Source organism: Alcanivorax sp. DP30 (assembly GCF_009882945.1).
In the GTDB taxonomy this organism is placed as follows: Bacteria; Pseudomonadota; Gammaproteobacteria; order Pseudomonadales; family Alcanivoracaceae; genus Alcanivorax.
On record NZ_WTUY01000004.1, the window covers coordinates 848,862 to 962,866 of the forward strand.

Here is a 114,005-nt window from a genome sequence, read left to right on the forward strand (position 1 = left end):
TGATTGAATGGGCGGTGTCGATTTTTGTGATCATTGGTGGTGTGTTTGCCCTGGTGGGTTCTATCGGCCTGGCGCGACTACCGGATTTCTATACCCGTCTGCATGGCCCCACCAAGGCCACCACCCTGGGAGTAGGCGGGACCATTCTGGGCTCGCTGGTTTACTTCTCCTGGCAGGAGCATGCCCTGCAACTGCATGAGGTGTTGATCACCCTGTTCCTGTTTATCACCGCACCGGTGTCTGCCCACATGCTCGCCAAGGCGGCCATGCACCGGGATCTCAAGCGGATGAAGGAAACCCGCGGGGAGCCGTGGAAGCAGTGAGGCGGCTCGCATCACGCGGAGTGTTGTGGGAGCGTGCCTGCACGCGATAAGGCTTCCAGTCGCACAATCGTCTGCAGGCAGATTCCCGCCGCGATAGGGACAAACTGGCCCGTAGGCATTCCTCAAAGAAAATGTATTTGCTGCGCGCCCCTTCGGGTCGCGCTTCGCGCGATTCGTCCCTCGAGAGGAACTCCTGCAGCGTTTTCTTGGTCAGGCCTGAATGGATTTCCTCAGTGGACTCCGTGATCGCGGTGGTAAAACCGTCTTTTGATCATCGAAATCGCGACGTGGAAGGTGGTGCTGGGCAAGGCCTGGAGCACGTTGTTGCGTGCGGCCTGAAGCGGGTTGCGAAGAAAATTGTAAAATGTACGAGAGGTTGGAACTTATCAAAAATCGGTGCGGTCACAGTAAGTAGCTACGGATTGGCACCCCCCCGATCCCCCAGTACCCTCAGCCGGTTCGTAGCTTATTTGGACTCCCTGATCTCTTCCCCCGAGATTAGGGCGGCAAGCCTCCCTGGCAGCACAGTCGTTCCCTTCCCCCAAGATTGCTGCCAGGGATTTTTTTTGCCCGCCGACCGGGTCAGCGAGCAAAAGGCTAGCGTTGATGCGTGTGGAAATCTGCATCTGAATAATATTTAAGCAAGCCTTGTGCCACTTCTTCCTGCTCGAACTAACCGTTGTCGAATCAACAAGCTAGACCCTTTGGGTGGGTAAGGCAGATTGTTGCCCTGCTCGAACAGGGAGCATGAGTGCCATTTCTCGCCAGTTTTGTGACGTGGATCGGCAGGACGGCAAAAAAACGTAAAAAAATACTTTGGGGGGGATGGAACTTTCAGTGAAAGAAGGCATCTTACTTACAGCGACGGGCCGGAACCCCCGATCCCCCAGTACCCTCACCGGTCCGTCGTTATATAGCCCCGGTCCTCTTCCCCCAAAGAGCCGGGGCGGCAAGCCTCCCTGGCAGCACAGTCGTTCCCTTCCCCCAAGGTTGCTGCCAGGGATTTTTTTTGCCTGGATTTTATGCTCGACGCCAGATGCTAAAACCCAAACCTGACTGAACCCGCTGCAGGAGTTCCCTTCCAGGGGACGAACCTCGCGCAGCGAGGCGACCGAAGGGAGCATTTTGGTATTCATGGGCCCCGACTCACGATCTGCGAATACCTGGGCCCTCCTGGATCAACCCCGGGGCAGGCTCAGTGGTCGTTTCCGTGTTTCGCACGGTTCGTCCCCTGGAAGGGAACTCCTACAGCAGCTTTGTAGAGGAGTGTGTTGTCGACGCAAAAAGGCCCGCCCGGTTACCGGGCGGGCCTTTTTGCGTCACGCATCAGGCGTCTCTGCCCCGAAGCCCTCCACGTCCAGCCATTCGCCCAGTTTGTTCCAGGCTTCTTCGCAGCCGGTGCCATTGGTGGCGGAGAACAGTTGCAGGCTGAGGGGGGCGGGGTGATTCCTTAACTGGCTCTGGACCTTGAGCAGGGTGCTCTTGGCGGCACCGAACTTCAGCTTGTCGGCCTTGGTCATCAGAATATGGATGGGCATGTTGGCCTGGGCGGACCATTCCAGCATCAGCTGGTCGAATTCCTTGAGTGGATGGCGGATGTCCATCATCAGTACCAGGCCGATCAGGGCCTGACGCTCGGCCAGGTAGTGATCCAGGTGCTGTTGCCACTCGTTGCGCTTGCTCTTTGCGACCTTGGCGTAGCCATAGCCGGGCAGATCCACCAGACGACGCTCTTCGTCCAGCTGGAAAAAATTGAGCAGCTGGGTGCGGCCGGGGGTCTTGGAGGTACGGGCCAGGGTGCGCTGGCTGGTAAGCCGGTTGATGGCGCTGGATTTCCCGGCGTTGGAGCGGCCGGCAAAGGCCACTTCACGGCCCTCGTCCGGGGGACACTGATCCAGCCGCTGGGCGCTTTGCAGGAATTGCGCGTGGTGCAGCAGGGTTTCCACGGGGTGCTGTGCCATGGTGGGCCTCTGTAGTTTATCCTTACCATTCACATGGAATATGACGGCGTGGGTTAGTCTGGTATATAATCCCGCCCGCCGGTCCCACTGGGGGACCGCGGACGTTCTACAAGGGTTTGCCCGGAAAGGCAAACCACTTCGCCAGCGGTTACGCCAGCTTAGCAGAGGTAGCGTTTATGAAGGGTATGGTTGCAGGTATTGCATTGGCTTTGGTGATGGGCTCTGCCGCCCACGCAGCAACGGTTGAGGAACGTTACAACGCAAGTTGTACTTTCTGTCATTCCACCGGTGCCGCCGGTGCGCCAAAATCCCATGATGAAGCCGCCTGGAAGCCTCGCATGGATAAAGGCATGGACACCATGGTGAAGCATGTAAAGGAAGGGTTTAATGCCATGCCGCCAAAAGGCATGTGCAACGACTGTAGCGACGACGAATACCGTGCTCTGATCGAGTACATGTCCAAAAGCAAATAAGACGCTGTACGTAAAGGATAGGCCATGAAGTTTGTAAAACTGTTCGTGCTGATGGCGGTTGCCACCGTCGCCACCCCTGCTCTGGCTGCCGGTGACGCTGAAGCCGGTGAAGCCAAGGCTGCTCCCTGTGCCGCCTGTCACGGTCAGGGCGGTAATGCCTCCATCCCCACCTACCCCAAGCTGGCGGGTCAGGGTGAAGAATATCTGGTCAAGCAGCTGCAGGACTTCAAGTCCGGCGCCCGTAACAACGCCATCATGGCTGGTCAGGTGGCCAACCTGAGCGAGCAGGACATGCAGGACATCGCTGCCTACTACGCCAAGCAATCTGTAGAAGCCGGTCAGGCCAATGCGGACCTGGTTGAGCAGGGTGAGCGTCTGTACCGCGGTGGCGACATGGCCAACAACATCCCGGCCTGCGCAGCCTGTCACGGTCCTGCCGGTCAGGGTATCGATGCGGCCAAGTACCCGCATCTGGCTGGTCAGAATGCCCAGTACACCGAAGACCAGCTAAAGGCTTTCCGTGCCGCTGGCCGGAATGACCTGGGTGACAACATCATCAAGCGTACCAATGACGGCTCTGTTGATGATCCAGGCATGATGCAGACTATCGCTGCAGAAATGAGCGATACCCAGATCAAGGCTGTTGCCAGCTTTATTTCCGGGTTGTCCAAATAAGTCTGTTTGGTTTCGGTTTGTAGAAAAGGCAGCCTTCGGGCTGCCTTTTTTATTGTTATCATGAAAAGATACTCCCCCGGATCGGGAGAAAAATCACTTGCCGGTGGTCACACTACCGGACACTAACAAGAAAGGAGAGGATTCCATGCTTCGCATTGTGACGGCCTTGCTGCTGACCCTGGGGCTGGCCACGACGGCCTGCGCTGAAGAACAACATTCCCGCTTTGCGCTGGATACCCACTACAAGATCCTGGATGTGCAGGGCACGGTGGATGATCCGAGCAAGGTGGAAGTCCGCGAATTCTTTTCTTACGGCTGTCCGCACTGCTACTCCCTGGAGCCAGCGGTGGATAACTGGCTGAAGGAAAAGCCGGAATTCATCAATTATGTGCGTACGCCGGTACTGTTCCTGCGTAATGCCGAACCCATGGCCCGTGCCTACTATGTAGAAGAAGCGCTGGGCAAGGTGGACGAGATCCACGCGCCGCTGTTTGACGCCATTCACAAGCATCGTGAGCCGCTGTTCAGCGAGCCAGCCCTGGCCAATTTCTTCCGTAAGTACGGGGTGGAGCCGGAGCAGTTCAGCAAGTTGTACAGTTCCTTTGGTGTGTCCACCAAGATCCGTCAGGCGGATGCCCTGAGCCGTGATTACAAGATTCCGGGCGTGCCCAACTTCGTGGTGAACGGCAAGTACCTGGTGCTGCGCCAGAACCTGAAGAACAATGACGAGCTGTTCCAGGTGATCGAATACCTGGCCAACAAGGAAAAGACTGACGGCTAAGCGATGCTGCTGGACAAGGCCCGTACAGCTTACCGTGACTGGAAGGCCCGCCCCGCGGGCTTTTCCTTTGCTCGCGAAGGAGTAAGAAAAACCCGCCAGACCCGTGAAGTGGTGTTGCCTGACAACACCCTCAAACTGGTCAGTTTCAATATCCAGGCGGGGATCGGTTCGCAGAAATTTGGCGACTATATTACCGGCAGCTGGAAGCATCTGGTTGCCCATCCCCGCAGTGTGGAAAACATCGAGCAGATCGCCGAAGTGATCAGCCACTTCGATGTGGTGGGCCTGCAGGAAGTGGATGGCGGCAGCCTGCGTTCACGGAACATGAACCAGCTGGTGCGGCTGGCCTCGCTGGGTGATTTTGCCTTCTGGCACCAGCAGCTGAACCGCAACCTGGGTCGCCTGGGCCAGTTCAGTAATGGTTTTCTCAGCCGTCTGCAGCCCTATGAAGTGACGGATCATCGCCTGCCGGGGCTGCCTGGCCGTGGCGCGATCGTGATCAAGTACGGGCACCCGATTCAGCCCCTGGTGGTGGTGGTGGCTCACCTGGCGTTGGGTGAGAAGATCCGCAATACCCAACTGGCCTATCTCTATCGTCTGCTGCGTGAGTACAAGTACGTAGTGATGATGGGGGATTTCAATTGCCGGCTGGAGCATCTGGATGCCTCACCCCTGTCCGAACTGGGGCTGGGTACAGTGATGGCAGAGAACCTCAATACCTACCCCAGCTGGGCGCCGGATCGTCATATCGACCATATCCTGCTTTCGCCAGGGCTGACCAGTCAGCACACCCGCGTGCTGGAAGACTGCAAGCTGTCGGATCATCTGCCGCTGGCCACGGAAATCATCGTCCCGGACGATGTGATCTCGGCCACCCTGGAACACCGGCTGCCGCTAATCAATTAAGAATGAATAGTTAATAATGAATAGCTGCGCGGTTGGGTGTTTGTGTCTTTTTTAGTCTAAGCGCCGCGTACAAGCTGCGAGGCGCGGACATCACTGCAAGCAAAACCACCAACCTTGCTCGTGTGTTATTAATTCTTAACTATTCATTATTCATTCGTCCCACCACCGTCATGATTATCTGGCAGGCTACGATCATGAACCTTCGCCGCCTCCTCATCGCTACACTGCTTCTGTTGTCCGCGTTTGCGGCCATGGCAGACTGCCCCCGTGTGCCAGGGGAGGAGGATGACCGCCGGGCCAATGCAGGATGCCTGATCGTTGAAGATGGTCGGGTGTTACTGCTCACGCATCGCTGGGGCGGCAAGCTGGGAGTGCCGGGTGGGACGCTGGAAGAAGGTGAGCTGGCACAGTGCACGGCCTGGCGCGAAACCGCTGAAGAGACCGGCCTGCCGGTGACGGTGGGTGGGCGGCTGGCAGTGATGAGCAACGGCTTTCATCTCTACCGCTGTCATCTGCAGCAGCCGGTGGATACCAGCGAACCCGTGCCGGTGCCCCGCTCCGGGCGCACCGAAGTGTCGGCTATCGGGTGGTATCCGCTGTCGTCGTTGAGCAAGGATCGCTGGCGTTTCTACTACCAGTTCGATCAGTTTGTGGCGCTGGCAGAACAGGTTATGCGGAGCGCGACAGCTGCAACGGCGAGCGACGCCAGTGACGGACAGCCGGAGAAGTAAGCACTTCCTTGGCCAGTTCGCTCTGGCGAGTGGTGCCGGTCTTTAAGAAGACATTTTTCAGTTGGGTGCGCACGGTATGAACGGAAAGCTTGTAGGCCTCCGCCACTTGCTGCGGGCCCATGCCCCGGCTGATGCCGGCGGCCACCCGGGATTCCGCCTCGGATAGACCGTAAAGCTGGATCAGGCAATCGAGATCAATGTAGACCTCGGTGCGAGGGTCCTGAAAGTAAAGGATCGCCAAAGGCTGGCGGGTACCGCTGTACTGCTGCGAAAGCGGATTGCCTCGCAGCGGGCTGACCAGGCAACGAACCCCCTGATTTGCGGATAGCATCAGCGTAATGACACCGCCCGGTCCGAAACGGCTATCGCCGTCAGGGCGAGTCACTTCGTTGAGCAGGCGCAGAAGCTCCGAGTGCTGGCGTGGGTCCTGAAAACTGAGCAGATGGTTGCTGATGCAGACCTGGGGCAGCTCCTGCAGCAGATCGGCAGCCTCGGCGGAAAGGTGGATGATCTTGCCGTTGCGGTCTGCCAGCGCGAAGGGCTGGGCCTGAATTTCCAGCGTTTGTTCCAGCGCCATGCGGGTTTGATCCAGAGCGCTGACCTGAGTCTGTAACCGCAGGGCGCGTCGCACATGCATCACCAGCTCATTGATGCGATCGGTTTCATCGCGCTGGTAATGGCCTTGCCCCTGGGTGCGTTGAATCAGTAGCTGAACCGTTTGTTGCTCGTCCTGCCAGACGGTGCCGCAGACGCCGTGGTGGATGTCTTGCTGAGCGGCCCAGTCATTGAAGAATTCGGTCTGGTAAAACTGCTTTTGTCCGCAGGTAAAATCCAGATAGGAGGAATACAGCTGACCGGGTGCCTTGAGCTTGAGTTCCGGTCGCCAGGGGCAGGTATTCACAAAATGGGACACGTAGGCCTGATGATCGGCGTCGTCGATATTACGTTTGATGCTGGATTGCACAGACTCGGCGGCGCGATCCATGACCAGCATTCTGGCCGAACGGGAACCGGTCGCCTCGATCAGCTGATCAAGAAACCTGGGCCAGGCATCCGGATTGCACGGCGCGTCATAGAGCGTATCCAGCAATGACTCGTGCGCCTTCCCCTGCAATCCCTTAAGCGCAGAAGATGTCATGTTGGTCTTGTTGTTCCCCTGAGTGACTCTTAAGGTACCCAATTGTTGGGTGTATTTGAAGCAAGTGGCATTTTTGGCGGTGACAGCAAAGATAACCAAAAAAACGAAGGGGTAGGTGCATGGGGGCGTTGCAATGGCGGTTGGCGGATGGTCAGGCCTTGCCGGTGACCCGGGCGGGGCAGGGTGAGCAGGTTGTTGTCTTGATTCATGGCTGGACATGCCAGCGTAAGCACTGGCAATGGTTGCTGGCCAATCCGCCCGCAGGCTATACCTTGCTGGCCGTGGACCTGCCCGGCCATGGTGAGGCCCGGGACGTGACGGTGCCGGCCTGGACGGTTGTTGCCCTGGCGGATTGTCTGGCTGACGCTCTCAAGGATATCGACAACCCCATCCTGGCAGGGCATTCCATGGGCGGTGCCGTGGCGCTGGAGCTGGCTCGCCGCAAGTCTGTGAAGGGTGTGGTGCTGGTGGATACCTTCGTGATTCCCTATGGGGATCTGGACGAGGACGGCGCCAGGGGGGTGGAAAGTGCCTTCTATGACGATTTCCCTGCGGCCATCGACAGCCTGGTAGCCAATAACGCTGGCCCGGATTTGCCGGCGGATCAGAAAGCAGCATTGGCCCGGGATATGGCGTCAGCGCCCGCCGAAGCCATGTTGCCGTTATGGTCCGACCTGCTGCGCTGGTCCCCGGAGGCCGCATTCAGTGAAATCACCTGCCCCGTGCATGCCATCAACGGTGACCTGATCGGCGATGTGGCCAGGGCGCGTTGTGAGGGGCATGTCACCGAGTGGCTTCAGCCGGGCACCTGGCACTTCCCGCAGATGGAGCAGCCGGACATTTTTGCCGGGTTGTTTGGCAGGGTGCTTCACCAGCTTTGATGCTGAAATCCTGCCGGGTACCCCACGCCCGGCAGGCCATGTCGGGCTATTTTCAGTACCGCGTTTCCGCCATTCCCGAAAACTGTTTGGCCAGATACGTCGCGTAGTTGTCAGTCATCCCGGCGAGAAAATCCAGTGCCCGCATGATGCATTGATAAATTCTTTCCTGCTCCGGCAGTTGTTCGAGATCTTCCGGAAAACTGTGCCGGCCGATCAGGTCGATGATGCGTTCGTGACGGTAATTTTTTGCGCTGTTGCAGGCGTGGGAAACTGCCGCTTCGATGAGCCCATCCAGCAGGGCGCCCATGACTTCAAAGGCGCCAATTTCCAGTTCGATTTTTCTCGGATGCTCAAACACTTTTGAGCGCGCCAGCTGCTTGGCATTTTCTACCACATCGCGCACCGCCGGTTCGCAGTGGCTGATGAGATCCCCTTCCATGCGCCCTTGCAGCAAGCGTTCGTGGTTGGCCACAAAGGCTTCCACGCCGGCCTCGATAAATCGCTCGATAATCTTGCCGCGTAGCAGTGCGGCCTTGCGCCCGTCGCGCAGGTCGGAATGAATCAGTTCGCTCACTTCCCTGGTGTCAGGTAACGCCGGTTGCAGCAGGGCATAGACTTCATCCCAGTGCAGCAGGTCCATTTCCAGGCCGTCTTCCAGATCAATAATGGCGTAGCAGAAGTCGTCGGCGGCCTCCATCAGGTAGGCCAGCGGATGGCGACTGAAGCGCCCGGCCGCTTGTTCCAGCAGGCCGGTGGCGTTGGCGACTTCACGGAAGGCTGCCGCTTCTGACACGAAGGCGCTGTATTTGCCAGGCTTGCTACTGGCCAAGCCCGCATCCGCGGATAGCCAGGGGTATTTCAGGAAGGTGGCCAGGGTGGCGTAGGTGAGGCGCATGCCATCATCGTATTGGTGGTATTCGCTCTTGGTGAGAATGCGAAACCCCTGGGCATTCCCTTCAAAAAAAGTCAGGTCGCTTTGCTGGTGTTCAGGGAGCAGATCCAGGAAGCGTTGCCCCCGTTCCTGAAACCAGGCACGAATGGCGCGCTCGCCAGTATGGCCGAACGGCGGGTTGCCGATGTCATGGGCCAGACAGGCAGATTGGACAATGTCGCCAAAGTCGGTGGCGCTGACGGATTCCGGCAGCAGGTGTTTTGACTGCAGGCGCTCACCGGCACGAATGCCCAGGGTGCGCCCCACGCAGGAGACTTCCAGCGAGTGAGTCAGACGATTGTGGACGTGGTCGTTGGTGGCCAGCGGGTGGACCTGGGTCTTGCGGGCCAGGCGTCGAAAGGCGCCGGAAAAAATGATCTTGTCATGATCACGCAGAAAGGCGGTGCGCCCGCTTTCGTCTTTTGCATCGCGCCCGCCAAGGCGGGTCTTGCTCAATAGCTGTTGCCAGTCCATGAAATCCGGTCCAGGGTTGATATTGCCGCTGCAAGTACCCACGGTTGGTTCACAGCATGTTGCCATGGCTTGTGCTGTGATGAACAGGCTGCATCCCCGTTGAATTCTATGACGTTTCGGGAGGAGAGAATGAAACTGGACAATCCGTTGTTAATGCTTGTGACCAGTGCCTCGCAAATGGGGCAGGGTCAGCAGACCGGCCTCTGGCTGGAAGAGTTTGCTGTGCCGTACCTGGCTTTTCGTGAGCAGGGCATTCCGCTGGTAGTTGCCAGCCCCCGGGGTGGCAAGATTCCGGTGGATCCCAATTCCATTCCCGACGACGATCAGAAAGAGGCCTGGGTCGAAGCCATTGCGGCATTACAGGACACCAGGGTACTGGAAACCGTCTGGGAAGACGCTTTTGCCGGTGTCTTTGTCCCGGGTGGCCATGGTGCCATGTTCGACATGCCGGATAATCCTCTTGTGGCTGCGGTCATGGAGCGCACCTGGAATCGTGGCGGTCTGCTGGCCGCGGTCTGTCACGGGCCGGCGGCGCTGGTCGGGTTGCGCAATGAAGACGGCACTCCGCTGGTACAGAACCGCACCGTGGCGTGTTTCACCAATGATGAAGAGCGCGAAGTGGGCCTCGACGAGGTGATGCCCTTCCTGCTGGCAAACCGCTTGGAAGAGCTGGGCGCGACGCTTGATCTGGCGGACAAGTTTGTGGCGCATACAGTCAGTGATGGAAAACTGGTGACCGGCCAGAATCCGCAATCCAGTGCGGCGGTGGCACAGGCTGTTATAGCCGCGCTGTCAGCATAATTCAGAGTAATCGTGGCCTGCGGGCCACCACTAAGGACATGGAGTGATAATGGGGATTTACGATTTTTCTGCCACCACCCTGAGCGGTGATGAGAAGAGCCTGGCGGAGTTCAAGGGCAAGGTCATGCTGATTGTGAACACGGCCAGCAAGTGTGGCTTTACCCCACAATTCGAGGGCCTGGAAGGGCTCTACGATGATCTCAAGGACAAGGGGCTGGAAATTCTCGGTTTCCCCTGCAATCAGTTCGGCAAACAGGAACCCGGTGCCGCCGATGAGATCGGTGCGTTCTGCCAGAAAAATTATGGCGTCAGCTTCACCATGTTCGACAAGATTGATGTGAACGGTGATGGCGCCCACCCACTGTATAACTTCCTCAAGAAGGAAGCCCCAGGCGTGTTGGGCAGCAAGGGTATCAAGTGGAACTTCACCAAGTTTCTGGTGAACAAGGACGGCAAGGTGATGAAGCGCTATGCCCCCACCGACAAGCCTGAAGCGATTCGCAAGGATATTGAAAAACTGCTGAACGCCTGATGCCCGACGCTTGCTCCGCCCTGTGATCAGGCTGTAGGAGTTTCCTTCCAGGGGACGAAGACGAACCTGACGCTATAAGATGGCTAAACGGTCTTGGCCGCTTCGCCGCTCAGGGTCGGTCGCTCTTCGATTGATTCCGCGCTCCGTGCGGTTCGTCCCTCAAGAGGAACGCCTACAGTTCCTCCGATGACTCAGTTGCCTGTGCGCGGGCAAAGCGTTTCAGAACCTTCATGCCTTGCCCGCGCCTTGTAGCTGTCTTTACGCGCTCTTGCGCTTTTCCAGCATTTCAAAGATCACCATGCCGCAGAGCATGGCGGCCACGAACACCACGGCCTTCAGGCTGCCGGTGCCCAGTGCTACCAGTGCCGGGCCCGGGCAGAAGCCGGCCAGCCCCCAGCCGACTCCAAATCCCAACGCCCCCAGCACCAGGCGCTTGTCCAGCTTGCGGTTGGTGGGCACCTGAAAGCTGGCGCTGAACAGGGGGGCGGTGCGGTGGCGAGTCAGATAAAACCCGATGGCCGATACCGGAATGGCGCCGCCCATCACCAGGGCCAGGGATGGATCCCAGTTACCTGCGATGTCGAGAAAGGCAAGTACCTTGGCCGGATTGGCCATGCCCGCCAACAGCAGGCCAAGGCCGAAGATCAGTCCGGCCACAAATGCCGTGATATGACTGCGATGCATTACACACCTCCGAGAAGATGGCGAACCACGAAGACAGTGACGAAGCCGCTGCCCATGAAGGCGGCGGTGGCTACCAGTGAGCGGGGTGACAGACGGGACATACCGCATACGCCATGGCCGCTGGTGCAGCCGGCCCCATAGCGGGTGCTGATCCCGACCACCAGACCGGCCACAATCAATAGCGGGATGTCTGCATCAATGATCATCGGTGGCAGGGTGCCCATCAGTGCCCACGCGGTGGGGGCGATGAGCATGCCGAGGATAAAGGCGATGCGCCAGCCGCGGTCCAGCGGGGCCGGGCGCAGCAGTCCGCCAACAATGCCACTGATGCCGGCAATGCGGCCATTGGTGTGCAACAGCCACAGGGCGGCCAGGCCGATGAGGGCGCCTCCGGCCAGTGAGGCCCAGGGGGTAAAGGCATTCCAGTCGATGGTCATCAGGACGCTCCGCAGAATTGCTCGTAAAGGGTGTGCAGAATGGCCAGCGCCCGAGGGTCGGCCACCCGGTAAAACATGTGCTTGCCGTCCCGGCGTCCCTCAATCAGGCCTTCCCGGCGCAGTACGCCGATCTGTTGGGAAAGCGAGGGCTGGTGCAGATCAGCCAGTATTTCCAGTTCGCTGACACTGCGCTCGCTGCCATCAGCCATTTGGCACAGCAGCATCAGGCGATCCGGATGGGACAATGCCTTGAGCATCTGGCTGGCGTCACTGGCGTTGGCACGGAGGCTTTCCGCATCGGGTAACAGGGATGAGTTTGCAGCTACATTATTCATAATTTAATAATGTATATTGTTGTGCAGGATTTGGCAAGGGGGGGGCGCTCATGCGACAGAATGCGGGCGAGGCCGCAGGCAGCAGAGGAGCTGTTCCCGGGCTGCTGTAGGAGCGAGCCTGCTCGCGATCCGAGCCTTGGCGAGGTAATAAAGTTTCGAGTTACGAGAAGCGAGTTTCGAAAATCACAAGCCTGCTGGCTGGAGGCGAGCCTTAGGGTTTTGCCTTTCGTTACTCGTAACCCGAAACGACCACCTCGCTTAGGCTCGGATCGCGGTCGAACGACCGCTCCTACGGCGGGGTATAGCGAGTGTTTTACCGATGCAGAAAGGCGCTGAATTCACACCACCGGCGCCATATACGGCAGTACCCCGTAATACATGGCCAGGAAGTGGCAGACGCTGCCACCGACCACGAAAAGGTGCCAGATGGCATGGTTGAAGGGGATGATCTTGTCGGCGAGATAGAAGATCACGCCCACGGTATAGGTAATGCCGCCAGCCAGTACCAGCCAGAAACCGGCGTCGTTGAGCTTGGTGGTCAGCTCTCCGGAGGCGAACAGGATCAGCCAGCCCATGGCCAGGTAAATGCCCACCCGCAGCAGCTTGAAGCGGTGTCCGTAAAGTGCTTTCAGGGCAATGCCGGTAACCGCCAGGGCCCAGATGACAGCGAACAGGATCCAGCCGGTCTGGCCGCGCAGGTTCACCAGCAGGAAGGGGGTATAGGTGCCGGCAATCAGGCCGTAGATGGCGCAATGATCCAGCATCTTGAAGGCGGCACGGAGTTTCGGGCTGCGGCTGCTGTGATACAGGGTGCTGGCACTGTAGAGAAGGATCAGGCTGGCACCGAAGATGCTGAAGCCGACAATTTTCCAGGGGTCGCCCTGCAGGCTGGCGGCCACGATCAGGACCACAGTGCCGACGATGCTGAGAACAGCGCCAATGCCATGAGTCAGGCCGTTAAGCCATTCCTCGTGGTGGGAATAGGGCACCTCGTGGGTATCGCTGGACATGGTGTTCCTCTTGTCTCTGCACCGGGAGCCGAACAGGGCTGAATGATTCTGCATCATGCCGAGCGGGCGGAGAGACTGTAAAGCGCCAAATCGGACAACTTTGAGGTTCTGCGGCCGTGGCAACCGAAATCCGGCTCGGGATAGGCGAGGGCAATGGCGTGCATAGAACAATTCAACTTCAGGCTTGAATCGCTGCAGCCTATGCTTTTCCTGTGGCCGGGATCCCCCTCCCGGCACCTCCTCAACGCGCCACTTCCCCGGTGGCGGGTTCGCAAAACTTCCCCTTGGCCGACTTCCTGTTGGCCTTTTTTTTGTGCCCATGGCTCCACAAACCGGCATGCCTCATGCAAACCGTCAGAGAGGCGTATTGTGGGAGCATGCCTGCACGCGAATGGCCCCTCGCGACAGACACCCTGACCGGGCGACTGCAGTAACCGGGGTGTTATGCCGGTAACCGGACGTCACCGATTCGTGCCATTTACGACCTTTCCCGTGTCGGTTTGGACGCATGTCCCGAGTAAACAAAGACAGGCGCGACGTTGCAGGCGACAATACTGTCTTTATGAAGCGGCTTCACGAGCGAGTTGCGAGTGGCGCTTCATGGACATCTTGATTCGTTTGGGAGAGCGAAATGCAACGTGTGTGGGCGGTGCTTGGGTTGTCATTGGCATTGGTGGGGTGTGGAGATTCGCCGCAGGATGCGGCGCCCATGACGCAGCCGGTGAAACTGTATACCGTGGACAGCATGGCGGAAGGCCGGCTGCGTCACTACCCCGGCAAGGTGGTGGCCACCGAAGGGTCCGAGCTGGCCTTCCGGGTGTCTGGCCAGCTGGAGCAGTTGGCGGTGCGCGCGGGTGAAGAGGTGGACAAGGGGCAGCTGCTGGCGGCGCTGGATCCGGCGGATTTTCGCAATCAGCTGGCCGATCGCCAGGCCCAGTATGATCTCGCTAACAGCCAGTACCAGCGCAGCATCAGCCTGCATGAGCGCGGCGTGATTTCCGAGGCCCAGTTCGACGAGATCAAGGCCAAGCGGCGCCAGGCCCAGGCGGCCCTGAGCCTGGCCCGGGACAACGTGACCTATACCCGCATCAAGGCGCCCTACGCCGGCACCGTGGCACGTACCTATGTGGAGAACTATCAGTTTGTGCAGGCCAAGGAGCCGATCCTTTACCTGCAGGGCAACAAGGATATCGATATCGAGTTCGCGGTGTCCGAGCGTTTCTTTACCAACCTGCGCAAGGATGGTGAGGACTACCAGCCTGAGCTGCGTTTCGAGGGGGCCCCGGACAGGGTGTTCAAGGCCAGCTACAAGGAACACGAAGCCAGTGCCGATGACCGCACCCAGACCTACATCATCACCCTGACCATGCCCAACCCGGAAGGTATCTTCGTGCTGCCGGGCATGAGTGTGGATGTGGCCATCGACCTGAGCCAGATCATGCGTGAAGCCACCACCTGGCCCCAGGTGCCGGTGGAAGCGGTGTTTCACCGGGATGGGGCAGAAGGTGCCTGGGTGTGGCGTTACCAGCCGCAGGAAAGCACGGTGGAGGCAGTGTCGGTGACCCTCGGCCAGGTTATCGGTGACGGGGTGGAAATTACCGCTGGCCTGGATGCCGGCGACCGCATTGTCAGCGCCGGTGTTCATCACCTTGAAGAAGGCCAGCAAGTTCGCGAACTGGTGAAAGAGCGGGGCCTGTAAGTGATGAACATCGCTGAGTACAGCATTCGCCACAAGGTGGTGAGCTGGCTGTTCACGCTGATTCTGCTGGTGGGCGGGGCGGTGAGTTTTACCCGTCTGGGCCAGCTGGAAGATCCGGAATTCACCCTCAAGATTGCCATGGTCATTACCCAGTATCCGGGGGCCTCGCCGCGGCAGGTGGAAGAGGAGGTGACCCTGCCGGTGGAGGAAGCGATCCAGAGCCTGGCCTATGTGAAAACGGTGACTTCGATCTCCAGCAGCGGGCTGTCCCAGGTGCAGGTGGAAATCAAGCCGGAGTATCGCTCCGGTCAGCTCAAACAGATCTGGGATGAGCTGCGCCACAAGATGACCGACCTGCAGGGCCAACTGCCGCCGGGGGCGGGCACCATCCAGGTGCTGGATGATTTCGGTGATGTGTATGGCATCCTGCTGGCCATTACCGGTGACGGTTACAGCTACCAGGACATGCAGGATTATGCTGACTTCCTGCGCCGTGAGCTGGTGCTGGTGAAGGGTGTGGGCAAGGTGGTGGTAGGCGGCCAGCGCCAGGAGCAGGTGCTGGTGGAAATCTCCCGTACCCGGCTGGCGTCTCTTGGGATCAGCCCGGAGCGCATCTTCGGTCTGCTGCAGACCCAGAATACGGTGAACCCGGCGGGCAAGGTGCGGGTGGGGGACGAGTACATCCGCATCTATCCCACTGGCGAGTTTCCCACCGTCCAGGCCATGGGCAATCTGCTGATTTCCGATCCCGGTGCCGACGAGCTGGTCTACCTGCGTGATGTGGCCACCATCGAGCGCGGTTATGCGGAAGTGCCTGGCCACCTGTATCGCTTCAATGGCGGCCCGGCGCTGACCCTGGGGGTATCGTTTGCCTCCGGGGTGAACGTGGTGGACGTGGGCGCGCTGGTGGACCAGCGTCTGGAGGAACTGGAATACCAGAGGCCGGTGGGGATGGATCTGGCCACGGTCTATAACCAGCCCAACGAAGTGGACAAGTCGGTGAGCGCCTTCATGCTCAATCTGGGTGAGGCGGTGGCCATCGTTATCGCCGTGTTGCTGGTGTTCATGGGGGTGCGTTCCGGGCTGCTGATGGGCGGGGTGCTGCTGCTCACTATTCTTGGCACCTTTATCCTCATGAAAGTCATGGCCATCGACCTGCAACGGATTTCCCTGGGCGCGCTGATCATTGCCCTTGGCATGCTGGTGGACAATGCCATCGTGGTGACCGAGGGCATCCTGGTGGGCATGAAGCGCGGCTTGTCCAAGCTGGAGGCTGCGTCGGAGATTGTGCGCCAGACCCTCTGGCCACTGCTGGGCGCCACGGTGATCGCCATCATGGCGTTTGCGCCTATCGGTCTTTCCGATGATTCCACCGGTGAATACACCAACAGCCTGTTCTGGGTGTTGCTGATTTCACTGCTGCTCAGTTGGGTCACGGCCATTACCCTGGTGCCGTTCTTTGCCGCTCTGTTTTTCAGCGACAAGGATGTGGGCGGGACCGATGGCCAGGGCGATGATCCCTATAAGGGGCGTATCTTTGTGGTGTATCGCCGCATGCTGGATCGGGCTATCCGGCATCGGGTGCTGACGATGTCCGGCATGGCCGTATTGATGGTGGTTGCGCTGGTGGGCTTCGGCTTCGTCAAGCAGGCGTTCTTCCCGCCGTCCAATACGCCCATGTATCTGGTGGATTACTGGCTGCCCCAGGGCAGCGATATCCGTGCCACCCGGGAATCCGTGGCGAAACTGGAAGCCTCGCTGATGGAGATGGAGAGCGTGACCCAGGTGACCACCACCATTGGGCGTGGTGCCGAGCGTTTCATGCTGCCCTATGCGCCGGAAAAAAGTTATCCCAGCTATGCCCAGCTGATTGTGCAGGTAAGTGACCGGGAGCGGATCGACACCGCCCTGGAAGAGACCCGTACCCTGATTCGCGAACAGCACCTGCAAGCCTTTGCCAAGGTGAAACGGCTGATGATCGGCCCGAGCCCGGCGGCCTCCATCGAGGCCCGCTTCAGCGGCTCGGACCCGGCTACCCTGCGTGAGCTTGGCCTCAAGGCCCAGGCGATCATGGAGGCGGATGGTGCTCTGGAAAGCATTCGGCATGACTGGCGACAGCAGGAAAAAGTGATCCGGCCACAGTTTCAGGAGGCCCAGGCGCGCCGGGCCGGTATCAGCCGGGAAGACCTGGACAATACCCTGGCGCTGGATTTCAGTGGTCGCACGGTGGGGTTGTATCGCGATGGCAGCAAGCTGTTGCCCATCGTGGCACGGCCGCCGGATGATGAGCGGCTTGGTGCCAACAACCTGAATGATGTGCAGGTATGGTCGCCGGTGTACGCCACCTATATTCCCATTAGCCAGGTGGTATCGGGTTTTTCCACTGAGTGGGAAAACGCGCTGATCATGCGCCGCGATCGCAAGCGCACCCTCACGGTACAGGCGGAGCCAGATGTGCTCGGCGATGAAACTGCCGACCATGTACTGCGTCGCATCCGCCCGCAGATCGAAGCGCTGGAACTGCCGCCGGGCTATGCCCTGAGTTGGGGGGGCGAATATGAAGCGTCCCGGGATGCCCAGGCGGCAGTGTTCGGCAGCCTGCCGCTGGGGTATCTGTTCATGTTCATCATTACCATGTTGCTGTTCGATTCCCTGCGTCAGCCGCTGGTGATCTGGGCCACGGTGCCATTGGCCATTATCGGCGTGACCCTTGGGCTGCTGTTGCTCAATTCCCCGTTCGGTTTCATGGCTTTACTGGGTTTTCTGAGTCTGTCCGGCATGCTGGTGAAAAACGGCATCGTGCTGGTGGAGCAGATCAAGCTGGAAATGAACGAGCGGGAACCCCTGGACGCGGTAGTGCATGCTTCCGTGTCGCGGGTGCGACCGGTATGCATGGCGGCGATCACCACCGTGCTGGGTATGGTGCCGCTGTTGTTTGATGCGTTTTTCGAATCCATGGCAGTGGTAATCATGTTCGGCCTGGGTTTCGCGACTATTCTGACGCTGGTGGTGGTGCCGGTGTTGTACACGCTGGCGTATGGCATCAAGGCCAATGTAAGAGTTGAAAGTTAGAAAGTGCAGGGGACAAGGTTATGATTTTCAGAACGCGCCTTCGTCTCCTTCGCTAAACATGTCGAGTCTTCTGCAGACCAAATTGCCTTCTGCCTGGCATTTATTAAGCTTTCTTAAGAAAAGTCTGAGCGGTGCATATGTCGTTCATGGGCTGAAAAAAGTTTGAATTTTGAAAGCCGTTTATCCGACAGTGAATGGCGCAGTGTGATTTTTTCGAAGGAAATTCACACTGTTATCGATATTGTATAAAAGTTCCAGATATCGAAAAAAATATAACCCGAAAGTGTTAAGTAACCGTTAAGGGTTGAAAGCCTACCGTGTTCCTGTCAACGGAGCACAACCATGAATCCTCAAACCCATTTCTTAATCAATCCCGGCAATGTGCCGCTGTCGCCATTATCACTGCATGGGGAGACCCTGTTCCCGCAATGGGTCAGTGGCACACACCAGCGTTATAGGGAAGCCTGCCATTTCATTCGCCGATATTATCGAGTCGTGTTCGGTGCACGGATCAATGTGAAGGCAAAAAATCTGGTGGTGCTTTTTGATGAACAGCATCGTTTGCGCGCGGCGGTAGGGCTGATTCCGGCGGAGCAGGGTGAACTGTTTCTGGAAGCCTATTTAAGTGCGCCCATTGAGAAGGTGCTGGTTGCCCGGACCCGACGCTCGATTCGTCGTCAGGAGATCATGAAAGTGGGCAGTCTGGCGGCGGACGGTTCTGGCGCCGGTCGGTTGTTGTTTGTGGCGCTTACCGAGGCGCTGCATGCCCTGCGCAGAGACTGGATTGTTTTCACAGGCACTTCCCAGGTGCGCACCATGTTTTCCCGGCTGGGGTTGTCGCCAGTGGCGCTGGCCAGTGCTGATCCACAACGGTTGGGTGATGATGCGGAAAAATGGGGCCGCTATTACGATCATGCTCCCACGATCATGTATGGCCATGTCCCGCCGGGTCATCAGGTATTAAAAGCCAATGGCTGGTTCAAGCAGGGAGGGCGCCAGTATGACGTGGTTGCTTGATACTTTGACCCGGCATGCCCTTCACCAGCCGAATGTTATTGCGCTGGAAGATGAGCAGCAGCAACTGAGTTATCGCACCCTGTTGATGGCGGTGGATGCCATGACGGCGAGGCTCAAACGCAAGGGGGCTACCTGCCTGGCCTTGCATGGCGATAACAGTGTGGCCTGGGTGATTGCCGACCTGGCGGGCCAGCAGGCGCACTGTGTGGTGGTACCCGTCCCAACCTTTTTCTCCCGTCAGCAGGTGGATCACCTGTATCGCTCAGCCGGTGTGGATGTCATTTACCATGCCGATACGGACAGGCTGAAGACCCGTGAGGCTGCGGCAGTGGTACTGCCGGATGCGTGCAGCAAGATTACCTTCACCTCCGGGAGTACCGGTCAGCCGAAAGGAGTTTGCCTTACCGCTGCCCAGCAACGCAGTACCGTGGTGGCACTGGCGCAACGCGTCTCTCGCCATGCCGGTGACCGGCATCTGTGTGTGTTGCCCCTGGCAACCTTGCTGGAGAATGTGGCCGGTGTGTACCTGCCCCTGTACCTGGGTGCCACGGTGGTGTTGCGTGGCTGCGCTGCGCTGGGCTTTACAGGCAGCTCGCAGATCAATCCATTGTTGTTGTTCCGCACGCTGAATACTACGCGCCCGCAAAGCCTGATTCTGGTGCCTGAATTGCTGCGCCTGTTGGTGTTGATGGCCGAAAAGTCCCTGCCGGTGCCGGACAGCCTCCGCTTTATCGCCGTGGGTGGTGGCAAGGTGGATCCCACGCTGGTGGAGCGCGCCCATGCTAGCGGTCTGCCGGCCTACGAGGGGTATGGCCTGTCCGAGTCTGGGTCGGTGGTGTCGCTGAATGTACCCGGAGACAACCGTCCCGGTTGTGCCGGCAAGCCGCTGTCTCATGTGCAGGTAAGCATTTCCGATCATGGCGAGATCCAGGTGAGGGGCTCGTTGATGGCCGGGTATCTGGGTGATGAACACGCTCCGTCATGCTGGGACACGGGGGATCTCGGCGTGATCGATAACGAAGGTTTTTTGCGTGTCAGTGGTCGCCGCAAAAACCTGTTGATCAGTTCCTATGGCCGCAACATCAATCCCGAGTGGGTGGAGTCTGCCTGCCAGGCGGAGGATGCCCTGCATACCGTCGTGGTGTTCGGCGATGGTGAAGCGAACCTGTCGGCGGTGATGGTGCCCATGCCAGGTGCCACGAGAGAAAAAGTGGCGGCCGCGGTTAGCCGCGTCAATGAGACTCTTCCCGACTATGCCCGCATTCATCACTGGGTCCTGGCCGAAGAGGGCTTCTCAGCCGCTGACGGTCTGGCTACTGCTAACGGGCGTCCGCGTCGCGATGCCATTTTCAACGTCTACCACTCAGCTCTGCAGGATGCAGAGCGCTGTGTCAGTCATTAATGAGGTGAACCATGTTTTTTGACACTTTACAGCAAGATACCAGCCAGGCACGTAACCATGTTTTGGGCGCGCCGATTATGAGTGCGGTCCCGCAGGGGCGCTTTGATCTGGAGAGTTATGCCTACTTTCTCACTCAGGCCTACCACCACGTGAAACATACCGTACCGCTGATGATGGCCTGCGGTGCCCGATTGCCGGAGCGACTGGAGTGGGTGCGTGAAGCGCTGGTGGAATATATCGAAGAGGAATACGGCCACCAGGAATGGATTCTCGATGATCTTGCCGCCTTGGGCCATGACGCGGAGGCCGTGCGCCATGGTCGCCCGGACTTGCCCATCGAAATGATGGTGGCCTGGTTATATGACGCCATTGAACGCGGAAATCCCATGGCTTTTTTCGGCATGGTCAATGTGCTTGAAGGTACCAGCATCGCACTGGCGACACCGCTTGCCATGCAAGTTCATAAGCAGCTGGGGTTACCCAAGAAGGCCTTTTCCTACCTGCTTTCCCATGGTGCCCTTGATCAGGAGCACTACCAGTTTTTCCAGTCATTGATGAATCGTATTGATCAACCGGAAGACCAGCAGGCAGTGATCCATGCGAGTCAAGTCGTGTATCGACTGTATGGCGACATGCTGCACAACATTCCGTTGCTCAAGGAGGATGAGGCTCATGTCAACGTTGCGTAATCAGACCTGGTTGTTGCTGGGCGCCAGCGGCGGTATCGGTCGGGCCATCCTGGCTGGATTGCTGGAGCGTGGTGCCCGGGTACTGGTGGCTGGACGTCACCCCGAGGCTCTCGCCGATCAGTTTGCTGGCGACCAGGTCGTGCCGGTCAGGCTGGATCTGAACAGCGAGCAGTTGGGAATGTCCCTGCAAGATTTGATCACCACCCAGGGATTGCCGGACGGCGTGATTCACTGTGCCGGTATCAACCAGTTTGGCGCCATGGAGGCCAGCACGGATTCACTGTTGAGCAATATGCTGAATGTAAACCTGCGCAGCCCCATGGTGCTGGCCCGGGAACTGGTCCCGGCCATGCGTGAACGCGGCGCGGGCAGTCTGGTCTTTGTCGGTTCCACGTTCGGCAGCATCGGGTTTCCCGGATACAGCGCGTACTGCGCCAGCAAGTTCGGTCTGCGCGGTTTTGTGGAAGCGCTGCGCCGGGAGCTGGCAGACAGTCCGCTGGCCATTCTTTATATGGCGCCCCGTGCGACTTGCACCGCCATGAATGATGCCCAGGTCAATGCCATGAACAAGGATCTTGGCAATCACATGGATTCTCCGGAACGGGTAGCCAGTGCGATTTTTCGTGCCATGGACCGGGGGAATGCCAGTCTTTACCTCGGATGGCCGGAAAAACTCTTTGTTCGTATCAATGCGCTGTGGCCCCGTCTGGTAGACCGTGCCCTGCGCAAGCAACTTCCCGTTATTCAGCAATATCTGCACAAAGGAGCGTAGTCATGAAAGCGATCACTATGATGTTGATGGCGCTGGCCATGATGTTCTCTTCGGTGGTTCGCGCCGCCTCCCTGGATGACGAGATTCTTGCCATTCAGCATGAGTGGGCGCATATCCAGTACCAGCTGCCCGAAGACGAGCGAGAAGATGCCTTCGAAAAACTGGAGGCGAAAGCGGATCAGTTGGTGCGTGCTAATCCGCAACGGGCCGAACCGCATATCTGGGACGGCATTGTGCTGAGTACCTGGGCGGGTGCTTCCGGTGGCCTTGGCGCACTGGGGCTGGTCAAGCGGGCCCGTCGCCAGTTTGAAAAGGCCATCGATATCGATCCAGCCAGCCTGGAAGGCTCTGCGCTGACCTCGCTGGGCAGCCTCTATTATCAGGTGCCGGGCTGGCCTATCGGGTTCGGTGATGACGACAAGGCAGAAAACCTGCTCAGTCGCGCACTGGTGATCAACCCGGAGGGAATAGACAGCAATTACTTTTATGCCGATTACCTGCTCGATCAGGGCAACAAGGCCGGTGCTCGTCAGTATTTCGAAAAAGCCCTCAAAGCCCCCGACCGTCCGAACCGCCCGTTGGCAGATGAAGGACGGCGCAAGGAGATTCAGGCCAAGCTGGCGGGAATGAGTTAAACAGCAGCCACAAGCCTCAAGCTGCAAGCTACAAGGCGCGGGCCAGGGTGGAGCGGCACGGCTCAGTCTCTGCCCGCAAACCTTGTTGGTGAATGGTTTGGGCACAGAGAGCACCCACAGATTTGGCCGCCCTTCGCATCGATGTTGATCTTCGAAACTCGTACCTCGCGAAACCTCCTTCATCTGTCCCTCCCCGATTCCCACTCGCCTTGTAGCTTGCAGCTTGAGGCTTGTAGCGGATGCTTCTGCCCCTCCTCTCTGCCACAATGTGCCAGCCTTGCCCCTAAGCTGAGAGAAAATCCGAGGAGTACCGATGTTGCTGGCTATTGCCGCCGTGATTGGCGGTCTGATTCTGCTGGTGTGGAGTGCGGACAAATTTGTGGATGGTGCCGCTGGCACGGCGGCCCACGCGGGTATGCCGCCGCTGTTGATCGGTATGCTGATTGTGGGTTTCGGCACCTCCGCTCCGGAAATGGTGGTGTCGGCACTGGCGGCGATGGAGGGTAACCCTTCTCTGGCGCTGGGGAATGCCTACGGTTCCAATATTTCCAATATCGCCCTGATCCTGGGTGTGGTGGCCGTGATCAGCCCGATTGCCATCAACTCTGCAGTGTTGCGCAAGGAACTGCCGGTACTCACCGTGATCACCCTGCTGGCGGGTTACCAGCTGATGGATGGCCATATCTCGCGGCTGGACGCCTGGATTCTTATCGGTCTGCTGGCGGCGCTGATGGGGTGGTCAATCTATGCGGCCATGAGCGGCAAGGGGGATGTGCTGGGTGGTGAAGTGGAAACCGATTTGGCGGAACATCCACTGCCCCTGAAGGCGTCCTTGTTCTGGCTGGTAGTCGGACTGATCCTGCTGGTGGTGAGCTCGCGGGCGCTGGTGTGGGGCGCGGTGTTCATTGCCCAGTCGCTGGGTGTCAGTGATCTGATCATCGGTCTCACCATTGTGGCCATCGGGACATCGCTGCCGGAGTTGGCCTCCAGCATCGCCGCGGTACGCAAGAACGAGCACGATATCGCCTTTGGCAACGTGATAGGCTCGAACCTGTTCAATACGCTGGCCGTGGTCGGTATTGCCGGCGCTATCAGCCCCATGGCGGTGGAGCAGGATGTGCTGCTGCGCGACTGGTCTTTGATGACTGGTCTGACCCTGGCGCTGTTCGTCATGGGCTACGGTCTGTGGGGGCGCAAGGGGCAGGTGACGCGGGGCAATGGTATTGGCCTGTTGATTGTCTACGTGGCTTATATGGCGTATCTGGGCAGCACGGTCATCAAGGCTGCAGTCTGAGGGGAAGAGAAACCGTATGGATACAGGGAAGTCGGAAGCGCTGGAACAGCGCGCTTTTTTGCTGGCGCTGATTGGCGTCAGCCTGGTATTTGCCTTGCTGTTGAAGCCTTTCTGGGCGCCGGTGTTCTGGGCCTGTGCCATTGGCGTGATCTTCTATCCGTTCCAGAAGCGCCTGCTGGCGCGCTGGCCGGCGCGGCGCAATCTGGTCGCGCTGCTGACCCTGACCCTGTGCGTGGTGCTGGTGATCATTCCGGTGCTGTTTGTGGCCACGTCCTTTGTGACCCAGGGGGTGGGGCTGTTCCAGCAGGTGCAGAGTGGCGAGATCAATCTGGCCGAGTATGTGGACAAGATCAAACATGCCTTCCCGGGCATTCAGTCTCTGGCCGAACGCTTTGATATTGATCTGGATCGGGTCAAGTCCCAGGCCGTACAGGCCTTTACCGGCGCTGGCCAGTTCCTGGCCAAACGGGCACTGGCGGTGGGCCAGAACACTTTCCAGTTCTTTCTGAATCTGGGCCTGATGCTGTATCTGGCCTTCTTCCTGATTCGCGATGGCGACAACATGATTGCCATGCTGATCCGTGCCTTGCCGCTGGGCGACGAGCGCGAAAAGCTGCTGTTTGCCAAGTTTGCCGAAGTGACCCGCGCCACCATCAAGGGCAACCTGCTGGTGGCCATTACCCAGGGGGCGCTGGGCGGGCTGATCTTCTGGATTCTGGGCATTCCCGGCGCCATGCTGTGGGGCGTGGTGATGGCGGTGCTGTCTCTGATTCCGGCGGTGGGCGCTGGCCTGATCTGGCTGCCCGTGGCCGTTTACCTCTATGCCGTGGGTGATATGGTAGAGGCGACGGTGCTGTTGCTTTACGGCATATTCATCATCGGTCTGGTAGATAATATCCTGCGGCCCATTCTGGTTGGGCGGGACACCAAGCTGCCTGACTATGTGGTGCTGTTTTCCACCCTGGGCGGCCTGGCCATGTTCGGTATCACCGGCTTTGCCCTGGGGCCGTTGCTGGCGGCCCTGTTTGTGGCCTTCTGGGGCATTTTTATCCGTGAATTCAACGAGAGTGAACCCGCCGCGCTGCTGGAGCAGCCCGGGGAGGCGAGCTCCGGGAGTGAGTGACCATGGTGTTTCTGCGCATGGTAATGGCGGCTTCCATCGCCGGCCTGTCGGCCTTTGGCTGCGATGAAAATGAAGACGGTGAACTGTTCGGTGACAGCACCCGGCTGTATTTCCATAACCAGATGACGCAGACCACCGGTGGCAGCAGCAGCGATGTGAACGTGGACCTGTTTGTGGATGATCTGAGCACCCCGCTGGTGGATGATCGGGGTTACACGGAAACGGGCAGCGTCAGCAGTGATTCCATCGAGCTGGATGACGACAGTGAAACCATTGCGTTTGATGTGCGCGGCAGCGCCTCCGGCAGCAGCCTGATCAGCGGGCCGATCAACAAGACCCTGGTGGCAGGCAGCCGATATACCGTGGTGCTCATGGGGGACACCACCCTGGGCAACCAGCAACTGGAAACCTTTCGCTATCAGGACGTGGATGTGGCCAGTGGTCAGATTCGGGTCCGCTTCATCAATACCCTCTCCCGTCTGTCCGGCGACGAACTTTCCGTGTCGGTGCCTGGCGGTCAGCAGCTGGTTTCCGGCCTGGAGTATTCGGATGGCAGCAGCTATGTCTCCCTGTCCTCTGGCAGTACCCTGCAGGTGGACGTGAACAACCAGACCCAGGGGGTGATCATCGACACGGTAAGCTGTTCAGTCAGCAGTGGCCGCAGCTATGACGCCATTATCGCCTACACCCGCTTTGACAGTGCTGACGACCAGATTTCACTTTATTGTCAGCCGTACTAACAGCTGCAAGTTACAAGCTACAAGCTGCAAGGAAGATCAAAGTCAAAATCACAAGCTGGCGCTTTTTGCAGGAGCCTGCCTGCAGGCGAAAAGCGTCAGGCTTCGGGCCGCAAGCGTTCAACTTCCTACCCTTTCAGGCGCACCTGCGGATCCAGGGTTGGTGCCTTGAGCGGCTTGCCCGGGTAGAGGGGTACGTCAGCAAAGCGCTCATTGGGCCAGGCGTCCCAGTCAGCCAGGGCCTGTTCCAGACGGGCCTGATCCCGGCCAACGAAATTCCACCACAGCAGCACCGGCTGTTTCAGCGGCTCACCGCCCAGCAACATCACCCGACTGCCTGGTTCCAGTTCCAGCACCAGTTGCTCGCGGCCCTGACCCAGGTAATAGAGTTCACCTGCCGCCAGCGCATGGCCCTCCAGGCTGGCGCTGCCCTCGTTGATGCAAAGGCCCAGTTCAAACCCGGCGGGAACCGGCAGGCTCAGGGTGCCGCCGTCAGCGGCTTCAATGTCAGCGCCAACCAGCGGAGAAAAGACCGTAGCCGGGGATTGCTTGCCGTCCAGTTCGCCGACCACCAGCGTGATGTGAATGCCCTCCTGCTCCCAGCGGGGCAGATCGGTGTGGTGGGCAAAGGCAGGGGCGGTGTCTTCATGCTCTGCGGGTAGCGCAATCCAGAATTGCAGGCCATGCATGGGGTCACTGAAGCCGGGTGGGCTTTCTTCGGAGTGACAGATGCCGTAGCCGGCGGTCATCAGATTCAGCTGGCCGGGCTCGATGATCTGCTCGTAGCCCAGGCTGTCCTTGTGCAGCAAGGCGCCTTCAAACAGCCAGGTCACGGTCTGCAAGCCGGTGTGAGGATGGGTGCCCACGTCCACGGCGTTGGCCGGGTTCAGGGTGGTTGGACCGATATGATCCAGAAAGCACCAGGGGCCGATCAGGCGTTGATCACTGCTTGGCAAATGACGAATGATGGGCAGGCCGCTGCCGAGTATGCTTTTTCGGGAGGTCACCGCCTTGAGGGTTGGCTTGCCGGCGAGGTTGGGGCAGTCAACTACTTCACCGTTGTCATCCTGGTTGCTCATGCCCGTCTCCCCGGCTGGTTTGTACTTCGAGTATGCCGGCCGGGAACGCTATTGGCCAACCGTAGCTAGTCGCGGCAAACTGCACAAAAAAAGAGCGTCTTCCGGCGGCTTTTGGCATACTCGCGCCTCTTAATTCTTCCTGCGGAGACCCGACCATGTTCAAGGTCAACGAATACTTCGATGCCAAGGTGGCATCCATCGCTTTCCAGACTGAAACCAAGCCGGCCACCGTGGGTGTGATGGCTCCGGGTGACTACGAGTTTGGCACCAGTGAGCATGAGACCATGACCGTGGTCAGCGGTGCTCTGACCATCAAACTGCCTGGCGCTGCCGACTGGCAGACATTTGCCGCCGGTGAAACCTTTGAGGTGGAAGCCAACTGCAAGTTTCAGGTTAAGGTTGCTGTAGATACGGCGTATCTGTGCCTGTACGGCTGATCACAGAATAATAAAGACAAGGGGGTAGAATGCCGTTTTTTCCGGCCAGGGATGGCCAGTCGCTTCATGTGAGAACCGTGGGGCGTGGTCAGCCCGTTTTGATGATTCATGGCCTGGGTATGCAGGGCCGTGACTGGCTTCCCTTTGTGTTGCCCTTTGCCCGGCACTTCCAGTTTTTCCTTCCCGATCTGCGCGGTGCGGGCAATTCCGGCAAGGTGCGTTTCAATCAGGCGGATGTGTTCCATAACCACATGCAAGACATGGAAGACCTGGTGCGTTATTTCGGGCTCCAGCAATGCTATCTGGTGGGCTATTCCCTGGGTGCCACCACCAGCCTGCACTGGCAGGCGTTCGGCGATTTTTCTCCCGTGACCCGTTATCTGCATGTGGACCAGTCTCCCTGCATCGCCAATGGCGATGATTGGTCCCACGGCCTGTTTGGCAGCAGACAGGCACACTTTTTCGAACAGTTGCAAGATTTGCTGGCGTTACTGGATGGCGCACCGGACGATGCCGAGGTGGCGGGTCTGGCGGTGGGGCTGCGGGAGCGGGTGCTGCACGGGCTGGTGGATATACTGGCGCAGATTTCCGGCAGTGACCGGTTGAAAAATGCCTTCAGTGCCAGCGCTCGCTGGGCCGCTTTGTGGGCGCGACTGTTACCCGTATCCAACGTGTCGGATCTGCGTGCCTATCTCAATGCCTACCTGCATGGCAGCCACGATTATCGCCATAGCGCACGGGATTTTCCGGTGCCGGCCACGGTGTTGACCGGCGCCCTGTCGCCGCTCTATCCCGCGGAAGGGCAAGCCGAGTTTGCTCGCCTGGCAGGCGCCGAGCAGGTGGTGCTGCCCCGCTCCGGACATGTGCCGCTGATGAGTCAGCCGATGGAATTCACCCGCGCCCTGGGGCGTTTCCTGAAAGCGGAATAAAAACAGGAGACGCCCCTCCTGCAGCTGGATGGTAACCTCCGCAAAGAGAATCAGATCCCCACGTGATTTCAGGTGCTGGACTGTCTTTCGGCCAGGCTTCAAACGCCCGATGTTTGCTATTCATCCAGGTCGTGAAGCGCCAAATCATTGACGTCTCTGCCGTTTGTGTTGTGGCGGGCAATAGGTAATATGCCAACCCTGTCTTGGTAGTGGGGAGAGCCGCGTGGTTGCCATTCATTCTTCTTCGCCGGCGCTGACTCTTCGCGCCGGGCGTGATGCCATTGCCCACTTGCGCGAGCACGGCCTGCAATCGCAGCACGTGGATATCATCCCCGGTGCTGCCGGTGGCCCCAAGGCGCTGGGTATCAGTGGTCTTGACCGGGCCGTGTTCGGGGATTTCCTGCCCAGATCACCGCGACCGCGTACCCTGATCGGTGCCTCCATCGGCAGTTGGCGCTTTGCCGCCATCGCCATGTCCCCGGATCCGGTGGCCGGCCTGCAGAAACTGGTGGATCTTTATACCCGGCAGCGCTTCACGGGCAACATGAAGCCGGCCCGGGTATCCGAGCAGTGTGCGCTGATGCTGGAGGAGTTGATCGGCGATCGCGACAGCCAAATTCTCGAGCACCCTCATTATCGTCTGGCGGTGGTGGTGATTCGCAGCCGGGGACTGATGGCCCGTGAAGACGGGTTGGGATTGGGTGTCGGGCTGGCGGCGTTGATCAGTGCCAACCTGATCAGTCGCAAGGCATCGGGCCTGTTCATGGAACGGGGTCTGGTTTACCCGGAAGGCGATGCGTTACCCCTGAACGCGCTGGATGATTTTACGACTCACCATATTCCCCTGAACGCGGACAACCTGCGCAGTGCCCTGCTGGCCAGTGCCGCCATTCCCATGGTGCTGGGCGGTGTCACCGATCTGGCTGGCGCGCCGGACGGGGTGTATCGCGACGGTGGCATGCTTGATTATCACCTGGATCTGCCCTACCGCAGTGAGGGCATCGTGCTCTATCCGCACTTTACCGACCGGGTGATCCCTGGCTGGTTCGACAAGCCGCTGCGCTGGCGCAACGGTGACGCAGAGAAGCTCAGCCGTACCCTGCTGGTAGCGCCCTCGGCGGAATATCTGGCCTCGTTACCCGACGGTAAACTCCCGGATCGCCGTGACTTCAAGCAGTACCAGGGCGATGACGCCGGCCGAGAAAGCAGCTGGCGCAAGGCCATCGCCGAGAGCGAAAGGTTGGGCGACGAGTTCCTGGAGCTGGTGGAAACCGGAAAATGGGAAGAAAGGGTAAAACCAATTAATAATTGATAGTGAATAATTAATAACTGCGCGAACTTGTATCATTTGAATTTTCAACGCCTGAGGCCGCGCCTCCTGTTCGGGCGCGGGCTGCCAGGCTTGATCTGCGGTAAGCATGGATCGCGCAGCTATTAACTATTAATTATTCACTCTTAACTGTTCACTGCCCCCCTGCTAGTCTCCCCAAACCCACCCCACCCCAGAGGCCGCCTGTGCAGCAGACCGACACCCGCCCCTCCAATCTGACTCTTGCCTACCAGCTCTGGCAGCAGACCTGGCCCATGGCACTGGGTGTCATGGCCTTGCTCGGGTTTCATCTGGTGGACAGCGTCTTTGTGGCCCGGCTGGGCACCTTGCCGCTGGCAGCGCAATCGTTCACCTTTCCGCTGGCATTTCTGGTGATCGGTGTGCAGGTGGGGGTGGGGATTGCCATCGCCGCGCTGATTTCCCGGGCCATTGGCGCGGAGCGCTACGAGGATGCCAACCGTTTGGGGGCACTGGTCCTGGCTGGCGGCGGTGCCCTGCTGGGGTTGTTGGCGGTGGTGCTGTGGCTGATACAGGGGCCGGTGTTTACGCTGCTGGGGGCCTCTGCCGAAGTGCAGGCCATGATTCGGCCCTACTGGGCCCTGCAGCTGCCGGCCATGTGGGTGGGCGGGGTGGTGTACTTTGGCTACAGCCTGTTCCGTGCCCACGGGGACACCCGTTTTCCGGGGTTGATGATGGTGCTCACCAGCCTGCTCAACCTGGTGCTGGATCCGCTGCTGATTTTCGGGGTGGGCGACTGGCAGGGTCTGGGTCTGCCAGGGGCTGCGGTGGCCACGCTGCTGGCCTTTTCTATCGGTGGGTTGTTGCTGATCTGGGCCCTGCGAGGCAAGGGCTGGGTGCAGCGTCAAGGCATGCTTGAGCAGGTCAGGGTGTCGGCCCTGCCGTTCCTGCATATTGCCGGCCCCGCCATGATTAGCCAGCTGATGCCGCCGCTGGCGGCCATGCTGGCCACCGCCCTGGTGGCGCGCAACGGTGAGCAGGCCGTGGCTGCCTGGGGGATGGCTAGCCGGCTGGAGAGTTTCTCCATTGTGCTGGTGCTGGGCATGACCATGGCGCTGCCGCCTTGGCTGGGACGCTGTTACGGGCGTCGAGACTGGGACACGGTGCAACAGTTGATGAAGGTGGGGGCGATCATGGTGATTGGTTGGCAAACCCTGCTGGGCCTTCTGCTGGCCGTGTCGGCGGTGCCACTGGCCAATCTGCTGGTGGAAACTGCTCCGGTACAGGGTTATCTGTCTGTGCTGATTCGCTGCATGCCCCCCAGTTTCGGCCTGCTCGGGGTGTGCATGCTGGTGGTATCGGCCTGCAATGCGCTGGGCTGGCCCATGCGCGCCATGCTGATGTCTTTCCTGCGGCTGTTCCTCTGCTATCTGCCGTTGTTATGGCTGGGGTTTCAGCTGGGAGGCTTCGGTGGCCTGGCGCTGGGGGCAGCCTTCGGCAATCTGATGGCGGGGGTGATGGCCTGGATGGTGTATCAGCAGGCGCTTGCAACGGCAATTAATAGTTAATAATGAATAATTAATAGTTGCGCGTTCACCTGCAGCGATTTTCAAAACGCACGAGACCGCGCCCAGGTCTTGGGCGCGGCCTCTTGCGTTCCAGTAAAGCAAACCGGGACCGCGACGTTATTAATTATTCATTATTAACTATTAATTGCTTTCTCTTTCCCATTCCGGCGGTTTCCACAGGTGTTTGAGCCGTTGTCGCAATGGCCCCCGTTGGGCCATGTCCCGGAACATGTCCACGTATTCATGGCACCAGTTCACCAACAGACTGTTGCTGTAGACCGGCCGGGTAATGCCGTATTCCACCGGCAGGTCTTCTCTCTCTTCCACAAAAGTGCCGAACAGTTTGTCCCAGATGATGAAGACGCCGGCGTAGTTCTGATCAATGTATTCCGGGTTGCGGCCATGGTGGACGCGGTGATGGCTGGGGGTGTTGAAGATCGCTTCGATGGCCGGGTGCAGCTTGCCCACCAGGGTGGTGTGAATGAAGAACTGATACACCAGTGACAGGGCGTAGGCCACCCCGATCCACACCGGGTTGAAACCCAGGAAAGCCAGGGGGACATAGAACAACCAGCCGCCATTGAAGATGTTGGTGGCGTTCTGGCGCATGGCGGTGGAGAAGTTCATTCGCTCTGAGGAGTGGTGGGTCACGTGGGCGGCCCACAACCAGCGTACCCGGTGGGAACTGCGGTGGAACCAGTAGTAGGCGAAATCGAGCATGACCCACAGCAGCAGGGCAGTGAAAACGGTCAGCTCGATGTCCAGTACCCGGTAATGGTAGGCGAAGGCGTACACCGGAAAGGCCAGCATGCCGGCAAACAGCAGCTCGGTGGTCTGGTAGCCGGCGCCGAGCATGAAGTTGAGCACGGATTCGCGGCCATCCACCAGTTCGGGGTTGTGGCGAATCTTGCGGTATTCCCAGAGAAACAGACCGATGAAGATCGGGGTGGCGACCACAAAAATCAGCTGGCGCTCATCCAGAGCCAGCCAGGGGGCGACCATTTCCCAAATGGGGGCCAGGCCGCTGTTGGCCCAGACGTCTTCAAACCAGTTGATTACAGACATGAAGCGACCTCACAGCAATGCAATGAGGGTATTGTGGCGTGCTGACATTGCTAATGTATTGACTATTCATGCCTTAATTTTGACAATAGACGCCAAATCATCCATTGGCAGGACGCTCTATGGCCGCTCCCATGCGTGTAACCGGGGCCTGGGTCCAACTACTGACCGACTGGCTGGATCGGGAAAATCTTCCCGCGCCGGATCTGCGGACGGTGCTGGATAGTCGTAGCCCCGGGGATGTGGTGCCCATGAACCTGTGGGGTGAGTTGCTGGCGCGGGCGGTGGCGCTGCGCCCGGATGCGGTGGCTCCGGCGCTTTCCATTGGTGCCGGGGTGCAGCCTCGTCATGTGGGTGTGCTGGGCTATCTGATCCTGACCTGCCGCACCCTCGGTGAAGCCCTGTTGGCCTATCAGCGCTATGAATCCCTGTTCTATGGCCGCGAGTTGGTGGAGGTCATTGCCGAGGGGGATAGCATGGCGGTGTGCTGGCGCGCGGAAGAGTCCGCCGGTGCGCTGGGGGATAGTGTGGCCATTGCTGCGCTGGTTTCCTTTCTGCGTCGGCTGGTTGAGTCAAGCCCGTCCCCTACTCAGGTCGACTTCGTGTTTGCCGAGCCGGAAGTCGCTGCCCGTGAGGCCTATGAGCAGTTCTTCGGCTGCCCGGTGGTCTTTGACCAGAGCCACACCCGGGTGGTTTTCCCCATGCAGCTTCTTGCCCTGCCACTTCCCCATAGCGCGCCGCACATGCGCTCACTGCTGGACCGTCAGGCCCGTGCCTTGTTGCTGGCCTTGCCGGACTCGGACAGCTTTGACCGCGCATTGCAACAGGTCATGGTGCGTTTGATGCCGGAGGCTGTGGTCACGTTGCCGCGGCTGGCTCGGGAGCTGCACATGTCGGTACGCACCCTGCAACGCCGGTTGGCGGAACGCAACATGACCTGGCGTGCCTTGCTGGATCGAACCCGTGAGCAGTTGGCCCGGGATTACCTGTCCGATCCTTCCCTGACCCTGGGAGATATTGCCCTGTTGCTGGGGTTCTCCGAACACAGTGCCTTTAGCCGGGCCTGGCGGCAGTGGACAGGTACGACGCCGGCCAGCGCCAGAAAACAGTTGCGGGTCACCAAAAACGCCTCCGATGTCACCGCGCGCTAATCTTGTGAATTTTTATCTATTCCATTGAAAATCAACGCATTGCGCTGAATGATAAGTTGCTTCTATCAAAACTGTCCGGTCCGCTGAACAATCCTGTCATTGCTGACTGACCGTTCACTTGTTTACTTTGCTGCCATCACGCCCTGTGGGGCAGTACACATTCAGCAGGGGAAAGACCCATGAAAACGCGTATTACCGAATTGCTGGGTATCCAGTATCCAATCGTCCAGGGTGGCATGCAGAACGTCGGTTATGCCGAACTGGCTGCAGCCGTTTCCAACGCGGGCGGTCTGGGGATCATCACTGGCCTGACCCAGCCGACACCGGAAGATCTGGACAAGGAAATCAAGCGCTGCAAGGAAATGACCGACAAGCCCTTCGGCGTGAACCTGACCATCCTGCCCACCATCAAGCCGGTGCCCTATGAAGAATACGCGCGGGTGATCTGTGAGAACGGTATTTCGGTGGTGGAAACCGCAGGCCGTAACCCGGAGCCATTTATGCCGCTGTTTGAAGGTGCTGGCGTCAAGGTGGTTCACAAGTGCACCTCTGTGCGTCACGCCCTGAAAGCCGAGAAAGTGGGTGTGGCGGCGGTATCCGTGGACGGTTTCGAATGTGCCGGTCACCCGGGTGAGGACGATATTCCCAACCTCGTGCTGCTGCCTGCTGCGGCGCGTGTGCTGAAGATTCCGATGCTGGCCTCCGGGGGTATCGGTACCGGAGCACAGATGGCTGCGTGTCTGGCGCTGGGCGCTGATGGCATCAACATGGGCACCCGTTTCCTGGCGTCCGCCGAAGCGCCGGTGCACGAGAATATGAAGAAAGCCATTGCCGAAGCGTCCGAACTGGACACCGCACTGATCTTCCGTCCCCTGAAGAACACAGCTCGCGTATTCAAGAACGCCGTTGCCACCAAGGTGAACGAAATCGAGCGCGAAAAAGGTCAGGACATGAAGTTCGAATACATCGTCGATCTGGTTGCCGGCGTAAAAGGCAAGGCAGCGCTGACCTCCGGTGAAATTGATGGCGGTATCTGGACTTCCGGTATCGTCCAGGGCCTGATCGACAGCTACCCGAGCTGTGCCGAGATCATCGATGACATCATGACCGAGTGCACCGCCACGATTAACGATCGTCTCGCCGGCTTCATGAAAGGCTAAGCGATAACAGTTTCAAACTCGCTCTCCCGAGTCCAGCCAGGGGTTTGTCCTCTGGCTTTTTTTTGCCTGGCTGAAATGCAGGAAGCCAGATGCCGGACGCATAACGCTGAAATCCAAACCTGTGGGAGCTCTCTGTGCCATCGCTGCAGGCGATCCGCGCCTGAGCGAGGTGAAGATTGCAGAAGCGAGTTTCGGGTACCGAGTTGCGAACTTCCCAACCATTCAGCCCCGGGTTTTGCTGTTGGCAGCTCGAAGCTAAAACCCCGGCTTGGTCACCGCCAGATAAATGATGGCGGGTATCACAATGACTACCAGCGGGGTGCTGATCTGGAAGAAGCGCCAGTGCCATTGCATCAGCGTTTCATAACGCTTCATGTCACCTTTCAGTCGCCACTGTTTCTTGCTCCCGCCCATGTGAGAAATCCAGTAGTCGAAAACTTCGATGGGGCCGAACACCAGTGCCACCAGTGCCAACTTGATCATCAACCAGTGGCTGTTCATCCCCCAGCCTGCCAGCCATACCATCAAGCCACCGGTAATCAGTACGATGGGGAAGGCAATGTGTTCCAGTGCTGCGCCCTTGTCGAATTGTTCCATGGTCCAGTTACGTCGTTCCAGCCGGTGCGGATCTTCCTTGTTGTGCTGCCAGGCTACCCAGGCCGATTTCACATACCAGCTATAGGCCGCGGCGGTACTGAAACTCCAGATCATCACAAAAAGTAAATGAACAAACTTGATTTGTAGATACCAGGGCTGCAGCAAAACGCGTAACTCTTCCATTGTTGGTTTCCTGTTTTTTGTTTGAATCTACGTTGTAAGCACCACGGGCAACATGACCATTCCGCCAATAAAGATTGTCAGTCCCGGACAGTGCAAAAATGGAGGTCAGGCATCACCCTGATAGAAAGTCGAAGAACAAGGGAGAGCGTGGATGGACCTGGGTAAAAGTGCACGGATTCGCCTCGATCCGGAAGATGAATACATGCACCCCATTGAAGAAGCGATCAACTTCAATGAGAGCATGTACATTAATCTGTTTGATCACCAGCAGGCTTGTGGCGGCTGGTTCCGAGTAGGCAATCGCCCCAACGAGGGCCATGCGGAAATGTCTTTCTGCTTTTACCTGCCGGATGGCCGTGTAGCCTTTATGTTCCGGCGTGTGGAAATTGCCGGTAACGATGCGCTTTCTGCCGACGGCATGTGCTTTCGGGTGATCGAACCGTTTAAACAACTGGCACTGGAATACGAAGGCAAGGCGGTACTGCTGGATGATCCGCAGTTGATGGAAGACCCGAAGAAAGCGTTTGCCAGCAACCCGACCGTCAATGTCAGCGCCAGTCTGCGGTTTACCGGCATGACACCGGTGTATGGCGGGGAAGCGGTAGATGAAAACGATCAGCCCATTGAAGAAGATCCGGATGAATCGTTTGCCCGCGGCCATTATGAACAGCACATGAAAGGCGAGGGGGAAGTGGTCATCGGCGATGAAACCTTCTCCCTGAACGGCTTTGGCCTGCGCGATCATTCCTGGGGGCCGCGTTACTGGCAGAACCTGTATTGGTATCGCTGGTTGCCACTGGTGTTTCGGGAAAACTTTGCGGTGAATGTGTCGATTGTGCAGATGGCCAGTGGTCGTCAACACATCTGGGGCATGGTGTATGACACCCGTGATGGCAGCGAACCGGTTTATGACCTGATTGAAACAGCCAGCCTGAACTCCACCCTGGATGACCGCGACCAGGCTCGGGCGCAAACTTTCTCGCTGAAAACTGTGTCCGGCCGCGAATATCAACTCAGTGGTGAGGCACTGGCGCTTATTCCTCTGCGTAATCGCCGTCAGACCGATAGTGGTGAGTGGCGGCAGACACGCATTACCGAAGCCATGTCCCGCTTCCAGTGTGATGGCTTGATCGGGTATGGGATGTCCGAATATCTGGACCAGATGGTTGAGGGCATCCCGGTGGGCAGGGGCTGCTGATGGCGGTAACCACTGAACAGATCCAGAAGTACCTGCCGTCATTACTGGAGGCGCGACTGGGTGTGTCGTGTGGGTTAACTGGTTGTCGCCGTCTCACCGCCGGTGCGTCCGCAGATACCTGGTGGCTGGAGGCAGAGTGCGCCGGGCCACAGCAATGGATTCTTCGCCTGGATGCCGGTGCAGAAGATCTTGGCATGGCACCGGGCAAGCATTGGGAAGCGCGGGCCCAGCAGGCGGCCTCCCGGGCGGGTTGTCCGGTGGCCAGTGTCATCACCATTCTTGATGGCAGTGAAGGCTTGGGCGAAGGCTACCTGATGGAAGCCCTGTCCGGTGAATCCTTGCCGCCGGCATTGCTCAGGGAGTCACGTTATGCGCTGGCAAGGGAGCGTTTCTGTGCAGATGCGGCAGTAGCTCTGGCTGCGATTCACCGAACCCCGCTGGATGATCTGCAACAGTTACCCATGCTGGATGCGACGGCCCAGCTGTCGCAGCTATATGCCATGCATAAAGACTATGGGGAATCCCTGCCGGTGTTCTCACTGGCGTATGGCTGGCTGAAAGATCATGCCCCGCAAACCGCTACACCGGCTCTGGTTCATGGAGACTTCCGGCTGGGTAATTTCCTGCTCACCGAGCAGGGGCTGAACGGGGTGCTCGACTGGGAGCTGACCCATCTGGGTGATCCCATGGAAGACCTTGGCTGGCTGTGTGTGAATGCCTGGCGCTTCGGACGACGTGACAAACCCGTGGGCGGCATGGCCAGTCGGGAGGCGTTATACGCGGCCTATGAAAGGGCCTCCGGCCAGCAGGTGGACGAAACCCGGGTCCGTTATTGGGAGCTGCTGGGGACTTTTAAATGGGGAGTGATCTGTCAGTATCAGGCCTACAGTTTCTTGCGTGGCCATGTGCCGTCACTGGAGCGAGCGGCTATCGGCCGACGCGTGGCCGAAACGGAATACGACATGCTGGTGTGCCTGCAGGAACTGATGGAGCTTAACCATGCCGATTAACCGACCCACTGCGGATGAACTGGAAACCGCCATTGAGCAGTACCGGGCAAACCCGGACAACGATCCCAAAGTGGATGGGTATTACCGCAAGATCATCGAGCATCTTGACGCGCTGCTGGAGCGGGAAGAAGAATTGGGCAAGGCGTTTGCAAAAGGCGAACAGGCCCGGCTGGTTTCCACGGCTGAGTTACTGTCGTTACCCGAAGCTTCTTTGCAACGGCTTTGTGAGCGTTTTGCCGAGGGGAACCTGGGGAAATCCTTGCCCATTATTATTGAGATATGGCTTCCACTGGCAAAAGAAAAATTAAAAATCGATAACCCGCGTTATCGGGAATAATCAGCTATCAGCTGTGAGCAACAAACTACGCTTGAGAAAACCAAAAAAGTTCATCGAATCCTCTGCTTTATCTACGAAGTCGCTGCAGGAACGGAGCGGAGCGAAGTAACGCACACAGTGCGGCCCGTAGGGAGAGCGAAGCGAATAACGCATCTTGAGGCGCGAACCGTGCGAAGCACGGAATCGACCGAAGGGCGATCAGATGCCTCCGGTCTCGACAGCTCTCCAGAGAATGTGCTCCCTTCGGCCGCCTCGCTACGCTCGATTCGTCCCCTGGAAGGGAACTCCTACAGCTAATTCAAGGGTTAGCTGTAGGAAGACGCGCCCTACTTCATTTTCTCCACGTGATATTTCAAATGCTCATCAATAAAGCTGGCGATGAAGAAGTAGGAATGGTCATAGCCGGGTTGCATGCGCAGGTTTAATTCTACTCCGGCATCCTGACAGGCGGCCTGCAGATCTTCGGGTAGCAGCTGGCCATCGGTGTAGAAGTTGTCGGCTTCGCCCTGGTCCACCAACAACGGCAAGTCGCTGCCCAGCTGGCGAATCAGTTCGCAGCTGTCCCAGTTTTTCCAGCTTTCCCGATCCTCGCCCAGGTAGCCGCTCAAGGCTTTCTCCCCCCAGGGGCACTGGCTGGGATGGCTGATGGGCGCGAACGCTGATACGGAGGCGTAGCGACCCGGGTTCTTCAGCGCACTGATCAGGGCACCATGGCCACCCATGGAATGACCGCTGATGGCTTGCTTGCCGTTGAGAGGGAAGTGCTGGCTCACCAGGGCCGGTAACTCACTGGTGACGTAGTCATACATGCGATAGTGCTGGCTCCAGGGTGACTGGGTGGCATTCACGTAGAAGCCGGCCCCGGAACCAAAATCGTAGCTGTCATGCTCGCCGGGCAGGTCAGTGCCACGGGGGCTGGTGTCCGGGCAGACAATGGCCATGCCCAGTTCTGCGGCGGTGCCTTGGGCGCCAGCTTTCTGCATGAAGTTTTCATCAGTGCAGGTCAGCCCGGACAGCCACCACAGTAGGGGCACTTTTTGTTCCTCCGCCGCCGGCGGCAAATAAATGGCGAAGACCATCTCGCAGTTCAGCACATGGCTACGGTGCTTGTAACGTTTCAGCCAGCCACCAAAGGATTTGGTGGCGGAAATCAGTTCAATATCAGACATGACTAAACCTTTTTTCGGGGCCGCTGTGGGAGCTATCTGTGCTCGTCAGGGTATGCCTGCAAGCGATCCGGGCTCAGGCAAGGAGGAAAGTTTCGAGTTACGAGAAGCGAGTTTCGAAAGTCAAAACCCGGCCTTGTCATGGTTTGCCTTTCACAACTCAAAACTCGTTACTCGCTTTCCCCCGTTACAAAGCAATCGCCAGCAGGCTGGCTCCCACAGTGGAAATCAGAACAAGATTACAGAACGAATGCTTTTCCCTTCGTGCATCAGATCAAACGCCGTGTTGATGTCTTCCAGACCCATGGTATGAGTCACGAATTCATCCAGCTTGATCTCGCCCGTCATGTAGCGGTCCACATAGCCCGGCAGTTCGGTACGGCCTTTGACGCCACCGAACGCAGAACCTTTCCAGACTCGGCCAGTGACCAGCTGAAACGGACGGGTAGAGATTTCTTCACCGGCACCGGCCACGCCGATGATGACAGATTCGCCCCAGCCCTTGTGACAACATTCCAGTGCGGAACGCATGACGTTGACGTTGCCGATGCATTCGAAGGAGTAATCCACGCCGCCGTCGGTGAGCTCAACGATCACATCCTGAATCGGGTCGCTGTACTTGGTGGGGTTGATGAAGTCGGTGGCGCCAAACTGGCGAGCCATGGTTTCCTTGCTGTCGTTGACGTCGATAGCAATGATGCGCTCTGCCTTGGCCATCACCGCACCCTGGATTACCGACAGACCGATACCACCAAGACCGAATACTGCCACGGTGGAACCCGGCTCAACCTTGGCCGTGTTGAGAACCGCGCCGATGCCGGTCGTCACGCCGCAGCCGAGCAGACAGATCTTGTCCATGGGGGCTTCCTTGCTCACCTTGGCCAGGGAAATTTCCGGCACCACGGTGTATTCGGAGAAGGTGCTGGTGCCCATGTAGTGGTGAAGCATCTTGCCGTTCATGGAAAAACGGCTGGTGCTGTCGGGCATCAGGCCCTGACCCTGGGTGGCGCGCACCGCCTGGCACAGGTTGGTCTTGCCGCTGAGGCAGAACTTGCACTGGCGGCATTCGGCCGTGTACAGCGGAATCACATGATCGCCGGGCTTCAGGCTGGTGACGCCTTCGCCTACTTCCTGGACGATACCGGCACCTTCGTGACCAAGAATGGACGGGAAGATGCCTTCCGGGTCCTTGCCGGACAGGGTGTAGGCATCGGTATGGCAGACGCCGGTGGCAACGATCTGCACCAGCACCTCACCGGCCTTGGGGCCGGCCACATCCACTTCTTCGATAACCAGGGGCTTGCCTGCTTCCCAGGCGACGGCGGCACGTGACTTCATGATGACTCCTTGTTGGCGACGGCCCGGACGGGCTATTCAGGTCTGTATTCACTATACGCAGACACTAATCGGTGGATAAGGCACAATTCGGCAATTGATTATTGCTGAGTAGCATTAATGGGGTGGTGAATGCAGCACTGGGACCGAATTGAAGCCTTTGTGGAGGTGGTGCGTCGCGGCTCCTTTGCCGATGCGGCCCGTTATCTGGGGGTGTCGGGTTCCCATGTGAGCCGGCTGGTGGCACGGCTGGAAACCCAGTTGGGTACCCAGTTGCTTTACCGAACCACCCGGCGGCTGACACTCACCGATGCGGGGCAGGTTTACTTCGAGCATTGCGGCCAGCTGTTTGATGGTTTTCAGGAGGCACTGAATGCGATCAGTGATTTCCAGCAGCAACCCACCGGGGTGTTGCGACTCACCTGCGCCACCACCTTCGGCGAGCGGTTCATTGCGCCACTGGTCAATGATTTTCTCGCCCAGCATCCGCAACTGTCCGTGCAACTGGATTTCACCAACCGGCGGGTGGACATCGTCGACGAGGGTTTCGATGTGGCGATCCGAACCGGGGCGCTACCGGATTCCACGCTGATTGCCCGCAAGCTGTGTCCGCGCCGGGAATACATCGTCGGCTCAGTGGAGTACTTTCAGCAACATGCCCGCCCCCACACGCTGGGCGAATTGAGTCAGCACAATTGCCTGCTGGGTTCGGCGGACAACTGGTCGGTGGATGTGGAGGGTCAGCACCGCCACTGTAAGGTGCTGGGCAACTGGAAAGGAAATTCCGGCATGGCGCTGCTGGATGCGGCCCGCAAGGGGTTAGGGCTGGTGCAGTTGCCGGACTATTACGTGGAAGAGGACCTGAAAAGTGGTCGTCTGGTCTCGGTGCTGGATCAGTATGCCTGTGACCATACTGCGGTGTGGGTGGTTTACCCGCGTCATCGTCACCTGTCGCCCAAGGTGCGCCAGTTTGTGGATTTTCTGGTGGAGAATATGAGCCGCAGCAGGAGCTTGCCTGAAACTGAAATGTGAGAAGCTTTGCAACGAGTAACGAGTTGTGGAAAAAATTAAGCCAGGGGCGGGGGCATCGCAATGTGTTATGGCCAGGCAAGCTCTTGCAGCATGATTGTGCCTGGAATGAATTCCCGCAATGCCCTGAGGGGAAATGGGAGGCCTTGTCATACAAGACCTCCTGGAGATTATTCTCCTTCTACGACAGTACAGAAATTGCTGAACAGCCCCAATACAGTGGTGCTTTGGTGATCAATGTTGGCCACTTTGCTGATGCCTGCTTTTTCTTTGGCTGTGCTGATGGAAGAGTCGCCTATGGCGATCAGGCCAAGAATGTTGGTTGCGCAAGATTGGCCAGTTTTGCTGATCCCAGTGTTGGTGGTCGCGTTCACCGGACCTTTCACTGAAGTGAAAAGAGCGCCATTGCCCACCGGGCTTACAGCGGTGGCGCAGCCGGAAGTGATGATGACGGTTGCCCCCAGAATAACTGCCTTGATCATTTTCATATTATCCAACCATGTTGTGACTTTATTGAATGCTTCCTTCCTGGAAGTGCAGGCATTGTAAAATAAGTGTCACAATATTGGCAGGGAAAATGGTGACCATGCGCCGGTCATCATTGTCCGGCGCATGGCATTTCAGGCAGATCAATAAGTAACAGGGAAAAAGCCTGATTTTCAGCGCATCAGAGATGCGTTCGCAGCAGCGTTCTTAGTTGATCTGTGCTTGCAATGCCTCAATCTCATGGGCATCGCCGTTACGGGAAACAAATGCCTGCCACTGGCTGCTGGCATTGGCCTTGATGGCGTTGGCCATGTCGGCAATGGCATTGTCGGGCAGGTGCCCAAACAGTCCCAGCAACTTGCTGTCGTGAGCGTTTTCCAGGGCGGGCGCCAGTGATGCGGCCTGAGAGCCTGTCAGCACGGACAACGCGGGTGTCAGATGCGCCTGGTCCATCAGCGGTAGAAGATCCAGCAGTTCATCCCAACTGTTTTCTTCCGTCACCGTGCTGACCAGACTTTCCATGACCGGTGTTTTGCGCAGGGTTTCCAGGTTCACGATGTTTTGCTGGTGCTGATTGTCCATGGCATTCACGGCCTGCAGCAGATTGGTCCACAGGCGCTGTTCGCTGGCCACTTCAATCAGGTGGCTGAGCACAGCTTCGCCCTGCTCGGCGACCATGTTACCCATTTGGCCTCGTAGCTCCGTATTGATATGGCCATTGAGCGACAGCACAGCCGGCCAGAGCTCATGGTCAGTGGCGGCCTTGACGGTGGCGCGTTGCTGATCTTCGCTGAGAAGTTCCAGCAGGATATCCAGCTTGCTCTTGTCTTCCAGGTACAAGGCAATTTTCACCATCGCCTCGCCGCTGTCCACGGTGGCGGTAATGGCAGCCAGGGCAGAGGGTTTAATCACGGCGACAAAACGCGCCAGGGTGATGTGCTCGTCCATGGCCAGCAGGGTCTGGGCAACCCGGGAAACGATCTTGTCGGGCATGGCCGCGAGCAGATCCCGGGATTGGGATGGCTCAAGATGGATGCACAGCTTGGCCAGAAACTCGTCAGGTAGCTTGTCTGCCAGCTTGATGGCTCGGTCGGCGGGCAGCTCGGAGGCGATGCCTGCGGCCAGCACGGAGCCGAGCACTGAGGTGGCAAGCTTGGCGCTGGCGCCGGTGGGCACCAGCTTGCTGATGCCGGCAAGGCGCTGGTAGCTGTCCTGGTGCTGGCTGTAGAAAAAAGTGGATACGCTGCTGCGGAAAGCTGCCAGAGCGCCCAGATCCTGGCCATCCAGGAAGGCCAGTTGGTTTTCGTCGATTTCCAGAAGTCGGCCGAGTTTGAGTAGTTCGGCCTGGGTTTCGATATGCATGGGAATCTGTCCTGTCTGTTATCCGAACAACATCTTCTTGACCGGCCGGCGGAAGGGGCCCGGTACCACATTGAGTGCATTGTTCATGGCTTTTTCTACGCGAGTGTCCTTGGTACTGAGTGCGGCAAGGACGGCGTCGGCCAGCTGGCTTGCCTGGTCGGCAGGCAGGGATTCGATAAAGGTCAGCGCGTCGGCGGGAAAGCCTTTCTGCTTCAGGGTGCTGATGGAATCAGACATGGTTGCTCCTTTTTTGCTGGCACTACTATGCCAGCAAAAAAGGCACAGGGGTTTTGCCGAAAAGCCGGATTTGTCCGGCGCTTCAGAAATGGCGGTTGAGCAAAAAAGGGGTGCGGGGCGCCAGAGATCAGGAAAATTCGCTGTGCGGAGTGATCAGACCAACGCTGATAGCGCCGGGGCCGATATTGACCCCGCCCGTGAGCCCCATATGGCTGATCAGCAGCTCTACATCGTGCCGCTCTACGCAGGCCTTGAAGGCTTCAAAACCTGGCATCTGATAGACCGCATCGGTATCGCCGGCGTAGCTGACACAGACGATCGGGGCTAACAAGCCTTTCTCAATACAGTGGCAGGCGTGGCGGAACATTTTTTCCACGGCCTGATCAAAGCCCCGCACCTTGGCCACCGGAAAGGTCTGGTCCTGTCGTGCGCAGAGGATCGGCTTGATATCCAGGGCGGAGCCCATTAGAGCGCCGACAAAGCCCACGCTCTTGTCGCCTTTCTTGCGTGCGCGCTTGTGGACGTAATAGAGATCTGGCACCACCGCATAGCCGGTGGTGTTCGGGGTCAGGTCGTTGATGCGTTGTCGAATGTCGCCGACTTTCATGCCGCTGTTGATTAACCGCATGGTTTCCGCCGCCAGAACGCCCTGCCCGGCAAATAGCGTCTGGCTGTCGCTGACCCGAATCCGGAACGGGCCTTCCAGGCCGGCCGCTTCACGGTATTTCTTGTAGTCAGAAAGAATGGTGTGTGCCGCTTCCGAGGCATTGTCGAAAATCGGACTGCGGCTCTTGGGGACGGTCTGGACCAGGGCAAAGTCGAACGCGACGACCGCTTTTTCCAGGAACAGTGTGCGGATCTGCTCAACGCTGGGTGGCGCGGTTTCCGCATCGTGATTCTTGTCCACTTCATGACGGGAGTAGAACTCGCGGGCCCGCTGTGGATCGCGATCATCCACGTAGATTTCCTTGCCAATGCGGATGGGTACCGGCATGACAAGGATGTTGTTGGCGTCGATAAAATCTTTCGGCAGGTCACAGCCCGAATCCACCACCAGACCAATTCTCATTGTTATAGACCCCTTGGACGTGTCGACGGTTTTGGAGTCATTCGAGTCTAGAGCGGTGCTGCTGCCATTAGCGTCTTTTTGCGTATGGGTATGGTGTAGGAATGTTAATTGAGCGCTGGGTTCAGGCGTCAGTCGGTAGGGGGTTACGCGGCGGGCAGTCCATCAAACAGGTATCACCACACCGCGTAAAGGTTGAAGCGTTGTGCCTCTATTGGATCTTGCTGCCGACTTCGACGATCTTCAGGGTATTGGTGCCCCCGTGTGCATCGGCGTAGTTCCCCTTGGTTATCAGCACCCGATCGCCGGTTTTCACACGGCCCATCGTTTCCAGTATTTCCACCGCCTGGGCGTTCACGGATTCACTGGGGATCGCTGTGCTGTCGAAGGAAACTGCCTGAACACCACGGAGAATGGCAACACGGCGCTGTGTGGCGGGGGTGGGTGTAAAGGCGAAAATCGGCATGCCGGAGCGCAGACGTGACATGAGTCGTGGTGTGTTGCCGGTTTCGGTCATGGCGATGATGGCGGTGACATTGCTCAAGCGGTTAGCCGCCTGCATGGCGGCCATGGCGATCACTTCATCAATGTTGTCGGCGCTGTCATTCATGGGGTGGTCGGTGCGTCGCTCCTGCCAGGTGCGTTCGGCACCGAGGATAATGCGATCCATGGCCTGAACGGTTTCTTTGGGGTACTCCCCCACGGCGGTTTCCGCCGACAGCATGACGGCGTCGGTGCCATCAAGCACCGCATTGGCCACATCAGAGACCTCGGCCCGGGTAGGTTGCGGGCTGCTGATCATGGATTCCATCATCTGGGTTGCCGTGATCACGAAACGGTTGAGTGCCCGGGCCCGGCGGATGATGTGTTTCTGCACGCCCACCAGTTCCGCATCGCCAATTTCCACGGCCAGATCACCGCGGGCGACCATCACCCCGTCGGAGGCGAGAATAATCTGGTCCAGGGTTTCATCGTCCGCCACCGCTTCGGCACGTTCGATCTTTGCGATGATGCTGCCGGTACCTCCGGCCGCCTGGAAGTGACGCCGCGCCTCATTCACATCTTCGGCATCCCTGGGAAAAGACAGGGCGAGGAAATCCACGTCCATATCCGCCGCAGTAATGATGTCGTTGAGGTCCTTTTCGGTAAGTGCCTTGGCGCTGAGACCGCCGCCCTTGCGATTGACGCCTTTGTGATCAGAGAGCGTGCCGCCCACCAATACCGTGCAGATCACCCGTGTGCCTTCAATGCGATCCACCTGCAGCTCCAGCAGGCCATCGTTGAGCAGCAGCACATCACCGGGTTCGCAATCGTCAGGCAGTGGCGGGTAACTGATGCCGACGATTTCCTGGTTGCCGGCGCTGTCGTCGAGCTCGGTGTCCAGAGTAAAGGACTGTCCGTTTTTGAGTTCAATGGGGCCATCGCTGAATTTGCCGATGCGTATCTTCGGGCCCTGCAGGTCGGCCAGGATGGCGACGGCCTGCTGGTGCTTGTCGGAGATGTGGCGAATCTTGTCAGCGGTACGGCGATGGTCATCGGCGCTGCCATGGGAGAAGTTGAGGCGGAAAACGTTAACGCCGGCGGCAATAAGGGCGTCAAGCATGGTCTCTGAGGTGGAGGCGGGACCAAGGGTAGCAACAATCTTCGTACGTCGTGTCATTCACTCTTTCCGTTTACTGTTTTGTGACAGCTTAGCATGCAAATACGATGGAAAGGTTACAGAAAAGCAGGAGTGAGTTGCGAGTGGCGAGTTACGAAAGGCAAAGCTCTAACACAGCCAGCAGCTGGTGAATTCGGGTTTGGCTCTTCGGAAATCACTATCCTTCGGCCTCGCTGCCAACCTCTCGTGGTGAGAGGTTGGCAATGGCGTCGCATCCGGTGTACCCATCAATGCAGCATGGCGAAAGAGCAGGTGCTGGCCTCGCTGAGCCTGAGGAAATCGCCCATGCCCATCTTGATCACTTCTGTATGGTTGCCGGCGTTGAAAGCAATCCAGTCCTTGCTGACCAGGGTGTCATCCACATACACCGGCATGCCATAGAGATTGCCAAAGGGGGGCTCGCCCCCTGGCTCGCAAAGGGGGAAGCGGTCTTTGAATTCCATTTCCGTGGCCAGCCTGACGTGGTTGGCATTAAGGGCCTGACGTAATTTTTCCGGGTCCATGTATTGGTCTGCAGGTAACACGGCCATGGTGAGGGTACCGTCCACATCCACAATCACCGTCTTGGCCATGTGGCGCCCGGGAATATGGCTTGACTGGGCGACCTCTGCGGCGGTCACTGCCGGTGCGTGGTTGTAGCAGTGGTAATAGATATTGTTGTTGTCGAGAAAATCGGTCAAAGCGCGCGTAGCCATGACTGCCTCCTCCCGGCGGGATAAGCCAGGAAATCGCTGCCCTGCGCACAATGGATGGCTGGCGCAAGGCCAGTGGGGTGAATGTATTTTCAGGGTAAGCGGGTGTAGCAGCGTGTGGAAATACGGTTATGTGCTAAGGGAAAGCGCGATAAAGAATAATTAGCTACGAGCTACGAGCTACGAGCTACGAGCTACGAGCTACGAGCTACGAGCTACGAGCTACGAGCTACGAGCTACGAGCTACGCTCGATTNGAAATGCCAAATAGTTCCCGATTTCCTGCATTTCTACGAAGCCGCTGCAGGAGCGCCGTTCAGGGCGCGAACCGTACTCAGCACGGAATCGACCGAAGGGTATTACGAATATCCAGCTTCGATGACCTGAGAAGAGTGACCTCCCTGCGGTCGCCTCGCAGCGCGAGGTTCGTCCCCTGGAAGGGAACTCCTACAGGAGGAAACGGGAGGGTTTGTCACACATGAAAACGCGGGCAGGGATTATGCTGTTTGGCATAACCCCTGCCCGCGTTAAAGTGTGCAGCACGCGGCGTCTTTTAAAGCCCCAGATTATCCAGAATGCGCAGATTCGGACCGGCCTGGTTCATGGTGTAGAAGTGCAGACCCGGAGCACCCATGGCCAGCAGGCGTTCGCACAGGCGGGTGACCACCTCTTCACCGAAGGCTTTCACTGCTGCATCATCATCCTTGATGTCGTTGAGCTTGCTCTGTAGCCAGCGTGGCACATCGGCGCCGCAGGTATTGGAGAAGCGCAGCAGGTTGGCCACATTGAGGATCGGCATGATGCCGGGATAGACCGGGGCGTCGCAGCCAATCTTGTCCAGCGCATCCATGTAGTAACCGTAGGCGTCGGCATTGTAGAAATACTGGGTCAGGCCGCTGTTGGCGCCAGCATCCACCTTGCGCTTGAAGTGGGCGATATCATCTTCAAAGCTGCGTGCCTGCGGATGCATCTCCGGGTAGGCGGCCACTTCCAGCTGGAAGTGATCGCCGGTTTCTTCGCGGATGAGGGTGACCAGTTCATCGGCGTACTTGATCTCGCTCTGGGCATAGCCCATGCCCGAAGGCAGGTCGCCGCGCAGGGCCACGATGCGGGTGACGCCGGCTTCCTTGTAGCCGTTGACCAGTTCCAGGATTTCGTCCTTGCTCTGACCAATACAGCTTAAATGCGGGGCAGTGTCACCATGCTGCTCACGCAGCTTGTTGACCATGTCGCGGGTGTTGTCACGGGTGGAGCCGCCGGCACCAAAGGTACAGGAAAAAAACTCCGGGTTTTTCACCAGCAATTTTTTCTGTGTTGCCAGCAGCTTGCTTTTTCCCTCGTCGGTTTTCGGCGGGAAAAATTCAAAACTGATTCGTTTCATGGGGTGTGCCATTTGCGTTTGTCTTTATTGAAAGCGCAGTGCTTTCGATGGCCGGGTCGGACGTCGGAAGTCTGACGCTTTTGGCATCCGACTTCCGACGTCAGACGTCCGACTTAATACTTGTAATGCTCGGGCTTGAAGGGGCCGTCGACGCCAACGCCAATGTAGTCCGCCTGTTCCTGGGTGAGTTTGGTGATCACGCCACCGAAACCTTCCACCATGTAGCGGGCCACTTCTTCGTCCAGATGCTTGGGCAGAACTTCCACTTTCAGCATCTTCTCTTTCACGGTGTCAGAGTGGCTGGCATAGGCCTGATCGAACAGGTACATCTGCGCCAGAACCTGATTGGCAAAGGAACCATCCATGATGCGGCTGGGGTGGCCAGTGGCGTTGCCCAGGTTAACCAGACGGCCTTCAGACAGTAGCAGCAGGAAGTCGCCTTCTGCCTTGTTGCGCCATACCTTGTGCACCTGAGGCTTCACTTCTTCCCATTCCCAGGTCTTGCGCATGAAGGCAGTATCCACTTCGTTGTCGAAGTGCCCGATATTGCAGACCACGGCGCCTTTCTTGATCGCCTTGAGCATGTTGGCGTCGCAGACGTTGAAGTTGCCGGTGGTGGTTACCAGCAGGTCGGTGTTGCCAAGCAGTTCGGTGTTGATGGAGGCTTCGCTACCATCGTTGATGCCGTCCTTGTACTGGCTCACCACTTCGAAGCCGTCCATGCAGGCCTGCATGGCACAGATAGGGTCGGCTTCGGTCACTTTTACGATCATGCCTTCCTGGCGCAGGGACTGGGCCGAGCCCTTGCCCACATCACCGTAGCCGATGACCAGGGCTTTCTTGCCGGACAGCAGGTGATCAGTGCCACGCTTGATGGCATCGTTGAGGGAATGGCGGCAGCCATACTTGTTGTCGTTCTTGCTCTTGGTAACGGAGTCGTTCACGTTCACCGCCGGCACTTTCAGGGTGCCTTTCTTGAGCATTTCATAGAGACGATGCACACCGGTGGTGGTTTCTTCAGTGACACCGTGGATGTTGTCCAGCATCTGCGGGTAGGTCTCATGGATGTAGCCGGTCAGGTCGCCGCCGTCATCCAGAATCATGTTGGCGTCCCACAGCTCGCCATTGCCGTCACGGCAGGTCTGCTCGATGCACCACATGTATTCTTCTTCGGTTTCCCCTTTCCAGGCGAACACCGGGGTGCCGGCAGCAGCAATGGCCGCGGCGGCGTGATCCTGGGTGGAGAAGATGTTGCAAGAGGACCAGCGCACTTCGGCGCCCAGCGCCTGCAGGGTTTCGATCAGTACTGCAGTCTGGATGGTCATGTGGATACAGCCGATGATCTTGGCGCCCTTCAGCGGCTGCTCGGCACGGTACTTCTCGCGAATGGCGATCAGGGCCGGCATTTCGGTTTCGGCGATATGGATTTCAGAGCGGCCGTAGTCGGCCAGGGAAATATCAGCGACCTTGTAGTCGGTGAAGGTGTCCGCTTTTGCGTTCATGGTGTTCTCCGTTGGGGTCGGACGTCGGAGGTCGGACGTCTGACGCTAAAAGCTTTCATGCACCTTTCAGTGCCTGGATCAGGTTGTTGAGCATGGCGTAAATGGGATCAACATCCTGGTTGAGTTTCTCAAGTTCGTCGTGAAAGGCGAGTCGGCTTGAGAGAAAGAGTTGAGTTTCCAACTCCTGAAGTGAGCCTCTGGCGATGTACAGGAAGCGAACAAAATCTTTGTCGGTTCCTCGTCCTGATCCTTCAGCAATATTTGATGCGACACTTACAGAGGCTCTGCGCATCTGCTGACTCAACCCGAAGCGTTCCTCATCAGGAAAGTGTCGGGTGATCAGATAAACCTTTTCAGCCAGCTCCATGGCGCCACGCCACACATTGAGGCGCTGATATTTTCGAGACACTTCAGGACCTCCCTGTCCCAAGCGTCCGACGTCAGACTGCTGACGTCCGACCAGTTTTTCTTACAGCGCTTTCGCCAGCGCCTCAGCCTTGTCGGTCTTCTCCCAGCTGAAGCCTTCGCGGCCGAAGTGGCCGTAGCTGGCAGTGGGGCGATAGATCGGCTTGCGCAGGTCGAGCATTTCGATGATGCCGCGCGGGCGCAGGTCGAAGTGCTCGCGCACCAGATTAATGATCTCGCTGTCGCTCAGTTTGCCGGTGCCGAACGTATTGATAGAGATGGAAGTCGGCTCGGCCACACCAATGGCGTAGCTCACCTGGATCTCGCACTTGTCGGCCAGACCGGCGGCCACAATGTTCTTGGCCACGTAACGACCCGCGTAGGCGGCAGAACGGTCTACTTTGGACGGATCCTTGCCGGAGAACGCACCGCCACCGTGGCGGGCCATACCGCCGTAGGTGTCCACGATGATCTTGCGGCCGGTGAGACCACAATCACCCATGGGGCCACCGATCACGAAGATACCGGTGGGGTTCACATGGTACTGGGTGTCGCTGTGCAGCCACTCTTCCGGCAGTACCGGCTTGATGATTTCTTCCATGACCGCTTCGCGCAGATCGGCCAGACCGATTTGCGGGGCGTGCTGGGTGGACAGGACAACCGCATCCACCGCCACCGGCTTGCCGTTTTCGTAGCGCAGGGTCACCTGGCTCTTGGCGTCCGGACGCAGCCACGGCAGGGTGCCGTTCTTGCGCAGCTCCGCCTGACGTTCCACCAGACGGTGAGAGTAGAAGATCGGCGCGGGCATGAGGGTGTCGGTTTCGTTGGTAGCAAAACCGAACATCAGGCCCTGGTCGCCGGCACCCAGATCCTTGTCGTCGGCTTCATCAACGCCGATGGCAATATCGGCGGACTGCTTGCCGATGCCGTTCAGGACGGCACAGCTGGCGCCGTCGAAGCCCTTGTCAGAGCTGTCGTAGCCAATATCCAGAATCACCTGGCGAACGATATCTTCCAGCTCTACATAGGTGCTGGTACGAACTTCACCGGCAACGATGGCCATGCCGGTTTTCACCAGGGTTTCCACCGCCACGCGGGCGTGGGGGTCATCCTTGATGATGGCATCCAGAACGGCGTCCGAGATCTGGTCAGCCATTTTATCCGGATGACCTTCGGACACGGACTCGGAAGTAAAGATGGAATATTCACTCATTTCTGGAGTGCTCCTTGATTACTGGTCTGACGTCGGACGTCAGAAGTCTGATGCAAAAAAACGGAGAGGGTTGGATTTCGTCGTCTGACTTTCGACGTCAGACGTCCGACCCTTCTCCAAGTAATAAAACCTGGAACAATCATCGTGCCCTAATCGAGGCGCTTGAACGTCCTCACCTGCACCTGAAAGCCGTTCCGTAATGCCAGGAACTGGCTCTCCTGCAGTACCAGGCCGGCGCGGCCGGCCCAGTCCACCAGATCGGTTTCTTCAAAACCGAGCCAGACATCACCACAGGCCTCGTGGGCCCAATACTGATCATGCAGACTCAGGTCAGTGATCAGCAGGGTGCCGCCGTCATTCAACTGCCGTGCCGCCGCACGGATGGCGCTGGCTGGAGACGGCAGATGATGCAGCACCATGTTCAGCACCACGGCATCTACCGTGGGCAGGGTGTCGGCGCCGGCGGGCCACTCACCCAGTATCAACTCCACATTTTGCTGTTTGGCGACAGCCTGTCTGGCTACCGCCAGCATGGCCTCGGCGTTATCCAGGCCGATGACGTTTTCATACCGGGCGGCAAGCTCGAGCAGAAACTGGCCGTCGCCGGGGCCGATCTCCAGGGCTTTCCGGCCGTCCGGGCAGGCTCGCAGCAAAAGCTCCAGCGCCTGTTCGGCGTACTGGCCGTAGTCGGCTATCAATTCCCGCTGTTCATCCATTTGCTCAGCGTGGCGGGCAAAAAAGGCCCGGCTTTGCTCGGCCCGTTGGCTCTGTACCTGTTCGAGCCGGTGCGCTACCTGCAAATCGAGTTGGCCATCATCCAGCTGGTCGAGCAAGGCACTGTGAAGGGCGCCCTCTGGATGGTCGGTCTGGGGCAGGCGGCGGCGATAGAAGATGGAATTGCCTTCGCGTCGCTTCTCCACCAATCCGCCCTGGGCCAGCACCTTCAGGTGGTGGCTCATGCCCGATTGCTTCATGGCCATGATGTCGCACAACTCCAGCACGCCGAAGCTGCTCTGCCCAAGCACCTGCAATACCTGCAACCGCAGGGGGTCACCTGCGGCCTTGAGGAAGCCGGCCAGCTGATCGGTGATCTCCGCGGCGGCAGGTGTAGAGGGCGCTTGTGCATTCATAAGAAGGGCAGTCTAGCGCAATCGAAAACTAAATCAAAATAAATTGATATAGATTTTGGTCGGACGTCCGGCCCCCGACGTCAGACCGTTATTTCATGGCAGGTGCTTCGGGCAGACGTCGCTGCTATCAAATACGCGCCGGACATTTGCCCGCAACCCCCCCATGAGGGACAATAGCGCCCCTTTTCAGCCACCAGTCAGTTTGGAGCCCTGCATGTCCAGTGCCCCCGCCAGCCGTGATCTCGCCAACGCCATCCGTGCCCTGAGCATGGACGCCGTCCAGAAAGCCAACTCAGGCCACCCCGGCGCCCCCATGGGGATGGCCGATATTGCCGAGGTGCTGTGGCGCGGTTTCCTGAAGCACAACCCGCAGGATCCCAAATGGGCCGATCGTGACCGCTTCGTGCTGTCCAACGGCCATGGCTCCATGCTGCTTTACTCCCTGCTGCACCTGTCCGGTTACGGGGTCAGCATCGAGGACATCAAGAACTTCCGCCAGTTGGGCAGCCCCACTGCCGGTCACCCGGAATACGGCGACGCCCCTGGCATCGAGACCACCACCGGGCCGCTGGGTCAGGGTATTGCCAATGCGGTGGGCATGGCGCTGGCAGAGAAGATGCTGGCCGGCCAGTTCAACCGTGACGGCCACAGCATCGTTGATCACTTCACCTACTGTTTCCTGGGTGATGGCTGCATGATGGAAGGGATATCCCACGAAGCCTGCTCCCTGGCCGGTACCCTGGGGCTGGGTAAGCTGGTGGCGTTTTACGACGACAACGGCATTTCCATCGACGGTGAAGTAGAAGGCTGGTTCACCGATGATACGGTGGAGCGGTTCCGTGCCTATGGCTGGCAGGTGATCCCCAATGTGGATGGTCATGATCCGGTGGAAGTGCGCACCGCCATCGAGACGGCCCGTGCCAATACCGACCAGCCCACCCTGATTTGCTGCAAGACGGTGATTGGCTTCGGCAGCCCCAACAAGCAGGGCAAGGAAGAGTGTCACGGCGCCGCTCTGGGCGACGACGAGATCGCCCTGACCCGCAAGACGCTGGGTTGGGAGCACGGCCCGTTCGAGATTCCTGCCGACATCAAGAATGCCTGGGATGCCAGCGAAGCCGGTGCTGCCGCCCAGAGCGAGTGGCAGCAGCGTTTCGACGCCTACAAGGCCGCTCACCCGGAGCTGGCTGCCGAGTTCCAGCGCCGTATGGCGAATGAACTGCCCGCGGACTTTGCAGAGCAGGCCGATGCCTATATCCGCGAGTGTCAGGAAAAAGGCGAAAAAGTGGCTACCCGCAAGGCAAGCCAGAACTCCCTGGACGCCTTCGGCCCGTTGCTGCCGGAACTGGCCGGGGGCTCTGCCGACCTGGCTGGCTCCAACAACACCATCTGGAAAGGCTGCAAGTCTGTCACTGCGGACGATGCCAGCGGTAACTACATTCATTACGGGGTGCGCGAGTTCGGCATGACCGCCGTCCAGAATGGTCTGTGCCTGCACGGTGGCCTGCGTCCCTACGGCGGTACCTTCCTGGTGTTCATGGAATATGCCCGTAACGCGGTGCGCATGGCGGCACTGATGCACCAGCCGAATATTCTGGTGTACACCCACGATTCCATTGGTCTGGGTGAAGATGGTCCGACCCACCAGCCCATCGAGCAGATGGCGAACCTGCGGCTGACCCCCAACATGCGCACCTGGCGTCCCTGTGACACGGTGGAATCCGCCGTATCCTGGAAGAAAGCCATTTTGCGTCAGGACGGCCCCTCTGCGTTGATCTTCTCCCGTCAGGGGCTGCCCTGCATGGAGCGTGGCAGCCAGCAGCTGGCCGAGATCGAAAAGGGCGGCTACACCCTGATGCAGACCGGTGAAGGCACGCCGGACGCCATCATCATCGCCACTGGTTCCGAAGTGGAGCTGGCGGTCAATGCGGCCAACGCACTCACCGGCAAAAACATCCGTGTGGTGTCCATGCCCTGTGTTGAAGAATTTCTGGCCCAGGACAAGGCTTATCAGGAAAGCGTGCTGCCCAGCGATGTGCGTGCCCGGGTTGCCGTGGAAGCGGCCATTGCCGATTACTGGTACCGCTTCGTGGGTCTCGACGGCAAGGTGATCGGCATGACCAGCTTCGGCGCGTCCGCCCCGGCCGGCGATCTGTTCAAGCACTTTGGCATCACTGCCGAAGCGGTACAGCAAGCCGTGGAGTCGTTGCTTTGATAGAGGCGGGAGGGAAGTCGGACGTCAGACGTCGGACGACTAACCCTGTTAGCGTCAGACCGCTATGAGAATTGCCATCAACGGCTATGGCCGTATCGGTCGCTCTTTTGTCCGCGCCCTTGCCGAGCGTGAAGGGGCAGGGTGGCAGGCGCCGTTCAGTCTGGTGGCAATCAATGACAAGGGGCGCCCGGAAGATCTGCTCTATCTGACCCGTTACGACACCACCCACGGGCGGCTGGCGGAACCGGCGGAATTGATTGAGGGCATGCTGCGTATCGGGCAGCAGGCGCCGCGGTTGCTGGAGCAACCGAAACCGGAATTATTGCCCTGGGATGAGATGGATGTGGATCTGGTGCTGGAATGCTCCGGTCACTTCCGCAGCCACGCCGGGGCGTCGCGACATCTGGACGCCGGGGCAAAGAAGGTCATCATCGGTGCCGTGCCGTTTGATCAGGCCGATCAGGTGGTCGTATTCGGTGTGAACCATCAGGACGTATCTGCCGACAAAAAAGTATTGTCGGCGGGATCCTGCACCACCCACTGCATCGCGCCGCTACTGGCGCGGCTGGATGACAGCTTCGGCGTGCAGCAGGTGCTGATGAAGGAAATCCACGCCTACACCTCGGACCAGACCCTGCTGGACCATGTCCATCGGGACCCGCGCCGGGGTCGGGCCGGGGCGCAGAACATCGTGCCCACCACCAGCAGTGCCATCGGTGCGGTACAGCAGGTGTTGCCGACATTGGCTGGCAAGATCAGCGGCAGCTCCATCCGGGTGCCCACCTTGAACGTGGCCATGGTGGAATTGACCCTGCGTCTGGAACAGACACCGGATGCCAAGAGTCTGAATGAGTGGCTACACCAGCAGGCAACAGCGTCGGGCGGCCTGATTGGCTACAATGACGCGCCGCTGGTGAGTGTGGATTTCAACCACCGTCCGGAATCTGCAATCGTCGATGTGACACAGACCCGGGTGCAGGGCGACATGGTGCAGGTGGTGGCCTGGTACGACAACGAATGGGGCTATGCGAACCGACTGCTCGACTGGGTAGCGGCGTTGGCCGAATCACAGCAACACTGATCGACAGACAGCCCCCGCGCGGTGGCCGTGAATGAGGTAGCAAAGATGAACTTCAAACGCATGACCGACCTGGACCTGGCAGGCAAACGCGTTCTGATCCGTGAAGACCTGAACGTGCCGGTGAAAGACGGCAAGGTCACCAGCGATGCGCGTATCCGTGCTTCCCTGCCTACTATTGAGCATGCGCTCAAGGCCGGCGCCAAGGTAATGCTGATGTCTCACCTGGGGCGTCCCACCGAAGGTGAGTATGCGGAAGAGTTTTCCCTCAAGCCGGTGGCTGATCATCTCGGTGAGCTGCTGGGTCGTGAGGTGCCGCTGGTGAAGGACTGGCTTGACGGTGTCCAGGTGGAGGCCGGTCAGGTCGTGCTGTGCGAGAACGTTCGCTTCAACAACGGCGAAAAGAAAGATGACGAAGCGCTGTCACAAAAAATGGCGGCGCTTTGTGATATCTATGTGATGGATGCGTTTGGTACTGCCCACCGCGCCCAGGCATCCACCCATGGTGTGGGCAAGTTTGCTCCGGTTGCCTGTGCTGGCCCGCTGTTGGCCAATGAGCTGGACGCGCTGGGCAAGGCCCTGAAGCAGCCGGAGAAACCGCTGGTGGCCATCGTGGGTGGTTCCAAGGTGTCCACCAAGTTGGAAGTGCTGGAAGCGCTATCCGATAAAGTGGATCAGCTGGTGGTGGGCGGCGGTATTGCCAACACCTTCCTGGCCGCTGCCGGTCACCCGGTGGGCAAGTCCCTGTATGAAGCAGACCTGATCCCGGCGGCACAAAAGATCGCCGAGAAAGTGCATATTCCGATTCCGGTGGATGTGGTCACTGCCAGGGAATTCGCCGAATCAGCAGAAGCGGTTACCAAGAAAGTGGAAGACGTGGCCGAAGATGACATGATCCTCGACATCGGCCCACAGACCGCCCACATCGTGGCGGCCCTGATGAAGGAAGCCAAGACCATCATCTGGAATGGCCCGGTTGGGGTCTTCGAGTTCGATCAGTTTGGTGAGGGTACCCGTGAAATGGCAGAAGCCATTGCCGACTCTGATGCCTTCTCCATTGCCGGCGGTGGCGACACCCTGGCCGCCGTGGACAAGTACGGCATCAGCGACAGGATCAGCTACATCTCCACGGGCGGCGGTGCCTTCCTGGAGTTCGTCGAAGGCAAGGTGCTGCCGGCGGTGGCCATGCTGGAAGCAAGAGCGAAAGATTGATTCAGGGTCAGACGTCTGAGGTCGGACGTCTGACTCAGCAATTCAGAACCGGATGTTTTTTTGGCGTCTGACCTCCGACGTCAGGCATCCGACGGATTTTCAAGGCAGGGCGTGACCGCCCTGCACAGGAATAGACGAAGGGGAAACGAAAATGGCACTTGTAAGCATGCGTCAGATGCTGGATCACGCCGCCGAGTTTGGTTATGGCGTACCGGCTTTCAACGTGAACAACCTGGAACAGATGCGCGCCATCATGGAAGCGGCGGACAAGACCGATTCCCCGGTGATCGTGCAAGCCTCTGCCGGTGCGCGCAAATATGCCGGCGCCCCCTTCCTGCGTCACCTGATTCTGGCGGCCGTGGAAGAGTTTCCGCACATTCCGGTGGTGATGCACCAGGATCATGGCACCAGCCCCTCCGTGTGCCAGCGCTCTATCCAGCTGGGTTTTTCCTCCGTGATGATGGATGGCTCCCTGGGTGAAGACGGCAAGACCCCCACCGACTACGAATACAACGTGGACGTGACCCGTCGCACGGTGGAAATGGCCCACGCCTGTGGTGTGTCTGTGGAAGGCGAGCTGGGTTGTCTCGGTTCACTGGAAACCGGTGAAGCTGGCGAAGAAGATGGCATTGGTGCGGCGGGCAAGCTGACCCACGAACAGATGCTCACCGATCCGGAAGAAGCCGCGGACTTCGTGAAGCAGACCAAGGTAGATGCGCTGGCCATCGCCATTGGAACGTCTCACGGTGCCTACAAGTTCACCCGCCCGCCCACTGGCGACATCCTGGCTATCGACCAGATCAAGGCGATCCACCAGCGTATTCCCGACACTCATCTGGTGATGCACGGTTCCTCTTCCGTGCCGCAGGAATGGCTGGCCATCATCAATGAGTTTGGTGGTGAGATTCCGGAAACCTATGGGGTGCCGGTGGAAGAAATCGTGGAAGGCATCAAGCATGGTGTGCGCAAGGTCAACATCGATACCGACCTGCGTCTTGCGTCCACCGGTGCGATTCGTCGCTTCCTGGCTGGCAACACCGCCGAGTTCGATCCGCGTAAATACCTGAAGGAATCCGTGACGGCCATGCGCGATATCTGTATCGCCCGTTACGAAGCCTTTGGTACCGCCGGCAACGCCAGCAAGATCAAGCCGATTAACCTGGAAGAAATGTTCCAGCGTTACGAGTCTGGCGATCTGGACCCGCGCATCAAGTAAGCGACGCTGCAATCAACTTTCTTCTTTCAGCAAGGCGGAAGAGGTGGTTGCCAGCGAAAACAAAAAGGCCGCGCCCGAAACTTCGGGTGCGGCCTTTTTGTTTGGTGTGAAGAGAGGGAACCTTTCGAGTTGCGATAAGCGAGTTTCGAAAACCTTAAACCGTTACTCGTAACTCGCTTCTCCGGCCTCGCTGTCGCTCGGATCACGTGCGGGCAAGCTATTCGCTTCGCGCACCCCTTCGAGACCACATGGCGTGCGCCTGTGGCCAGGCCGGTTAGCGCGTGGCCTTGATCTCCACTCCCTCGCCGCTCAGCACCAGCTCGCCGAGGTCATTGAGTACGGCAGTGTCCACGCCTTTCAGGGCATCTACAAACTGCTGCTCCAGTTCCATCAAGGGCGGCATGCAGGCCTTGCGGGTCATGGCGCCAGTCTGGATGGTGAAGCTGTCGCCTTCCGCCGCGTAACTGGACATATAATTGTTGCAGGCGGCCTTGCCGGCCAGTTTGCCCGCTTCCGGGAATGCCAGAGTGATGGTGGCATTGCCCACCGGCTTGCCGTTCAGGGTCTGCACCTGCCAGGGTTCACCATTGAGCTGTTCATAGCTGGGCACGGCGATGTCTCCCTTGCTGTTGGAGGCTGTGGAGCAGGCGGCGAACAGCGACAGGCTGGCAGCCAGCAGGGTGATGGGAATAAGGGATCTCATGGCGGTTCCTTTGGTGATAATACGTTGCAGTAATCTGGGCGTTAGAGTCGCGTAGAGAAAGAAAGTTTCCTGCTGTGTGTCCAGGCGCTGGTGATAACTGAGTGGGCATTCCTTGATACAGGGCAAGAGAATGGCACTCGGAGATTGACCCGGCCGGGGCAGCGCGGACAATGCCAGCAAGCCTCGCTATCTAACGGATACTCACATGCTGAATGCGTTTCTCGAATTTTATACCCAGCACCAGTGGGTTGCCTTGCCACTTGCCATGCTGTCTGCCGTCGGCGTGGGGTTGATGTGGATGGGTTGGCTGACCCTGATGATTACCGCCTTCGGTCAGAAGTTGTGGCTGTGGGGGTTTGTCATTCTGTTGCTGCCGGTGCCTGCGTCACAGTGTTTTGCCCTCAGTCACAGGGCGCTGAATCCCTGGGCCAATCGACTGGTGCTGTGGGGGCTGCTGCTATCCCTGCCAATTCTGGTGCTCACCGCCTGGTGGGGGCTGCTGGCTTTGCAGCAGCCCATGCCGGAGCCCATGTTCAGTCACTGATTTTTGTCGCAGGCCGGTCCGGTTTGGCATATTGCCAGCGTCCTTCGCGGCGGGTGAGGTGGTAACTGTCCAGGCCGGACAATGCCACTGTTCCTGCCTGCTCCACATCCACGTAGCCGTCATCTTCCATCAAGCCCTCTGCCAGCAGTACATGCTCAATGGCACCGATCACCAGCACGGTGCCATTCACAGCCAGTTCCTGTGTCTCCATCAGTTTCATGCCAAGGCGAATGCGTGCCTCATGCACAAAAGGGGCCGCAAAGTCGTGGCAGTATTCAGTGTTCAGGCCGACGGCATCAAACTCTGAAACGTCTTGAGGGTAGCGGGCAGAGGTCTGGTGCGCTGCAGCAATGATATCCTGATGTACATGATTGATGGTGTAGCAGCCGGTCTCTTGCAGATACTCAAGGGTGTGCCTGTCCACTGAATGCGGTCGGATAATCATGCCCATCAGGGCCGGGTCTGCACCAAGGTGAAAGCAGGAACTCACGATGGCCAGATTTTCCTGGCCGCTGGTGGCGCGGGTGCCAATCAGATTGGCACTCTTGAACCCGGACAGGCTGTTGATCAGGTTGACCCGGGTTTGGCGGGGCAGCGAGTCAAGATCCTGTGTATTGAAGTGCATGAAAGTGCTCCTGTGTTTGCGAGGCGAATGAAAGGGGGTGAGCTTGTCCTTTCGACCGCGGGACAGTGCCCGTATTATCGTGGAATGCCGTGAGTAAACTGTGGAGACGCGACACTGGTCATGGAAAACCCTTTCGATCGTGAACATATCCAGCAGGACTGGAAGCCGCTCAACTGGGAGAAGTTCGATCCGCTGAGTGATTCCAGCAAGCAGTATATTGCCTACTACGGGCTGGATTTTGCAGATCGGCTCCCCAGTCTGGAGCACGGTTTTGGTTATTTCGAGGCGGGCGACCACCAGATTTCCGTGCATGCCTGGCGACCACAGAATCCCCGGGGCACGGTGCTGGTGTGTCATGGGTACTTTGATCATGTGGGGTTGTATCGCCATGTGATTGGCCATGTGCTTGAACTGGGTTATGCGGTGCTGGCCTATGATCTTCCGGGTCATGGCCTGAGCTCCGGGCCCCAGGCGGTGATTGAGGATTTCCTGACATATCGTGATGTGCTGGAGCAATGCCTGTCCCTGGCGGCCAACCACTTTCCGCATCCCTGGCATGTGATTGCACAGAGCACCGGTGGTGCCATTGTCATGGATTATCTGGCCAGCCGTGGCGAGGGAGATGACAATCCGTTTGAGCATGTCATCCTGCTGGCGCCGCTGGTGCGTCCGTTCAAATGGAGCACCGGACGTTGGCTACACACCGTTATCAGCCCTTTCACCAAGAGCATCAAGCGGGTCTTTACGATCAATTCCAATGACCCGGACTTTCTCGATTTTCTGGAAAACAAAGACCCCTTGCAGGCGCGTCGGGTTTCGGCAGTCTGGGTGGGCGCGTTGAAAAAATGGCTGCCGGGTTTCGAGAAGGCGTCACGCATCCATGTGTCTCCCATCGTCATTCAGGGGGACCAGGATGAAACCGTGGATTGGCAACACAACATGAACGTGATCCGAAGCAAGTTCAGTGACCCTCGCATTCATATGTTGCCCGGAGCCCGCCATCAGCTGGCCAATGAAAATGAGGAATTCCGGCAGAAAATATTTGCCATTATTGATCAGTATCTGACCTGAAATCGATGAGGTCCCGATTTTACGGTTTGTTACTTGAGATGCGTGAGGGTTTGGAACAAGGTTGTGGTCGTGTTTTGAGTAGAATTTTCATGCCATTGTGGTGTGGACCAAGGAGAAATCTATGGATAAGAAAATCATGCTGGCAATGACGGCTGGTGCGGCGATGCTCAGCCAAGTGGCTGTTGCCGATTTGAACGCGGGGATTAATGCGGCGGTGAGTGCCGAGGCAGATGCCAAGGCCGCTGAACAGGACATGCGCGACAAGCGCGATGCTGTCAAAGCAGATGCCAGAGCCCAGAAAAAGGCTATGGAAGAAAAGCATGAAAAAATGAAGGGCGACGCCAAAGCAAAGCACGATGAAATGATGGACGATGCGGAAGCGCATGGTGAAGAAATCAAAGGCCATGGCAAACGTATGGAAGACGAGGCCCGTGGCAAGCGAGATGCCGCCGTGGAAAAGATGGAAGAAAACAAAGCGGCGGCCAAGCAGCATCATGACGATGCCATGCAACGTGCCAGCGATGCTCGAGAGCAAGTGAAAGTCGATGCTCAGGCTAAAGCCGATGCGGAAGAAGCAGAAGTGAAAGCCGAGGCAAATGCCAAAGCCAAACCGTGGTATAACTTCTGGGATTGATTCCGGAAAGCATAAAAAGGCCGCTTTAAAGCGGCCTTTTTTATGCTTGCTGCGTAGTGCTGAATGAGAGCAGTAGCTGACATTGGAAACAGCGGTAGATGCCTCACGTGTTGATGACGTGGTTGTGGCATAGTGGAAAGCATGGAACCGTGAAGAGCCGTTTCTGTGCGGGCATTGAGGGCGTTATTCAGCGGCTCCTTACTGACTGTGGTTCGGGAGGTCGTCATGAAAGTGAGCAGAAATATTCCGGTGGTTACAGCAAGCTTGTTGATGGCAGCGTTGGCCGTGTCACCTGTTGGCGCGGCAGAGTCGGAGGCAGAGAAAGCGCGCGCGGGCGCCTCTGAGACTGCCGACTACTTGCAACAAGAACAGTGGAATCGGGAGCAGCAGCAATTGCAGGATCATCGGGATGCCCAGCGTGAGCAATCCAATGCTCGTCAACAGGATCTGCATAATCGTATCCAGCAGCGACGAGACGACATGATCCGGGATATGAATAGAAAGCCGTGAGCTTTGAGCTGTGCTCGGTTGGATAGACAAACCAGGAAAAGTTCCCTGCTTTTGAAGCTTCTCTACAAGACACGCTCCACAAAGAGAGACAAGAGAGGCCAGCAACGCTGGCTGATCGTGTGAGCTGATACAAAAATCCCGCCCGGTTTTGCCGGGCGGGATTTTTTTCAGGGCTTTGCGTGTTGCATGCCCGTGAAGCGTGTTGCGTTCTGTCAATACTGATTCACGCTGCCGTTTTCGCCTACCAGCACCACATTGGCCGGACGCTTGGCAAACAGGCCGTTGGTGACCACGCCGACAATGTTGTTGATTTTCTCTTCCAGTTCGATGGGATTAAGGATGTCCAGGTTGTGAACGTCCAGAATGATGTTGCCGTTGTCGGTGACAAAACCATCGCGGTATTCCGGTTGACCGCCCAGGGCGACCAGTTTGCGGGCCACATAGGAGCGAGCCATGGGGAGCACTTCCACCGGGAGTGGGAACTTGCCCAGACGCTTCACTTGTTTGGAGCCGTCGACAATGCAGATGAACTGATCAGCTACCGCCGCAACAATTTTTTCCCGGGTCAGGGCGCCGCCGCCACCCTTGATCATCTCGCGGTGGCCGTTCACTTCGTCCGCACCATCCACATACACGGGCAGGCGGTCCACATCATTCAGTGAGACCACCTCGATGCCGTGTCCCTTGAGGCGCTCGGCGGTGGCTTCGGAGCTGGCCACGGCCCCCTTGATGCGGTCTTTCATGGTGGCCAGGCCATCAATGAAGAAGTTGGCGGTGGAGCCGGTGCCCACGCCGATGTATTCGCCTTCGGGAACAAAGCGCAGGGCGGCCTCTGCCACCTGCTTCTTCAGCGCATCCTGGTCCATGATGTGTCCTGTTTACCTGGTGAGTGTGGTGAGCGTCACTATGTGGCTCGTGCGGGACTAACGAGCACTCTGGTTGGTCGGACGTCAGAAGTCGGACGCGACAAGCTGAAACCAGAGAGCGGGTCGGTTTTGATCTGGCGTCAGTTCTCCGACGTCCGACCGCTATTGTGTTCCCGATAACCTGTGCGACTCCAATTATAGGCCAGCAGGGGCGGGGACTCGACCCCGGCCTATCGCATTTGTTCCGGCCAGCCCATAGACTATGTGGCTTGTCGCTCCTCTGTAATAAGCAACCCGGAAACCTTCATGCTGGATAAATACGTTAAACGGATACTGCAATCCCGCGTCTATGATGTGGCGGTGGAAACTCCCATTCATGCAGCGCCGTTGATTTCCAAGCGAATTGGTAACCGGGTGCTGCTCAAGCGCGAAGATCTGCAGCCGGTGTTTTCCTTCAAGCTGCGAGGTGCCTACAACAAGTTATGTCAGCTCAGCCAGGAGCAGCTGGATCGCGGGGTGATCTGTGCCTCGGCCGGCAACCATGCCCAGGGCATGGCATTGGCCGCCACCTCCATGGGGGTGAAAGCCACCATCGTCATGCCGCGCACCACGCCGGATATCAAGGTGAATTCAGTACGAAATCATGGCGGCAAGGCGGTGCTACATGGTGACAGCTTCGATGAAGCTCTGGCCCATGCCCGTATTCTGGAAGAGAAAGGCGGGCTCACCTTTGTGCATCCTTACGATGATCCGGATGTCATTGCGGGTCAAGGGACCGTGGGCATGGAAATCCTGCGCCAGCTCAGCGGTGATCTGGATGCCATCTTCATTCCGGTGGGTGGCGGCGGCCTCGCTGCCGGAGTGGCGGCTTACGTAAAGTATGTGCGCCCGGATGTGAAGATCATTGCCGTGGAGCCGGAAGACGCGGCCTGCCTCAAGGCCGCCATGGAGAAAAAGCGCCGGGTGGTGCTCAAGGAAGTGGGGTTGTTCGCCGATGGTGTGGCAGTGCGCCAGATCGGCAAGGAAACCTTCCGCATCCTCAAGGATCATGTGGACGAAGTCATCACGGCCACCACGGATGAAATCTGTGCGGCGATCAAGGATTCTTTCGAAGATACCCGTGCGATTTGTGAGCCTGCCGGCGCCCTGGCCCTGGCGGGCATGAAAAACTGGGTTGCCTTGCACGGCGTACAGGACAAGACACTGGTGGCGATCCAGAGCGGCGCCAATGTGAACTTTGACCGCCTGCGGCACGTGTCCGAGCGGGCCGAACTGGGCGAGCAACGCGAGGCCTTGTTGGGGGTCGCCATCCCGGAAAAACCGGGCGCCTTCCGCGCCTTCTGTCAGGCGCTGGGGCGGCGCGGCATTACCGAATTCAACTACCGCTACAGTGATGACCGGGCGGCAAACATCTTTGTTGGTATTCAACTCAAACCCGGCGGCAAGGCGTTGCACGGGCTCCTGCAGGAGCTTGCCGACAAGGGGTACCCGGTGGTGGATCTCAGCGGCAACGAAATGGCCAAGCTGCATATTCGCCACCTGGTGGGTGGGCATACTTCCCGCCAGGATCTGGATGAACGCCTGTTCCGGGTAGAATTTCCGGAGCGCCCGGGGGCCTTGATGGCCTTCCTGCAGTCGCTGGGCGGCAAGTGGAACATCAGTCTGTTCCATTATCGCAACCACGGTGCAGCCTATGGTCGAGTGCTGGTGGGGTTCCAGGTGGAAGAGGGCATGGGTAACCAGCTGCTGGCGGATCTCAAGAAAGTGCCTTACCCCATGGTGGAAGAAAGTGACAACCCGGCCTATCGGTTATTTCTGAATTAATCTTTGCGTACCACAGGAACCTGGGGGGCAGTGGGTGGTCACACACCCCGCAGCCGGGTAATGTCGGCGACTAACCTGGCTGTATAGGCATAAAATTGCGCTTTTGTGAACTCGTTAACGACAGGTTATGACGTTGTTCTGTTAAGAAACGTCAACAGGGGCGGCTAACTGCTTGACTTTGTTGAACGAGATGGTCAAATTTTGACCCGGTTGGCATTTTCCGGCAGTCAATGCGACTACAGTGACTGTCCTGTTAATACTTTTTGCTTAGATGTTTGTTTTTGCTATACCAATTTGGGGAATAGAAAAATGAAAAAGAAGCCGGACGCCTTGGTGCTACTGGCAATCGTTTTCGGGCTGGGAGTGCTGGTCAGCAGCATTACCCACGGTGGCAACGAACCTGACTACCAGCAATATGCTGACAGTGCAGGCATCGTAGTCACTCAGAGCCAGCAGTAACGATCCTGTCTGCCGGCTGGTCCCAAGGGGCCAGCGGCAGCACCCCCTCCTCCACACACTGAAAATCATAACCCACCGTCACCAGCCTGGGTCGACGTGGTCGACGCTGCAGGTCGGCCAGGGTGCGATCGTAGTAACCGCCTCCCATCCCTATCCGGTAGCCTGCCCGATCAAACGCCACGGCAGGTAACAAAATCACGTCCAGCGCCCACAGGGCACGGCTTCTATGGGCCAGTGCAGGTTCGGCAATGCCATATTGGTTGGGCCGCATGGGGTCATGGGCCTGCCACAGACGAAAATGCAGATGGCCCGGGCGCAAGGGATCCAGCCAGGGAAGGTAGGTGCTGCTGTGCTGCAGGCGGGGGTGCTGCAGGGCCGGAAGTAAATCCAGCTCACCATCGTTGGCCAGATAAAAGGCCACGTGCCTGGCAGGGCGGTATTGCAGAGCGTTGCTCAGAGCGGGGCCGGCTCGGTGAGCGGCGCGACGGCGCTGGCCGGTAGAGAGTTGCCTGCGTTGCTGGCGTAGCTGGCGGCGCAGCTGCTGACGCTGCCGTCTTTGCGATGGCGAAAGTGGCTGTGGTTCTGGCATCCGGCCTCTGGCGTCAAGCATCCGGCAAGAGAATAAAGGGTGCTTCCCGGCCCACCGCTGCGGGCTTGACCCTTGAACCGTATGGTTCAAGGTGGAGGCAGCAGCTATGCCCTCAGGCTTTCCGCTCAATAGGCGGACATGCACACGGACACGGCAATATATGCCCCCGGGTATTACGTTATCGGCTCAGGGACATGGCCCTCTGGCGTAAGAGCCAGGAAACACTCAGGGGGATTATAACAGTGGTGTTGGGTCGAAACAGTCTTGACACTGATGAAAGGCGATCAAGAGCAGTGAATAGTTAACAGCTAAGGTCAAAAGCCCCTCGCACCTCCAGGAAGCCGCGTAGGTCGGTGATTATTCGCTGCGCACATGCCTTCGGGGCTGCACTGCTTGCGTTAGTTTCGCTTGGGTGTGGGCCCATCACCGATGTGGCGTTGCAGGCTGGCAAAGGATTGATGTCGAAAAACGAGTCGCGAGTTTCGAGGGGCGACACCCGTGGGCAGGACGTGAGGTTTTCGCAACTCGAAACTCGTTACTCGCTTCTGAGGTTCGGTTTAAGCCAGCGATGGGGCAGTGCTGCGTGTTGCGGCTCTTACAGCTTGCGGCGGGCGTCTTCGAAAGCCTGGATTTCATCTTCAAGGCGTCCCAGCAGTGCCTGAACGCGGGCTTCGCTCTCAGGATCCTGGGCGGCAGTCTGACGCGCCTTGAGTAGCTCGTGGCTCATGTTCAGGGCGGTCATGATGGCGATCCGTTCCAGACCAATCACATTGGCGTCGCGCACTTCGCGCAGCTGTTTGTCCAGATGACGGGCGGCGGCCAACAGGTTGTCCTGCTCGCCTGCCGGACAGGCAACACGGTACTCCTTGTCGAGCAGATGAATCACCAGGGAGTTTTCGTTAGACATGGCCTAAGGTACCGCAATGACTTGGTTTGAAGAACGGGCAGGATGACACGCTCAGGATTCCTGCTCCAGGGATTTCAGACGAGAGATGATCGCCTCGACCTTGTTGCGGGCTACGTCATTTTTCTTCAGCAGCTGGGCTCGCTCTTCCACCAGTTTGGCCTCCCGTTCGTGGAGGGCCAGATTTTCCTGGCGCAACCGCGCACTGATACGCAGCAGTTCGTCGACGCGGGTTTCCAGTTGCTTTAGTTGTTGTTCCGTCGTCATGGCAAAATGGTCGTGGTTCGCCTAAGGTGTGGGCCGATAAAGGCCCGCGTCCCCTGCACCTTACCGGGATTTGCCGATCTCGGCTCCCCCTCCCGGTTGACAGGCTGTTTCAACTATAGGTGTGAGGGTTTCAGGGGTCAACGAAATTGAATGCTGATAGTTACTTAGCACACACTTTTCATGGCCTTCTTCAGGAAGGCAGTCATACCTGCAGATAACGGATCGACGCATGTCCAACCAGATTGATTTCGAGGTGCTGGCCCAATCCCTGGCCGCAGCCGGCATAGCCCATTCACCCAGCGAATTGCAGGGACTTACGGCGGGTCTGCTGGCCACCGGTCATGGTGGCCACGATGAAGAGTTACTGGGGGTGCTGGCGTCCCATGTGGATTTTGAGCAGGGCCAGCTGTTTGAGCCCGCCCTGGCCGGTATGCTGGTGGCGGCCCGTGATCAGCTGGTCAGCGGTTTTGCCGGTACCGGCCTGGCGCTTCACCTGCTGTTGCCGGGCGATGAGGAAGATCTGGGCTTGCGGGTGGCGGCCATCGCCCAGTGGTGTGAAGGTTTTCTGGTGGGCTTCGGTACCGGGTCTGCCAATACCCACGACAAGGATCTTTCCCAGGGCATTCAGGAAGCCCTGTCAGATTTGGCGGCCATCAGTCAGGTGGAAACCCCGGATCAGGACGGTGATGAAGAGGAAGACATGTTCGAGCAGGTGGCGGAACACTGCCGAATGGCCGCGCTGATGATTTACACTGAGCTGGTCATGCGGCCCAAGGCCAAGGCCGACGATAACAGCGCGCCGTCCACACCGCCGACCAGGCACTGAAATATCTCCCGACATCAGGAGGGGTTTTGAGCATCAATCGTCAGGAATTTGCCCGTCGCCGCCAGGAGCTGATGGGCATCATGGGGCCTAACAGCATTGCCATTTTGTCGGCGGCACCGGAGCACATCCGCAACCGGGATGTGGAATACCCCTATCGGCCAAGCAGTGATTTCTGGTACCTCACCGGCTTTGAAGAACCGGAAGCCGTGATGGTGCTGCTACCCGGCCGGGAACATGGCGAATACGTCATGTTCTGCCGTGAGCGCGATCGCACCATGGAGATCTGGAATGGCTACCGTTCCGGGCCGGACGGAGTGGTGAGTGACTTTGATGCCGATGACGCTTTCCCGATCGGGGACATCGACGAGATCCTGCCGGGCCTGATCGAAGGCCGCGAGCGGGTCTATTACGACCTGGGCATGGATGCAGAGTTTGACCGTCGCCTGATGGGCTGGGTGAACAGCATCCGCGACCGGGTCCGCTCCGGTGCCCAGCCGCCTGGCGAGTTTGTGGCGCTGGCGCATCATCTGCACGACATGCGTCTGTTCAAGTCCGCTGCCGAAATCAAGTTGATGCGCAAGGCCGCCAGTATTTCTGCCGGTGCCCATGTTCGTGCCATGCAGGCGGTGAAGCCGGGCATGATGGAATACCAGCTGGAAGCGGAATATATCCATGAATTCATGCGCCATGGTTCGCGTAGCCCGGCCTACCCGAGCATCGTTGGCGGTGGCGCCAATGGCTGCATCCTGCATTACATTGATAATCGCCAGAAGTTGAAGGACGGCGATCTGGTGCTGGTGGATGCGGGCTGCGAGCTGGAGATGTACGCCTCGGATATCACCCGTACCTTTCCCGTGAATGGCAAATTCAGCAAGCCCCAACAGGCGCTGTATGAGCTGGTACTGGCCAGCCAGTATGCGGCCATCGAAGCGACTCACCCGGACAATCACTGGAATGTGCCCCACGAGCAAGTGGTCAACATCCTCACCCAGGGGCTGCTGGATCTGGGTCTGCTCAAGGGCGAGTTCAATGAACTGGTGGAAACCGAAGGCTATCGCCGTTTCTTCATGCACCGCACCGGTCACTGGCTGGGGCTGGATGTGCATGATGTGGGTGACTATCGGGTACAGGACCAGTGGCGTCAGCTGGAGCCGGGTATGGCTCTGACGGTGGAGCCGGGGCTGTATGTGGCGCCGGATGACGACAGCGTGGATGAGCAGTGGCGCGGCATTGGCATTCGCATCGAGGATGATGTGGTGGTCACCAAGGATGGGTGCGAGGTACTGACCCATGAGGTGCCGAAGGATGTGGCGGAGATTGAGAAGACAATGAAAAGCAGTTGAAAGTTTAAAATGCAAAGTTGAAAAGGCGCGCGCGAGATTTTCCTGTTCCCAGCCTTAGTGCCCGCGCCATTACCGGTAAATGCGGGCACAGCTTGGCAAAACCCGCTGATCCAGTCCGCGTTTAAACGTTGAACTTTCAACTCGCCCTTGGGTTCGCGCCTCAAGCGGCGCTCCTACAGTAAAAGTGGACATTGAAATGACCCAACAACCTCTGGTTATTGTGGGGGGCGGGATGGCCGGGGCCATGCTGGCGCTGTTGTTGCGTCGTCATGGCACGGAGAAAGTGGTGTTGGTGGAAAGCCACCCGCTGACGCTGCCTGACAAGCCGCCACTCACCCCCAGCTTTGATGCGCGAAGCACGGCGCTGTCTGCAGGTACCCTGGTGGTGCTGGACAAGCTGGGGCTGGGCGATGCCATTCGCGAGCATGCGGCGGCCATCGGTACCGTGCATGTGTCGCGACAGTCCCGGTTGGGCACCACGCGCATGAGTGCAGAGGAAGAAGGTGTTGAACAGCTGGGTGCGGTGGTGGAAAACCGCTGGCTGGGTTTTGTGTTGCTGGGCGCCCTGTTCAGTGATGACGGTATCTCGGTGCGCGCCCCGGACACCCTTGCCAGTATTCGTCGCCTGGATGATGGCTACCGGATCAACCTGGCCAGTGGGGAAAGCCTTGAAACCCCCTTGCTGATTGCCGCCGATGGCGCCCGATCCAAAACCCGCGAGTGGCTGGGTATCAGTGCCCGTGATCACGACACCGGCCACGACGCCTTGATCGCCAACCTGTCTCTGGCGACACCCCATGACGGCGTGGCGTACGAACGCTTCCTCAACGATGGTCCGCTCGCCCTGTTACCCCTACCGGACCAGCGCATGGCGCTGGTATGGACGGGGCCCCGTGATCAGGTGGCGCAGTGGATGGCGCTGACGGATAGCGAGGTACTGGCGCAGCTTCAGGCCCGTTGTCCCGCAGAGGCCCCGCGACTCACGGGCATCGGTGAGCGTCAACGCTACCCTCTGGTGCTCACCGAAGCCTGTGCTCAGGTGGTGCCCCATGCGGTGGTGGTCGGGAATGCCGCCCACACCCTGCACCCGGTAGCCGGGCAGGGTTTCAATCTGACCGTGCGTGATCTGGTGGCACTGGCACAGACGGTGGGCGGCAATCCGAATCCTGGCAGCCTGAGCACTCTGAGGGCTTACGCTGAACAACGGGAAAAAGACCAGGCGCTGATCAGTCAGACTTCCCGCTGGGTGCCGGAACTGTTCCGGGTCCAGCAACCGTTGTTCGCCCACAGCCGGCAGCTGGGGCTGGTGGCGCTGGATATTATGCCGGGGCTGCGTAGTGGTTTTGCGAAACGGGCCATGGGGCTCTAAGGGACAGTTAATAGTTAATAATTAATAGTTAATAGCTAAGTTCAAAAGCTAAAACCGGGCTACGGAGATGCGTAGGTCGGTAATTGGCGAATGCCGATTACCGGCATGGGGTTTCAGGGCGGTAAAACAGTTTCGAATTACGAGAAACGAGTTTGGCAACTCGCAACTGAGCGATGAGGTTGGCAGGGCATCTGGCCTGTGATGGATAGCGCATATGACGGACAGTAACGAACAACACATCATCATCGTGGGTGGCGGCATGACTGGCGGGCTGCTGGGTGTTTTGCTGGCCGAGGCCGGGTTGCGGGTGACGGTGCTGGATGGGGCGCCGGTGCCGGCAATGCCGTCCGGCGCGGCGCAGTTGCGGGTGTCCACGCTCACCGAAGCCAGTCACTGGTTGCTGCGTAACACCGGGGTCTGGGGTCTGCTCGATGCGTCGCGGGTGCAGCCCTACAACGCCATGCAGGTGTGGGATCAGGATGGCACCGGTGAAGTCACTTTTACCGCTGAAGAAGCTGGTACCGATACCCTGGGCTGGTTGCTGGAAAACGGTCACCTGACTGCCGCGTTATACCGACGCGCCGAGACTCTGGATTGCCTGGACTGGCAATGCGGCATCAGCGTGGACAGTGTGCGCCGTGAGGGCGAGCAGTGGCAGGTGCAATGTGGGGATCGCCAGCTGATGGCGGATCTGTTGGTAGGTGCTGACGGCGCCCGCTCCCGGGTCCGGGAATGGGCCGGCATCAGCGGTGGACCGCGGGACAGCGGGCATCACGCCCTGGTGGCGACCATCGCCACCGCGCGGCCACACGGCGGCTGTGCTCGACAGGTCTTCATGGAATCCGGCCCGTTGGCCTTGTTGCCGCTTTACAGCGATGTGCAACAGGGGGAGCAGCGACAGTGTTCCATCGTCTGGTCTGGCTGGCCTGAGCGTATCAACGATCTGAAGCAGTGTGATCCCGAGCGTTTCGCCATGGAATTGCAGGCGGCGGTGGCCGATGCCCTGGGCGAGGTGACCCTGATCAGCGAGCGTGCCGTATTCCCGATTCAGGAGCGGCACGCCAGCAGCTATGTGGCGCCGTTTCTGGCACTGGTGGGGGACGCGGCCCATGTGATCCATCCGTTGGCAGGGCAGGGCGTCAACCTGGGCCTGCTGGATGCGGCCGTGTTGGCCGAAGAGGTGATTCGCGCCTGTGAGGCCGGGCTGGGATGTGCAGATGTACAGGCCCTGGCGCGTTATCAGCGCCGCCGCCGTGGTGAAAATCTGGTTATGCAGAATGCCATGCGTGGCTTTCAGCAGCTGTTTGAGCAGCGGGCCCTGCCACTGCGCTGGTTGCGTAATACCGGCATGAAGCTGGTCAATCAGGCCGGGCCGGTGAAGGGCTTTTTTGCCAACCGGGCGCTGGGCCGCAGTGCGGACCTGCCGGTGAGTGCCCGGCCACCGTCGACGGCGCGAAATTCGGGCTAGAGCTTGGCGAAAAGACCTGCCATACTGCGAAATCAATTAAGAATCATTCTTGTTTGAATTCCCCGGACTGGAGTTAAGGGATATGCGTGTTATTGGTGTCATGGCCGTCGCCCTGGTGGCGCTGGCTGGCTTGTGGGGCTGTTCCGAGCCTGCTGCGGACAATGAACTGGTGGTCTACACCTCTCGCAATGACCATCTGATCAAGCCGGTGTTTGATGCCTATACGGAAGAGACCGGTATTACCATTCGCTATATCACTGACAACGCTTCCGCCTTGGCGGCGCGCATCAAGGCGGAAGGGGAGCGTACCCCGGCGGATCTGCTGATCACCGTGGATGCGGGCAATCTGTGGAATGCGGCGGAAATGGAATTGTTGCAACCGGTGGAATCCGTGGTGCTCGAATCCAATGTGCCGGCAAGTTATACCGACCCGGCGAAGCAGTGGTTTGGTCTCACCAAGCGGGCGCGCACCATTGTTTATTCCACCGAGCGAGTGAACCCGGAAAACCTGTCCAGCTACGAAGCTCTGGCCGAGCCGGAATGGAAAGGACGCCTTTGTCTGCGCACCTCCAAGAAGGTGTACAACCAGTCCCTGGTCGCCACCATGATCGAGCGTCTTGGCTCCGAAAAGGCGGAAGCCGTGGTGACCGGCTGGGTTGGCAATCTGGCCACGGATGTGTTCTCCAATGACACGGCACTGATGGAAGCCATCGTGGCCGGGCAGTGCGATGTGGGCATAGTAAACACTTACTATTATGGCCGCATGAAGCGCGACAACCCGCAGCTGCCACTGTCCCTGTTCTGGGCCAATCAGCAGGACAGCGGGGTGCACATCAATATTTCCGGTGGTGCCGTGACCCGGTATGCGCCGCACCCGGAACAGGCCAAGGCCCTGCTGGAATGGATGACCCAGCCGAAAGCCCAGCACCTGCTGGCCGAAATCAACCTGGAATACCCGGTGAGCCCCTCCGTGCAGCCTGCCGAGGAAGTGAAGTCCTGGGGGGAATTCCGCGAGGATGATCTTAACGTCAGCGTGGCCGGGGCCCTGCAGGTGGATGCAGTGAAACTGATGGACCGCGCGGGGTATCGCTAAGCGGTGCGTCAACGCCCTTTACCCTCGTTCAGCCTGCCGGGCTTGAATGGCGCCAGTGCGGTTGCACTGGCGCTGCTGGTTCTGGTGCCCATCCTGGTGCTGCTCAGCGCCTGGCACCAGCAGCAATGGGAAACCTGGCAACACCTGCTGGACACTGTCCTGTGGCGGCTGGTGGGCAACACCCTGCTGCTGATGGCGGGGGTCACCGTGGGCGTGCTGGCCCTGGGTGTCTCGCTGGCCTGGTGTGTGGCCACCCTGGAATTTCCTGGCCGCCGCTGGCTGGAGTGGGCGCTGTTCCTGCCCATGGCCATGCCTGCCTATGTGCTGGCTTTCGTCATGGTGGACCTGCTCGATTATGCCGGGCCGATCCAGACCCAGTTGCGCAGCTGGTGGCCGGGGCTGACCGGCTTCAGCGCCCGTCATCCCCTGTGGGTGGTGGTCACCCTGACCCTGGTGCTCTACCCCTATGTCTACATGCTGGCGCGGCTGGCCTTCCAGGCCCAGGGGCGGGCTGTGCTGGAGCAGGCAAGAATCCTGGGTGATGGGCCATTGCGGGCCTTCTTCAAGGTAGCGTTGCCCATGGCCCGGCCGGGCATCGCCGCCGGGCTGGCACTGGCGCTGATGGAAACCCTGGCGGATTTCGGCGCCGTCTCTGTATTCAACTTCGATACCTTCACCACGGCCATCTACAAAAGCTGGTACGGCCTGTTCAACCTGCAGGCGGCGGCCCAGCTGGCCTCGCTGTTATTGCTGTTTGTGCTGGTGGCGCTGGTGCTGGAGCGCCGCGGCCGCCGTCGGGCACGGTTCAGTGAACTGGGTGGCCGGAAGGTGGTGCGGGCAAGGCCGAAAATGGCCTGGCTGATCAGCCTGTTCGCTTTTGGCGTCCTGTTCATGGCCTTCCTGCTGCCGGTGTCGAGACTGTTGTACTGGGTGGTTGGCACCGGGCTGCAGGGCGTGGATCTGCGTTTTGCCAATCTGGTGTGGCGTACCTTTTTGCTGGGTGCCATGGCGGCTTCGCTGGTCCTGGTGTTGGCCAGCTGGCTGGCCTGGGTGAAGCGACACCAGCCATCTGCGCTGGTGTCGGCTTCCGTGCAACTGGCAACCCTGGGCTATGCCTTGCCGGGCTCGGTGCTGGCGGTGGGTATCATGGTGAGTTTCAGTGCGGTACAGGGCGGCTTGCATGAGCTGGGCCTGTCCGTGCCGTTGGTTGGCGGGCTGCTGGCTCTGGTGCTGGCCTATGTGGTGCGTTTTCTGGCGGTGGCCTTTGGCCCGGTGGAAAACGCCTTGCAGCAGGTGCGCCCGGGGTTGGTGGAGGCGGCGCGCACACTGGGGGCATCATCCTCTGAAGTAGGACGTCGGGTATACCTGCCGATGATGTTGCCGGGACTGTTAACCGCCCTGCTGATGGTGGGCATCGATGTGATGAAAGAAATGCCCGCCACCTTGTTGCTGCGACCGTTTGGCTGGGACACCCTGGCCGTGCGCATCTACGAATTGACCGCGGAGGGCGAATGGCAACGCGCCGCGGCGCCCTCCCTGACACTGGTGCTGCTGGGACTGTTGCCGGTGATCCTGCTGACGCGCAGGCGGTAGCCAAGCTTCAGCGTGAAGGGATGCAGTGCCCGTGTGCAGGATGCTGCGGTGGTGGCCTCTCTTTGCACGCCGTTCTCTCCAACAGCCCCCCCAAAAAAAGTGGTTCATCGCGGATTAGCGGGAAAAGCCCGATTTAACTCTCCCAGCCCCTTTCCGTAGGAGCGTCGCTCGCGGCGCGATTCGAGGCCAGGGTCAAAAGCGTTTTCACCACAGAGAGCACAAAGAAAACNGGGTAAATCGGCCTTTAAAGACGTTGGCAATCGCGCCGCGAGCGACGCTCCTACGGGAAGGTCTTTGCTGCAAGCCATTCCTTCAAATCCGCGGTGAACCAAAAACGTGCCTCGCGTAATTAGCGCGGAAGTGTTGCGGAGTCGGATGATAGTGACCCGCCGCTACTCCTGCTTGGTGGTTTTTTCGGGCCATTGAGCGGTTTACGACCGTGCTTGGGAACAAGCAGGGCCAGCCTGTTTTCCCCTGTGACTTTTTGTTCTTATCCCTTTCTTATCAGCTAGTAATAACGGCTCACCAAAAATGAGTCTGCTTCGTTATTTAATGTGTATATATGTAAATATTGGCCAATTTTGAGAACTGGTTGTATCGAACCGTTTCATTATGTTGGTACGTTTATGCCACTTTATGTGGGCAAATATCTGCTCAGTCACAAGATTAATAATAAGAAGCCCGTTCGGGCGAGCCTTTTGGAGTGCTACATGAGAATAAGGAAGCTGCTTCCTGCTGTTCTGGCAGGCGCCGGTTTTGTGTCTGCTTCACCGGTAATGGCCAGCATGGGGAATATTGGAACCACCTACGGCGTCTTGCCGTCCGATGTGGCTTCGGCCCAGGCCCTGTCCCTGTTCAATGGACAAGTATCTGCGACTTACTACAACCCGGCCAATCTGGCTCGGGATTCCCGGGGAGTACTGACCTCCGGCCTGATGCATGCGGACCACGAGCTGCGCGCCAGCAAGGTCAGTGGTGGTTCTTTTGCTTCTCCCCGTGATGGCGATATTCTCCAGGATGTTCCTTCCCAGCAGGTCTTGCTGGGCATGAAAACCGACCTCACTGACCTGACCAGGTACGAACATCCCCTTTATCTGGGCTTTATGCTCGGAGTGGAAAAGTATGGCGACGAGATGATGGCCTTCAGCTCCGCCACCGATCGCGCCGGTCAGTACCTGGAGTATGGGCGTCAGCCCCTGTTTCTGAATCTGGGGGGTGGCACACAGATCTGGCGAGGCCTGGATATGGGGTTGTCTGCCCGTATCACCCTGCACTCCGAGGCCGAGCTGATCGCCAGTTCGACGTTGGGCGGGACGACCAGCTATGAAAGCCTGGAGGTTTCGGCGGTTCCTTCCATTCGTCCCATCTTCGGTATGAACATGGATTTCGGGGAGAGCTTCTGTGGTGAGGATGCCTGCTGGATGAATGGTCTGGAAGCTGCCTTCAGCTTCCGTGGGTACTCCAACTCCAGCACCAAGGTGGATTCAACCATCACCATCCCCGGTACCGTGCTGGATCCGGGCATGAGTCTGGCAGTGACCACCATCGATTCCTATCAGCCCAATATCTATGCCGCCGGTCTGGCTTACGCCCGGGACCGTTGGCGGGTTGGGGTAACCTTGGAAATGCAGCAGTGGTCGGACCTTGAGAGTGAGCTGGAAAGCGACACCATCAAGGATCAGGCGGTGAATGCCTCCGGCGCTGACCAGCTGGAGTTCAAGGATATCGTTGTGCCCCGCGTGGGCGGCGAATTCCACCTCAATGACACCTACATGCTGACAGGTGGGTTGGCCTTCAGTGAGTCACCCATGAGTTCGGATGGCTCCCTGGAAGTGAACTACCTGGACAACGACAAGTGGATTCTGGGGCTTGGCCTGACGGCGGAATACGCGTCGGTGCCGGTGCTGGCCTTCCCGGTGCGGTTTGATCTTGCCTACCAGTACCAGAAGCTGGAAAGCCGCGAGTTCGATCTCTATGACCAACGCGCGGCATCTTATCCGCAACCTTACGAAACCGTTGAAGCCGATGGGGATGTTCACATCTTTAGCGGTTCCATCACTCTGAAATTCTAGGAGGCATGACCATGAAGCTGAAAGCGTTATGCCTGGCGACCTCCGCGGCCTTGCTGGCCGCCTGTGGCGGGGAAGCCGGAGACAAACCGAGCTATGACAACTGGCAGGTTGGGGATGTGTATTACAGCTATCCCTACGATGGCCAGGACGGGGTATCCCCAAAGACACCGCTGGTACTGCGCTTTTCCCACAAGGTCAGCGTGGATGACAGCAACTTTGCCTTGCTGGAATGCCCGTCCGTGGGCGATGCCTGTGAAGATACCGGCGGCAACCGGATTGCGCTGGAAGCACCGCAAGCCGTGGATGGCGGCATGGGCGTGGTACTTCAGCCGGCGGCCCCGCTGGATCTGACCACCCACTACCGGCTGGTACTCAGCGACATCCAGACCCGCAACGGCAACGCCCAGTTTGATGACGGTGGGCTGGACTTTGTCACCCGCATGGCGTCCTCCGGGCCGCTCTCTGATCAGCAGATGGCGCCGGATCTGGCGGTCAGCAAGGTGATCCCGGATGGAAATCCCCTGCAGTTCATGGATTTCTCCACCCTCCGTCTGCAGTTCAATCAGCAACTGGATGTGACCACGCTGGTCTACGGTGAAACCGATACCGATGGTTCTGTGGAACTGGAAGGCCCGCAAGGCACGGTGCCGGCGATCCTGCTGGCCAAGGGAAATGCGGTCACCATCGACCCGAAAGAAGATTTGGTCGCCGGCAAGTCCTACACCCTCAAACTCACCGACTCGGTGCGCGGTGTGGGCCAGGATGGCCTCACCGGCGGCTATACCCGAACCTGGACCGCCGGCGATTCCATGCCGCGGGCGACCCTGGTGCAGGAAGTGGTTCAGGCCACTGACGAGACCGTGGATCCCTGTAATGCCCCGGACGCCATCGGTGCAAAACTCACCGGCGCCGCCATGAATTGTGTGCCCGTTCAGTCCACGCTGCTGGGCAGCAAGGATGCCACGCTGCAATCCGGTGATGTGCATGCGGAACTGGCGTTCCTGCCCAACTACCCGGATGTATCGCCGTTGCGGATTGCCCGCAACAGCCTGCTCACCGGCAGCAACATCGAAGTCAAAGTGGGCGGTGACGTGGCGGCAGGCATCGAGACCGGTGCCATCAGCGTGACCTTCCTGTCAGATGCCTCCGGCTATCTGCTGCCCAATCCCTACAGCGATTCCCATGAAGCGCCCAAGCAGGTGAAGCTGTACATGGATGTGTCCATGACCGCGGAAAACCCGGAAGCCAATGGCGCCCTCAGCCAGACGCTCATGCACGTGGAGCTCAACGGCATGGCGCTGGTCAACGATGGCCGCATGGAGATTGATGCTGTCGGCGTGGTCGAGCCAACCGTCCTGGGTCAGGAAACCGCTTTCGGCCTGCTCAGTTTCCACATGAAGTCCTACGAGGATCAGGAAAATGCCCCGGCAGTGGTGCCGGACATGACGGCTCCCGTGCTGCAGAGTGTGGCTCCGGCCGTAAATGATAATGGTGTGGCTGACATGGCACGCCCCGGTGACCCAGTCATCCTCAACTTCAGCGAACCGCTGGATCCGGCCACCCTGGAGGCGGGCAACAGTCTTGACCTGCTCAGTGGCGGGGTGTCCCAGCCATTTGACTGGGAGCTGGATGGCGCCACCCTGATTCTGCGTCCGGTCTCGGCGCTCGCCATGGGGGCGGATTATCAAGTCCAGCTCAGTGGTGCCGTGACAGACCTGGCCGGTAATCCGATCAGCCCGGTGAGCAGCAGCTTCAGCATGCCTGCTGTGGTGGGAGAGGCGGCGCCCCCCATTGTCATGACCAGCTATCCGGGTTTCCCCTGTGCCAGCGATAAAGAGCACTGGGAGATCGAAGCCGGTAATCACGGTTTCTGTGAGGGCGGAAAGACCGAAGATGATCGTAACCCGGTGCCACAGTTGCCGGCGGACCGTTCCATCCGGGTGAGCTTCTCCCAGGATATCGATCCGGATTCTGTGGTGTTCGAAAACAGTGAAGCCTGCGGTACAGGCAGCTTCCGGGTAGAGAAAGTGGAGTCGGACGCCCAAGGCGTACCGGTTCGCTATGACGAAGACGGCAAGCGCAAGTACCGCTGTGAAGCCGGTGTGCCCGGCACCCTCAAGGTGGGCGCCCGGAGTCTGGTGTTTACCCCCAATGAGCCCTGGGAAGAAGGCGTCAGCTACCGATACCTGCTGATGAGCGTCAACGGTACCGGTGGCCAGCAAGCCGATGATTGCAGCAGTGGCGAAGCGATCTGCTCTGTCGATGGCAAGCGCCTGCAGACGGCGGTGTTGCGCGCCCCGGACGCTGACATGGGTGGCCCGGACATGCACCTGCACTTCACCGGTGCCGCGCCGCGGCAATCCGTGTACCAGCCGCTGCGGAACCTGCCCACGGCAGACCTGAACGGTAATGGTCACTTTGATGCGGGTGAGCCGGGCTATGGAGGCAATGGACCAGGGGTAAACACTACCGGGCTGGTGGTGGACAGCTATGATGGTGACGGTATCCTCTCCGATCCATCACTGGTCTGCGATGTGCCGGAGGAGTGCGACATCCATGTTGTCGGTGGGCTGAATACGGAAGTGTTTGGTTCGGCGGTATACCGGGATCTGCAAACCGGTGAAATGGTGATTGATCCGGAAACGGACGAGCCCCTGCGCGCCGTCAGGGTCGGCTTGTACCCAACCATGATCCAGGCATCTTCGGTCACGCTTCTGGTGAAGATCATTAGTTTGATCCCCAGCGAAACCCCCACTGAAACCCAGTACATGCGCATGCGTTATAGCTGTGTCGCCTGGCCGGAAGATGCGGAGAACTTCTGCGGTAAAACGAACCCGGATGGTAGTTATGTCTACGACGAGATTGAGCGTCAGGGTTTGATCCCCGGCTGGATTGTGGAGACCGAGTCCGGTCCCGAGTTCCGTGCGGACGTAGAAGTGTACCTGGATGCACCTGACATGCATATCGTGCTGGATGGCAGCCACAGTCTGCACAGTGCTCCGCTGACACTGAATCTGTCTGGGCCTGTGGCTTTCCTGCCGGATGGCCGTATGGTGATAGAGCAGTTCAACAGCAATGCGGTTCCGATTGATGTGAAACTGGGGATCGAGCTGGGCTTCATTCCGTTGGCCAACCCGGAGATCTACCTGCAGATTCCGCAAAATGGCTTGCATCTCCAGTATCTCGGGGAGCCCATCAAGCAGTAACCACGCTGCTTTGCATCAAGCCGGCCTTCGGGCCGGCTTTTTTGTGGTTCATCGCGGATTAGCAGGAAAACGGTATAGGGCCAGGGTTCGGCCGCTATCTACGGTAACGCTTCAGGCTTTAAAACATCCGCCTTACCTCCATCGAGAGGTGGCCCGCGACCTCTCCGGAGGCGCAGAGGCAGACGCTAATCACCCGGGGCTTCATGTGGGAGCGTGCTTGCACGCGAATGGCCCCTCGCGACTGATAACCGGTTCGCGTGCAAGCACGCTCCCACAGCACTTGCATTTACCGGGAGCGGTGGCTTCCCTCTAATCCGCGATGAGGCTTTTTTGTGCCTGGCCGTCTGGGGAAAAGAACACAGTGGGGCGTGTAAGCCCCATGAAACCTGCCCATTTCCGAAACACTTCGATTACACACCTTAACAAGTCGCTCAAGTCGCACACGTATCTCAACCATTCCCAACCTTTTCGCAACGGCCCTAGCACGGGCGTTTTGTTTTACTTATTGCATATACACAGGCAGGAACAGGTCAGCCGGTGCATACCGTTCACCTGATCTTCGCTGCAACAAAGCCACGCTGAATCAACAGTGGCAATAAGCCGAATAACAAACGCCGGAGACCGAATATGTCCGTCAAACCCTTGAGCCGCCTTGGGGCTGCCGCCCTCTTCTCGACCCTGCTGACCGCCCCGGCGTTTGCCGCCATGGGGAACACGGCCAGCACCTATGGCCTGCTGCCGATCGATGTGGGCACGGCACAGGGCCTGTCCCTGTTCAACACCCAGGCCTCTGCGTTGTACTACAACCCGGCTTACCTGACCCAGGATCCGCGCGGTGAACTGACCGTGGGCCTGCTTCACGGTGAGCACGATCTGCGTGTCACCAGCAACGGCAATCCCAGTGGCGGTGGCGCCGCAGTGGTTCGCGATGGCGACAAGGCCAACGTGGCAGACAGCCAGCAACAGATCATTGCCCTGAAAACCGACCTCACCGACCTGCTCAAAGGTGAGCACCCGCTGTACTTCGCCATCATCGCCGGGGTGGAAAAATATGGCGAAGAGATGCTCGCCTTCGAGTCCAAGAATTCCCGCGAAGGTCAGTTCATGCAGTACGGCCGCCAGCCCCTGTTCCTGAACCTGGGCGGTGGTCTGGAAGTCGCCAACGGTATCACCACAGGTGCCTCCGCCCATGTTTCCCTGCGCAGTGAAGCGACCCTGATCGCCAGTGCCAACCTTGCCGGTGTCACCCAATACGAAGAACTGACGGTGCAAGCCAAGCCGATCATTCGTCCGGTGCTTTCCATGAATCTGGAATACGACAAGATCTTCTGCGGCAAGGAAGACTGTGGCATCTGGACCGGACTGGAAACCGCCTTCGCGTTCCGTGGCCACACCGAAGCGCGCACCGCGGTGGAATCCAACCTGACCATCCCGGGGACCGTCCTGGATCCGGGGATTTCTGTCCTGATCGATACCATTGATTCCTATCAGCCGGATATCCTCAGCGCCGGTCTGCTGTATCACTTCTCGGACAATTTCCGTGCAGCCGTGAGTGTCGAGCAGCAGAACTGGAGTGATCTGGAAGACCAGCTGGACCGCGACACCGTAAAAGACCAGGCCAATGCCAACTTCCAGGACATCCTGGTACCGCGTATCGGTGCAGAATGGACCATCAATGAGAATATCATGCTGTTTGGTGGTGTGGCCTATCAGGAAAGCCCGCTGGAAAGCATCCAGACCCCGGACACCAACTACTTCGATAACGATCGCCTGATAGTGGGTGTGGGCAGTGCCTTGATCATCAACAACCCGCCGATCCTGGCCTACCCCATGCGTCTCGATTTCGGTTACCAGTACCAGCAGCTCCAGGAGCGTGATTTCGAGCTGACGAGTACTCGTCCCGGCGTGACCAACCCCTATGAGTCCGTGAGCACTGACGGCGACGTCCATGTGTTCTCCGGTTCACTTACGCTGAAGTTCTAACGGAGGCGCGACATGAAAAAGAACAAGATAGCCCTCATCGTATCCGCCATCGCGGCCGCATCCCTGGTGGGGTGTGGTGGCGACAGCGCCGACGTGAGTTTCAATACGCCCACCTTCAATGCGCGCAACCTGCATTACACCTATCCGCTGGATAACCAGCAGCAAGTGGCGCCGCGCACTATCGTGGCGCTGCAGTTCAGCCATACCGTGAACGCGGCAGCGGCAAACTTTGCCTTTACCGGACCGGGCGGGGAGAGCGTTGACTTTACCTTGGAGTCCGTGGCTGAAGGCAAAGGGGTGGTGCTGACCCCCGTTGATGCGCTCAAGCCTGCTTCTGACTACAAGGTAGTGATGAACGGGGTGACCGTTCTCGGTGAAACCACCACCTTTAAAGACGGCACCCTGAACTTCACCACTCGCGCAGCCCTGGAGGGCCCACTGGCCACCCAGCGCACCAGTGATACTTTCGAAGTGTCCTCCCTGTTCCCGGATGACGGCCAGTTCAAGAGCATGGACTTTTCGTCGTTCCGTGTGCGTACTACCCAGGCCATCGATGCCAGTTCCGCCGTGTATGGCGACACGGTCAGCCTGATGAGCAATGGCGAAGTGGTGCCGGCGCTGATGCTGGTGGGCCGCACCGCCATCACCGTGGACCCCAAGGAAGACATGGTGCCGGGCCAGACCTACGAGCTGGTCATTGATGGTGTCCTGAATGACGCTGGCGATGCCATCGCGGCATTCAGCCACTCCACCGTACCGCAAGACACCACGTCTCCGACCACCGGCGAGCGTGCCGTGTTGGTGACCAATGCGCCGCCGGCCGACCCGGATCTGGGTTGCCTGGATGATGGCGTGCGTCTTTCCGAGTTGACCGGTCAGCCGATCAACTGTGTGCCCGTCATTGGTACGTTGTTGCAGGACAAAACCGTTTCCAAACAGTCCGGGGATGTCTACGCCGAACTGGCGCATACTCCGAATTTCCCGGATGTGACGCCGCTACGGGTCAAGCGTGGTGGCATCCTCAAGGGCGACGCCCTGGAAGTGTTCATCGGCGGTGAAGTGCCGGTGGGTTTCGATTCCGGTGAAGTGACTGTGCAAATCATCTCCGATGCCACCGGTTACCTGTTCCCCAACCCCAATGCCGAAAGCGACGACGCGCCCAAGAAGCTGCGTCTGTTCATGGATATTGCCACCTCCACCACCGATGCCCGCGCCAACGGTGCCTTTACCCAGAACATCATGCATCTGGAATTGGTGGGTACCGGCCTGATTGAGGACGGCCAGCTGAACACCGACGCTATCACCGTGGTAGAGCCGCGCGTTCTTGGTGTGGAAAACAGCTACGGTGTACTGAGCTTCCGCATGGAGTCCTACCTGGATCAGGAAAATGCGCCCATGCAGGCGGTGGACAGCGTCAATCCGTTCGTACCGGTCATGAATGGCGACAACGGTGCCGAGCTGTCCTGGCAACCGGGCAACGTGGCCGACCGCATGGAGCCCGGCGAGCCCATCGTGATTCACTTCAACGAAGCGCTGGATCCGGATTCCATTGTGGCCGGCAGCAGCTTGCAGCTCACGGCGGGCGGGGTAGCTGAACCCTTCAGCTGGAAACTGAGTGGCAACGCCCTGGTGATCACCCCCGATGCCCCAGTGGCCTACGGGGTGGAATACGTGGTGACCACCACCCCGGACATCACGGATCTGAGTGGCAACCCGCTGCAGATGCTGGATTCCCTGGAAGGGGATAACAGCCTCGACTTCACCCTGCCGGAATACGCCATTCTGGATCCCGACGATGTGCGCCGCGGCCCGTTCGCCGCCACCGTCTACCCGGGCTTCCCCTGTGCCAGTTCTGCAGCGGATCAGACCGCCATCAATGCCGGTTTCCAGGGCGCCTGTCTGTCCTCCAGCAGTGAAGCCGAGCAGGTGGTTGTGGATCAGCTCCCCATTGTGGATTTGCCGTCCAATCGCCCCATCAAGGTTCGCTTCTCCCAAAACATGGATGCGAGCACCATTGTCCTCGGTGACACCTTCCTGGTGGAGAAGGACAACGGCGGTAGCTGGGCACCGGTGGAGGGCAGGCTGACCACGGCAACCCGGGCAACTATCTTCACCCCTGAGCAACCCTGGGAAGAAGGCGCCTTGTACCGCTATGTGTTGGCAGGCAATGGCGGCGGCACCGGGTGTGCCGGCATCTGTTCTGCCGATGGTTTGCCCCTGCAAACAGCCCCCCTGCTGGGTGGCGGTCTGCAGGAGGGTGGTCCGGACATGGAAATCCTGTTCAAGGGTGGCCCGGCAGCGAACACCATCTTCCAGGAACTGGGTAACCTGCCCAGCGCGGACGTGAACAACAATTTCCAGATCGATACCGGAGAGCCGGTGCTGACTGGTGATACTCTTGATCCGGCTGACACTCCGGCCAACGCCACGTTCATCATCCCGCGTGGTACCGGCGGGGAAGGGCTGGTGTCCTATGCCAATACCGGTTGCGGTTTTGACAACGTGGCCGCCGGCACACCAACCCAGTGTGACAGCGACAAGCTGCTCTACATTACCGGGCTGCTGAACACCGAGATCATCGATTTCGATGCCGAGGAGCAGGGTGTACCGGTGGTGATTTATCCCACCACGGTGGCGCTGACCAACCTGGATGCCACCGCAGCCATTGGTGTCAAACTCACCGAAGGCGGGTTGCTGGATACGTTGCTTGGCAATATCCCGATCCTGGGCGATGCCTTGTCCAACCTGGTCAACTCCCTGCTGTCACTCACCGGTCTTACCGATGTGATTGAAGCGGTGAACCTGGACAACATTGGCCTGATCCCGATTGATACGGCCACCGGCCCCAACATCATGCGGGTGCGCTACGGCCTGGAGGATCCCAATGATCCCAACAGCCCACGCAACGTGCCGCCAGTGGGTGATATCGTCGACACCCCGGATGGTCCGGTCTTCCGCATCACGTTCGACCTGCTGTTCGATGCCCCGGCCCTGAGCCTGCCGCTGGGACTGGAGCACAACGTGAAGAGCCTGCCCATCGACAATGTGGTGCTGGAAGGTCCGCTGGACTTCCTGCCCGATGGTCGCCTGTTCATCGGCCTGCAAAACCAGGCGCCGCTGGACGTGGACCTCGAGATCACCCTGGCAGGCTTTGACGGCGGCAAGGTGCTGCTGCAAATCCCGACGGGCGGCATCAACCTGAGCTACCAGAGCGCGTCCATTCAGTAATCTGCCTTTTCCTTTCGCATGATCTTCCTCGCCCCGGTTCGCCGGGGCTTTTTTTGGTTCATCGCGGGTTAGCAGGAAGTTGCTGCTACCAAGGCCTTCCCGTAGGAGCGTCGCTGGCGGCGCGATTCCAAGACCAGGATCAAAAGCTGTCTCACCACAGAGGGCACAGAGGTCACCGAGAAAAACAGGTTTTCACTCTGTGGCCTCTGTGGCCTCTGTGGCCTCTGTGGTAAATGTCGTTTTTCAGGTTTGGATTATCGCGCCGCCAGCGAGGCTCCTACGGAAAGGGGGGGGGCTTGAATCGGGCTTTTCCCGGAAATCCGCGATGAACCTTTTTTTGGCCGCTTCGCGACGCCTCCCTTCACCCGCTGGTGCTCGCGGATTCCGGTAGACACCCTGGTACTGGCTCAGAAGTCTCACCTGTCCATCCCGCCACCCTATGCCCTCACGCTTCTGGCGGATATAATTGCCGCTCATTTGAATAGTGGTGGTGTTATGGGTCATCGCACAGCCTTGTACGACGCGCATGTGGCCGCGGGCGGCAAGATGGTGGATTTTGGCGGCTGGGACATGCCGATCAACTACGGTTCCCAGATCGAGGAGCACCATGCGGTGCGCCAGAAAGCCGGGGTCTTTGATGTCTCGCACATGACCGTGGTGGATATTGCCGGCGCCGGTGCCCGGGATTACCTGCGCCACCTGCTGGCCAACGATGTGGACCGTATCGAGCCTGGTCGCGCCCTTTACTCGGGCATGCTCAACGAGCGTGCCGGTGTGATCGACGATCTGATCGTCTACAAGCGAGACAATGATTATCGGCTGGTGGTAAATTGCGCCACCCGCGAAACTGACCTGGCCTGGATGGAAAGCCAGGCCGGTGGTTTTGCCGTGGATATCCAGGAGCGACCCTACCTGGCCATGCTTGCCATTCAGGGGCCCGAGGCCCGTGCCACCCTGGCCGGCCTGCTGGATGCCAGCAAGGCAGACGCGGTAAACCGTCTGAAAGTCTTCGGGTTTGCCGAAGACGGCGACTGGATGATTGCCCGCACGGGGTACACCGGTGAAGACGGTGTGGAAATCATGCTGCCCAACAATGACGTGGTGGCCCTGTGGGATCAGCTGCTGGCGGCCGGGGTTGCGCCGGCGGGACTGGGGGCACGCGACACCCTGCGTCTGGAAGCGGGCATGAACCTCTACGGCAACGACATGGACGATGGTATCTCGCCCTGGGAAGCCAACATGGGCTGGACCCTGGTGCTCAACGACCGGGATTTCATCGGCCGTCAGGCGCTGCTCAACCAGCAGCAAAATGGCCATGCCGAACTGGTGGGTCTGGTGCTGGAAGGCAAGGGCGTATTGCGTGCCCACCAGAAAGTGATTCTGCCCAATAATGAAGAAGGCGAAATCACCAGCGGGACCTTTTCCCCGACCCTGGGCAAATCCATTGCCCTGGCCCGGCTGCCCGCGGGTGCCAGCGGCAAGGTCGATGTGGAAATTCGCAACAAGCGTCAGCCGGCGCAGGTGGTCAAGGCCCCCTTCGTGCGCAACGGCAAGGCAGTCTATAAAGAAATTTAAGCTGTGGGAGCTTGCCTGCAAGCGATAGCTTCCTCCATCGAGGGTAAATCGCTTGCAGGCAAGCTCCCACATGGTAAAGAACATCTTTTTCCAGCGCCCATGCGTAAAGCATGTTGCGCGAAGCGACTCTAACAAGGAGAGCCAACAATGAGCGAGATTCCTGCCGAACTGCGTTACGCCAGCAGCCACGAATGGGCCAAGAACGATGATGGTACTGTGACCGTAGGCATTACCGAGCACGCCCAGGATGCCATGGGTGACCTGGTATACGTGGAACTGCCGGAAGTCGGGCAGGTGGTTGCCGCCGGTGACGAAGCTGGTGTGGTTGAATCCGTAAAAGCGGCCTCTGATATCTATGCCCCGGTCTCTGGCGAAATCGTTGAAATCAACGAAGCCCTGGAAGACGAGCCCGAACTGGTCAACAACGCCCCCTATGAAGGTGGCTGGTTGTTCAAGATCGCCATGAGCGAAGAAACCGATCTGGACAACCTGCTCACTGCAGATCAGTACCAGGCGCAGATCGAGAGCGAATAACGGCATTACCGTTATTCGCAGCGGCGAGCGACTAGCTGCTAGCTGCGAGTCAAAGACTTTTCTCGTAGCTCGAAGCTAGTCGCTCGTAGCTAGTCCTCAGCGCGTTTTTTGCGCTGCGGACTCAAAGCCAACACCCAACCTATCCAGGTATTTCCAATGCCGTATATCCCCCATACCCCCGACGACGTGCGTGCCATGCTCGACGCCATCGGCGCCGACAGCATCGAAGACTTGTTCGATGAGATTCCCGCGCACCTGAAAGCCGCCGGCAAGCTGGATGCGCTGCCCGAAGGGCTGAGCGAAATGGAAGTGACCCGCCTGATGGGCGAGCGCGCTGCCATGGATGCTGGTGCCGTCAGCTTCATTGGTGCCGGTGCCTATCAGCATCACATTCCGGCAGCAGTATGGGAGATCGCCACCCGCGGTGAGTTCTACACGGCCTATACGCCTTACCAGGCGGAAGCCAGCCAGGGCACCCTGCAGGTGATCTACGAATTCCAGACCCTGATGACCCGACTCACCGGCATGGAGGTTAGCAACGCCTCCGTGTACGACGGCGCCTCCGGTCTGGCCGAAGCGGTATTGATGAGCCTGCGAGCCAACCGCAAGAGCAAGTCGCGCAAGGTGCTGGTGCCAACGGCACTGAACCCGCGTTACACCGCGGCCACCCAGGCCATCGTGGAAAACCAGGACGTGGCATTGCAAACGGTGGGCTTCGATGCCGCCAGCGGCCAGACCCCGCTGGATGCCCTGAAGGATTTTGAAGGCGAAGACTTCGCCGCGCTGGTGATCAGCCAGCCCAACTTCTTCGGCTCCCTGGAAGAAGTGGATGCCCTCACCGACTGGGCCCACGCCAACAACATGCTGGTGATTGGTGTGGTGAATCCCACTTCGCTGGCACTGCTTGCCCCTCCGGGTGAATGGGGTACGGAAGGTGCAGATATTGTCGTCGGTGAAGGTCAGCCGCTGGGTGTGCCGCTGTCTTCCGGCGGGCCTTACTACGGCTTCATGTGTTGCAAGCAAAAATACGTCCGTCAGATGCCGGGCCGCATCATTGGCCGCACCGTGGACATGGAAGGCAAGCAGGGCTTTGCGCTTACCCTGCAAGCCCGTGAGCAACACATCCGTCGCTCCAAGGCCACCAGTAACATCTGTACCAACCAGGGCCTGGCCATGACCGCCTCCACCATCTACTGCTCCTTGCTGGGCCCGGATGGCCTCACCAACGTGGCGGCACACTGTCATACCAACACCCAGGCGCTGGCGGAAAAACTCACCGCCATCGAGGGTGTCGAACGGGCTTTCTCTGCGCCCACCTTCCATGAAGTGGTGCTGACGCTGCCGAAGCCGGCAACCGAGGTGCTGGCGGCGCTGGCCGAGAAAGATGTGCTGGGCGGTGTCAGCCTGGCAAAAGATTACGACATGCCCAACGCTATCCTGATCAACGCTACCGAAGTGCACAGCGAGAGCGATCTGGATTTGTTTGCGGTAGCTCTGAAAGAGGTTCTGGCAGCATGAGCGAGACCAAACTGATTTTCCAACTGTCCCAGCCCGGTCGTAGCGCCGTCTCCCAGGCACCGAAAGCGGTAGCTGAAGATAAGCTTGGTGCCATCCCTGCGCACCTGCGTCGCCAACAAAAACCGGCGCTGCCAGAAGTCTCCGAAATGCAGGTGGTGCGTCATTACACCAACCTGTCCAGCAAGAACTTCGCCATCGACAAGCAGTTCTACCCGCTGGGTTCCTGCACCATGAAATACAACCCCCGTGGTGCCAATCGTGCTGCCATGCTGCCCGGCTTTTTGAACCGGCACCCGCTGGCACCGGAAACCCATAGCCAGGGGTTCCTCAGCTGCATGTTCGAATTGCAGAACTTCCTCAAGGAAGTGACCGGCATGAAAGGCGTATCGTTGGCGCCCATGGCCGGTGCCCAGGGCGAATTTGCCGGTGTGGCCATGATCCGCGCCTACCACGATGCCCGTGGCGATGAAGAGCGCACCGAAATCCTGATCCCGGAAGCGGCCCACGGCACCAACCCTGCCACCGCCGTCATGTGTGGCTACAAGGTACGTGAAGTGCCGGTGGGCAAAGATGGCGATGTGGATCTGGAGGCGCTGAAGGCCGCCTGCGGCCCTCAGACCGCTGGCCTGATGATGACCAACCCGTCCACTTGCGGCGTGTTCGAGCGGCAAATCGAAGCCATCGCCAAGACCGTCCACGAAGCCGGCGGCCTGCTGTACTACGATGGCGCCAACCTGAATGCCATCCTCGGCAAGGTGCGCCCCGGCGACATGGGCTTCGACGTGATCCACATGAACTTGCACAAAACCTTCGCTACCCCACACGGCGGTGGTGGACCGGGTGCTGGCCCGGTGGGTGTCTCCGAACGTCTGCTGCCTTACCTGCCCACCCCCATGGCGGGCCAGCGGGACGATGGCAGCTATCACTGGATCGACACCGACACTCTGGAAACCAGCATTGGTCACCTGAGTGCCTTTATGGGTAACGCCGGAGTGTTGCTGCGTGCCTATTACTACGCCCGTTCCCTGGGCCGAGACGGCATGATCCGCGTGGGTGAATTCTCCACCCTGGCCGCCAACTATCTGCTCAAGCGACTGGAGGCCATCGGCTGCACCGCCGCCTACCCGGATCGCCGTGCCAGCCATGAGTTCATCCTCACCTTCGCGAAAGAAGCGAAAGAGCTGGGCGTCACCGCCATGGATATCGCCAAGCGCCTGCTGGACTACAACCAGCACGCCCCCACCACCTACTTCCCGCTGCTGGTGCCGGAGTGCTTCCTCATCGAGCCCACCGAAACCGAAAGCAAGGAAGCCCTGGACGAGTTCGTGGATGCCATGGCTGCCATCCTGGAAGAAGCGCGTACCGAACCGGACATGGTCAAGGAAGCGCCCTTCACCCAGCCGGTGCGCCGCCTGGATGATGTGAAGGCTGCTCGCGAACTGGACCTCACCTGGACAGAGTAGAGGTTCGGTCTGTGAGAGCGCTCTGTGCCTGTTAAGGTATGCCTGCAAGCGATAAAGACCCGGCGAAAGCCGGGTTTTTTATTGGGGCAAGATCAGTCGGACGTCTGACGTCGGAGGACGGACGCTAAAGACAAAACAGAGCGCGTTTATTTTTGCTGGCCAGGTGTTGTTCATGGACTGTTTTCGGCGTCAGACGTCAGACCCTGCCACTAGCCCCGATCCAGTGGACTGATCACCCCCAGCCCACCCCGGTTCATCACATGCAGATAGCGCTCGGTGGTAGACACGTCACTGTGGCCCAGCAGCTCCTGGACCGTGCGGATGTCGTAGCCACTTTCCAGTAATCGTGTCGCAAAGGAATGTCGGAAAGTGTGCGGGCCGCAGAGTTTGACAAGGCCAACTTCCTGAGCCGCTTTCTTGATATGTTTACGAATGGTGTCGGGATGATGGTGATGGCGGCGAATGATCCCGGTTTGCGGATCTTTCGCGGGCTCGTTGGAGGGGAAAATGAACTGCCAGCCAAGCTGTGATGCTTCCCCGGAATACTTTCTGGCCAATGCATGTGGCATCCAGGCGGGGCCGACACCGTTCTGTCGATCATACTTGTAATAACTGCTGGCGAGATTTATCTGAAGATTCAGGCGGTCATGAAGTTGATCAGAGAGAACGGTGATCCTGTCCTTGTTTCCTTTTCCTTCCCGAATAATCAATTGCCCCTGTCCGAAATCGATATCCTTGATACGGAGTCGCAGCGTCTCTGAAACCCTCAGCCCTGAGCCGTACATTAATTCAGCCATAAGTTTGAAGGGGTCTGATAGCTGCTCGATTACAGCGCGTGCTTCCTGGTCAGTAAATACAACAGGGGGTCGGCGATACTGTCGAGATCTGCGAAATTCCAGAGGAGGGAAGTCAATCTTGAGAAACTTGCGATAGAAGCAATTAAGGCTGTTGAGTGCGACCTTTTGCGTGGCGGGGCTGCATTGACGTTGAGTTGCCAGGTAGGTGAGAAAGGCTTCAATCTCAGGGGTGCTCATCCCTCGCGGATGTCTAAGGCTGTGATAACGAATATATGTCACAACCCAGTGAACATACGTCTGCTCAGTCTGGTACCGATAATGATTGGCGCGAAGCCAGGAGCGAAATTGGTCAAGAAGCTTGACGGGCTTTTCTGGAACATAGACAGGGATATCTCTCGTGCGACTACTCATGCTGACCTCCATGTGTGATGTCAGATTGAGCTCATGATTAGCCCTGCTCAACGGAACGGCGCCTAAATGGTTGTAAGAGATCTCTTAAAATTTGTTAAGTCATTGAAATATGGAGCCCGGAACGGCTTAATCTGAAGGGCCGAGTGCGGGAAATAACCCACTGCTTCGAGTTTTGTCAGTTGGGAATTGTTCTCGTTTTTCCAGTAAATGGTTGAGCAAATTAAGATTAAATGTATTTCATCGCTATCTTCGCGAAGAAATATGTCGAAAAAAGATATGTCGAACGATTCGACTGAATACGCTGTTATGAGCTCATGATATGAGAGGTTTGGTATTGGCTTTAAGCCTATCGCTTTTGGGAGGGTGCTCTTCTCTGGCACTCACCCGACCAGGTCACTCCTTTGATGGTAGCGGGCATGCAGTTTCCGCGCTCTACTGCACCAATTATTCGGCGCAAAGAAACATATTTGGAGAGAAGTACGATCAGGGGGCGCTAGAATATGGAGGGAATTTCGTTTTTATTGGATTCTTTAGTCTGCTTGATCTTCCTCTAACCGTGGTTTCTGACACCATCAGGTTTCCGATTGATATATTTCGTGAGGAACAAGATCGAGAGTCATGGGATACCGTAAATCACTGGAAGTTTAATGACTGCGAAAATTACGGTTTTTTCAGGGATATACTCAATGGAATATAAGAGCAAGCTTAGCCGCTGCTCATAACAAGGGCCTGCATGCCGACCTTCGGCTGATCTGTAACCACTTTTGTGGACAGGGTTTTCTGTTCATGAGAGAGGTGCAGTGTGGGACAGACAAGAAAGAGAAATTACGACCGTTATACCCTGGCTTATAAACTCCAAGCCGTTAAATTGGCGAATCACCCTGACGTTAGGTCCAAGGATGTGGCAGAGTCTCTGGGTATTCACCCGGTCATGCTTTATCGCTGGCAGATGGAGCACCGACGAGGGGAGCTCAGGGAGAACAAGCATATGAAATCGTCACCGCCATCCCCGGAACGTCGCGCCAAGAGAGCGGATCCTGCAAAAGAAGCAGAGGAGAAGCTGGCGGCGGCTGAAAAACGCATCAAAAAGCTTGAGCGCGAGCTTGAGAACCGTAACGACGAGATTGATTTACTAAAAAAGGCCGAGCGGTTCTTCCAGCGGAAAAAGTAAGGCTCTACGAGCTGGTTGAGAAGAACCGCCAAGGCCGGGATGTGCGTCGTTTATGTCAGCTTCTGGGCGTGTCGAGGAGTGGCTATTATGCCTGGCGTTCGCGGTCTGAGAGTGAGCGAAGTCAGTATGATGGAAAGTTGAAAGAGGCCATGGTTGAGCTGCATCAGGGATTTCGGCGAGCCTATGGCGCTAGGCGACTTCACCAGCAACTCCGCAAAAATGGCTTCACCTGCAGTGTCCGTCGGGTATCGCGGTTGATGAAAGAAGCCGGGATCCATGCTTCCAGCAAAGGATTGTACGTCTGGAATCCGGGAAGACATGAGTTTTACAGTTCAGCAGGGAATGTGTTGGCGGCGGAGGAATCTGCTGACTGTGAGGGCAAGCACTGGGCCGGAGACTTTACCTATATCCGAACGGGATCGGGTTGGCTTTATCACGCGGTAGTCGTGGATCTGTATAGCCGCAGGGTTGTGGGCTGGTCATTCAGCCGTAAGCGAAACAGTGAGCTGACCAAGAGTGCGCTACGAATGGCGCTGTCACGTGAGCAGCCTCGCTTGGGTTGTGTGTTTCACTCGGATCAGGGCATTGAATATGCCGCTCATGAATATAGAGATCTAGTGGCTGCTGCGGGAATGCGCAGGAGTATGAGCCGAAAGGCAACGCCCTTGGATAATGCGATGGTGGAGTCGTTCTTCCATACGTTAAAGACGGAATTGGTTCATTTGCGTAAGTTTGAAAATGATATTGAAGCGGTCGCCGGGATTGTTGAGTTTATCGAATTCTATAATCGCGAGCGGCTTCACTCTGGGATTGGGTACCAAAGTCCGGCAAGCTATGTGCGGGCGTGTGCCTGAAAGTGTCCACGAAAGTGGTAGCAGATCACGCCGCTTAGCAAGGCGTTAGGGCTTAAAACATGAGCTTCGATCACAAAGCCTTCGAGTTTGATTGGCAGGCTTTTTCGGCTGAGATGCTACCTTGGCTGAAGGACGCGCTTGCTGCCAACGATGGCAAAAGATTGGCTGCATTCGTCGATGCGAACATCGTCGCTTGCCGAAGCCCATATGACGGAGAACAGCTATCGGCAAGTTGGCAGGAAATGCTCGAAACAGGTGGCGCTCAAGAGATTGCGGATTTCGCCCTCACCAAATATTACAATCCAACACTCGATCATGGCTTAGGCGGTGCATGGGCAGAGCTGGAAGATGCGCTTCCGGTAAGTATGAAAATAGCATTGCTTGGGCAAGCAATCCCGCATTTCGACCCTGGTCGTCAGGGTTCTTATTTCAGCACACCTACGGATGCTACAAAGAGCGGCGCGTTGCTCAATCGCATGGAGATACCGGCCCTTAGGCAGTATGGCAATTTTCTCGAACGCGCAGCTGGTGATGGCCGTGGTGTATATGTCACCTTCTAGCCCTAACAATGCCATTCAGTTTGTTCCGGGCCTCTGGTCCTCCACCTGACGCCCTTGTCAGGGCGCCGCTTATGGCTGGCGTTATGTGGTGTGGTAGTTAGAAAATGAAGATGTTGCTGCGAGTGCTTAGCGGAATATTGGGCGTCTTAGGAATTGGTGTTTTTGGCCTTATGCTTTATGTCGTTGGAGTTGGCCTTCCTCATTTTTCAGGTCTTTTTATAAGTGCAGTATTTCTGGCGTACGGTATTGGTGGCGAGAAAGTAATCGGGGCTGTGTTTCCAGGGTTGCTGAGGAGTAAGTGGTAGCCGGTCACACATAATAAGCCAAGGCAGTGGGACATATTTTGTTTCGCTGCGCTCAAAACACAAAATATGCCCCTGCTTGGGCGTCATGTGTGTCATGCACGTAAGGTAAGAAGGTATCCATGACTAATTATCTAGGCTCCTGTCTTTGCGGTACGGTGAAATTCGAGGTGAAAGGGAGTTTTGATAGCTTCTACTTGTGTCATTGCCGGTATTGCCAAAAAGACACCGGCTCCGCTCATGCGGCAAATCTTTTCTCACAGTCAGCGAGCCTGATCTGGCATTCCGGAGCCGATGGGGTGACCTCTTTTTCGCTTCCTGGCACTCGTCACAGCAAGAGCTTCTGTAAGGCATGTGGTTCAGCCGTGCCCAACACGATGATTCCTGGTCTGCTTGTCGTTCCTGCGGGCTGTCTGGACACCACAATTGCCATGAAACCCAATGCCCATATCTTCTTATCGAGCAAGGCTGCCTGGGATGAGTCGCTGGCCGAGGTGCCGGAATTCGAGGGGCTGCCACAGTGAGCGTCTGGCAGATGCCCGGAGTGTGATCCAGCGCCCTATGCTGAACGGCGCTCCGGCACACGGCCCATCAAGGCATGAGCATAACGAGACTCTTCCTGTGATCCCGCCTCTTCCCTTCCCTTTCTCTCTGCCTTGCTCCGTTGCTGCCATTGATTGATGTGAGCCAATTCACTATTTTTTGAGTACGGCACGCGGGGGTGTGCCGGATGGAGGCTGTCGAATTTTACGGGTTTGACCGTCTTAGCCGATAAGTTCTCTGAAACCCTACCGGGGCGTATTACATGCATTCCTCTTATTTGCGACGTGCTTTCTGCGGGCAGGCCCGTGTCATGCTGCTGGGCGTGGTGGCGGGCTCCCTGTCGCTGGCTACTGTGGCCCAGGCGGCGGATCCGCTGAAATCGGTGCTGGCTACTGGCGATCATGATGCGCTGGAGCAGCTGCTTGAAGCGGAGCCGGGGCGGGCAGCAAGCTTGCTGGAGTCCGGTCGCACGCCATTGTCGCTGGCCATTGGCCGGGGAGATCTTGAGGCGGTGATGATGCTGGTGGAGGCGGGTGCGGATGTGTCCGCTTTGAACGCTGACGGTTCCACGCCGTTGCAGCAGAGCATTCTGTCCGGGCAGGGGGCGATTACCGGTTACCTGTTAAAAGAGGGAGGTGCGCGTCCGGTGCCCAGTGGTGGCGGGCAGACCGCGTTGCACTGGAGTGTTCAGGCGGGTGATGCCGAGCTGACAGAACGCTTCCTGAAGATGGGGTTTAGGCCTCTGGATCAGGATGCAAAAGGGCAGACGCCGCTGGAAGTGGCCATCAGCTGGGGGCGCTTTGCGCTGCTGGATGAGTTGCTGGATCAGGTTGAGGCGCCCGCTTCTGCGCCTGTCGATACGCTGACTTTTGATGACGACCGTATCCGTTATTGGAGCGCGCTGTACTGGGCGGGCCGTGAGGCTGAGCTGATGGCAAGCCTGGAGGCGGATCTGTTGTCGGCATCGCCGCAGCCTTTTGCGCCCTATATCTGGAGTGGGGTGTGGCGCCGTCAGGATCGTCTGGACGCGGCTTATCAGGCGGCGGCGCCTGACTTGCGGGCTGCGCTGGGTAAGGTGCCGGCCATGCTGATTGCCCTGGACACGGATCCGGCGGCGGCGTTGGAAGCCTTTCCGGCGGATGCGGGTTACCAACCTGGTGATATCTATGCCTTGGTGGATCTGAGCATCTTTGCCCGGGATAACCGCGATTACCCTGCCTTTTTCAGCTATATGGAAACGGCCATCCGGCTGGCGCCGGACCACTGGCAGTTGGCGTGGATGATCGAGAGCATGGCGGCGCTGGACTACCCCGGCATGCGCCAGCGGTTGGCGGCCTTTGCCGAAGAGCCTGCCGTCAAGGATTCACTGACCGGCGATTATATTCGCGCCGTAGTGCCCCATTACGGCTGGAAAAGCAGTGATCGACTGGTATTCATTGACCGTTTTCTGGCGAAACACCCCCAGGACAGCCGGGCGCTGGTGGCCCGTTCCCTGGCGCTGCAGAACAACGGGTATTACCCCCAGGCACTGGACGCGCAGATGGCGGCCATTGCCCGTTTCCCTTTCTATGCCGGTCGCTCGGATTCCATGGCCATGCTGATGGAGACCGGGCAGCAGGCACGGGCACAGCGCGTGGCCACGGGGCTGGCGGACTGGTATGGACGGGACAACCGTGACGCCCGTGGTGCCCGTTATTATGTGGCGGCGCTGCTGGATGATGGCAACTACGGCGCGGCCCGGCAGGCTCTGGACAAGGCGCTGGAGCAGTTCCCCGAAGATGGCCGGCTGTGGATGGAGAAGGCCCGGCTGGAGTTGCAGGATGATCACCCTGACCAGGCCCTGGCAGCGGCAAGCAAGGGATTTCCGCTGATCGATATCCCAACGGATAGTCATCTCGATACCCTGCTGAAGGCCTACCGCAAGAGCGGTGACCGGCGCGGGGCGGTTGCTGCCTTTGAGCAGCATCGAGGGGAAATTGATGGTGTCACCGCGACCCTGTTTGAGACTGTATTGGGCGATCTGGACACTTTGGCTGACCGTCAGGGTTACCAGCAATTGCTGACTGAGGCCCGTGCCGCGTACCCCCGTGATCTGACCTTGCTGATGCGAGCGGCGCGGCAGGATTGGGAGCAGGGCAACAAGAGCCGTGCCATTGCCTTGCTGGAAGAGGCGGTGCCCGCGAATGGCGGCTCACAGACCCTGCTTGATCAACTGCATGACTATCAGGTGGCGGTACGGGGAGAGGCCGCTGGCCGGCAACTGGCCCGGCAGGCGGTCACCGATCGCCCCTGGGAAAAGGCCTCCTGGCAACTGGCGCAACGCAGTGGCCTGAAAACGGCGCCGGCCATGTGGGAAGAGGCGGTATCCGCTGCGCCCACGGAGACGTTCGCCTGCGAAGCTCTGGTGTCCCATTACGTGGATACCCGGGAGTGGGACAAGGCCCATGGCTGGGCGCGGGATTGCCTGCAGCGCCTGAGTGCGCAGAGTGACGGCGGCCGCCTCAGTGCGCGCCAGTCCATGCTGCTGTACGACGCCTGGGTGTACGAGAATCAGACCCGCAAGCAGCGGGTGCCACGCGATGAGATTGCGGCGGCGCAAACCCGTTTTGCCGAGTTTCTGGAAGGCCGCGGGCACTACATGGATTACCTGCGTTACAGCGAGGCGCTGTGTCTGGCCAAACAGGACAAGGTGTGTGCGGCCCAGGCGCTGGCCGGGCGCAGCCAATACCAGCGTGATGATACCGCGCATTTTCATTATCTGGTGGCCCGCTATTCCAGCGAGCTGGGTGCCAACAAGACCTTCGGTTATGGCGCCCGCATGCTGGAACGAAACCCCTATGACATTCGCATAGTGAATTCCTTCCTGCACAAGCATCTGCTGTGGGGGGGCAGTCCCATTGTGGCGCTCAAGGCGATCAATGATGCCAATGCCCGCGGGCTGGATGTGGAGCGCTCCTGGGAGCGCAAGGCGCTGGGGCAGCTGGGAGATTCCCTGTCGGAATTCGAACAGTACACGGTGGCGGGCAAGCGTCCGGGTGTGTCATTGCGCTACGTGAACTGGTTTGAGGCGGCCCGTCGCAGTGCCCTGGAGGCGGACGGTACCCGGGTGTTCTACAAGCTGGACGGCGAGATGCCCGGGGTGGAAATTCTGCTGCCCAGCGGTGAGCAGGTCATGCGTCAGGACCATCCGGTGTTTGGCAGGCCGGTGTATTTTTCCCGCGGGGCGACCTTCCTCAAGCTGGGCTATACGCCGTCCGGACAGCTGGCCTCCATTGAAGATTCCAGCGGCGCAGCCATTGCCCTGCAGTACGACGACAATGACGAGATCAGTGAGCTGACCAGCCCGGAAGGCACCCTGCAGTTCGCCTATAACGACTTCGGCAAGCCGGAGCGCATTGTGGAAGTGGGCATCGGCGAGCTGGATGTGACCTACGATGAAAACGGCGAGATCCTCTCGGTGGATTCCGAGGCCGGTCACGAGATGGCCTTGCGCATTACCCGTTCGTTCCAGTCGTTGCTGGGGATGGTGAATCAGGTCAAACAGATTCATGACGTGAAGCGTCTGCCCAGTCTGGATGTGGATGATCCGGCCCTGGATGCACTGCGTGCAGAGTATGAAGAGACCGAGTACCAGAGTGGTGACGAACAGAAGGCCGCGCTGAAACTGGCGGAGCACCTGCTCGAGCATGTGGGTGACAGTGCCGACTATGTGGGCGAAGCAGAAAGCCTGCTGTATGGCGTGATCATGACCGCGCAGCAACACCAGGACAGCAAGCGCTTTGTGAAACGCGGTGCCCAGGCCGTGGGGATGCTGCACCAGCTTTACCGGCAGGTGCGGCCCCATGGTTTGCCAGAAATGTCGTTTAACGACTGGTCTGGCGCCTATAGCTGGTTGCGCAGTGCCGAGCTGGAAAAATCCAGCTCCACCCTGCGCAAGACGCTGGCTGCCATTAACGAGGCACCGCTGAAACTGCTCCGTGATGCACACCGTTTGCAGCGTTCTGATTTCAGCAATACCGCCTACTGGAAACGCTATGGGGACAAGGAACTGTTCGGTGAGGTGCTGGCCGGGGCAGAAAAGAATCAGGTGCTGCTGCGCGAAAACGGTGATGTGGTGGTGGCCACCAGCCAGGGGCTGTCGGTGCTGCATGAGGGCTACTGGCACTGGTACGGTTTTGACCCGCGCAGCCAGCAGCTGTCCGAAACGGTTTCGCCCCAGTCTCTGGATGAGCGTTCGCAGATTCTCTCGCTCACGGAAACCGAAGACGGTGTGCTGTGGCTGGGGACGGCTCGTGGATTGCTGGCGGTGGCGGGCGATTACCAGGGGGCGATCAAACGCTGGAGCGTGGCGCAGGGGCTGCCTTCGCCGCGCATCAATGCGCTGGGGCAGCGGGGTGATCAGGTATGGGCCGGTACGGCACGGGGGCTGGTGCGCCTGCAGTATGGCGACAGTCAGGTCATGATGGTTTCCGTGGCGGGCGACAAGCCGATCGATCAGGTGTATCGCCTGCCGGGGCGTGATGAGGCGCTGTTGTACCGGTCAGACAATCAGGTGTGGCTGTTGGCCTCGGGCAAGACTACCAGCCTGGGCCGTGGCAACGACCTGGCCTTCGAGATGACACGCATGCGTGTGTATCGGCTGGATAACGACCAGGTGTTTGCCCATGGGCTGACTGACGAAGAGGGTGCCTGGGCCCTGCTGGATGAGGAGCCGCAGTGGGTGGGTGGGCCCAATGACCTGCTGATGAGCAAGCGCGTTCATGAGTTGTCCGTGTGGGATCTGGGTGATGGCCAGGAAGCGTTGGTGGTGAATACCGACCAGGCCATCAATGTGCTGCAGGGCAATTATTTCGAAGCCCTGCCGTTGCCCTTCGCTGACCAGCGGGGCGGTCTGCAGGTGGGCGCGCGGGAATCCTGGAGTGATGACCGCGGCGTGGTGCTGATCAGTGAAGAAGGGGTGTATACGCGCCTGGAAACCGGTGCCGCGCAGCTACACGCCGGGCGCGTGCACGACCTGCTGGTGAGTGACGCCCTGGATGCGGTGTTCATGGCCATGGGGGATCACATCCTCATGCTGGGTAACGGATCAGCGGTGGAAGAGGTGCAGTACTTTTCCTCTGCCCGGGCACGCCATCTGGTGGAGGATGCCGCCGGCAACCTGATTACCCATGACGGCAGCACGGTGTTGCGTTTTAAGCCTGGCACGGATCAGGCCCAGGAATTGTTCAGTGCCCGCCCGACGGTTGATGAAGAAGGTTGGGGTGGCGGCATTGCCGATATGCTGGTGGATAGCCGTGGGACCCTGTGGGTGGTGTCGGGCTCGTCCCTGTTCCGCTATGAAAAGGAGCAGCTCACCGAATTCAATTACCTGATCGACAGCAAGGCCTTCCCGTCGCGTAGCCCGTTGCTGGCCGGAGTGCATGAAACCCTGGACGGGGTAATCGAGGTGGTGGCCTCCGATGAAAGCCATCTTTCCCATCAGGGGGTGGAGCTGAGCGGGGGGCTGCTGCGCTGGAGCGGCAAGGGTTTCGAGAATGTGGGCACGCCGGCCAACTGGTTTGTGACCGGCTATACCGCGCTGGATGAACGCACGGCGCTGGTGGGTACCAACCGCGGCTTTGCCCGTGAACTGGCCGGGGAGAACAGCTGGGAAACCCGGCAGTCGTTCCCGGAGCTTAACGATCCCAGTTACCTGGCGGTGCAGGAAAAGAACCGCATGTTCTGGCTGGGGGGAGAAGGCCGCCGCTTCAAGAACGAAAATTCCTGGTTGTTTCCCACTGCTGGCGGGGTGGTGCTGTATCACGGTGGCACCTGGTTATACCCGGATCGGCTGAACCAGTTGTTGCCGGAGGATCAGGGACTGGGGCAATACGGTGGGCGCACCGTGCATGCGGTGGCCGTGGCCGCCAATGGCCGCGTTTACGTGGGTACGGATCTTGGTTTGCTGGTGTATGAATCCCGCGGCGTGGCGTCGCTGCTCAATGACAACCAGCTCGGCCAGCTGGCGTTCCGCGATGGCGACACCAGCCAGCAGCAGGCGCTCAGCGATATTTTCCTGCCGGCGCTTTCCCGGGAGGGCAAAGACACCGAGCAGGGCGAGTTGCTGCAGCGCTATCAGGCCATGCAGGCGCAGATTCGTGAGCTGGAAGAAAAAGTGAACCGTGGCGCGGTGCCGATGATGGCAAGCAAGGGGGCAGACAATCGTCCCTCCGACGCCGAGCGGGAACGGGCCGCGCCGGACTCCCGCACCGAGCGCCTGCGTCAGCAGCTGGAGAGCAAGAACCGTCTGCGCGAAACCCTGCTGGCGCGGATGGAAACGGAACACTTCGGGCTTTACCAGATGCTCAAGCTGGACCCCCGTGAAGTGGCCGCCATGCATGAGCGGCTCAGTGAGGAACAGGCGTTGGTGCAGTACCTGCCCACGCCGGAGAAGTTGTTGATCCAGCTGGTCACCCGCGAGGGGGCCCAGATCCGCGAAGTGGCAGTGAGCAATGCTGACCTGGAAATGGTCAGCCAGCTGGTGGTACGCAATCTGCGTTACCGGGCCAGCCATCTGGGGGAAGGGGACCGGGGGTTGTCTTCTGCGGGTGGCCAGAGCCAGGCGGTGGATGGGGCACAGCTGGATGAACATCTGGCCTGGCTGTACGACAAGCTGCTGCGGCCGGTGGAGCGGGAGCTGGCGGGCAAGCCGCAGGTGCTGGTGACGCCGGTGGGTGCACTGACCTATCTGCCGTTCCCGGCGTTGCTGCGTCAGCAGGGCGAGCAGAAGGAGTACGCTGCCGAACGTTTCAATCTCGGCGTGATTCCGTCCATGTATCACTTGAGTCTGGTGCTGCAACAGAACGCGTCTTACAGCGATGGGCTGACTCTGGTGGCCGATCCGGATGGCAGCCTGCCGGGGGCCCGTCAGGAAGTCAGCCGGATTGCTGCCGAGTCGCTGGTGACACCGACGGTGCTGGAAGGGACTGCTGCCACCTATGGCAATCTGTCCGGGGCGGTGCGTGAGGCGCGGGTGGTGCATCTGGCTACCCATGGCAATCTGGATCCGGCGGTGCCGGCGGACAGCTACCTGTTGCTCGCCAACAATTACCGCCTTAATGTTATCGACATTGCTGCACTGAAGCTGGACCAGACTGATCTGGTGGTATTGTCGGCCTGTGAAACCGGCATCGGCAAACCGGGTCTGGAGTACGCCACTCTGGCGCGGGCCTTTGCCCTGGCCAGTGTGCCCACGGTGGTGGCGTCGTACTGGAAGGTGGATGACGGGGCCACCGCCAATCTGATGGAACAGTTTTACGGTAATCTGAGGGACAATCCGCAGGGGAATTACCTGAGCGCCATGAGCGAGGCGCAGCGGGCGCTGATCCGGCAAGGGGGGCGCTACGCCGATCCGGCCGCCTGGGCGGCATTTACCCTGTTTGGAAAACCCTGATCAGCGATGCTGATTTTTTCCGTTTTCCGGCTGTCGAAAAATCACCGTCCGACCGTCTCAGCAAAATGAGCGGCGGCGAAATGCAATGAACGGATACGTCTCAATATGAAGAAGCGCATCATGGATAACAGCAGAAGCAGAAAACCACGGCCGTGGACGCGCTGGTGTGCGGGGGTGATGCTGGTACTGGGTACGATCAGCAGCTCCCAGGCGCTGGCCACCAAGCGCGCCCTGCTGGTGGGGGTGGCGGATTATCCCAACCTGCCGCCGTCGCTGCAGCTGGACGGTCCGGCCCATGATGCGGAAATCGTGGAAGCCATTTTGCGCCAGCGTGGATTCCATGAAGACAATATCGAGCAATTGCTCACTGCCGAGGGCAAGACCTTGCCGACGCGTGCCAATATTCTGGCCGCCCTGGACCGCCTGGCTGAATCCGCCAGCGATGATGACTTCTACTATCTGCATTTTGCCGGCCATGGCAGCCGCCAACCGGCCAAGGCCACCGATAACAACGAAACGGATGGCCTGGATGAGATTTTTTTGCCGACGGATGCGGCGGGTTGGGACAGCTACATTGGTTCGGTGAAGAACGCCATTCTGGATGACGAAATCGCCAGCTACATTGATCGCATTCGTGATAAGGGCGCCGATGTCTGGGTGGTGTTCGACAGCTGCCATTCCGGCACCATGACTCGCGGTGCCGCAGCCATGCCGGAGGTGAAGTACCGCCGTGTGGACAGTGCAGTCCTTGGCATCCCCGATGGTCCGCTGATCAACCGCCCGGAAGGGGCGGGCGCCATGGAATCCGAAACCCGATCCCGGGGTTTTCTGAAAGGCATGTTTGGCGGTGGCGATGAGGGTGAGAAAAAAGCGGAAGGCCGCGGAGAGCTGATTGCCTTCTCCGCAGCCCAGAGCGCCGAGACCACCCCGGAAATGAAACTGCCCCGTGGTGCGCCGGACCGTCGTTTCCATGGCCTGTTCACCTACACCCTGATGGATGTGATGGGGGCCAACCCGCAATTGAGTTATCAGCAGTTGGCGCAACAGGTGTTGTCCCGTTATCAAAGCCTGCCGTGGCAGGCCACCCAGCCGCTGTTCAGTGCCAGTGACATGAATCGCCCGGTGTTCAATGACGACACCCCGGCGGAGCAGAGCTACTTTGCCACCTTCAAGAACGGCAAGCTGGATATTCAGGCCGGCTCCCTGTCGCTGCTGAGCAGCGGCGCCACCGTGACCGTGTTTGATTCGCCGGTGGCGAAAGCCGGGGATGCGCTGGGCACGGTGACTCTGGAAGGCGCCACACCGGTGCGCAGCTGGGCAACCCCGGATGAAAAGCAAAGCAAGGACTGGCCGGCCACACTGTACGTGACGCTGGATACGCCAGTGGTGATCACCGAGGTGAAGGTGGCGCTGTTGCCTGCAGCGTCCCTGTCCGAGAAACGCCGCAAGCGTTTGCAGGCGTGGCTGGAAGAGATCGAGGAAGCCGGCATTGGCATCAAGGTCAGTGCGCTGGACTCGGCTGATATCCTGGTGAGCGAATTTGATGATCACCTGTGGTTCCTGCAGGCAGATCAGAGCCTGCCCTGTGATGAACAGGTGTTGAAGGAAGCGGCTCGCAAGTCCTGTGCTGAAACTCGCCTTCCGCAGCGATTGCTGAACGTGGCGCTGCCGGAAAATAACGGCCGCCAGCAGGCGGCGCTGCAAGGCGCGCTGATGAAAATTGCCAATGTGACCCGGCTGATGGCCAGCGTGCAGCATCTGCCTGGCGCTCAGCAGCAGCTCAAGGTAAGTTTCCGTATTGAGCAAGAGGGCAAGCAAAGCGATTTTCCGGTGAACAGTCAGCCGGTGCTCACCGAAGGCGATCGCATCCTGTTCAGTGTCACCAACGAAGGCCGTCAGTCCCAGGATGTGAGTATCCTGTTCGTGGACAGCCAGTACGGGGTGACCCAGTTGTACCCGGATAGCGGCCAGCCGAATCGACTGGATGGCGGTGAGTCCCTGAACTTCGAATGGGATGTGAATGTGGAGACCGTGGGCATGGAGCATCTGCTGGTCAGCAGCCAGCCCGGTACCGGGGTGAATACCAACCTGGGCTATCTCCAGCAGGCCCCGCTGAATGTGACGACCCGCGGGCTCGGCAGCAGCAAGCCGCCGCAGTCATCCGGATTGAATCTTTTTACCTGGCAGGTCAGCCGTTAAGGCGGGCCGCCAACTACTAACTCGTAATGAGTAAACAGCAACTAGAGAAGGAAGATATAACTATGAAACTGATTTCCAATATCATGCTGGCTTTTGTTATCGCTTTGTCTGCGGTATCAATCGCCCATGCCAAGGATCAAACTCCTGCAGAAATGCGTGCGGAAGCGGCCAAGTTGTACGCTCAGGCGGATGAGCTGACAGAGAAAGCGGTCAAAATGGAGGCAGAGCAGGCCAGTGAGGTCAAATCCCGAGGCAATGAAGTGAAACTTCGAGGCTATGGTTCTTCCTCCTGTGTGAGCGATTGTATTATGTACACTGATACTAATCTTTACTCCTGCCGTCGGGCTTGTGGTTCTTACTAAGCAAGTCCGGATCATCGTCGGCACCTGATGCGTGGTGTCGAAAGAAAAGGCCGCTATTGATAGCGGCCTTTTTTGTTCGCGTGTTATGCATCAAGCAAGATGCAAAAAATAAAAACGGCAGGGCTGCATTGTGGGAGCCTGCTTGCACGCCAATAGCCTCTTCTCCGTTCGCGTGCAGGCACGCTCCCACAGCAGAAAAAGAAAGGATGGGCAGGGTTTCCCGTCTGTTTCCTTGCAATCCGCGATGAATGTTCTATGCGTTTGAAGCGTGTTTTTCTCGAGGGCTATGGCGCCAGGCGTTGCTGGAGTGCGGTGATCTGTGCGGCAATATCGTCACAGGTGATGGCGTCCGGCAAAGCCGCAAAACCGTCAATGTCGGCTGGCCGGGAAATCTGATCCAGATTGTCCGGTTCGCTGGTGCAGACGGCATCGCTGATCAACAGCCAGCGACCCCACTCGTGGCGGGGTGTCGCCTGGTCGGCAAACTGGTTGCGGTAAACCTCGTTGGCCATATCGAGCTGGGCCTTGCCGATACCGGCAAAGCTGGTATGCATGTCCAGGGACTGCTGGCCCGCGTACACGCCGGCGAGAATTTCCGTGATGTCATCGTCCATGGGCACCGGCAGGGCGCGCATGTTGGGTTGCTCATCCAGATAGAGGGCCAGTTCGGGGGAGAATTGCTGGTAAGCCTGATCCAGGCTGAGCATGTCGGTGCCGGGTTTCAGCACCAGCCAGCCGGCAAACAATGCCGCGGCCGCGGCGCTGATGCCGCCGGCGGGTTGCCACCAGGGGCGCCGTCGGGTGCCCGCGCTGGCAATGCTGGTGACGTTGCTGTCCGTCTTGTGCGCGATCCACAGATCGTGATTTGCCAGCAGCTGTTGCCAGCGTTGATAGAGATCGGGATCGTGAGCCAGGTGACTGATCACCTCACTGCGCCGTTCCTCGTTCAGCATGTTATCCAGCAGGGCGGCCAGGTCTTCATCGTCCGGGGGCGTGCCCTGAAGCGCGGGACGCTGTGTCAGCGCCAGGGCAATGCGGCTCAGGTATTCGTCCTGGCGATGGCTGGATGTGTTGGATGTCATAGTCGTTTACCCCTGACTACTGAGATGGACAGATGCCCAGGATGAACGAAGGAAGAGGGAATCATTGCCAGCCCTCCGGGAGGAGCTGCCGGGACAGCAGAACGTCACGGATATGGGCAACGGCCCGTTGTGCCAGCCTGGCAGGCTGGTGGGCTGGCAGGTTGAGGCTGCGGGCAATGGCGCTGAATTTGAGGCCGTCCACATAGGCCATGCGCAGTATCAGTCGTTGTTCGTCGGTAAGGCTGATGGCGGCTTGCAGGGCAGAAAGGGTGTCCGGCTCCTGCCATGCGGAGGCGGGCACGTCCTGCTCTTCCAGTACCAGCTGGTGAAGCAGCAGCAGTAAGGGTTCCAGGCCCTGATCGCTGTGATCGTCTTCATCCCCATGGCCGGATTCCTGATGATAGTCCTCCAGCGGAACGTCGCCGGTCTGCTGGCCACACCAGGGGAGTCGGGCCTTGATGGTTTTCACCATGTCGGTGAGGGTGTGGCTGTCACGCAGGGTTTCGTCCTTGCCGGCCAGCCGTTCGATGGCCACGGGCACGGGTTGTCGTTCCAGACAGATAAATTTCCACAGGGTCAACCAGGTGTCACCCAGTTGTTGCAGCCAGGCGGGGGGACGAATGCGGCCGAATTTCTTGCGCGCATATTCTTCCACCAGATTGCTGCACAGGGTGTAGAGAAAGGTTTCCGGGCGGGATTTGCCGGTGAACTTGCGGCATTGCGTCCAGTCATCCGCAGACAGATGTTCAAGCACATAGTCACTGGCGATTTCGGCATCCGCAGTGTGGCCGAAGCGGCGTTCGCACAATGCCCGAATGCGCCCCTGTGTCTGTTCGCTGAACACAATGGCGGGCCAGTCGATCTTCACGGCTGTCGTTTCCACGGCTGACTGAGTAACGGCCCTTCTCCCCGAGGGTTATCCAAGACTGTGATTCAAGCACAAACCGGGGGCACAGAAAACACAGTGATTACTGAACGTCCTCTTCTGTCTTGGCGGGGCTGCTTTCGTGGGTGTACCTGAGGGAGGTGTCGCCAAGCACTTCGCAGGCCTGCAAGATCCTGGCTTCCACAAGGACTTCATCCCCTGGCAGCAAGTCGATCTCCACGTCGCCGGTTTTTTTGCTGTCTCCCTGAATGTGCAGCTTGCCGGATTCACTGTTGATCAGTGTGGTGCCGTGCCGGGAGCGGCTGGCGCGCAGCAGATAGGTGAGGGTGTTGTAGGTGCCCGTGCAGCTGACCTCCAGCTGGAAACGATGACTGGCCGCGATGGCACTGTGGTGAATTGCCAGCTGACAGTCCTGTGCGCGAGCATTCAGTGTGCAGAGCAACAGCACAAAAAGGGTGAGCGACTTGATCATGGTGTGAGGTTGTCGGGGGCCTGTGATCCGGGGAGTGTACGCCGCGGGGCTGGTATCCCCAAGCGCTGGCGACAGTGTGCATTAGTGGTTAGTGTGGAAGTTATCGGTAATCAGCAGGGCGGTGACGATTGATGAGTAACTCTGTGGCGGGATGGCAGGGCGTGGTGAGTGTCTGGGGGCGGTGGCTGCTGGCAGTGCTGGTATTGAGCAGCCAATGGGCGGCTGCCAGGGCAAATGACTCTGTGGATGGCTTGCTGATTGCCTCTGGGGTGGATGCCCAGATGTCGGTGTTCGAGAAAATGGTGCAGGGCACGCTGACGCAAAATCCGGCACTGGAGGAAGAGCAGCGAGCGGTGTTGCAGCACATTGCCATGGAGTCTTTCCGTAGTGATGTGATTTACCGTTATGTGCGGGCCGCGGTGGCGGAAGCCTTGCAACCCGGGGACCGGGAAACCCTGTCTCTCTGGTACAGCTCGCCATTGGGGCAGCGGATTACCACACTGGAGTTGAAAGGGTTGGAGGCAGACGCGTTTGCGGCCATGAAGGCGGCCGCGGAAGCGCTGGCGGCAGATCAGGAGCGGATGGCCGCAGCCGCCCGGCTGGATGCGCTGACGCAGGCGTCAGGATTGGGGATGGCGCTGCAGCAGCGCGCCATGCTCGCCAATTATATGGCGGAAGCGATCGCCGCCAATCCGGATGCGCCGGTGGACACGACGGCACTGGAAGCGCAGCTACAGCAGCACCGGGAAACCATGCAGCAGTTGATACAGCAGCAGACGCTGTTATCCCTGGCCTTCACCTACCGCGAGCTTCCCCTGGAGAAAATTGCCAGCTATGAAAGTTTCCTTTCCACGTCAGCGTCACGGCGTTTTCAGCAGGGCGTGCAGGACGGGCTGTTGCGTGGGGTAGATGTGGTGCTTGAGGGTTGGGAAGGTGAGCTGCGGGAGTTTTATCGGGGGGATTAGGGGGCTACGAGCTACGAGCTACAAGCTACAAGCTACAAGCTACAAGCTACAAGCTACAAGCTACAAGCTACAAGCTACGCTGATTGGATTGAGAAAGGCGGAAAAGTNGAGTTTCTACGGGGCTGCTGTAGGAGTTCCTCTTGAGGGACGAACCGTGCGAAGCACGGAATCGACCGCAGGGCGATCAGGTATTGCCGGCTCGGAAAGACCTTAAAGAATCATCTCCCTGCGGTCGCCTCGCTTCGCGAGGTTCGCCCCGGGAAGGGAACGTCTACAGTGGGGCGCGGCACGCTTCACGTAACAAGTACATGTGTCAGGCTTTTCACCCGCCACGTTTCTTGCCGGCTTTTTCCAGCACCATCAGGGTGTCCACGTAATTCACGAAGTGATCCAGGTAGGCAGGAGAAAGATCCTGCAGGGCGCTGATGGCGTGTGTCACCAGGCGGTGGGAATTGAGCGGGCCCGCGTCGCTGGGGGTCTGTGTCAGCGCCTCTTCGATGCGGCGACGTTTGCGCTGTTGTTGCTGGCCGGCGCGCACCCGGCTCAAGGCTTTCAGTTCCCGTGGGCCGCTGCGCACCGGTTGCGGCACAGGGTCTTCTTCAAAGAGGCCGCCTTCCTGATCCTGTAGCAGGGCGCGAAGCGGATCGGGGTTTTCCGGCTGGTGGCCATCCACCTCCGTCTGGCGCAGTTGCTCCAGCACATTCGCCAGCGGCGAGGGGGGCGGATTCGGGACCAGTTTGCGCAGCAATGCCTTGAACGCCTGCTGATCATACAGCGGTGTCAGTTCCGGTTGTTGCTCAGGGTTCCAGTGCTGCTGCACCTGTTGCTGGCTGTTGGCCAACTGTTGTTCCAGCCGGCTCACGGCATCGGCAAGGCGACCCAGGGTACGTGGGCTGGTGTGGCGCAGCTGCTGCAGTCGTTCGCGCTGACGTTGCAGAAAACAGAACGCAGCCGGGTCAAAGGCGTCAGCGCCCTCGTCTCGCAAGGTGTCTATGCGCGCCGCCAGTACGTGCAGGGACAGGGCCTCAGCCATTATCGTCCTCCGTTGCCGGTCCGGTATTACGGCGCGGTACGGTGGTCAGCTCTACCCGGCGGTTCTTGGCGCGGGCAGCGTCGTCAGCATTGGGCACCACCGGTTGGTGGGGGCCGAAGGCGGCCGCGAATACCTGATCGGCGGGCATGCCCTGATCAATCAGGGTGCGGGTGACGGTGAGCGCGCGCTGGGCGGACAGGCCCCAGTTGTCTTCATAACGGCGGTTGCCGCGCTGGATCGGCAGGTCATCGGTGAAGCCGCTGACCATGAGCATTTCATCATGCTGGTCCAGATACAGTTGCAGGGGTTTGACCAGATCCTTGAGCAGCACTTCCCCTTCCGTTTGCAGCTGGTCGGAGTTGATCTGGAACAGCACACTGCCGCTGATGCCGATGCGGCCATCTCGGAAGGTGACCCGGCCGCTGGCCAGTGGATCGGCCAGCGCCTTTTCCAGGGCCATGCGGCGCTGCTCTTCTGCCAGACGTTTTTCCTTCTCCTGCTCCAGGGACTGGCTCAGCTCCAGCTGGATGCCGATGACCCACACCAGTACCAGCACCAGGATGCCCACCAGTGCGGCCATCAGGTCGGAAAAGATGGCCCAGACCGGCGAGGCCTGGGCGTCGTCGTGGAGCTCTTCCATCAGCTGGCCTCGGCGGCGGACAGGTTGCCCAGAGCGTCGATGACGTCTTTCTGGGAAGCCATGCTCAGTTCGATGACTTCGCGGGCCTGTTCCACATAGTAGGCCAGCTGCTCATCGGCACGGCTGGCAGACTTGTCCAGGGCGGTTTCCACCTTCTGCAGGTTGTCCAGCAGCTTGTCGTTGCTGTCGCTGAACAGTTGCACGGCGGTGGCAAAGGCGTCGCTGAGACTGGCCACTTCGGAGGCGCTGCCGGTGACATCGCCGGCCACTTCATTGAGGCGCTCGCTCTGTTCGCTGACCTGCTGGGTGAAGGTGTCGCCCACCTGGCTGAGGGTGTCGCTGGCACGGGTAATCAGGGTTTCTATGGCCTCGCGCTGGGCGGTGGCCGCATCGCGCTGGTTGCTGAGCAGCTGGTCCAGCTCTTCGGTGATGCGCTGGCGCTCTTCCAGCAGCTCGTTGTCCCGTTCGCTGCTGCGGGTCATTTCCTCGCGCAGGCGGGTAATGACTTCCGCCGCCGCTTTCGGGGTTTCCGAGGCGGTTTCGATCAGGCGCGTCATGGGTTCTTCCAGGGCGGTGCCCAGGCGGGTCAGGTGCTCGCTGACGGTGCCTTCCAGGGCCGCCAGGCGCTCGCTGGCGGCGGCGCCGCGTTCCGCTTCGGCGTCGCGCAGGCTGGCCAGCTCCTCACGGATACCGGCAAGCAGTTTGTCCAGGCCATCACGTTGTCCATCCAGCAGGGTGGCCGCACTGTTCTGGAACTGCTGGTTGTGGGCGCTGAAGGTTTCGCGCAGTGACTGGACCAGCTGGGTGTTGCTTTGCTGTTGCTCGGTGCTCTGCTGCTGCCATTGTTCGCCGGCCTGCTGGATGGCCTGGCTGAATGCCCCGGTGGCGTCCTGCAGGCGGCTCTGTTGTTGCTCTGCCAGTGCCTGTTGTGCCTCGCGGGTGGCCTGCAGCTGATTGGCATGCTGCGCCTGCTGTTCGGCAAGTTGTGCCTGCCAGTGCTGCTGGCTGGTGTGGCTGGCCTGCTGGAACTGTTCGGCCACGGCCTGCAGTTGCTGGCGGCTCTCGTCCGCGAGTCCTTGCTGGCCCTCTCGGAGTTGCTGCAGCAGGGCGTCTCTGTTTTCCCGGAAGCGGTCGTGGTGCTCGGCCAGGGAGGTGCTGATGTCGCTGACCAGGCGGGCGCTGGTCTGCTGGTGACTGTCGAGGCCCTGCTGCCAGTGGTTGGCGGCGGCTTCGGTGGTGGCGCGGAATTCCCTTGTCAGTTCACTGAGCTGCTTCTCGGTGAGCTCGGCCAGGCGGGCATGGGTGCCTTCCACCTGCTTGTTGAGCGTCGCCAGAGAGGTTTCCATCAACGGCTGAATATTTTCCACGGCCAGACGGCTGCTGTCGGCCAGGGTGTCCTTGAGCGACTGGCTCACGTCGCTGGCCAGCTGCCGGTACTGGCTGTTCACGGCCTCGTGAAACTGCTGCTGGTTGCCGGTGAGGCTGTCACGCAGTTCCGAGCCGAGGCCTTCCATACGGGTGGCCAGCCCCTGCAGTGCTGCCACCAGGGCGGGGAAGGTTTCACTCTGTTGATGCAGGGCCTGGTAGGCGGCCTCGCGCTGATGATCCAGCGAGAAGGCATGCAGCGTGGTGTCGGTGAGGGTGTCCAGTTTGCGTGAGACCAGGGTGCGATCGCGACGACACAGGGTGGCGGTAAGACCGAGCATGGCGGAGGCGGCGACGCCAGCAATGGAGGTGCCGAAGGCCAGGCTGAGGCCGGCGATGGGCGCGGACAGGGCGCTGCGGATGGCGGTGAGTTCGCTGCTGCCGTCCAGGGCGGTGGCGGCCCCCTGCAGGGTGACAATCATGCCAACAAAGGTTCCCAGCAGGCCAAGCATGACCAGCAACCCCGTGAGGTAGGGGGTGAGAACCGGGCCTGGCAGGCTGGCCGGGTGGCCATCAATACGGCGCTGAACGCTGTGGCGCACCGGTACCGGCAGGCTTTGCAGCCAGTGACGCAGGCTCTTGCGGCTGTCCGGCAGGTCGTCCAGTCGCTTGTCCAGCTCGGCGGTGTTGCGGCGAAAGCGCAGCAGTTCGGCAAAGCCCAGGGCATAGACTGCGGCAATGATGGCCGTGACGGTGAAGGCCACCGGGTGGCTGATAAAGGTGATGGCGATCCACAGGACCGCGATGGCGCCAATCACAAAGGGCGCAGCAAACAGATAGCGTTTCATGGAGTCGGGCTTACCTCATTGGTGTCTTGCGCGGCGGCGGGGGAAGACTCGGTGGCTTCCCGGGCGGCCGCTAGCAGGCCAAGAACCGGTTCCTGTCGGGCATCCAGTTCGGCCAGTAACAGCATTTTCAGTTCCCGCCGAAACTGGCTGAGCCAGCCATGGGGGCCGAGCCAGTCGGCGGGGGTATGGAAGGGGTCGCGTTGCTGCCAGAGCAGGCGATAGCGTTGATCCAGAAAGCCGGGCAGGGCGGCAAAGCCCTGGCGGGCATAGCTGGACAGACCGTTTTCGAACACGGCATCCAGTTCGGCCAGGTGGGCCAGTGTGGCACTGTGGCCGGTCAGCAGGCGCCGACAGCGCAGCCTCAGGTTGCTCAGACCAGCGATAATTTGTCGCTGGTGGGCCTGGTAAAAGCGTTCATAGGCGCCAAAGCTGGGTCGCTTTTCTGCGTCGGCGTCATCACTGAGCGGCGGCAGGGCGATCACCGAGGCGGCCTTTTCGCCCGCAAAGCTGCGGCTCAGATGCTCCAGCAGGGCGTGTCGGGCTTTCAGCAGAGCGTCCTGCAGCTCTTGCGGCAGACTGTCCGAGGGGTTGAACGGGCCTTTGGGGGTGAAGCGGGTGGCCCCGTCCAGGGAAATGGCGTCGGACAGATCAAACAGGCGCCCCAGCCGTTCGGCAAAGTCGCCGTGGCTGGCACGGGCGGCCTTGCTGTCCAGGCTGCCGAGCAGCTGCACCAGGCGGCTGCCGGGGAGTCCGGATTGTGTGCGCGTTTGCGTCCTGTGCATGGGGGCTGCGGTCCATTGGTGTCACATTGGATGTCACGTTGCCGTGGGGGTGAGCCCCGCGCGGCGAGCCGAACATTCTAATCGGGAAAGGGATGGGATGATAATGCGTCTGTCGGCTGGAGGATATGGGGCGGATTTCTGTAATACTGGTGGCTGATACCCGGTGAGGAATGACAATGCGAGTTATCCTGATGATGGTGGTGGCGGTGCTGATGGCGGGCTGCAATCCGGTGGGCGGCGATCGGGACCAGTTTGGCTGCCTGGGATCAGGGGGTTATCAGTGGTGCCCGGCGCTCCAGGAGTGTGTGCGCAGCTGGGAGCTGGCGGAGGAGCGGGGTCTGGAACAGACACAGGAGGCGGTGGACCGGTTTTGCGCAGGCGCCGATGACTGAGACGCTGCTGCGCGGCGTTTGAGTGTTTCCGTCGGGGGTTCAGATCTGGGATTCTATGGGCAGTAGCGACAGCCACCAGACCTTGAAACGCTGCCAGCCGGAGGTTTCCGGGTCGTGATCCAGCTCCAGGGGTTCACCGTCATTACTGGCTTGCCAGCGCAGGTCGCCGTCACCGGTGAGGCTCAGCTTCCAGGCAGAGTCGCCATGAACCCACTCTTCGAAGATCTGGCTGAGCTGCTGGTTAATGGCATTGCTGTGGATCAGCAGGCCCACTTCGGTGTTCTGCAATAGCGACCGACCATCCAGATTCACCGAGCCGATAAAGGTGCGGTCTTCGTCGAACACGAAGGTCTTGGCGTGCAGGCTGGCACGGGAGCTGCCATGGAACCAGTGCATGCGTTGCTGTTGCCCGGCCTGGGAGCGCAACTCCCACAGGGCGACTCCGCTTTCCAGCAGGGGTTCGCGGTAACGGGAATAGCCGCTGTGGACGATGGCCACATCCGTGGTGCTCAGGGAGTTGGTCAGTACGCGGATGTCCACGCCCTTTCGTTCCATGGTGCTGAGCAGTTCCACGCCCTTGTCGCCGGGAATGAAATAGGCGGAGGTGAGCCAGGCGCGGGAGCGGGTGTTATCCATTTCCCGACGCAGCAAGGTGCCCAGGTAGGCATCCTGTGGGGTGTCGTCACGGGCATAGGCTTTTGAGGGCGGGTCGGCATGCAGGGTGGCTTGCCCCCAGGTCAGTTCGA

Annotated in this window: 101 protein-coding genes and 1 other RNA gene (2 of these 102 cut by a window edge); 63 read left to right on the top strand and 39 right to left on the bottom strand. The window is 58.9% G+C overall.

Going from position 1 to position 114,005, the window contains the following annotated elements:
* Positions 1-323, top strand: partial view of a Na+/H+ antiporter subunit G gene (locus GQF00_RS10205; RefSeq protein WP_161319039.1) — the 3' portion only. Its footprint begins 10 nt before the window's first position; only the last 323 of its 333 coding nucleotides appear in the window; the start codon falls outside the window, past its left edge; its stop codon occupies positions 321-323.
* Between the two features lie 1,319 nt (positions 324-1,642).
* On the opposite strand, the gene yihA is transcribed toward GQF00_RS10205, so the two are convergent.
* A complete protein-coding gene (gene yihA / locus GQF00_RS10210) occupies positions 1,643-2,284 on the bottom strand; it encodes a ribosome biogenesis GTP-binding protein YihA/YsxC (RefSeq protein WP_161319040.1) in 642 nt (213 codons plus the stop codon).
* A gap of 176 nt (positions 2,285-2,460) precedes the next feature.
* Between yihA and GQF00_RS10215 the strand changes: the two genes are divergently transcribed.
* The 5 genes from GQF00_RS10215 to GQF00_RS10235 all read left to right on the top strand — a co-directional run bounded on the left by GQF00_RS10215 (position 2,461) and on the right by GQF00_RS10235 (position 5,850).
* Complete coding sequence (locus tag GQF00_RS10215; RefSeq protein ID WP_161319041.1) at positions 2,461-2,757, top strand: cytochrome c5 family protein; 297 nt, start codon at positions 2,461-2,463, stop codon at positions 2,755-2,757.
* A gap of 24 nt (positions 2,758-2,781) precedes the next feature.
* Complete coding sequence (locus tag GQF00_RS10220; protein ID WP_161319042.1) at positions 2,782-3,432, top strand: cytochrome c4; 651 nt, start codon at positions 2,782-2,784, stop codon at positions 3,430-3,432.
* Positions 3,433-3,577: 145 nt separating this feature from the next.
* The gene (locus GQF00_RS10225) at positions 3,578-4,213 is read left to right on the top strand and encodes a thiol:disulfide interchange protein DsbA/DsbL (RefSeq protein ID WP_161319043.1); all 636 of its coding nucleotides are present in this window, start codon (positions 3,578-3,580) and stop codon (positions 4,211-4,213) included.
* A 3-nt stretch (positions 4,214-4,216) separates the two neighbouring features.
* Positions 4,217-5,119 carry an endonuclease/exonuclease/phosphatase family protein gene (locus tag GQF00_RS10230; RefSeq protein ID WP_161319044.1) on the top strand — a complete coding sequence of 301 codons (903 nt, stop codon included), beginning with the start codon at positions 4,217-4,219 and terminating at the stop codon, positions 5,117-5,119.
* Positions 5,120-5,313: 194 nt separating this feature from the next.
* Positions 5,314-5,850, top strand: coding sequence for an NUDIX hydrolase (locus tag GQF00_RS10235; protein ID WP_161319045.1), 537 nt, complete (start codon positions 5,314-5,316; stop codon positions 5,848-5,850).
* Here the strand turns inward: GQF00_RS10235 and GQF00_RS10240 are convergent.
* Complete coding sequence (locus GQF00_RS10240) at positions 5,789-6,988, bottom strand: helix-turn-helix transcriptional regulator (protein ID WP_161319046.1); 1,200 nt, start codon at positions 6,986-6,988, stop codon at positions 5,789-5,791. The genes GQF00_RS10235 and GQF00_RS10240 overlap by 62 nt on opposite strands.
* Positions 6,989-7,107: 119 nt before the next feature.
* Between GQF00_RS10240 and GQF00_RS10245 the strand changes: the two genes are divergently transcribed.
* On the top strand, positions 7,108-7,869 hold the full coding sequence (locus GQF00_RS10245; RefSeq protein ID WP_161319047.1) for an alpha/beta fold hydrolase: 762 nt from the start codon (positions 7,108-7,110) through the stop codon (positions 7,867-7,869).
* A 52-nt stretch (positions 7,870-7,921) separates the two neighbouring features.
* Here GQF00_RS10245 and GQF00_RS10250 read toward each other — a convergent pair whose 3' ends face one another.
* The gene (locus GQF00_RS10250) at positions 7,922-9,274 is read right to left on the bottom strand and encodes a deoxyguanosinetriphosphate triphosphohydrolase (protein WP_161319048.1); all 1,353 of its coding nucleotides are present in this window, start codon (positions 9,272-9,274) and stop codon (positions 7,922-7,924) included.
* Between the two features lie 129 nt (positions 9,275-9,403).
* On the opposite strand from GQF00_RS10250, the gene GQF00_RS10255 reads away from it, so the two are divergent.
* Positions 9,404-10,075 carry a type 1 glutamine amidotransferase domain-containing protein gene (locus GQF00_RS10255; RefSeq protein WP_161319049.1) on the top strand — a complete coding sequence of 224 codons (672 nt, stop codon included), beginning with the start codon at positions 9,404-9,406 and terminating at the stop codon, positions 10,073-10,075.
* Positions 10,076-10,124: 49 nt separating this feature from the next.
* On the top strand, positions 10,125-10,607 hold the full coding sequence (locus GQF00_RS10260; RefSeq protein WP_161319050.1) for a glutathione peroxidase: 483 nt from the start codon (positions 10,125-10,127) through the stop codon (positions 10,605-10,607).
* A gap of 258 nt (positions 10,608-10,865) precedes the next feature.
* Here the strand turns inward: GQF00_RS10260 and GQF00_RS10265 are convergent, their stop codons facing one another.
* From GQF00_RS10265 to GQF00_RS10280, 4 genes are all read right to left on the bottom strand, one after another.
* The gene (locus GQF00_RS10265; protein ID WP_161319051.1) at positions 10,866-11,291 is read right to left on the bottom strand and encodes a DUF6691 family protein; all 426 of its coding nucleotides are present in this window, start codon (positions 11,289-11,291) and stop codon (positions 10,866-10,868) included.
* A complete protein-coding gene (locus GQF00_RS10270) occupies positions 11,291-11,728 on the bottom strand; it encodes a YeeE/YedE family protein (protein WP_161319052.1) in 438 nt (145 codons plus the stop codon). Before GQF00_RS10270 ends, GQF00_RS10265 begins: the two co-directional genes overlap by 1 nt.
* Positions 11,728-12,063 (bottom strand): metalloregulator ArsR/SmtB family transcription factor, encoded by a 336-nt coding sequence (locus GQF00_RS10275; RefSeq protein ID WP_161319053.1) that lies wholly within the window; start codon positions 12,061-12,063, stop codon positions 11,728-11,730. The genes GQF00_RS10270 and GQF00_RS10275 overlap by 1 nt, the downstream gene beginning before the upstream one ends.
* Before the next feature lie 338 nt (positions 12,064-12,401).
* Positions 12,402-13,073, bottom strand: coding sequence for a hemolysin III family protein (locus GQF00_RS10280; protein ID WP_161319054.1), 672 nt, complete (start codon positions 13,071-13,073; stop codon positions 12,402-12,404).
* A gap of 631 nt (positions 13,074-13,704) precedes the next feature.
* On the opposite strand from GQF00_RS10280, the gene GQF00_RS10285 reads away from it, so the two are divergent.
* The 10 genes from GQF00_RS10285 to GQF00_RS10325 all read left to right on the top strand — a co-directional run bounded on the left by GQF00_RS10285 (position 13,705) and on the right by GQF00_RS10325 (position 25,516).
* The gene (locus tag GQF00_RS10285) at positions 13,705-14,772 is read left to right on the top strand and encodes an efflux RND transporter periplasmic adaptor subunit (protein WP_161319055.1); all 1,068 of its coding nucleotides are present in this window, start codon (positions 13,705-13,707) and stop codon (positions 14,770-14,772) included.
* Positions 14,773-14,775: 3 nt separating this feature from the next.
* A complete protein-coding gene (locus GQF00_RS10290) occupies positions 14,776-17,844 on the top strand; it encodes an efflux RND transporter permease subunit (protein ID WP_161319226.1) in 3,069 nt (1,022 codons plus the stop codon).
* Between the two features lie 342 nt (positions 17,845-18,186).
* On the top strand, positions 18,187-18,861 hold the full coding sequence (locus GQF00_RS10295; RefSeq protein WP_161319056.1) for a thermostable hemolysin: 675 nt from the start codon (positions 18,187-18,189) through the stop codon (positions 18,859-18,861).
* Positions 18,845-20,263: an AMP-binding protein gene (locus GQF00_RS10300; protein WP_202560442.1), complete on the top strand. Its 1,419-nt coding sequence runs from the start codon at positions 18,845-18,847 to the stop codon at positions 20,261-20,263. The genes GQF00_RS10295 and GQF00_RS10300 overlap by 17 nt, the downstream gene beginning before the upstream one ends.
* Before the next feature lie 11 nt (positions 20,264-20,274).
* Entirely contained in the window at positions 20,275-20,952 is a 678-nt protein-coding gene (locus GQF00_RS16620) for a TenA family transcriptional regulator (RefSeq protein WP_202560443.1), read from the top strand.
* Positions 20,936-21,724, top strand: a complete 789-nt coding sequence (locus GQF00_RS10305) for an SDR family oxidoreductase (protein ID WP_161319057.1) — start codon at positions 20,936-20,938, stop codon at positions 21,722-21,724. The genes GQF00_RS16620 and GQF00_RS10305 overlap by 17 nt, the downstream gene beginning before the upstream one ends.
* A gap of 2 nt (positions 21,725-21,726) precedes the next feature.
* Complete coding sequence (locus GQF00_RS10310; protein WP_161319058.1) at positions 21,727-22,359, top strand: tetratricopeptide repeat protein; 633 nt, start codon at positions 21,727-21,729, stop codon at positions 22,357-22,359.
* A gap of 313 nt (positions 22,360-22,672) precedes the next feature.
* Positions 22,673-23,653, top strand: a complete 981-nt coding sequence (locus GQF00_RS10315; protein ID WP_161319059.1) for a calcium/sodium antiporter — start codon at positions 22,673-22,675, stop codon at positions 23,651-23,653.
* A 16-nt stretch (positions 23,654-23,669) separates the two neighbouring features.
* Complete coding sequence (locus tag GQF00_RS10320; protein WP_161319060.1) at positions 23,670-24,776, top strand: AI-2E family transporter; 1,107 nt, start codon at positions 23,670-23,672, stop codon at positions 24,774-24,776.
* 2 nt (positions 24,777-24,778) lie between these two features.
* Positions 24,779-25,516 (top strand): DUF4397 domain-containing protein, encoded by a 738-nt coding sequence (locus GQF00_RS10325; protein WP_161319061.1) that lies wholly within the window; start codon positions 24,779-24,781, stop codon positions 25,514-25,516.
* 125 nt (positions 25,517-25,641) lie between these two features.
* Here the strand turns inward: GQF00_RS10325 and GQF00_RS10330 are convergent, their stop codons facing one another.
* Positions 25,642-26,592, bottom strand: coding sequence for a pirin family protein (locus tag GQF00_RS10330; RefSeq protein ID WP_161319062.1), 951 nt, complete (start codon positions 26,590-26,592; stop codon positions 25,642-25,644).
* Positions 26,593-26,747: 155 nt separating this feature from the next.
* Here GQF00_RS10330 and GQF00_RS10335 point away from each other — a divergent pair, with 155 nt between their 5' ends.
* The 4 genes from GQF00_RS10335 (at position 26,748) to GQF00_RS10350 (ending at position 30,814) form a co-directional block, all read left to right on the top strand.
* Complete coding sequence (locus tag GQF00_RS10335; RefSeq protein WP_161319063.1) at positions 26,748-27,029, top strand: pyrimidine/purine nucleoside phosphorylase; 282 nt, start codon at positions 26,748-26,750, stop codon at positions 27,027-27,029.
* A 29-nt stretch (positions 27,030-27,058) separates the two neighbouring features.
* The gene (locus tag GQF00_RS10340; RefSeq protein WP_202560444.1) at positions 27,059-27,958 is read left to right on the top strand and encodes an alpha/beta fold hydrolase; all 900 of its coding nucleotides are present in this window, start codon (positions 27,059-27,061) and stop codon (positions 27,956-27,958) included.
* Positions 27,959-28,181: 223 nt separating this feature from the next.
* Positions 28,182-29,270, top strand: coding sequence for a patatin-like phospholipase family protein (locus GQF00_RS10345; protein ID WP_161319064.1), 1,089 nt, complete (start codon positions 28,182-28,184; stop codon positions 29,268-29,270).
* 272 nt (positions 29,271-29,542) lie between these two features.
* The gene (locus GQF00_RS10350) at positions 29,543-30,814 is read left to right on the top strand and encodes an MATE family efflux transporter (protein WP_161319228.1); all 1,272 of its coding nucleotides are present in this window, start codon (positions 29,543-29,545) and stop codon (positions 30,812-30,814) included.
* Between the two features lie 141 nt (positions 30,815-30,955).
* Here the strand turns inward: GQF00_RS10350 and GQF00_RS10355 are convergent, their stop codons facing one another.
* Complete coding sequence (locus tag GQF00_RS10355) at positions 30,956-31,879, bottom strand: sterol desaturase family protein (protein ID WP_161319065.1); 924 nt, start codon at positions 31,877-31,879, stop codon at positions 30,956-30,958.
* 119 nt (positions 31,880-31,998) lie between these two features.
* On the opposite strand from GQF00_RS10355, the gene GQF00_RS10360 reads away from it, so the two are divergent.
* Positions 31,999-33,027, top strand: coding sequence for an AraC family transcriptional regulator (locus tag GQF00_RS10360; RefSeq protein WP_161319066.1), 1,029 nt, complete (start codon positions 31,999-32,001; stop codon positions 33,025-33,027).
* 179 nt (positions 33,028-33,206) lie between these two features.
* Entirely contained in the window at positions 33,207-34,187 is a 981-nt protein-coding gene (locus GQF00_RS10365) for a nitronate monooxygenase family protein (protein WP_161319067.1), read from the top strand.
* A 255-nt stretch (positions 34,188-34,442) separates the two neighbouring features.
* Here the strand turns inward: GQF00_RS10365 and GQF00_RS10370 are convergent, their stop codons facing one another.
* Positions 34,443-34,967 carry a hypothetical protein gene (locus GQF00_RS10370; protein ID WP_161319068.1) on the bottom strand — a complete coding sequence of 175 codons (525 nt, stop codon included), beginning with the start codon at positions 34,965-34,967 and terminating at the stop codon, positions 34,443-34,445.
* A gap of 151 nt (positions 34,968-35,118) precedes the next feature.
* Between GQF00_RS10370 and GQF00_RS10375 the strand changes: the two genes are divergently transcribed.
* Genes GQF00_RS10375 through GQF00_RS10385 form a run of 3 tightly spaced genes read left to right on the top strand, consistent with a single transcriptional unit; the run spans position 35,119 to position 37,512 of the window.
* The gene (locus GQF00_RS10375; protein ID WP_161319069.1) at positions 35,119-36,165 is read left to right on the top strand and encodes a hypothetical protein; all 1,047 of its coding nucleotides are present in this window, start codon (positions 35,119-35,121) and stop codon (positions 36,163-36,165) included.
* Entirely contained in the window at positions 36,165-37,175 is a 1,011-nt protein-coding gene (locus GQF00_RS10380) for a phosphotransferase family protein (protein ID WP_161319070.1), read from the top strand. The genes GQF00_RS10375 and GQF00_RS10380 overlap by 1 nt, the downstream gene beginning before the upstream one ends.
* Positions 37,165-37,512: a hypothetical protein gene (locus GQF00_RS10385; protein ID WP_161319071.1), complete on the top strand. Its 348-nt coding sequence runs from the start codon at positions 37,165-37,167 to the stop codon at positions 37,510-37,512. Before GQF00_RS10380 ends, GQF00_RS10385 begins: the two co-directional genes overlap by 11 nt.
* Positions 37,513-37,838: 326 nt before the next feature.
* Here GQF00_RS10385 and fghA read toward each other — a convergent pair whose 3' ends face one another.
* Both fghA and GQF00_RS10395 read right to left on the bottom strand, forming a co-directional pair.
* Positions 37,839-38,681 (bottom strand): S-formylglutathione hydrolase, encoded by an 843-nt coding sequence (gene fghA, locus GQF00_RS10390; RefSeq protein WP_161319072.1) that lies wholly within the window; start codon positions 38,679-38,681, stop codon positions 37,839-37,841.
* Positions 38,682-38,906: 225 nt separating this feature from the next.
* Positions 38,907-40,016, bottom strand: a complete 1,110-nt coding sequence (locus tag GQF00_RS10395; RefSeq protein ID WP_161319073.1) for an S-(hydroxymethyl)glutathione dehydrogenase/class III alcohol dehydrogenase — start codon at positions 40,014-40,016, stop codon at positions 38,907-38,909.
* Between the two features lie 129 nt (positions 40,017-40,145).
* On the opposite strand from GQF00_RS10395, the gene GQF00_RS10400 reads away from it, so the two are divergent.
* Entirely contained in the window at positions 40,146-41,045 is a 900-nt protein-coding gene (locus tag GQF00_RS10400) for a LysR family transcriptional regulator (protein WP_161319074.1), read from the top strand.
* Positions 41,046-41,212: 167 nt separating this feature from the next.
* Here the strand turns inward: GQF00_RS10400 and GQF00_RS10405 are convergent, their stop codons facing one another.
* The 11 genes from GQF00_RS10405 to GQF00_RS10455 all read right to left on the bottom strand — a co-directional run bounded on the left by GQF00_RS10405 (position 41,213) and on the right by GQF00_RS10455 (position 52,175).
* Positions 41,213-41,530, bottom strand: a complete 318-nt coding sequence (locus GQF00_RS10405; RefSeq protein WP_161319075.1) for a TRL-like family protein — start codon at positions 41,528-41,530, stop codon at positions 41,213-41,215.
* Positions 41,531-41,735: 205 nt separating this feature from the next.
* The gene (locus GQF00_RS10410) at positions 41,736-42,890 is read right to left on the bottom strand and encodes a hypothetical protein (RefSeq protein WP_161319076.1); all 1,155 of its coding nucleotides are present in this window, start codon (positions 42,888-42,890) and stop codon (positions 41,736-41,738) included.
* 18 nt (positions 42,891-42,908) lie between these two features.
* A complete protein-coding gene (locus tag GQF00_RS10415) occupies positions 42,909-43,127 on the bottom strand; it encodes a hypothetical protein (RefSeq protein ID WP_161319077.1) in 219 nt (72 codons plus the stop codon).
* A 127-nt stretch (positions 43,128-43,254) separates the two neighbouring features.
* A complete protein-coding gene (locus GQF00_RS10420) occupies positions 43,255-44,196 on the bottom strand; it encodes a DegV family protein (protein ID WP_161319078.1) in 942 nt (313 codons plus the stop codon).
* 208 nt (positions 44,197-44,404) lie between these two features.
* On the bottom strand, positions 44,405-45,853 hold the full coding sequence (gene pyk / locus GQF00_RS10425) for a pyruvate kinase (RefSeq protein ID WP_161319079.1): 1,449 nt from the start codon (positions 45,851-45,853) through the stop codon (positions 44,405-44,407).
* 227 nt (positions 45,854-46,080) lie between these two features.
* Positions 46,081-46,548 carry an aminoacyl-tRNA deacylase gene (locus GQF00_RS10430; protein ID WP_161319080.1) on the bottom strand — a complete coding sequence of 156 codons (468 nt, stop codon included), beginning with the start codon at positions 46,546-46,548 and terminating at the stop codon, positions 46,081-46,083.
* A gap of 549 nt (positions 46,549-47,097) precedes the next feature.
* Positions 47,098-47,925: a methylenetetrahydrofolate reductase [NAD(P)H] gene (metF, locus tag GQF00_RS10435; protein WP_161319081.1), complete on the bottom strand. Its 828-nt coding sequence runs from the start codon at positions 47,923-47,925 to the stop codon at positions 47,098-47,100.
* Positions 47,926-48,038: 113 nt separating this feature from the next.
* On the bottom strand, positions 48,039-49,427 hold the full coding sequence (gene ahcY, locus GQF00_RS10440; RefSeq protein ID WP_161319082.1) for an adenosylhomocysteinase: 1,389 nt from the start codon (positions 49,425-49,427) through the stop codon (positions 48,039-48,041).
* Positions 49,428-49,482: 55 nt separating this feature from the next.
* The gene (locus GQF00_RS10445) at positions 49,483-49,836 is read right to left on the bottom strand and encodes a four helix bundle protein (protein WP_161319083.1); all 354 of its coding nucleotides are present in this window, start codon (positions 49,834-49,836) and stop codon (positions 49,483-49,485) included.
* 60 nt (positions 49,837-49,896) lie between these two features.
* Positions 49,897-51,045, bottom strand: coding sequence for a methionine adenosyltransferase (metK, locus tag GQF00_RS10450; protein WP_161319084.1), 1,149 nt, complete (start codon positions 51,043-51,045; stop codon positions 49,897-49,899).
* Positions 51,046-51,194: 149 nt separating this feature from the next.
* The gene (locus GQF00_RS10455; RefSeq protein WP_161319085.1) at positions 51,195-52,175 is read right to left on the bottom strand and encodes a metalloregulator ArsR/SmtB family transcription factor; all 981 of its coding nucleotides are present in this window, start codon (positions 52,173-52,175) and stop codon (positions 51,195-51,197) included.
* A 214-nt stretch (positions 52,176-52,389) separates the two neighbouring features.
* Between GQF00_RS10455 and tkt the strand changes: the two genes are divergently transcribed.
* The 4 genes from tkt (at position 52,390) to fba (ending at position 57,896) form a co-directional block, all read left to right on the top strand.
* The gene (tkt, locus tag GQF00_RS10460) at positions 52,390-54,390 is read left to right on the top strand and encodes a transketolase (protein ID WP_161319086.1); all 2,001 of its coding nucleotides are present in this window, start codon (positions 52,390-52,392) and stop codon (positions 54,388-54,390) included.
* 64 nt (positions 54,391-54,454) lie between these two features.
* Positions 54,455-55,471: a type I glyceraldehyde-3-phosphate dehydrogenase gene (locus GQF00_RS10465; protein ID WP_161319087.1), complete on the top strand. Its 1,017-nt coding sequence runs from the start codon at positions 54,455-54,457 to the stop codon at positions 55,469-55,471.
* A 45-nt stretch (positions 55,472-55,516) separates the two neighbouring features.
* A complete protein-coding gene (locus tag GQF00_RS10470) occupies positions 55,517-56,680 on the top strand; it encodes a phosphoglycerate kinase (RefSeq protein WP_161319088.1) in 1,164 nt (387 codons plus the stop codon).
* A gap of 151 nt (positions 56,681-56,831) precedes the next feature.
* The gene (gene fba, locus GQF00_RS10475; RefSeq protein ID WP_161319089.1) at positions 56,832-57,896 is read left to right on the top strand and encodes a class II fructose-bisphosphate aldolase; all 1,065 of its coding nucleotides are present in this window, start codon (positions 56,832-56,834) and stop codon (positions 57,894-57,896) included.
* A gap of 274 nt (positions 57,897-58,170) precedes the next feature.
* Here fba and GQF00_RS10480 read toward each other — a convergent pair whose 3' ends face one another.
* Positions 58,171-58,599, bottom strand: a complete 429-nt coding sequence (locus GQF00_RS10480; RefSeq protein ID WP_161319090.1) for an META domain-containing protein — start codon at positions 58,597-58,599, stop codon at positions 58,171-58,173.
* 205 nt (positions 58,600-58,804) lie between these two features.
* On the opposite strand from GQF00_RS10480, the gene GQF00_RS10485 reads away from it, so the two are divergent.
* Positions 58,805-59,143 carry a hypothetical protein gene (locus GQF00_RS10485; RefSeq protein ID WP_161319091.1) on the top strand — a complete coding sequence of 113 codons (339 nt, stop codon included), beginning with the start codon at positions 58,805-58,807 and terminating at the stop codon, positions 59,141-59,143.
* Here GQF00_RS10485 and GQF00_RS10490 read toward each other — a convergent pair.
* A complete protein-coding gene (locus GQF00_RS10490) occupies positions 59,133-59,768 on the bottom strand; it encodes a flavin reductase family protein (protein WP_161319092.1) in 636 nt (211 codons plus the stop codon). The two genes, GQF00_RS10485 and GQF00_RS10490, sit on opposite strands and share 11 nt — an antisense overlap.
* 120 nt (positions 59,769-59,888) lie before the next feature.
* On the opposite strand from GQF00_RS10490, the gene GQF00_RS10495 reads away from it, so the two are divergent.
* The 3 genes from GQF00_RS10495 to GQF00_RS10505 all read left to right on the top strand — a co-directional run bounded on the left by GQF00_RS10495 (position 59,889) and on the right by GQF00_RS10505 (position 61,983).
* Positions 59,889-60,839 (top strand): alpha/beta hydrolase, encoded by a 951-nt coding sequence (locus GQF00_RS10495; protein WP_161319093.1) that lies wholly within the window; start codon positions 59,889-59,891, stop codon positions 60,837-60,839.
* A gap of 121 nt (positions 60,840-60,960) precedes the next feature.
* The gene (locus GQF00_RS10500; protein ID WP_161319094.1) at positions 60,961-61,473 is read left to right on the top strand and encodes a hypothetical protein; all 513 of its coding nucleotides are present in this window, start codon (positions 60,961-60,963) and stop codon (positions 61,471-61,473) included.
* A gap of 225 nt (positions 61,474-61,698) precedes the next feature.
* The gene (locus GQF00_RS10505) at positions 61,699-61,983 is read left to right on the top strand and encodes a hypothetical protein (protein WP_161319095.1); all 285 of its coding nucleotides are present in this window, start codon (positions 61,699-61,701) and stop codon (positions 61,981-61,983) included.
* A 212-nt stretch (positions 61,984-62,195) separates the two neighbouring features.
* On the opposite strand, the gene rpiA is transcribed toward GQF00_RS10505, so the two are convergent.
* A complete protein-coding gene (gene rpiA, locus GQF00_RS10510; RefSeq protein ID WP_161319096.1) occupies positions 62,196-62,849 on the bottom strand; it encodes a ribose-5-phosphate isomerase RpiA in 654 nt (217 codons plus the stop codon).
* 264 nt (positions 62,850-63,113) lie between these two features.
* Between rpiA and ilvA the strand changes: the two genes are divergently transcribed.
* Both ilvA and GQF00_RS10520 read left to right on the top strand, forming a co-directional pair.
* Positions 63,114-64,673, top strand: a complete 1,560-nt coding sequence (gene ilvA, locus GQF00_RS10515) for a threonine ammonia-lyase, biosynthetic (RefSeq protein ID WP_370519483.1) — start codon at positions 63,114-63,116, stop codon at positions 64,671-64,673.
* Positions 64,674-64,982: 309 nt separating this feature from the next.
* Positions 64,983-65,132 carry a hypothetical protein gene (locus GQF00_RS10520; protein WP_161319098.1) on the top strand — a complete coding sequence of 50 codons (150 nt, stop codon included), beginning with the start codon at positions 64,983-64,985 and terminating at the stop codon, positions 65,130-65,132.
* On the opposite strand, the gene GQF00_RS10525 is transcribed toward GQF00_RS10520, so the two are convergent.
* The 4 genes from GQF00_RS10525 to GQF00_RS10540 all read right to left on the bottom strand — a co-directional run bounded on the left by GQF00_RS10525 (position 65,113) and on the right by GQF00_RS10540 (position 66,892).
* Positions 65,113-65,721 (bottom strand): 5-formyltetrahydrofolate cyclo-ligase, encoded by a 609-nt coding sequence (locus tag GQF00_RS10525; RefSeq protein ID WP_161319099.1) that lies wholly within the window; start codon positions 65,719-65,721, stop codon positions 65,113-65,115. The two genes, GQF00_RS10520 and GQF00_RS10525, sit on opposite strands and share 20 nt — an antisense overlap.
* 39 nt (positions 65,722-65,760) lie before the next feature.
* Positions 65,761-65,945: non-coding RNA, 6S RNA (gene ssrS / locus GQF00_RS10530), on the bottom strand.
* 371 nt (positions 65,946-66,316) lie between these two features.
* On the bottom strand, positions 66,317-66,628 hold the full coding sequence (locus GQF00_RS10535) for a cell division protein ZapA (protein WP_161319100.1): 312 nt from the start codon (positions 66,626-66,628) through the stop codon (positions 66,317-66,319).
* A 51-nt stretch (positions 66,629-66,679) separates the two neighbouring features.
* Positions 66,680-66,892: a TIGR02449 family protein gene (locus tag GQF00_RS10540; RefSeq protein ID WP_161319101.1), complete on the bottom strand. Its 213-nt coding sequence runs from the start codon at positions 66,890-66,892 to the stop codon at positions 66,680-66,682.
* Positions 66,893-67,121: 229 nt separating this feature from the next.
* On the opposite strand from GQF00_RS10540, the gene GQF00_RS10545 reads away from it, so the two are divergent.
* The 14 genes from GQF00_RS10545 to gcvPB all read left to right on the top strand — a co-directional run bounded on the left by GQF00_RS10545 (position 67,122) and on the right by gcvPB (position 90,163).
* The gene (locus GQF00_RS10545) at positions 67,122-67,718 is read left to right on the top strand and encodes a UPF0149 family protein (protein ID WP_161319102.1); all 597 of its coding nucleotides are present in this window, start codon (positions 67,122-67,124) and stop codon (positions 67,716-67,718) included.
* A 26-nt stretch (positions 67,719-67,744) separates the two neighbouring features.
* A complete protein-coding gene (gene pepP / locus GQF00_RS10550) occupies positions 67,745-69,061 on the top strand; it encodes a Xaa-Pro aminopeptidase (protein ID WP_161319103.1) in 1,317 nt (438 codons plus the stop codon).
* A 196-nt stretch (positions 69,062-69,257) separates the two neighbouring features.
* Complete coding sequence (locus GQF00_RS10555) at positions 69,258-70,430, top strand: FAD-dependent monooxygenase (RefSeq protein ID WP_161319104.1); 1,173 nt, start codon at positions 69,258-69,260, stop codon at positions 70,428-70,430.
* Positions 70,431-70,644: 214 nt separating this feature from the next.
* The gene (locus GQF00_RS10560) at positions 70,645-71,898 is read left to right on the top strand and encodes an FAD-dependent monooxygenase (protein WP_161319105.1); all 1,254 of its coding nucleotides are present in this window, start codon (positions 70,645-70,647) and stop codon (positions 71,896-71,898) included.
* Positions 71,899-71,980: 82 nt separating this feature from the next.
* On the top strand, positions 71,981-72,991 hold the full coding sequence (locus GQF00_RS10565) for a Fe(3+) ABC transporter substrate-binding protein (protein ID WP_161319106.1): 1,011 nt from the start codon (positions 71,981-71,983) through the stop codon (positions 72,989-72,991).
* A 3-nt stretch (positions 72,992-72,994) separates the two neighbouring features.
* On the top strand, positions 72,995-74,584 hold the full coding sequence (locus tag GQF00_RS10570; RefSeq protein ID WP_370519484.1) for an ABC transporter permease: 1,590 nt from the start codon (positions 72,995-72,997) through the stop codon (positions 74,582-74,584).
* Positions 74,585-75,294: 710 nt separating this feature from the next.
* Complete coding sequence (locus tag GQF00_RS10575) at positions 75,295-76,656, top strand: OmpP1/FadL family transporter (RefSeq protein ID WP_161319107.1); 1,362 nt, start codon at positions 75,295-75,297, stop codon at positions 76,654-76,656.
* A gap of 11 nt (positions 76,657-76,667) precedes the next feature.
* Entirely contained in the window at positions 76,668-79,862 is a 3,195-nt protein-coding gene (locus GQF00_RS10580; protein WP_161319108.1) for an Ig-like domain-containing protein, read from the top strand.
* A gap of 627 nt (positions 79,863-80,489) precedes the next feature.
* The gene (locus GQF00_RS10585; RefSeq protein ID WP_161319109.1) at positions 80,490-81,845 is read left to right on the top strand and encodes an OmpP1/FadL family transporter; all 1,356 of its coding nucleotides are present in this window, start codon (positions 80,490-80,492) and stop codon (positions 81,843-81,845) included.
* Between the two features lie 12 nt (positions 81,846-81,857).
* Positions 81,858-85,073, top strand: coding sequence for an Ig-like domain-containing protein (locus GQF00_RS10590; protein ID WP_161319110.1), 3,216 nt, complete (start codon positions 81,858-81,860; stop codon positions 85,071-85,073).
* 495 nt (positions 85,074-85,568) lie between these two features.
* The gene (gene gcvT, locus GQF00_RS10595) at positions 85,569-86,648 is read left to right on the top strand and encodes a glycine cleavage system aminomethyltransferase GcvT (protein ID WP_161319111.1); all 1,080 of its coding nucleotides are present in this window, start codon (positions 85,569-85,571) and stop codon (positions 86,646-86,648) included.
* Between the two features lie 147 nt (positions 86,649-86,795).
* Positions 86,796-87,182 carry a glycine cleavage system protein GcvH gene (gcvH, locus tag GQF00_RS10600; protein ID WP_161319112.1) on the top strand — a complete coding sequence of 129 codons (387 nt, stop codon included), beginning with the start codon at positions 86,796-86,798 and terminating at the stop codon, positions 87,180-87,182.
* Positions 87,183-87,338: 156 nt separating this feature from the next.
* Complete coding sequence (gene gcvPA / locus GQF00_RS10605; RefSeq protein ID WP_161319113.1) at positions 87,339-88,700, top strand: aminomethyl-transferring glycine dehydrogenase subunit GcvPA; 1,362 nt, start codon at positions 87,339-87,341, stop codon at positions 88,698-88,700.
* Positions 88,697-90,163, top strand: a complete 1,467-nt coding sequence (gcvPB, locus tag GQF00_RS10610; protein WP_161319114.1) for an aminomethyl-transferring glycine dehydrogenase subunit GcvPB — start codon at positions 88,697-88,699, stop codon at positions 90,161-90,163. The genes gcvPA and gcvPB overlap by 4 nt, the downstream gene beginning before the upstream one ends.
* Before the next feature lie 209 nt (positions 90,164-90,372).
* Here the strand turns inward: gcvPB and GQF00_RS10615 are convergent, their stop codons facing one another.
* A complete protein-coding gene (locus GQF00_RS10615; RefSeq protein ID WP_161319115.1) occupies positions 90,373-91,371 on the bottom strand; it encodes an integron integrase in 999 nt (332 codons plus the stop codon).
* 319 nt (positions 91,372-91,690) lie between these two features.
* Here GQF00_RS10615 and GQF00_RS10620 point away from each other — a divergent pair, with 319 nt between their 5' ends.
* From GQF00_RS10620 to GQF00_RS10655, 8 genes are all read left to right on the top strand, one after another.
* A complete protein-coding gene (locus tag GQF00_RS10620; RefSeq protein ID WP_161319116.1) occupies positions 91,691-92,068 on the top strand; it encodes a hypothetical protein in 378 nt (125 codons plus the stop codon).
* Positions 92,069-92,173: 105 nt separating this feature from the next.
* Positions 92,174-92,542: a transposase gene (locus tag GQF00_RS10625; protein WP_370519485.1), complete on the top strand. Its 369-nt coding sequence runs from the start codon at positions 92,174-92,176 to the stop codon at positions 92,540-92,542.
* A gap of 11 nt (positions 92,543-92,553) precedes the next feature.
* The gene (locus GQF00_RS10630; RefSeq protein WP_161319230.1) at positions 92,554-93,396 is read left to right on the top strand and encodes an IS3 family transposase; all 843 of its coding nucleotides are present in this window, start codon (positions 92,554-92,556) and stop codon (positions 93,394-93,396) included.
* Positions 93,397-93,455: 59 nt separating this feature from the next.
* Positions 93,456-93,956: a hypothetical protein gene (locus GQF00_RS10635; protein ID WP_161319117.1), complete on the top strand. Its 501-nt coding sequence runs from the start codon at positions 93,456-93,458 to the stop codon at positions 93,954-93,956.
* A gap of 424 nt (positions 93,957-94,380) precedes the next feature.
* Entirely contained in the window at positions 94,381-94,782 is a 402-nt protein-coding gene (locus tag GQF00_RS10640) for a GFA family protein (protein WP_161319118.1), read from the top strand.
* A 281-nt stretch (positions 94,783-95,063) separates the two neighbouring features.
* The gene (locus GQF00_RS10645) at positions 95,064-102,233 is read left to right on the top strand and encodes a CHAT domain-containing protein (protein WP_161319119.1); all 7,170 of its coding nucleotides are present in this window, start codon (positions 95,064-95,066) and stop codon (positions 102,231-102,233) included.
* Between the two features lie 120 nt (positions 102,234-102,353).
* Positions 102,354-104,432, top strand: coding sequence for a caspase family protein (locus GQF00_RS10650; protein WP_237440460.1), 2,079 nt, complete (start codon positions 102,354-102,356; stop codon positions 104,430-104,432).
* A gap of 62 nt (positions 104,433-104,494) precedes the next feature.
* Complete coding sequence (locus GQF00_RS10655; RefSeq protein WP_161319121.1) at positions 104,495-104,794, top strand: hypothetical protein; 300 nt, start codon at positions 104,495-104,497, stop codon at positions 104,792-104,794.
* A gap of 284 nt (positions 104,795-105,078) precedes the next feature.
* Here the strand turns inward: GQF00_RS10655 and GQF00_RS10660 are convergent, their stop codons facing one another.
* The 3 genes from GQF00_RS10660 to GQF00_RS10670 form a co-directional block, all read right to left on the bottom strand.
* Positions 105,079-105,876, bottom strand: coding sequence for an anti-sigma factor (locus tag GQF00_RS10660; RefSeq protein WP_161319122.1), 798 nt, complete (start codon positions 105,874-105,876; stop codon positions 105,079-105,081).
* 61 nt (positions 105,877-105,937) lie between these two features.
* A complete protein-coding gene (locus tag GQF00_RS10665) occupies positions 105,938-106,744 on the bottom strand; it encodes an RNA polymerase sigma factor (protein ID WP_161319123.1) in 807 nt (268 codons plus the stop codon).
* Between the two features lie 100 nt (positions 106,745-106,844).
* On the bottom strand, positions 106,845-107,234 hold the full coding sequence (locus GQF00_RS10670) for a hypothetical protein (RefSeq protein WP_161319124.1): 390 nt from the start codon (positions 107,232-107,234) through the stop codon (positions 106,845-106,847).
* Between the two features lie 131 nt (positions 107,235-107,365).
* Here GQF00_RS10670 and GQF00_RS10675 point away from each other — a divergent pair, with 131 nt between their 5' ends.
* Complete coding sequence (locus GQF00_RS10675; protein WP_161319125.1) at positions 107,366-108,199, top strand: hypothetical protein; 834 nt, start codon at positions 107,366-107,368, stop codon at positions 108,197-108,199.
* A gap of 322 nt (positions 108,200-108,521) precedes the next feature.
* On the opposite strand, the gene GQF00_RS10680 is transcribed toward GQF00_RS10675, so the two are convergent.
* The 4 genes from GQF00_RS10680 to GQF00_RS10695 are packed head-to-tail and all read right to left on the bottom strand — an operon-like array spanning position 108,522 to position 112,867.
* The gene (locus tag GQF00_RS10680; protein WP_161319126.1) at positions 108,522-109,232 is read right to left on the bottom strand and encodes a DUF2894 domain-containing protein; all 711 of its coding nucleotides are present in this window, start codon (positions 109,230-109,232) and stop codon (positions 108,522-108,524) included.
* The gene (locus tag GQF00_RS10685) at positions 109,225-109,872 is read right to left on the bottom strand and encodes an OmpA family protein (protein ID WP_161319127.1); all 648 of its coding nucleotides are present in this window, start codon (positions 109,870-109,872) and stop codon (positions 109,225-109,227) included. The genes GQF00_RS10680 and GQF00_RS10685 overlap by 8 nt, the downstream gene beginning before the upstream one ends.
* Positions 109,872-112,085, bottom strand: a complete 2,214-nt coding sequence (locus tag GQF00_RS10690; RefSeq protein ID WP_161319128.1) for a DUF802 domain-containing protein — start codon at positions 112,083-112,085, stop codon at positions 109,872-109,874. Before GQF00_RS10690 ends, GQF00_RS10685 begins: the two co-directional genes overlap by 1 nt.
* A complete protein-coding gene (locus GQF00_RS10695) occupies positions 112,082-112,867 on the bottom strand; it encodes a DUF3348 family protein (RefSeq protein WP_161319129.1) in 786 nt (261 codons plus the stop codon). The genes GQF00_RS10690 and GQF00_RS10695 overlap by 4 nt, the downstream gene beginning before the upstream one ends.
* A 176-nt stretch (positions 112,868-113,043) precedes the next feature.
* Here GQF00_RS10695 and GQF00_RS10700 point away from each other — a divergent pair, with 176 nt between their 5' ends.
* Complete coding sequence (locus tag GQF00_RS10700) at positions 113,044-113,259, top strand: serine protease (protein ID WP_161319130.1); 216 nt, start codon at positions 113,044-113,046, stop codon at positions 113,257-113,259.
* A 39-nt stretch (positions 113,260-113,298) separates the two neighbouring features.
* On the opposite strand, the gene GQF00_RS10705 is transcribed toward GQF00_RS10700, so the two are convergent.
* Positions 113,299-114,005 carry the 3' end of a phospholipase D family protein gene (locus GQF00_RS10705; protein WP_237440461.1) on the bottom strand. The gene runs 850 nt beyond the window's last position, so only the last 707 of its 1,557 coding nucleotides appear in the window; its start codon lies off the right edge, out of view; its stop codon occupies positions 113,299-113,301.

Excerpts from the sequence above, each read along its gene's own strand:
- GQF00_RS10335 (WP_161319063.1), top strand. The coding sequence starts at position 26,748 with ATGTTCAAGGTCAACGAATACTTCGATGCCAAGGTGGCATCCATCGCT.
- yihA (WP_161319040.1), bottom strand. The coding sequence starts at position 2,284 with ATGGCACAGCACCCCGTGGAAACCCTGCTGCACCACGCGCAATTCCTG.
- metF (WP_161319081.1), bottom strand. The coding sequence starts at position 47,925 with ATGAAACGAATCAGTTTTGAATTTTTCCCGCCGAAAACCGACGAGGGA.
- GQF00_RS10230 (WP_161319044.1), top strand. The coding sequence starts at position 4,217 with ATGCTGCTGGACAAGGCCCGTACAGCTTACCGTGACTGGAAGGCCCGC.
- GQF00_RS10255 (WP_161319049.1), top strand. The coding sequence starts at position 9,404 with ATGAAACTGGACAATCCGTTGTTAATGCTTGTGACCAGTGCCTCGCAA.
- GQF00_RS10365 (WP_161319067.1), top strand. The coding sequence starts at position 33,207 with ATGAAAACGCGTATTACCGAATTGCTGGGTATCCAGTATCCAATCGTC.
- GQF00_RS10315 (WP_161319059.1), top strand. The coding sequence starts at position 22,673 with ATGTTGCTGGCTATTGCCGCCGTGATTGGCGGTCTGATTCTGCTGGTG.
- GQF00_RS10680 (WP_161319126.1), bottom strand. The coding sequence starts at position 109,232 with ATGGCTGAGGCCCTGTCCCTGCACGTACTGGCGGCGCGCATAGACACC.
- GQF00_RS10420 (WP_161319078.1), bottom strand. The coding sequence starts at position 44,196 with ATGAGAATTGGTCTGGTGGTGGATTCGGGCTGTGACCTGCCGAAAGAT.
- GQF00_RS10415 (WP_161319077.1), bottom strand. The coding sequence starts at position 43,127 with ATGTCTGATTCCATCAGCACCCTGAAGCAGAAAGGCTTTCCCGCCGAC.
- GQF00_RS10225 (WP_161319043.1), top strand. The coding sequence starts at position 3,578 with ATGCTTCGCATTGTGACGGCCTTGCTGCTGACCCTGGGGCTGGCCACG.
- GQF00_RS10560 (WP_161319105.1), top strand. The coding sequence starts at position 70,645 with ATGACGGACAGTAACGAACAACACATCATCATCGTGGGTGGCGGCATG.
- GQF00_RS10490 (WP_161319092.1), bottom strand. The coding sequence starts at position 59,768 with ATGCACTTCAATACACAGGATCTTGACTCGCTGCCCCGCCAAACCCGG.
- GQF00_RS16620 (WP_202560443.1), top strand. The coding sequence starts at position 20,275 with ATGTTTTTTGACACTTTACAGCAAGATACCAGCCAGGCACGTAACCAT.
- GQF00_RS10305 (WP_161319057.1), top strand. The coding sequence starts at position 20,936 with ATGTCAACGTTGCGTAATCAGACCTGGTTGTTGCTGGGCGCCAGCGGC.
- GQF00_RS10215 (WP_161319041.1), top strand. The coding sequence starts at position 2,461 with ATGAAGGGTATGGTTGCAGGTATTGCATTGGCTTTGGTGATGGGCTCT.
- GQF00_RS10405 (WP_161319075.1), bottom strand. The coding sequence starts at position 41,530 with ATGAAAATGATCAAGGCAGTTATTCTGGGGGCAACCGTCATCATCACT.
- GQF00_RS10495 (WP_161319093.1), top strand. The coding sequence starts at position 59,889 with ATGGAAAACCCTTTCGATCGTGAACATATCCAGCAGGACTGGAAGCCG.
- GQF00_RS10380 (WP_161319070.1), top strand. The coding sequence starts at position 36,165 with ATGGCGGTAACCACTGAACAGATCCAGAAGTACCTGCCGTCATTACTG.
- ahcY (WP_161319082.1), bottom strand. The coding sequence starts at position 49,427 with ATGAACGCAAAAGCGGACACCTTCACCGACTACAAGGTCGCTGATATT.
- GQF00_RS10455 (WP_161319085.1), bottom strand. The coding sequence starts at position 52,175 with ATGAATGCACAAGCGCCCTCTACACCTGCCGCCGCGGAGATCACCGAT.
- GQF00_RS10280 (WP_161319054.1), bottom strand. The coding sequence starts at position 13,073 with ATGTCCAGCGATACCCACGAGGTGCCCTATTCCCACCACGAGGAATGG.
- GQF00_RS10675 (WP_161319125.1), top strand. The coding sequence starts at position 107,366 with ATGAGTAACTCTGTGGCGGGATGGCAGGGCGTGGTGAGTGTCTGGGGG.
- GQF00_RS10340 (WP_202560444.1), top strand. The coding sequence starts at position 27,059 with ATGCCGTTTTTTCCGGCCAGGGATGGCCAGTCGCTTCATGTGAGAACC.
- GQF00_RS10410 (WP_161319076.1), bottom strand. The coding sequence starts at position 42,890 with ATGCATATCGAAACCCAGGCCGAACTACTCAAACTCGGCCGACTTCTG.
- GQF00_RS10220 (WP_161319042.1), top strand. The coding sequence starts at position 2,782 with ATGAAGTTTGTAAAACTGTTCGTGCTGATGGCGGTTGCCACCGTCGCC.
- tkt (WP_161319086.1), top strand. The coding sequence starts at position 52,390 with ATGTCCAGTGCCCCCGCCAGCCGTGATCTCGCCAACGCCATCCGTGCC.
- GQF00_RS10485 (WP_161319091.1), top strand. The coding sequence starts at position 58,805 with ATGCTGAATGCGTTTCTCGAATTTTATACCCAGCACCAGTGGGTTGCC.
- GQF00_RS10525 (WP_161319099.1), bottom strand. The coding sequence starts at position 65,721 with ATGCCAGAACCACAGCCACTTTCGCCATCGCAAAGACGGCAGCGTCAG.
- gcvH (WP_161319112.1), top strand. The coding sequence starts at position 86,796 with ATGAGCGAGATTCCTGCCGAACTGCGTTACGCCAGCAGCCACGAATGG.
- GQF00_RS10635 (WP_161319117.1), top strand. The coding sequence starts at position 93,456 with ATGAGCTTCGATCACAAAGCCTTCGAGTTTGATTGGCAGGCTTTTTCG.
- GQF00_RS10275 (WP_161319053.1), bottom strand. The coding sequence starts at position 12,063 with ATGAATAATGTAGCTGCAAACTCATCCCTGTTACCCGATGCGGAAAGC.
- GQF00_RS10645 (WP_161319119.1), top strand. The coding sequence starts at position 95,064 with ATGCATTCCTCTTATTTGCGACGTGCTTTCTGCGGGCAGGCCCGTGTC.
- GQF00_RS10615 (WP_161319115.1), bottom strand. The coding sequence starts at position 91,371 with ATGAGTAGTCGCACGAGAGATATCCCTGTCTATGTTCCAGAAAAGCCC.
- GQF00_RS10350 (WP_161319228.1), top strand. The coding sequence starts at position 29,543 with ATGGCACTGGGTGTCATGGCCTTGCTCGGGTTTCATCTGGTGGACAGC.
- GQF00_RS10700 (WP_161319130.1), top strand. The coding sequence starts at position 113,044 with ATGCGAGTTATCCTGATGATGGTGGTGGCGGTGCTGATGGCGGGCTGC.
- GQF00_RS10295 (WP_161319056.1), top strand. The coding sequence starts at position 18,187 with ATGAATCCTCAAACCCATTTCTTAATCAATCCCGGCAATGTGCCGCTG.
- GQF00_RS10235 (WP_161319045.1), top strand. The coding sequence starts at position 5,314 with ATGAACCTTCGCCGCCTCCTCATCGCTACACTGCTTCTGTTGTCCGCG.
- GQF00_RS10240 (WP_161319046.1), bottom strand. The coding sequence starts at position 6,988 with ATGACATCTTCTGCGCTTAAGGGATTGCAGGGGAAGGCGCACGAGTCA.
- GQF00_RS10470 (WP_161319088.1), top strand. The coding sequence starts at position 55,517 with ATGAACTTCAAACGCATGACCGACCTGGACCTGGCAGGCAAACGCGTT.
- GQF00_RS10690 (WP_161319128.1), bottom strand. The coding sequence starts at position 112,085 with ATGAAACGCTATCTGTTTGCTGCGCCCTTTGTGATTGGCGCCATCGCG.
- GQF00_RS10545 (WP_161319102.1), top strand. The coding sequence starts at position 67,122 with ATGTCCAACCAGATTGATTTCGAGGTGCTGGCCCAATCCCTGGCCGCA.
- GQF00_RS10505 (WP_161319095.1), top strand. The coding sequence starts at position 61,699 with ATGAAAGTGAGCAGAAATATTCCGGTGGTTACAGCAAGCTTGTTGATG.
- GQF00_RS10360 (WP_161319066.1), top strand. The coding sequence starts at position 31,999 with ATGGCCGCTCCCATGCGTGTAACCGGGGCCTGGGTCCAACTACTGACC.
- GQF00_RS10400 (WP_161319074.1), top strand. The coding sequence starts at position 40,146 with ATGCAGCACTGGGACCGAATTGAAGCCTTTGTGGAGGTGGTGCGTCGC.
- GQF00_RS10540 (WP_161319101.1), bottom strand. The coding sequence starts at position 66,892 with ATGACGACGGAACAACAACTAAAGCAACTGGAAACCCGCGTCGACGAA.
- GQF00_RS10660 (WP_161319122.1), bottom strand. The coding sequence starts at position 105,876 with ATGACATCCAACACATCCAGCCATCGCCAGGACGAATACCTGAGCCGC.
- GQF00_RS10480 (WP_161319090.1), bottom strand. The coding sequence starts at position 58,599 with ATGAGATCCCTTATTCCCATCACCCTGCTGGCTGCCAGCCTGTCGCTG.
- GQF00_RS10695 (WP_161319129.1), bottom strand. The coding sequence starts at position 112,867 with ATGCACAGGACGCAAACGCGCACACAATCCGGACTCCCCGGCAGCCGC.
- GQF00_RS10620 (WP_161319116.1), top strand. The coding sequence starts at position 91,691 with ATGAGAGGTTTGGTATTGGCTTTAAGCCTATCGCTTTTGGGAGGGTGC.
- pyk (WP_161319079.1), bottom strand. The coding sequence starts at position 45,853 with ATGACACGACGTACGAAGATTGTTGCTACCCTTGGTCCCGCCTCCACC.
- GQF00_RS10265 (WP_161319051.1), bottom strand. The coding sequence starts at position 11,291 with ATGCATCGCAGTCATATCACGGCATTTGTGGCCGGACTGATCTTCGGC.
- GQF00_RS10325 (WP_161319061.1), top strand. The coding sequence starts at position 24,779 with ATGGTGTTTCTGCGCATGGTAATGGCGGCTTCCATCGCCGGCCTGTCG.
- GQF00_RS10355 (WP_161319065.1), bottom strand. The coding sequence starts at position 31,879 with ATGTCTGTAATCAACTGGTTTGAAGACGTCTGGGCCAACAGCGGCCTG.
- GQF00_RS10580 (WP_161319108.1), top strand. The coding sequence starts at position 76,668 with ATGAAGCTGAAAGCGTTATGCCTGGCGACCTCCGCGGCCTTGCTGGCC.
- gcvPA (WP_161319113.1), top strand. The coding sequence starts at position 87,339 with ATGCCGTATATCCCCCATACCCCCGACGACGTGCGTGCCATGCTCGAC.
- GQF00_RS10260 (WP_161319050.1), top strand. The coding sequence starts at position 10,125 with ATGGGGATTTACGATTTTTCTGCCACCACCCTGAGCGGTGATGAGAAG.
- GQF00_RS10655 (WP_161319121.1), top strand. The coding sequence starts at position 104,495 with ATGAAACTGATTTCCAATATCATGCTGGCTTTTGTTATCGCTTTGTCT.
- GQF00_RS10575 (WP_161319107.1), top strand. The coding sequence starts at position 75,295 with ATGAGAATAAGGAAGCTGCTTCCTGCTGTTCTGGCAGGCGCCGGTTTT.
- GQF00_RS10565 (WP_161319106.1), top strand. The coding sequence starts at position 71,981 with ATGCGTGTTATTGGTGTCATGGCCGTCGCCCTGGTGGCGCTGGCTGGC.
- fba (WP_161319089.1), top strand. The coding sequence starts at position 56,832 with ATGGCACTTGTAAGCATGCGTCAGATGCTGGATCACGCCGCCGAGTTT.
- GQF00_RS10270 (WP_161319052.1), bottom strand. The coding sequence starts at position 11,728 with ATGACCATCGACTGGAATGCCTTTACCCCCTGGGCCTCACTGGCCGGA.
- GQF00_RS10590 (WP_161319110.1), top strand. The coding sequence starts at position 81,858 with ATGAAAAAGAACAAGATAGCCCTCATCGTATCCGCCATCGCGGCCGCA.
- GQF00_RS10395 (WP_161319073.1), bottom strand. The coding sequence starts at position 40,016 with ATGAAGTCACGTGCCGCCGTCGCCTGGGAAGCAGGCAAGCCCCTGGTT.
- GQF00_RS10500 (WP_161319094.1), top strand. The coding sequence starts at position 60,961 with ATGGATAAGAAAATCATGCTGGCAATGACGGCTGGTGCGGCGATGCTC.
- gcvT (WP_161319111.1), top strand. The coding sequence starts at position 85,569 with ATGGGTCATCGCACAGCCTTGTACGACGCGCATGTGGCCGCGGGCGGC.
- fghA (WP_161319072.1), bottom strand. The coding sequence starts at position 38,681 with ATGTCTGATATTGAACTGATTTCCGCCACCAAATCCTTTGGTGGCTGG.
- gcvPB (WP_161319114.1), top strand. The coding sequence starts at position 88,697 with ATGAGCGAGACCAAACTGATTTTCCAACTGTCCCAGCCCGGTCGTAGC.
- GQF00_RS10245 (WP_161319047.1), top strand. The coding sequence starts at position 7,108 with ATGGGGGCGTTGCAATGGCGGTTGGCGGATGGTCAGGCCTTGCCGGTG.
- GQF00_RS10430 (WP_161319080.1), bottom strand. The coding sequence starts at position 46,548 with ATGGCTACGCGCGCTTTGACCGATTTTCTCGACAACAACAATATCTAT.
- GQF00_RS10320 (WP_161319060.1), top strand. The coding sequence starts at position 23,670 with ATGGATACAGGGAAGTCGGAAGCGCTGGAACAGCGCGCTTTTTTGCTG.
- GQF00_RS10370 (WP_161319068.1), bottom strand. The coding sequence starts at position 34,967 with ATGGAAGAGTTACGCGTTTTGCTGCAGCCCTGGTATCTACAAATCAAG.
- metK (WP_161319084.1), bottom strand. The coding sequence starts at position 51,045 with ATGAGTGAATATTCCATCTTTACTTCCGAGTCCGTGTCCGAAGGTCAT.
- GQF00_RS10375 (WP_161319069.1), top strand. The coding sequence starts at position 35,119 with ATGGACCTGGGTAAAAGTGCACGGATTCGCCTCGATCCGGAAGATGAA.
- GQF00_RS10300 (WP_202560442.1), top strand. The coding sequence starts at position 18,845 with ATGACGTGGTTGCTTGATACTTTGACCCGGCATGCCCTTCACCAGCCG.
- GQF00_RS10640 (WP_161319118.1), top strand. The coding sequence starts at position 94,381 with ATGACTAATTATCTAGGCTCCTGTCTTTGCGGTACGGTGAAATTCGAG.
- GQF00_RS10535 (WP_161319100.1), bottom strand. The coding sequence starts at position 66,628 with ATGTCTAACGAAAACTCCCTGGTGATTCATCTGCTCGACAAGGAGTAC.
- rpiA (WP_161319096.1), bottom strand. The coding sequence starts at position 62,849 with ATGGACCAGGATGCGCTGAAGAAGCAGGTGGCAGAGGCCGCCCTGCGC.
- GQF00_RS10555 (WP_161319104.1), top strand. The coding sequence starts at position 69,258 with ATGACCCAACAACCTCTGGTTATTGTGGGGGGCGGGATGGCCGGGGCC.
- GQF00_RS10685 (WP_161319127.1), bottom strand. The coding sequence starts at position 109,872 with ATGGAAGAGCTCCACGACGACGCCCAGGCCTCGCCGGTCTGGGCCATC.
- GQF00_RS10650 (WP_237440460.1), top strand. The coding sequence starts at position 102,354 with ATGGATAACAGCAGAAGCAGAAAACCACGGCCGTGGACGCGCTGGTGT.
- GQF00_RS10520 (WP_161319098.1), top strand. The coding sequence starts at position 64,983 with ATGAAAAAGAAGCCGGACGCCTTGGTGCTACTGGCAATCGTTTTCGGG.
- GQF00_RS10310 (WP_161319058.1), top strand. The coding sequence starts at position 21,727 with ATGAAAGCGATCACTATGATGTTGATGGCGCTGGCCATGATGTTCTCT.
- GQF00_RS10290 (WP_161319226.1), top strand. The coding sequence starts at position 14,776 with ATGAACATCGCTGAGTACAGCATTCGCCACAAGGTGGTGAGCTGGCTG.
- GQF00_RS10250 (WP_161319048.1), bottom strand. The coding sequence starts at position 9,274 with ATGGACTGGCAACAGCTATTGAGCAAGACCCGCCTTGGCGGGCGCGAT.
- GQF00_RS10670 (WP_161319124.1), bottom strand. The coding sequence starts at position 107,234 with ATGATCAAGTCGCTCACCCTTTTTGTGCTGTTGCTCTGCACACTGAAT.
- GQF00_RS10465 (WP_161319087.1), top strand. The coding sequence starts at position 54,455 with ATGAGAATTGCCATCAACGGCTATGGCCGTATCGGTCGCTCTTTTGTC.
- GQF00_RS10385 (WP_161319071.1), top strand. The coding sequence starts at position 37,165 with ATGCCGATTAACCGACCCACTGCGGATGAACTGGAAACCGCCATTGAG.
- GQF00_RS10285 (WP_161319055.1), top strand. The coding sequence starts at position 13,705 with ATGCAACGTGTGTGGGCGGTGCTTGGGTTGTCATTGGCATTGGTGGGG.
- GQF00_RS10330 (WP_161319062.1), bottom strand. The coding sequence starts at position 26,592 with ATGAGCAACCAGGATGACAACGGTGAAGTAGTTGACTGCCCCAACCTC.
- GQF00_RS10585 (WP_161319109.1), top strand. The coding sequence starts at position 80,490 with ATGTCCGTCAAACCCTTGAGCCGCCTTGGGGCTGCCGCCCTCTTCTCG.